Origin of the sequence: Hymenobacter radiodurans (genome assembly GCF_004355185.1) — a bacterium.
Lineage (GTDB): Bacteria > Bacteroidota > Bacteroidia > Cytophagales > Hymenobacteraceae > Hymenobacter > Hymenobacter radiodurans.
Window position 1 is genome coordinate 4,006,656 of sequence record NZ_CP037922.1, and the last position, 115,343, is coordinate 4,121,998.

General features: G+C 53.6%; 108 protein-coding genes and 7 pseudogenes (2 of these 115 cut by a window edge). 65 read left to right on the forward strand and 50 right to left on the reverse strand.

The genetic code is table 11. From position 1 onward, the window contains the following. From EPD59_RS18185 to EPD59_RS18195, 3 genes are all read left to right on the forward strand, one after another. A protein-coding gene (locus EPD59_RS18185) for a 1-phosphofructokinase family hexose kinase (protein WP_133274027.1) crosses the window boundary here: on the forward strand, positions 1-386 show its end. It extends 574 nt beyond the left edge of the window; 386 of the gene's 960 nt are visible here — the last part of the coding sequence; its start codon lies off the left edge, out of view; it ends in the stop codon at positions 384-386. Then, entirely contained in the window at positions 386-814 is a 429-nt protein-coding gene (locus tag EPD59_RS18190; protein WP_133274028.1) for an NUDIX hydrolase, read from the forward strand. Before EPD59_RS18185 ends, EPD59_RS18190 begins: the two co-directional genes overlap by 1 nt. 315 nt (positions 815-1,129) lie before the next feature. After that, positions 1,130-3,259 (forward strand): prolyl oligopeptidase family serine peptidase, encoded by a 2,130-nt coding sequence (locus EPD59_RS18195; protein WP_133274029.1) that lies wholly within the window; start codon positions 1,130-1,132, stop codon positions 3,257-3,259. 82 nt (positions 3,260-3,341) lie between these two features. Here EPD59_RS18195 and EPD59_RS18200 read toward each other — a convergent pair whose 3' ends face one another. The 3 genes from EPD59_RS18200 to EPD59_RS18210 all read right to left on the reverse strand — a co-directional run bounded on the left by EPD59_RS18200 (position 3,342) and on the right by EPD59_RS18210 (position 6,935). After that, entirely contained in the window at positions 3,342-4,361 is a 1,020-nt protein-coding gene (locus EPD59_RS18200) for an NADP-dependent oxidoreductase (protein WP_133274030.1), read from the reverse strand. A 202-nt stretch (positions 4,362-4,563) separates the two neighbouring features. After that, complete coding sequence (locus EPD59_RS18205; RefSeq protein ID WP_133274031.1) at positions 4,564-5,088, reverse strand: ExbD/TolR family protein; 525 nt, start codon at positions 5,086-5,088, stop codon at positions 4,564-4,566. A gap of 113 nt (positions 5,089-5,201) precedes the next feature. Next, on the reverse strand, positions 5,202-6,935 hold the full coding sequence (locus EPD59_RS18210) for a tetratricopeptide repeat protein (RefSeq protein ID WP_240731488.1): 1,734 nt from the start codon (positions 6,933-6,935) through the stop codon (positions 5,202-5,204). 378 nt (positions 6,936-7,313) lie between these two features. On the opposite strand from EPD59_RS18210, the gene EPD59_RS18215 reads away from it, so the two are divergent. From EPD59_RS18215 to EPD59_RS18235, 5 genes are all read left to right on the forward strand, one after another. Next, complete coding sequence (locus EPD59_RS18215) at positions 7,314-8,084, forward strand: DUF3891 family protein (protein WP_133274032.1); 771 nt, start codon at positions 7,314-7,316, stop codon at positions 8,082-8,084. A gap of 263 nt (positions 8,085-8,347) precedes the next feature. Further along, positions 8,348-9,139 carry an SDR family NAD(P)-dependent oxidoreductase gene (locus EPD59_RS18220; RefSeq protein WP_133274033.1) on the forward strand — a complete coding sequence of 264 codons (792 nt, stop codon included), beginning with the start codon at positions 8,348-8,350 and terminating at the stop codon, positions 9,137-9,139. Positions 9,140-9,257: 118 nt separating this feature from the next. Beyond that, on the forward strand, positions 9,258-9,851 hold the full coding sequence (locus EPD59_RS18225; RefSeq protein WP_133274034.1) for a hypothetical protein: 594 nt from the start codon (positions 9,258-9,260) through the stop codon (positions 9,849-9,851). A gap of 158 nt (positions 9,852-10,009) precedes the next feature. After that, positions 10,010-11,065 (forward strand): DUF2268 domain-containing putative Zn-dependent protease, encoded by a 1,056-nt coding sequence (locus EPD59_RS18230; protein WP_133274035.1) that lies wholly within the window; start codon positions 10,010-10,012, stop codon positions 11,063-11,065. A gap of 392 nt (positions 11,066-11,457) precedes the next feature. Further along, a complete protein-coding gene (locus tag EPD59_RS18235) occupies positions 11,458-11,979 on the forward strand; it encodes a hypothetical protein (protein ID WP_133274036.1) in 522 nt (173 codons plus the stop codon). Between the two features lie 33 nt (positions 11,980-12,012). Here EPD59_RS18235 and EPD59_RS18240 read toward each other — a convergent pair whose 3' ends face one another. The 4 genes from EPD59_RS18240 to EPD59_RS18250 all read right to left on the reverse strand — a co-directional run bounded on the left by EPD59_RS18240 (position 12,013) and on the right by EPD59_RS18250 (position 14,242). Then, positions 12,013-12,756, reverse strand: a complete 744-nt coding sequence (locus tag EPD59_RS18240; protein ID WP_133274037.1) for a DUF72 domain-containing protein — start codon at positions 12,754-12,756, stop codon at positions 12,013-12,015. A gap of 105 nt (positions 12,757-12,861) precedes the next feature. After that, the gene (locus tag EPD59_RS23330; protein WP_262712911.1) at positions 12,862-12,990 is read right to left on the reverse strand and encodes a hypothetical protein; all 129 of its coding nucleotides are present in this window, start codon (positions 12,988-12,990) and stop codon (positions 12,862-12,864) included. A gap of 202 nt (positions 12,991-13,192) precedes the next feature. Next, positions 13,193-13,570 carry a cupin domain-containing protein gene (locus EPD59_RS18245; RefSeq protein ID WP_133274038.1) on the reverse strand — a complete coding sequence of 126 codons (378 nt, stop codon included), beginning with the start codon at positions 13,568-13,570 and terminating at the stop codon, positions 13,193-13,195. A gap of 207 nt (positions 13,571-13,777) precedes the next feature. Next, positions 13,778-14,242: a MaoC family dehydratase gene (locus EPD59_RS18250; protein ID WP_133274039.1), complete on the reverse strand. Its 465-nt coding sequence runs from the start codon at positions 14,240-14,242 to the stop codon at positions 13,778-13,780. Between the two features lie 404 nt (positions 14,243-14,646). Between EPD59_RS18250 and EPD59_RS18255 the strand changes: the two genes are divergently transcribed. The 5 genes from EPD59_RS18255 to clpB all read left to right on the forward strand — a co-directional run bounded on the left by EPD59_RS18255 (position 14,647) and on the right by clpB (position 21,940). After that, on the forward strand, positions 14,647-15,222 hold the full coding sequence (locus EPD59_RS18255) for a hypothetical protein (protein ID WP_133274040.1): 576 nt from the start codon (positions 14,647-14,649) through the stop codon (positions 15,220-15,222). Between the two features lie 343 nt (positions 15,223-15,565). Next, the gene (locus tag EPD59_RS18260) at positions 15,566-16,501 is read left to right on the forward strand and encodes a DUF808 domain-containing protein (RefSeq protein ID WP_133274041.1); all 936 of its coding nucleotides are present in this window, start codon (positions 15,566-15,568) and stop codon (positions 16,499-16,501) included. Positions 16,502-16,660: 159 nt separating this feature from the next. Next, positions 16,661-17,383 (forward strand): NADPH-dependent F420 reductase, encoded by a 723-nt coding sequence (locus tag EPD59_RS18265; protein ID WP_133274042.1) that lies wholly within the window; start codon positions 16,661-16,663, stop codon positions 17,381-17,383. A gap of 659 nt (positions 17,384-18,042) precedes the next feature. Next, entirely contained in the window at positions 18,043-18,810 is a 768-nt protein-coding gene (locus EPD59_RS18270; protein ID WP_133274043.1) for a hypothetical protein, read from the forward strand. Between the two features lie 514 nt (positions 18,811-19,324). Then, entirely contained in the window at positions 19,325-21,940 is a 2,616-nt protein-coding gene (gene clpB / locus EPD59_RS18275) for an ATP-dependent chaperone ClpB (RefSeq protein WP_133274044.1), read from the forward strand. A gap of 85 nt (positions 21,941-22,025) precedes the next feature. On the opposite strand, the gene EPD59_RS18280 is transcribed toward clpB, so the two are convergent. After that, entirely contained in the window at positions 22,026-22,430 is a 405-nt protein-coding gene (locus tag EPD59_RS18280) for a hypothetical protein (protein ID WP_133274045.1), read from the reverse strand. Between the two features lie 361 nt (positions 22,431-22,791). Here EPD59_RS18280 and EPD59_RS18285 point away from each other — a divergent pair, with 361 nt between their 5' ends. Further along, entirely contained in the window at positions 22,792-23,316 is a 525-nt protein-coding gene (locus tag EPD59_RS18285; protein WP_133274046.1) for a hypothetical protein, read from the forward strand. On the opposite strand, the gene EPD59_RS21695 is transcribed toward EPD59_RS18285, so the two are convergent. After that, on the reverse strand, positions 23,311-23,451 hold the full coding sequence (locus EPD59_RS21695) for a hypothetical protein (RefSeq protein ID WP_165963656.1): 141 nt from the start codon (positions 23,449-23,451) through the stop codon (positions 23,311-23,313). The two genes, EPD59_RS18285 and EPD59_RS21695, sit on opposite strands and share 6 nt — an antisense overlap. On the opposite strand from EPD59_RS21695, the gene EPD59_RS18290 reads away from it, so the two are divergent. Further along, complete coding sequence (locus EPD59_RS18290; RefSeq protein ID WP_133274047.1) at positions 23,443-23,808, forward strand: hypothetical protein; 366 nt, start codon at positions 23,443-23,445, stop codon at positions 23,806-23,808. The two genes, EPD59_RS21695 and EPD59_RS18290, sit on opposite strands and share 9 nt — an antisense overlap. Positions 23,809-23,894: 86 nt before the next feature. Here the strand turns inward: EPD59_RS18290 and EPD59_RS18295 are convergent, their stop codons facing one another. Next, positions 23,895-24,350, reverse strand: coding sequence for a hypothetical protein (locus tag EPD59_RS18295; RefSeq protein ID WP_133274048.1), 456 nt, complete (start codon positions 24,348-24,350; stop codon positions 23,895-23,897). A gap of 163 nt (positions 24,351-24,513) precedes the next feature. Between EPD59_RS18295 and EPD59_RS18300 the strand changes: the two genes are divergently transcribed. The 6 genes from EPD59_RS18300 (at position 24,514) to EPD59_RS18325 (ending at position 31,620) form a co-directional block, all read left to right on the forward strand. Then, positions 24,514-25,107: a HupE/UreJ family protein gene (locus EPD59_RS18300; RefSeq protein ID WP_133274049.1), complete on the forward strand. Its 594-nt coding sequence runs from the start codon at positions 24,514-24,516 to the stop codon at positions 25,105-25,107. A gap of 125 nt (positions 25,108-25,232) precedes the next feature. Next, entirely contained in the window at positions 25,233-27,605 is a 2,373-nt protein-coding gene (locus tag EPD59_RS18305) for a M1 family metallopeptidase (protein ID WP_133274050.1), read from the forward strand. A gap of 987 nt (positions 27,606-28,592) precedes the next feature. Further along, positions 28,593-29,303, forward strand: a complete 711-nt coding sequence (locus EPD59_RS18310; RefSeq protein WP_133274051.1) for a response regulator transcription factor — start codon at positions 28,593-28,595, stop codon at positions 29,301-29,303. Further along, complete coding sequence (locus EPD59_RS18315) at positions 29,300-30,622, forward strand: sensor histidine kinase (RefSeq protein WP_133274052.1); 1,323 nt, start codon at positions 29,300-29,302, stop codon at positions 30,620-30,622. The genes EPD59_RS18310 and EPD59_RS18315 overlap by 4 nt, the downstream gene beginning before the upstream one ends. Positions 30,623-30,793: 171 nt before the next feature. Next, positions 30,794-31,204 carry a hypothetical protein gene (locus EPD59_RS18320; protein WP_133274053.1) on the forward strand — a complete coding sequence of 137 codons (411 nt, stop codon included), beginning with the start codon at positions 30,794-30,796 and terminating at the stop codon, positions 31,202-31,204. A gap of 41 nt (positions 31,205-31,245) precedes the next feature. Then, on the forward strand, positions 31,246-31,620 hold the full coding sequence (locus tag EPD59_RS18325) for a PH domain-containing protein (RefSeq protein ID WP_133274054.1): 375 nt from the start codon (positions 31,246-31,248) through the stop codon (positions 31,618-31,620). 72 nt (positions 31,621-31,692) lie between these two features. On the opposite strand, the gene EPD59_RS18330 is transcribed toward EPD59_RS18325, so the two are convergent. Together EPD59_RS18330 and EPD59_RS18335 are read right to left on the reverse strand one after the other, a co-directional pair. Continuing rightward, positions 31,693-33,072 carry an NAD(P)/FAD-dependent oxidoreductase gene (locus tag EPD59_RS18330; protein WP_133274055.1) on the reverse strand — a complete coding sequence of 460 codons (1,380 nt, stop codon included), beginning with the start codon at positions 33,070-33,072 and terminating at the stop codon, positions 31,693-31,695. Between the two features lie 296 nt (positions 33,073-33,368). Then, entirely contained in the window at positions 33,369-34,055 is a 687-nt protein-coding gene (locus tag EPD59_RS18335) for a carboxypeptidase-like regulatory domain-containing protein (RefSeq protein WP_133274056.1), read from the reverse strand. A 113-nt stretch (positions 34,056-34,168) separates the two neighbouring features. Here EPD59_RS18335 and EPD59_RS18340 point away from each other — a divergent pair, with 113 nt between their 5' ends. From EPD59_RS18340 to EPD59_RS18430, 20 genes and pseudogenes are all read left to right on the forward strand, one after another. Then, a complete protein-coding gene (locus tag EPD59_RS18340) occupies positions 34,169-34,552 on the forward strand; it encodes an ArsR/SmtB family transcription factor (RefSeq protein WP_133274057.1) in 384 nt (127 codons plus the stop codon). Positions 34,553-34,601: 49 nt separating this feature from the next. Then, positions 34,602-34,898 carry a (2Fe-2S) ferredoxin domain-containing protein gene (locus tag EPD59_RS18345; RefSeq protein ID WP_133274058.1) on the forward strand — a complete coding sequence of 99 codons (297 nt, stop codon included), beginning with the start codon at positions 34,602-34,604 and terminating at the stop codon, positions 34,896-34,898. Positions 34,899-34,900: 2 nt separating this feature from the next. Next, positions 34,901-35,623, forward strand: coding sequence for a YjjG family noncanonical pyrimidine nucleotidase (locus tag EPD59_RS18350; RefSeq protein WP_133274059.1), 723 nt, complete (start codon positions 34,901-34,903; stop codon positions 35,621-35,623). A 39-nt stretch (positions 35,624-35,662) separates the two neighbouring features. Beyond that, positions 35,663-36,211 carry a nucleoside/nucleotide kinase family protein gene (locus tag EPD59_RS18355; RefSeq protein ID WP_133274060.1) on the forward strand — a complete coding sequence of 183 codons (549 nt, stop codon included), beginning with the start codon at positions 35,663-35,665 and terminating at the stop codon, positions 36,209-36,211. Positions 36,212-36,357: 146 nt separating this feature from the next. Continuing rightward, positions 36,358-38,028 (forward strand): L-glutamate gamma-semialdehyde dehydrogenase, encoded by a 1,671-nt coding sequence (pruA, locus tag EPD59_RS18360; protein ID WP_133274061.1) that lies wholly within the window; start codon positions 36,358-36,360, stop codon positions 38,026-38,028. Positions 38,029-38,272: 244 nt separating this feature from the next. Then, positions 38,273-38,665, forward strand: a complete 393-nt coding sequence (locus EPD59_RS18365; RefSeq protein ID WP_133274062.1) for an NADH-quinone oxidoreductase subunit A — start codon at positions 38,273-38,275, stop codon at positions 38,663-38,665. A 71-nt stretch (positions 38,666-38,736) separates the two neighbouring features. Then, positions 38,737-39,293: pseudogene (locus tag EPD59_RS18370) on the forward strand (NADH-quinone oxidoreductase subunit B). 66 nt (positions 39,294-39,359) lie between these two features. Beyond that, on the forward strand, positions 39,360-39,926 hold the full coding sequence (locus tag EPD59_RS18375) for an NADH-quinone oxidoreductase subunit C (protein WP_133274063.1): 567 nt from the start codon (positions 39,360-39,362) through the stop codon (positions 39,924-39,926). A gap of 18 nt (positions 39,927-39,944) precedes the next feature. Further along, on the forward strand, positions 39,945-41,207 hold the full coding sequence (locus EPD59_RS18380) for an NADH-quinone oxidoreductase subunit D (protein WP_133274064.1): 1,263 nt from the start codon (positions 39,945-39,947) through the stop codon (positions 41,205-41,207). Positions 41,208-41,228: 21 nt separating this feature from the next. Continuing rightward, positions 41,229-41,786 carry an NADH-quinone oxidoreductase subunit NuoE family protein gene (locus tag EPD59_RS18385; RefSeq protein WP_133274065.1) on the forward strand — a complete coding sequence of 186 codons (558 nt, stop codon included), beginning with the start codon at positions 41,229-41,231 and terminating at the stop codon, positions 41,784-41,786. A 74-nt stretch (positions 41,787-41,860) separates the two neighbouring features. Then, positions 41,861-43,200, forward strand: a pseudogene (gene nuoF / locus EPD59_RS18390) (NADH-quinone oxidoreductase subunit NuoF). A gap of 114 nt (positions 43,201-43,314) precedes the next feature. Then, a pseudogene (locus tag EPD59_RS18395) lies at positions 43,315-44,315 on the forward strand (2Fe-2S iron-sulfur cluster-binding protein). 72 nt (positions 44,316-44,387) lie between these two features. Continuing rightward, a complete protein-coding gene (gene nuoH / locus EPD59_RS18400; RefSeq protein ID WP_133274066.1) occupies positions 44,388-45,488 on the forward strand; it encodes an NADH-quinone oxidoreductase subunit NuoH in 1,101 nt (366 codons plus the stop codon). 65 nt (positions 45,489-45,553) lie between these two features. After that, positions 45,554-46,132: a NuoI/complex I 23 kDa subunit family protein gene (locus EPD59_RS18405; RefSeq protein WP_133274067.1), complete on the forward strand. Its 579-nt coding sequence runs from the start codon at positions 45,554-45,556 to the stop codon at positions 46,130-46,132. Positions 46,133-46,189: 57 nt separating this feature from the next. Then, positions 46,190-46,699, forward strand: coding sequence for an NADH-quinone oxidoreductase subunit J family protein (locus EPD59_RS18410; RefSeq protein WP_133274068.1), 510 nt, complete (start codon positions 46,190-46,192; stop codon positions 46,697-46,699). 303 nt (positions 46,700-47,002) lie between these two features. After that, positions 47,003-47,677: a TetR/AcrR family transcriptional regulator gene (locus EPD59_RS18415; RefSeq protein WP_133274069.1), complete on the forward strand. Its 675-nt coding sequence runs from the start codon at positions 47,003-47,005 to the stop codon at positions 47,675-47,677. A 23-nt stretch (positions 47,678-47,700) separates the two neighbouring features. Then, positions 47,701-49,434, forward strand: a complete 1,734-nt coding sequence (locus EPD59_RS18420; protein WP_133274070.1) for a peptidase domain-containing ABC transporter — start codon at positions 47,701-47,703, stop codon at positions 49,432-49,434. A gap of 122 nt (positions 49,435-49,556) precedes the next feature. Beyond that, entirely contained in the window at positions 49,557-50,678 is a 1,122-nt protein-coding gene (locus EPD59_RS18425; protein ID WP_240731489.1) for an HlyD family secretion protein, read from the forward strand. Next, a complete protein-coding gene (locus EPD59_RS22870) occupies positions 50,678-50,938 on the forward strand; it encodes a hypothetical protein (RefSeq protein WP_240731490.1) in 261 nt (86 codons plus the stop codon). Before EPD59_RS18425 ends, EPD59_RS22870 begins: the two co-directional genes overlap by 1 nt. A gap of 63 nt (positions 50,939-51,001) precedes the next feature. Then, positions 51,002-52,456, forward strand: coding sequence for a TolC family protein (locus tag EPD59_RS18430; RefSeq protein WP_133274071.1), 1,455 nt, complete (start codon positions 51,002-51,004; stop codon positions 52,454-52,456). Positions 52,457-52,512: 56 nt separating this feature from the next. Here the strand turns inward: EPD59_RS18430 and EPD59_RS18435 are convergent, their stop codons facing one another. Both EPD59_RS18435 and EPD59_RS18440 read right to left on the reverse strand, forming a co-directional pair. Beyond that, a complete protein-coding gene (locus EPD59_RS18435; protein ID WP_133274072.1) occupies positions 52,513-52,893 on the reverse strand; it encodes a hypothetical protein in 381 nt (126 codons plus the stop codon). 72 nt (positions 52,894-52,965) lie between these two features. After that, complete coding sequence (locus tag EPD59_RS18440) at positions 52,966-53,571, reverse strand: RNA polymerase sigma factor (RefSeq protein ID WP_240731491.1); 606 nt, start codon at positions 53,569-53,571, stop codon at positions 52,966-52,968. A 371-nt stretch (positions 53,572-53,942) separates the two neighbouring features. Between EPD59_RS18440 and nuoK the strand changes: the two genes are divergently transcribed. The 4 genes and pseudogenes from nuoK to EPD59_RS18460 all read left to right on the forward strand — a co-directional run bounded on the left by nuoK (position 53,943) and on the right by EPD59_RS18460 (position 59,341). After that, on the forward strand, positions 53,943-54,275 hold the full coding sequence (gene nuoK / locus EPD59_RS18445; protein WP_133274073.1) for an NADH-quinone oxidoreductase subunit NuoK: 333 nt from the start codon (positions 53,943-53,945) through the stop codon (positions 54,273-54,275). Positions 54,276-54,401: 126 nt separating this feature from the next. Further along, a pseudogene (nuoL, locus tag EPD59_RS18450) lies at positions 54,402-56,353 on the forward strand (NADH-quinone oxidoreductase subunit L). Positions 56,354-56,380: 27 nt separating this feature from the next. Beyond that, the gene (locus EPD59_RS18455) at positions 56,381-57,847 is read left to right on the forward strand and encodes a complex I subunit 4 family protein (RefSeq protein WP_133274074.1); all 1,467 of its coding nucleotides are present in this window, start codon (positions 56,381-56,383) and stop codon (positions 57,845-57,847) included. 90 nt (positions 57,848-57,937) lie between these two features. Next, positions 57,938-59,341: an NADH-quinone oxidoreductase subunit N gene (locus EPD59_RS18460; RefSeq protein WP_133274075.1), complete on the forward strand. Its 1,404-nt coding sequence runs from the start codon at positions 57,938-57,940 to the stop codon at positions 59,339-59,341. Positions 59,342-59,410: 69 nt separating this feature from the next. Here EPD59_RS18460 and EPD59_RS18465 read toward each other — a convergent pair whose 3' ends face one another. From EPD59_RS18465 to aspS, 4 genes are all read right to left on the reverse strand, one after another. Continuing rightward, entirely contained in the window at positions 59,411-60,058 is a 648-nt protein-coding gene (locus EPD59_RS18465) for a hypothetical protein (protein WP_133274076.1), read from the reverse strand. A gap of 169 nt (positions 60,059-60,227) precedes the next feature. After that, a complete protein-coding gene (locus EPD59_RS18470) occupies positions 60,228-61,625 on the reverse strand; it encodes an OmpA family protein (RefSeq protein WP_133274077.1) in 1,398 nt (465 codons plus the stop codon). Positions 61,626-61,914: 289 nt separating this feature from the next. After that, entirely contained in the window at positions 61,915-62,709 is a 795-nt protein-coding gene (locus tag EPD59_RS18475; protein WP_205703443.1) for a 3'-5' exonuclease, read from the reverse strand. A gap of 585 nt (positions 62,710-63,294) precedes the next feature. Next, positions 63,295-65,097, reverse strand: a complete 1,803-nt coding sequence (gene aspS, locus EPD59_RS18480) for an aspartate--tRNA ligase (RefSeq protein ID WP_133274078.1) — start codon at positions 65,095-65,097, stop codon at positions 63,295-63,297. A gap of 269 nt (positions 65,098-65,366) precedes the next feature. Between aspS and EPD59_RS18485 the strand changes: the two genes are divergently transcribed. The 7 genes from EPD59_RS18485 to EPD59_RS18510 all read left to right on the forward strand — a co-directional run bounded on the left by EPD59_RS18485 (position 65,367) and on the right by EPD59_RS18510 (position 72,510). Further along, positions 65,367-66,257: an ABC transporter ATP-binding protein gene (locus EPD59_RS18485; protein WP_133274079.1), complete on the forward strand. Its 891-nt coding sequence runs from the start codon at positions 65,367-65,369 to the stop codon at positions 66,255-66,257. A 55-nt stretch (positions 66,258-66,312) separates the two neighbouring features. Then, positions 66,313-69,663: an ABC transporter permease/M1 family aminopeptidase gene (locus EPD59_RS18490; protein ID WP_240731492.1), complete on the forward strand. Its 3,351-nt coding sequence runs from the start codon at positions 66,313-66,315 to the stop codon at positions 69,661-69,663. 50 nt (positions 69,664-69,713) lie between these two features. After that, on the forward strand, positions 69,714-69,932 hold the full coding sequence (locus tag EPD59_RS22875; RefSeq protein WP_240731493.1) for a hypothetical protein: 219 nt from the start codon (positions 69,714-69,716) through the stop codon (positions 69,930-69,932). An 82-nt stretch (positions 69,933-70,014) separates the two neighbouring features. Continuing rightward, positions 70,015-70,473 carry a T9SS type A sorting domain-containing protein gene (locus EPD59_RS18495; RefSeq protein WP_133274080.1) on the forward strand — a complete coding sequence of 153 codons (459 nt, stop codon included), beginning with the start codon at positions 70,015-70,017 and terminating at the stop codon, positions 70,471-70,473. Positions 70,474-70,592: 119 nt separating this feature from the next. Further along, the gene (locus tag EPD59_RS18500; RefSeq protein ID WP_133274081.1) at positions 70,593-71,141 is read left to right on the forward strand and encodes a hypothetical protein; all 549 of its coding nucleotides are present in this window, start codon (positions 70,593-70,595) and stop codon (positions 71,139-71,141) included. Positions 71,142-71,329: 188 nt separating this feature from the next. Next, entirely contained in the window at positions 71,330-71,776 is a 447-nt protein-coding gene (locus tag EPD59_RS18505; RefSeq protein ID WP_133274082.1) for a nucleoside deaminase, read from the forward strand. Between the two features lie 128 nt (positions 71,777-71,904). Continuing rightward, positions 71,905-72,510: a superoxide dismutase gene (locus tag EPD59_RS18510; protein WP_133274083.1), complete on the forward strand. Its 606-nt coding sequence runs from the start codon at positions 71,905-71,907 to the stop codon at positions 72,508-72,510. A 103-nt stretch (positions 72,511-72,613) separates the two neighbouring features. Here the strand turns inward: EPD59_RS18510 and EPD59_RS18515 are convergent, their stop codons facing one another. The 3 genes from EPD59_RS18515 to EPD59_RS18525 are packed head-to-tail and all read right to left on the reverse strand — an operon-like array spanning position 72,614 to position 74,134. After that, positions 72,614-72,910: a winged helix-turn-helix domain-containing protein gene (locus EPD59_RS18515; protein WP_240731494.1), complete on the reverse strand. Its 297-nt coding sequence runs from the start codon at positions 72,908-72,910 to the stop codon at positions 72,614-72,616. After that, a complete protein-coding gene (locus EPD59_RS18520; protein ID WP_133274084.1) occupies positions 72,894-73,487 on the reverse strand; it encodes a hypothetical protein in 594 nt (197 codons plus the stop codon). The genes EPD59_RS18515 and EPD59_RS18520 overlap by 17 nt, the downstream gene beginning before the upstream one ends. Before the next feature lie 41 nt (positions 73,488-73,528). After that, positions 73,529-74,134, reverse strand: coding sequence for a hypothetical protein (locus EPD59_RS18525; protein ID WP_133274085.1), 606 nt, complete (start codon positions 74,132-74,134; stop codon positions 73,529-73,531). 315 nt (positions 74,135-74,449) lie between these two features. On the opposite strand from EPD59_RS18525, the pseudogene EPD59_RS18530 reads away from it, so the two are divergent. Continuing rightward, a pseudogene (locus EPD59_RS18530) lies at positions 74,450-75,753 on the forward strand (nucleoside permease). Positions 75,754-75,868: 115 nt separating this feature from the next. On the opposite strand, the gene EPD59_RS18535 reads toward EPD59_RS18530, so the two are convergent. Next, the gene (locus tag EPD59_RS18535) at positions 75,869-76,288 is read right to left on the reverse strand and encodes a nucleoside-diphosphate kinase (protein WP_133274086.1); all 420 of its coding nucleotides are present in this window, start codon (positions 76,286-76,288) and stop codon (positions 75,869-75,871) included. A 334-nt stretch (positions 76,289-76,622) separates the two neighbouring features. Between EPD59_RS18535 and EPD59_RS18540 the strand changes: the two are divergent. From EPD59_RS18540 to EPD59_RS18560, 5 genes and pseudogenes are all read left to right on the forward strand, one after another. Beyond that, positions 76,623-77,665: pseudogene (locus EPD59_RS18540) on the forward strand (DHH family phosphoesterase). 37 nt (positions 77,666-77,702) lie between these two features. Continuing rightward, positions 77,703-78,659 carry an FKBP-type peptidyl-prolyl cis-trans isomerase gene (locus EPD59_RS18545; protein WP_133274087.1) on the forward strand — a complete coding sequence of 319 codons (957 nt, stop codon included), beginning with the start codon at positions 77,703-77,705 and terminating at the stop codon, positions 78,657-78,659. A 76-nt stretch (positions 78,660-78,735) separates the two neighbouring features. Beyond that, positions 78,736-79,227 carry an FKBP-type peptidyl-prolyl cis-trans isomerase gene (locus tag EPD59_RS18550; RefSeq protein ID WP_133274088.1) on the forward strand — a complete coding sequence of 164 codons (492 nt, stop codon included), beginning with the start codon at positions 78,736-78,738 and terminating at the stop codon, positions 79,225-79,227. 58 nt (positions 79,228-79,285) lie between these two features. After that, the gene (locus EPD59_RS18555; RefSeq protein ID WP_133274089.1) at positions 79,286-79,849 is read left to right on the forward strand and encodes an FKBP-type peptidyl-prolyl cis-trans isomerase; all 564 of its coding nucleotides are present in this window, start codon (positions 79,286-79,288) and stop codon (positions 79,847-79,849) included. Beyond that, positions 79,846-80,304, forward strand: a complete 459-nt coding sequence (locus EPD59_RS18560) for an FKBP-type peptidyl-prolyl cis-trans isomerase (protein ID WP_133274090.1) — start codon at positions 79,846-79,848, stop codon at positions 80,302-80,304. Before EPD59_RS18555 ends, EPD59_RS18560 begins: the two co-directional genes overlap by 4 nt. Before the next feature lie 47 nt (positions 80,305-80,351). On the opposite strand, the gene recO is transcribed toward EPD59_RS18560, so the two are convergent. The 4 genes from recO to EPD59_RS18580 all read right to left on the reverse strand — a co-directional run bounded on the left by recO (position 80,352) and on the right by EPD59_RS18580 (position 84,779). Then, complete coding sequence (gene recO, locus EPD59_RS18565) at positions 80,352-81,074, reverse strand: DNA repair protein RecO (protein WP_133274091.1); 723 nt, start codon at positions 81,072-81,074, stop codon at positions 80,352-80,354. Between the two features lie 96 nt (positions 81,075-81,170). Next, positions 81,171-83,537 (reverse strand): type IX secretion system anionic LPS delivery protein PorZ, encoded by a 2,367-nt coding sequence (gene porZ / locus EPD59_RS18570; RefSeq protein ID WP_133274092.1) that lies wholly within the window; start codon positions 83,535-83,537, stop codon positions 81,171-81,173. A gap of 109 nt (positions 83,538-83,646) precedes the next feature. Then, entirely contained in the window at positions 83,647-84,276 is a 630-nt protein-coding gene (locus EPD59_RS18575; protein WP_133274093.1) for a thymidine kinase, read from the reverse strand. 179 nt (positions 84,277-84,455) lie between these two features. Beyond that, on the reverse strand, positions 84,456-84,779 hold the full coding sequence (locus EPD59_RS18580; protein ID WP_133274094.1) for a 2Fe-2S iron-sulfur cluster-binding protein: 324 nt from the start codon (positions 84,777-84,779) through the stop codon (positions 84,456-84,458). Positions 84,780-84,814: 35 nt separating this feature from the next. Between EPD59_RS18580 and EPD59_RS18585 the strand changes: the two genes are divergently transcribed. After that, a complete protein-coding gene (locus EPD59_RS18585; protein WP_133274095.1) occupies positions 84,815-86,113 on the forward strand; it encodes a hypothetical protein in 1,299 nt (432 codons plus the stop codon). A gap of 86 nt (positions 86,114-86,199) precedes the next feature. Here the strand turns inward: EPD59_RS18585 and rodA are convergent, their stop codons facing one another. The 7 genes from rodA to purH all read right to left on the reverse strand — a co-directional run bounded on the left by rodA (position 86,200) and on the right by purH (position 93,859). Further along, positions 86,200-86,790: a rod shape-determining protein RodA gene (gene rodA / locus EPD59_RS23860; protein WP_317128395.1), complete on the reverse strand. Its 591-nt coding sequence runs from the start codon at positions 86,788-86,790 to the stop codon at positions 86,200-86,202. Further along, the gene (locus tag EPD59_RS23865; protein WP_317128396.1) at positions 86,790-87,491 is read right to left on the reverse strand and encodes an FtsW/RodA/SpoVE family cell cycle protein; all 702 of its coding nucleotides are present in this window, start codon (positions 87,489-87,491) and stop codon (positions 86,790-86,792) included. The genes rodA and EPD59_RS23865 overlap by 1 nt, the downstream gene beginning before the upstream one ends. A 52-nt stretch (positions 87,492-87,543) precedes the next feature. Beyond that, on the reverse strand, positions 87,544-89,376 hold the full coding sequence (gene mrdA, locus EPD59_RS18595) for a penicillin-binding protein 2 (RefSeq protein ID WP_133274096.1): 1,833 nt from the start codon (positions 89,374-89,376) through the stop codon (positions 87,544-87,546). Between the two features lie 111 nt (positions 89,377-89,487). Further along, on the reverse strand, positions 89,488-90,015 hold the full coding sequence (locus EPD59_RS18600; protein WP_133274097.1) for a hypothetical protein: 528 nt from the start codon (positions 90,013-90,015) through the stop codon (positions 89,488-89,490). Continuing rightward, positions 90,012-90,926, reverse strand: a complete 915-nt coding sequence (gene mreC / locus EPD59_RS18605; protein WP_133274098.1) for a rod shape-determining protein MreC — start codon at positions 90,924-90,926, stop codon at positions 90,012-90,014. Before mreC ends, EPD59_RS18600 begins: the two co-directional genes overlap by 4 nt. 126 nt (positions 90,927-91,052) lie before the next feature. After that, positions 91,053-92,078, reverse strand: a complete 1,026-nt coding sequence (locus EPD59_RS18610) for a rod shape-determining protein (protein WP_084444085.1) — start codon at positions 92,076-92,078, stop codon at positions 91,053-91,055. Positions 92,079-92,323: 245 nt separating this feature from the next. Beyond that, positions 92,324-93,859, reverse strand: a complete 1,536-nt coding sequence (gene purH / locus EPD59_RS18615) for a bifunctional phosphoribosylaminoimidazolecarboxamide formyltransferase/IMP cyclohydrolase (RefSeq protein WP_133274099.1) — start codon at positions 93,857-93,859, stop codon at positions 92,324-92,326. Between the two features lie 199 nt (positions 93,860-94,058). Between purH and EPD59_RS18620 the strand changes: the two genes are divergently transcribed. Genes EPD59_RS18620 through EPD59_RS18630 form a run of 3 tightly spaced genes read left to right on the forward strand, consistent with a single transcriptional unit; the run spans position 94,059 to position 96,615 of the window. Further along, positions 94,059-95,231: an acyl-CoA dehydrogenase family protein gene (locus tag EPD59_RS18620; protein ID WP_133274100.1), complete on the forward strand. Its 1,173-nt coding sequence runs from the start codon at positions 94,059-94,061 to the stop codon at positions 95,229-95,231. A gap of 23 nt (positions 95,232-95,254) precedes the next feature. Beyond that, entirely contained in the window at positions 95,255-96,019 is a 765-nt protein-coding gene (locus tag EPD59_RS18625; protein WP_133274101.1) for a PIG-L deacetylase family protein, read from the forward strand. Continuing rightward, on the forward strand, positions 96,016-96,615 hold the full coding sequence (locus EPD59_RS18630) for an SAM-dependent methyltransferase (RefSeq protein ID WP_133274102.1): 600 nt from the start codon (positions 96,016-96,018) through the stop codon (positions 96,613-96,615). Before EPD59_RS18625 ends, EPD59_RS18630 begins: the two co-directional genes overlap by 4 nt. Here the strand turns inward: EPD59_RS18630 and EPD59_RS18635 are convergent. The 17 genes from EPD59_RS18635 to EPD59_RS18710 all read right to left on the reverse strand — a co-directional run bounded on the left by EPD59_RS18635 (position 96,612) and on the right by EPD59_RS18710 (position 112,855). After that, positions 96,612-97,820 carry a glycosyltransferase gene (locus tag EPD59_RS18635; RefSeq protein ID WP_133274103.1) on the reverse strand — a complete coding sequence of 403 codons (1,209 nt, stop codon included), beginning with the start codon at positions 97,818-97,820 and terminating at the stop codon, positions 96,612-96,614. The genes EPD59_RS18630 and EPD59_RS18635 overlap by 4 nt on opposite strands. 282 nt (positions 97,821-98,102) lie before the next feature. Further along, positions 98,103-99,305, reverse strand: coding sequence for a BamA/TamA family outer membrane protein (locus tag EPD59_RS18640; protein ID WP_165963657.1), 1,203 nt, complete (start codon positions 99,303-99,305; stop codon positions 98,103-98,105). A 111-nt stretch (positions 99,306-99,416) separates the two neighbouring features. Continuing rightward, positions 99,417-100,334, reverse strand: a complete 918-nt coding sequence (locus EPD59_RS18645; RefSeq protein WP_133274105.1) for a geranylgeranylglycerol-phosphate geranylgeranyltransferase — start codon at positions 100,332-100,334, stop codon at positions 99,417-99,419. Positions 100,335-100,468: 134 nt separating this feature from the next. Further along, positions 100,469-100,663 (reverse strand): cold-shock protein, encoded by a 195-nt coding sequence (locus EPD59_RS18650; RefSeq protein WP_133274106.1) that lies wholly within the window; start codon positions 100,661-100,663, stop codon positions 100,469-100,471. Positions 100,664-100,801: 138 nt separating this feature from the next. After that, positions 100,802-101,305 (reverse strand): KdsC family phosphatase, encoded by a 504-nt coding sequence (locus EPD59_RS18655; protein WP_133274107.1) that lies wholly within the window; start codon positions 101,303-101,305, stop codon positions 100,802-100,804. 89 nt (positions 101,306-101,394) lie between these two features. Further along, positions 101,395-101,631 carry a Fe-S cluster assembly protein IscX gene (gene iscX / locus EPD59_RS18660; protein ID WP_133274108.1) on the reverse strand — a complete coding sequence of 79 codons (237 nt, stop codon included), beginning with the start codon at positions 101,629-101,631 and terminating at the stop codon, positions 101,395-101,397. A gap of 131 nt (positions 101,632-101,762) precedes the next feature. Next, positions 101,763-102,143 (reverse strand): 2Fe-2S iron-sulfur cluster-binding protein, encoded by a 381-nt coding sequence (locus EPD59_RS18665; protein WP_240731495.1) that lies wholly within the window; start codon positions 102,141-102,143, stop codon positions 101,763-101,765. A gap of 16 nt (positions 102,144-102,159) precedes the next feature. After that, entirely contained in the window at positions 102,160-102,996 is an 837-nt protein-coding gene (locus EPD59_RS18670) for a Rossmann-like and DUF2520 domain-containing protein (RefSeq protein WP_165963658.1), read from the reverse strand. A gap of 189 nt (positions 102,997-103,185) precedes the next feature. After that, positions 103,186-105,624 carry a cytochrome c biogenesis protein CcsA gene (gene ccsA, locus EPD59_RS18675; protein WP_317128398.1) on the reverse strand — a complete coding sequence of 813 codons (2,439 nt, stop codon included), beginning with the start codon at positions 105,622-105,624 and terminating at the stop codon, positions 103,186-103,188. After that, on the reverse strand, positions 105,585-105,791 hold the full coding sequence (locus EPD59_RS23870; RefSeq protein ID WP_317128399.1) for a hypothetical protein: 207 nt from the start codon (positions 105,789-105,791) through the stop codon (positions 105,585-105,587). The genes ccsA and EPD59_RS23870 overlap by 40 nt, the downstream gene beginning before the upstream one ends. 246 nt (positions 105,792-106,037) lie before the next feature. Continuing rightward, positions 106,038-106,466: a cytochrome c maturation protein CcmE domain-containing protein gene (locus tag EPD59_RS18680; protein WP_133274110.1), complete on the reverse strand. Its 429-nt coding sequence runs from the start codon at positions 106,464-106,466 to the stop codon at positions 106,038-106,040. An 84-nt stretch (positions 106,467-106,550) separates the two neighbouring features. Continuing rightward, complete coding sequence (locus EPD59_RS18685; protein ID WP_205703444.1) at positions 106,551-106,778, reverse strand: CcmD family protein; 228 nt, start codon at positions 106,776-106,778, stop codon at positions 106,551-106,553. Continuing rightward, entirely contained in the window at positions 106,759-107,430 is a 672-nt protein-coding gene (locus tag EPD59_RS18690) for a cytochrome c biogenesis protein (protein ID WP_133274756.1), read from the reverse strand. Before EPD59_RS18690 ends, EPD59_RS18685 begins: the two co-directional genes overlap by 20 nt. A 150-nt stretch (positions 107,431-107,580) precedes the next feature. Next, positions 107,581-108,222, reverse strand: a complete 642-nt coding sequence (locus tag EPD59_RS18695; RefSeq protein ID WP_133274757.1) for a heme exporter protein CcmB — start codon at positions 108,220-108,222, stop codon at positions 107,581-107,583. Positions 108,223-108,444: 222 nt separating this feature from the next. After that, entirely contained in the window at positions 108,445-109,563 is a 1,119-nt protein-coding gene (locus tag EPD59_RS18700) for a BamA/TamA family outer membrane protein (protein ID WP_133274111.1), read from the reverse strand. Positions 109,564-109,604: 41 nt separating this feature from the next. Further along, the gene (locus EPD59_RS18705) at positions 109,605-111,737 is read right to left on the reverse strand and encodes a TolB family protein (RefSeq protein ID WP_133274112.1); all 2,133 of its coding nucleotides are present in this window, start codon (positions 111,735-111,737) and stop codon (positions 109,605-109,607) included. Between the two features lie 23 nt (positions 111,738-111,760). Further along, positions 111,761-112,855 carry an NAD(P)/FAD-dependent oxidoreductase gene (locus tag EPD59_RS18710; protein WP_165963659.1) on the reverse strand — a complete coding sequence of 365 codons (1,095 nt, stop codon included), beginning with the start codon at positions 112,853-112,855 and terminating at the stop codon, positions 111,761-111,763. Between the two features lie 135 nt (positions 112,856-112,990). Between EPD59_RS18710 and EPD59_RS18715 the strand changes: the two genes are divergently transcribed. From EPD59_RS18715 to porU, 3 genes and pseudogenes are all read left to right on the forward strand, one after another. After that, positions 112,991-113,554 (forward strand): MBL fold metallo-hydrolase, encoded by a 564-nt coding sequence (locus tag EPD59_RS18715; RefSeq protein ID WP_317128400.1) that lies wholly within the window; start codon positions 112,991-112,993, stop codon positions 113,552-113,554. 89 nt (positions 113,555-113,643) lie between these two features. Then, entirely contained in the window at positions 113,644-114,333 is a 690-nt protein-coding gene (locus EPD59_RS18720) for a CDP-alcohol phosphatidyltransferase family protein (protein WP_133274114.1), read from the forward strand. 117 nt (positions 114,334-114,450) lie between these two features. Continuing rightward, a pseudogene (gene porU, locus EPD59_RS22880) lies at positions 114,451-115,343 on the forward strand (type IX secretion system sortase PorU); it runs 3,066 nt beyond the window's last position.

A 115,343-nucleotide genomic window follows, 5' to 3' on the forward strand; every position in this document is an offset into this window, starting at 1 on the left:
TAAGCCGCTTGGTGGGCGTAAGCGAGTTGGATAGCGCCTGCGTTGCTACGGCGGCACGTGAGCTGATTGGGGAAGGCAAATGCACGCTCGTAGCGGCCTCCATGGGGCCACAGGGCGCTTGTTTTATTTCCCAAGACAGCGTTGACCATGTTCCTGCCCCAGCCGTGAAAAAGCGCAGCACCGTTGGCGCCGGCGACAGCATGGTGGCAGGCATGGTGTACGCCTTGGCTGCCGGTCAGCCTCTACACGAAGTAATTCGGCTCGGCGTGGCCTGCGGCACCGCCGCAACTATGAATTCAGGCACGGAGCTGTTTCGCAAAAGTGATGTAGACAAGCTGTATCAGTGGCTGCTGCAAACCATGCCTCGGGAAAAAGCCTTCAGCTGATGCTAGTGCCAGAAGTGCTCCTCAATCCTAAGCTAATTGATAAAATAGCCTGGCTGCACTTGCACGAAGGCAAACTGCTAAGCACGCGCAGTCGGGGTAAAGACCGCTACTACATTCCGGGGGGTAAGCGCGAGGCAGGCGAAACCGACGAGCAAACGCTATTGCGTGAAATAAAGGAAGAGCTGACGGTGGACTTGCAGCCGACAAGCCTGGTGTATCGGGGCACGTTTGAAGCGTCGGCGCATGGCCACGCGGCCGACGTAGTGGTTCGTATGACGTGCTACAGCGCCCACTACACGGGCATCTTGCAGCCCGCTGCCGAGATTGAAGAAGTAATCTGGCTTACCTACCAGCACCGCCCGCAGGTATCCGCCGTCGACCAGCTCATTTTTGACTGGCTTCGGCAGCAATCTCTGCTGGCTGATTGACACTCATTCTTACTCGCCTCACCATGCTACAAAATTCCAAAGGCCCAGAGCTTCCTGCCTGGGTATTTCTCATGATTCGCTTCGGCTCCCTTTTGCTGGTGGCGGTTGTAGCCTACTTTCTATTCAGGTGCAATAGCTAGCAGAGCGGTGTAGAGATGCCTACTTACGGCTGTTGCTGATCTGCCAGCAACGCACCGTTTGGTTACAACCAAACATCGTCGAATGCGCGTTTCTATGGCGGAATGAACCATTTAGAAAGCGAAACTGATATACTTCCAGTATTTTACCGGAAGTTATTGCTCACCAAGCCTTCACATGATGAAACTAATTCTTCCTTCACTGGCTGCTTTGCTACTGGGTAGTCAGGCGTACGCGCAAAGCAACATCAAAACGCTGCCCTACCCGCCAACCAAAAAAGTAGACACCGTCACTACTTACTTCAGCACCAAAGTAGCCGACCCCTACCGCTGGCTGGAAAACGACCAAGCCACTGATACTAAGGCGTGGGTGACTGAGCAGAATAAGGTAACCCAGAATTATCTGTCCCAAATTCCCTACCGCGACGCCATTCGCAAGCGCCTCGAAACGCTCTGGAATTATGAGAAATACAGCGCCCCGTACAAGGAAGGCAAGTACACGTATTTCTCAAAAAACACAGGTTTGCAAAGCCAGTATGTGCTCTACCGCCAGCAAGGGGAGGGCACTCCGGAAGTATTTCTCGATCCGAACAAGTTTTCTAAGGACGGCACCACTTCGCTGGCGGGCATCAACTTCACCAAAGATGGCAGCCTAGCCGCTTACCAAATCTCGGAAGGCGGCTCCGACTGGCGCAAAGTAATTGTACTCAAAACGGATAATAAATCCATTGTCGGTGACACGCTGAAAGACGTCAAGTTCTCGGGCCTGGCCTGGAAAGGCAACGACGGTTTTTACTACAGCAGCTACGACAAGCCCAAAGCTGGCAGCCAGCTAGCCGGCCTCACGCAGTACCACAAGCTGTTTTACCACAAACTTGGCACTCCGCAGGCATCTGACAAACTCGTATTTGGTGGCGACAAAACCCCGCGTCGCTACGTGAACGCCAGCCTCACCGAAGATGAGCGTTTTCTGATTATTACGGCAGCTAATACGACTACCGGCAACGAGCTCTACGTGCAGGATTTGAGTAAACCAAACAGCACGATTGTGCAGATGGTAAGCGACGAGAAAAACGAGCATAATGTAGTGGATAATGTGGGGGGCAAATTATACGTCCATACCAACCTGAATGCGCCCAACTTCCGAGTAGTAACGGTAGACGCGGCTAACCCAACACCCGCGAACTGGAAAGACCTGATTCCGGAGAGCAAGAACGTGCTGAGCGTGTCGACGGGCGGAGGAAAAATCTTCGCTAACTACCTGAAAGACGCCACTTCCCTAATTGAGCAGTATGATATGAACGGCAAAAAAGAGCGTTCTATCGCTTTGCCTTCCGTGGGTTCAGCGGGCGGTTTTGGCACCAAAAAAGAGGAGAAAGAAACGTATTACACCTTCACTTCTTACATCTACCCGCCCACCATTTTCAAGTACGATATTGCGTCGGGCAAATCCACCGTTTTCAAGAAATCCGGTGTGCAGTTTGACCCTACCAAGTACGAGTCGAAGCAGGTGTTTTACACCTCCAAAGACGGCACCAAAGTACCGATGCTCATCACGCACAAAAAGGGCTTGGTGATGAATGGTAAAAACCCCACGCTGCTCTATGCTTATGGTGGCTTTGGCGTGAATGTTACGCCCGGTTTTAGCACGTCCAATATCGTGCTGCTGGAGAACGGCGGCATTTATGCCGTGCCCAACCTGCGCGGCGGTGGCGAGTACGGCGAAACCTGGCACCAAGCGGGCACTAAGCTCAAAAAGCAGAACGTGTTCGACGACTTTATCGCTGCCGCCGAGTATTTAGTAAAGAACAACTATACCTCTAAAGATTACCTCGCCATTTCGGGAGGCTCCAACGGCGGGCTGCTCGTAGGCGCTGTCATGACGCAGCGCCCCGACCTGAGTAAAGTTGCGTTCCCGGCCGTGGGGGTAATGGATATGCTGCGCTACAACCAGTTTACGGCTGGCGCTGGCTGGGCCTACGACTACGGCACCGCTCAAGATTCCAAAGAGATGTTTGAATACCTCTACAAGTACTCGCCCTACCATGCGCTGAAGCCGGCCAACTACCCCGCCACGATGGTAACGACTGCCGATCACGACGACCGCGTAGTGCCTGCGCATTCCTTTAAGTTTGGCACCCGCCTCCAGGAAATGCAGAAAGGCTCGGCGCCCGTGCTCATTCGCATCGAAACCAAAGCCGGCCACGGCGCTGGTCGCTCCACGGCGCAGGTTATTAGTGAGCAGACCGACAAGTGGGCCTTCATGTTTCAGAACATGGGCGTACCGTATTCGGCCGCTACTAACTAGTTAGTGTCACTTAATACACATAAAAAAGCCCCCTAAATTTAGATTTGGGGGCTTTTTTTTGGCGCTGGCAATTACGTGGTTATCAGGCTTTCTTTCCCGAATACTCTGCCACTTTCACGACGGCTTTACCGGTGTTTTCACCATGAAATAAGCCCAGAAAAGCGGCTGGCAATTGGTCGAAGCCATCGGTAATAGTTTCCTGATATTGTAAGTGGCCCTGCTGATACCATTCGGAGAGTTGCTGCATTGCTTCTGGCCACCGCGGCAAATAGTCGCTGACGATAAAGCCTTGCAGGCGCGAGCTAGTTACGAGCAGCTTCCCCTCGGGGCGCGGCCCTACGGGCGCTTCCGTGGCATTGTAGCTCGAAATCTGACCGCAGAGGGCAATGCGCGCATGCTTGTTGAGCAGATTATACACCGCATCGCTGATAGTACCACCCACGTTGTCGAAGTAGCAGTCGACACCGTGGGGAGCGGCTGCGGCCATGGCTTGGGCTATGTCGGAAGTGGTTTTGTAGTTGATAACTTCGTCAAAGCCCAGCTCCTTCAAATACGCTATTTTCTGGTCGGAGCCAGCAATGCCAATCACGCGGCAATCTTTGATTTTGGCTAGTTGCCCCACCACAAGCCCCACGGCACCAGCCGCACCCGACACCACCACGGTTTCGCCCGCTTTGGGCTGACAGATATCCAGCAACCCGAAATAAGCCGTGATGCCCGGCATCCCGAGCAAGCCCAGATAATAACCCAGCGGCGCCTGATCAGTAGGAATTGGTTGCAACCCGCGCCCATCCGACAGGCTGTACTCCTGCCAAGGCAGTGAGCCCACCACCACGCTCCCTACCGGCAGCTTCGGATGTTGGCTTTCCACTACTTCGGCCACCACAGCACCTTCCATGGGCTGGCCGACCTCAAATGGCGGCACATATGATTTGCCCTCGTTCATACGGCCGCGCATATAGGGGTCAACGGAAACGTAAAGGGCCTTCAGCAACACCTGGCCCTGCTGGGGCGAGGGTACATCAATGGTTTTGAAGGTAAACTGGGCGGCCGTTGGCTCCCCTTTAGGGCGGCTGGCGAAGAGAATAGTTTGGCTTTGCATGGCAGATTGGAAAGAAAATGAAAGCAAAAAAAGCCCCCAATAGCATATAGTACGATGCAAAAGCCCCCACAGATAAAAACTCAAGCTAAATAGCTTTGCGCCGTTGTGATTGGCAGTAGATGTGAAACAGCCCTCTTTTATCTGGCTAAAAAAGCCCCCCAGTATAAGTGCTGGGGGCTTTTTTGTCAGGTGAAGCACAATTTCATATTGCTTTTAGCTTTAGCAGATCTATATCAGTTGGGTACATATCAACCAAAGCGTACCGCTTATGATTAGTAATTTCCATTTCATCCAGCACGTCTACCATATCCTTATACTTGGCATCTGAAGTGGTTTTGATAAGGACTATAGTTCGGGGGTTGTCCCGTTGTAGTCGCAGCAATACCTGCCGCAGCCCTGCCGGTCCCAAATTGGTTGTGTGTACTTCGGGTAAATAATCGTCAGCATTCAGGCCAAAATAATAATATACTTGATGGTTTTTCCCTAATAGTAGAGTCATTACGCTTCCTCCGCAACTAAAACCATCAGGTGGATCATGTGGCATGGGTCGCGCAGGCATTGCCAGTTCTACTACAGCAGGCTTAGCAAAATCCGCCGCCATAATAAAAAACGTCACCAGCATAAATCCCAACCCAACCATAGGCGTCATGTCGAGAACGAGCTTGCTAGAGAAGCGGCGGCCGTGCTTGCGGCGCTTCAGGGAGTCGTTGCTATTTGTATCAGCCATAGAACAGCAGGATATAGTGAAATTATAATAGAGCAACGGCACTGCCAGCCTGCTTATTGCGTGTAGCTATGGTAGGCTAATAAGTGGTACAACTGACTCAGAATCTACTTTATCTACTGCGCTATCGATGCTACCAGCTTTGTATCGGCCCAATGCCAGGCTTCATCCAGCTGCTGCTTTGTTTGCTGCGCTTTGGCCTTGTTGTTCGCACCCAGGTAAGCCTGATATAGCCCCGACAAAGCCCAGCCATTGTGCGGTAGCCGCTCTAAGTCCTGCTGATAGACCGCAATGGCCTCATCGTACTGCTTGTCAGCGAGCAGTACGGCGCCCAGCTGGTGCCGAACCGAGAAAAACCAATCGGGGGGCTCGTTGTATTTGAGCGCGTCTTCCAGCACCACGGCCTGACGGAGTACGGCAATACTTTGCGCGTGCTTGCCTTCCCCGTGCAAAATGGCGCCATCCAGCTCCCGTTGGGCAATGTCGGTGATGGCGCGCATGGAGTTGATGCCGAACAAAATACCCTTCAGAGTAGAATCCCGGCCTAGCACCCGCAGCTGTTCTAGCTCGCGGCGCGCATTCACGGTGTTCTTTTTGGCTACCCACGCCATGCCCCGGGCATAGTGCCGAATGGCTTGCGGGTACACCAGCGTGGTATCGAAGTTTTTCATGGCCAGCACCTCATCCCAGCGCCCAAACTTCACGGCCACATTGTACGGGATAGTATAGAAGTGTTGCAGCGAGGGACCCATCACTGGGTTTTTCATCAGAGGCTTACTTACATAGGCGGCTAGCTTGGCGGCTCCGCGCAGGGCCACTTTGCTGTTGCCTTCTAGCGTAGCGGTGGCCGTCAGGAAGTGATAGTTGTGCGGATGATATCCCAGTGGGTAAGCGCCTTGGGCATGGCAGGCAGCCGTATAGCTGCTATCCGCTTGCAATGCCTCCAGGTTAGCCAGCGTGCCTTGGTGGTAGGCGCCGGTTCGGATGTAGGTGTGCGAGGGCATATGCAGCAAATGCCCCGCGCCAGGTACCAAATGAGTCAGCAAATCGGCGCTTTTATTGGCCGCATCCGGATGGGTAGATGCCTCCGTAGCGTGAATGTAGAAATGGTTGGCGCCGGCATGGTTTGGATGCCCCTTGAGCACCTGCTTCAGAGTGCCCACAATTTTGGCCGTCCAAGGCTGGGGCTGACCGTTTTTCTGCCAGAGGTCCCACGGGTGCAGGTCCATCACGGCCTCGGCATACATCGCCCCAATATCCGGGTCATCGGGGTACTGCTGATACACCTTTTTGAGAGCCGCGGCGTAGGCCTGATCGTAGCCCGACCGATCAGCGACCGGGCCGGGCGGATAGCGCTTTGCCAGTGCCCTAATCAGCGCTTGCTCTTTCGGGCTGGCCGTTGCCGCCAGCCGTTGCGCCTTCTGCACCGCCTCATAGGCCCGCTTGAAATTATCGGGCTCCATGCCCGCGTTGTAATTCGGCCCCAGCACGTAGCTATAGCCCCAGTAGCCCATCGCACAAGTAGAATCCTGACGGGTGACTTCGTAAAATGAGCGGGCTGCCTCGGCGTGGTTGAAGCCGTAGGCGAGCATCAGGCCCTGATTGAAGTACTGAATGGCTTCCGGGTTTTTAGAGCTGATGGGAAACGTAATTCCCTCTAAACCTGGCAGGTGGGGGGCTTTTTTGCCCGATGCATACCAAGCCGTATCCACGACAACGGGCGGTGCGCACATCGTGACCGTAACGGGCTGCGAGGCTGGCGAAACCCGGCGCGCAGTCTGCTCTTTGGGAGTGCAGCCGGCTCCTATTCCCAACGCCACCAGCCCAACCCAAACGCTATATCTCAGCATACAATTACTTGTTGAAAATGAGACATGCCCGGAGGCTACACAGCTATTTGCGCCGCGGGGGCTTTTTCAAAATCCATCGAGGGCGCGTTCCCGAAGTCAGCGGATCAATCCATTTGTGATCAGCAGCGAATACCTGTTATTAAGGTACAAAACGTCGTAATTATCTGCAATAGAGCTCACTAAAAGGCAGTTGCGGCCTCTCCGGCAACTGGCAGGCAGGTGGTTACGTGCCTACTGTGGCGCTTGCAACTGCCCTAATTCTTCTCTAGCTTACTACTACGCCCACACGTTTTGCCCCCAGCCGCCGCGCCTTTGGTAAGCCTGGTCAGCGACCGCCGACTCGTAGCGGGCCTTCCTCTTCCCGCTTTTCTCCTGGCTATGATTGTTCGAGAAACGCCCCACAGCTTTACCTGCATTGCCCAGCACGAGCACGCGCATGTTTCCGGGGCGATGGCCGATCATTGGCGGGATGTGTATTTTGGCGATGCGGCGCGGCGGGCTGATGTGGTGCTGGCCGTGTATGAGCACGACCGAGGCTGGATTCCGCTGGATGCCGAACCGCTTTGGAACGAGCAGACGCAGGCGCCCCACTCCTTCCTCGACTTCCCGCCAGTGCCCCGCCTTCAGCACTACGAGCAGGGCATCACGGAGCTGGAAAACCGTGCGCCTTACGCGGGCCTGCTATCCAGCCTGCACTACACTGGCTTTCCTGAAATGGCCAAACTAGCCGCGGGTCGGCAGTTTCTGCAACGAGAGGAAAGCCGCCAGCAACGGCTCAGGCAGCAGTTGGGTCTCACAGCATCAGCACAGCCCACACTCGATTTTCATGTGCAGCTGCTTAAGTTTCTCGACCGCTTGTCGCTGTACCTATGCCTGAACGAGCCGGGTGCCACTAAAGAACAGGAACACTCATGGTACAAAGCCGGCATCCCCTTCTCCGATTATTTCGACTTCACTGGCCATCAGCTTATCCAAACCAAATGGACTTCTAAAAATGAGGTGCAGGTCGTGCCGTTTCCCTTTGATGAAGCCTTCTGCGTGACGCTGCCTTACAAAGAGCTGCGCAAAACCGAGTTGGCAACCGATGGCTTACTGGCCTGTTATCAGCGTGCTCTGGTTCAGAAATCCCAGGTTTGGATTACTGAATAAATATTTCCCGGACGCAGCGTGCTCGGGGGGCTTTTTTTGCTATTACGGTTGCCGGAATAGGATGACTCTATTTGCGAAAACACAATTCCCTGCTTACAATCCTAAGCTGAGTTTGATGAAGCAGAAAGAAGTGGCCTAAAGACCAAAATTCTACTCCCAAATACGGACACATTTACGCCGCAGTAAGCCACCTTTCTGAAATTACTTTGTCTGTTTATCAGTAACTTAAGGCTAAATCATTCATCCTAAACCCTCTTTCAATCATGAACGACCAAACCGCTTTAATTACCGGTGCCTCCAGCGGCATTGGTTTCGAGCTGGCCCGGTGCTTCGCACGCGACGATTACCGCGTCGTGCTAGTTGCCCGCCACCTCGACGAGCTAAAGGAGGCGGCCCGCCTGCTTCATCAAGAATTTGGAGGTGTTGATATTGTGCTCCTGCCCTTTGACCTGAGCCGACCTGAAACGCCTGAGCAGATTTATGAAGAAACGAACAAGCGTGGGCTGCAAATTGACGCCCTGGTGAACGATGCTGGCTTCGGCGAAACCGGCTACTTCACCGACACCGATATCGGCACTGAGCTGAACATGATTCAGGTAAATACGGCCTCGCTCGTGCACCTGACCAAGCTGTATCTGCGTGATATGGTGGAGCGCAATTACGGCCGCATTTTGCAGTTGGGCTCTATTGCTTCGTTCTCGCCCAGCCCTTGTCAAGCCGTGTACGCCGCCACAAAGGCCTTCGTACTCAGCTTCACCGAGGCCATACAGCACGAGCTGAAGCAGCAGAAATCAGCCGTCACAATGACGATTCTGTGCCCACCGCCCACCGATACCAACTTCTTCCACGTGGCCCACGCCGAGCATACCCGCGCCGCCAGCCACGCTGTTTCGGCCCGCGAGGTGGCCGAGGGCGGCTACGACGACATGATGGAAGGCGAAGCTCGCTCGCTGCCCACTGTCAGCGCCAAATTCAACTTTTTCTCCAGCCTAGTTCTCCCCGACTCTATGCTGGCCACCCTGATGAACACGCAGCTACAAAGTGCCAGACGCTAATCCGACCCTCCGCTGAGAACGCCTCCCAACCAATTCGGCCGGGGGGCGTTTTTATTTATATTCAAGGCTCCTACGAGCCTACCACCTTATCACATCTATTAGCCACTATTTGAGAAAAATGGATACGGATACCCCACGCGTTTTTTCCGCCGATACTGAGGAGGCTTTATGGCAGCAGGTGACTGCCGATATGCAGCAGCAAAACGATTTATTTGACTACGATGCTGAGCTGGTGCAGGCGGGCTACCACATGCGCATGGCCATCGAGATTGACTTGGGGGGCGGTTTTGAGGGCGGCTTCGAAACCACGGCTTTTACCGCTTTAGTCCCCAACCAAACACCTCTGCGCTTTTCTATGCACGAGCAGGACTGGGTGCATGAAATTGGCAAGCTGCTCGGCCTCACCGACATAGAGCTGGGCGACCCGGAACTAGACGCCACTTTTATCATCACCACCAACAGCGCCGAGATACTCCGCGACCTGCTGCTTTCCGACCCTGAGCTGCGCCAAACACTGCTGCGCCACTCCACGGCGCGCCTGGCTCTGGCTCCAACCTCCGAAAGCCCCGCCGCCGAAGTCTACCTAATGTTCACCAAAGACGCCGGTATCATAGACCCGGCCGAGCTACGCGAAGTGTATCACCTCATGATCACGCTGTTGCAGAAAATCATGTCTTTACCCATTCCCGCTCTCGACGCACCAGTGTCGTAAGCGCCGACTGTATTTCTAGCTTTTTTCTTCCTGTCGTCAAGAAGCTGGCTGGCTATGCTCTATCCTTATTTACTGTGGATTGAGCAAGTGTATAAAGCACTCACATTTATTGGCAAAAGTGGGGTGAAAGGATAATTTAGCAGTATACCCTCTCCGCTATGCTCTCTTTTCTTCCCACTTCTGTTGTTAACACCGTCGCTGCTGGTTTCAGCGTTTTGTTTGGGCTACATTCCTCAGTAGTCACACTGCCGCACGTTAGCCCCAGCGCTTCACTCAGCACATCTTCGCCCACAACTACTGCCCTGGCCACGCTGGCACCTGCGCCAACCTATACGGTCATCGACCTGATGCCGGACTTCTGGAAATTCTGGCAACAAGCCAAAGACAAAGACGAGCAAACCCAGGTGCAGCTATTCCGGCAGCTGGTCTCAAATCCTCATGCCGAGGTGTACAACAACAAGGTGTTGGGGGGCAGCTCCGACAAAACGTTTGACGATGATTTGCCGCAGCGCTACCCGAAAATAATGGCCCTAGTGCAGCCCAAAATGGCCATTGTGGAGCGCCTATCGAAGCAAATCGACAAAGACCTGCCGCGCTACGAGAGTCGCTTCCGCAAGACGTTTCCCGATCTAAACTATAGCGGCCGCATCTACTTCATGTTCTCGCTGGGGGCTTTTGATGGCGGCACGCGCACTATCGAAGGCAAGCAGGCGCTATTATTTGGCCTCGATATGATGGCCTACGTGTACGGTGACGAAGCCGATCCGGAGCCCTTCTTTGACCACGAGCTATTCCACGTGTATCACTCGCAGTTTATGGAAGAAGATGACCAGCTCATCGCGGCTTTGTGGCGGGAGGGGTTGGCTACTTACGTGGCCCATGCCCTAAACCCCAAGGCGGCGGGCGTCGGGTTGTTTGGGTTGCCGCGCAATACGCCCGAGCGCACCCAAGCTGATTTGCCCCGCTACGCCCGCGAATTGCACGCGGTTTTAAGCTCTACCTCCAGCGATGATTACGCCCGTTACTTTTTGGGTGGCCGCGACGAGCAAGCGCCTACTCCTGCTCGCTCCGGCTACTACCTCGGTTACCTCGTAGCCGAAAAGCTGGCCAAGAAGCATTCCTTGCCGGAGTTGGCCCATGCTACCTTAAGCAAGCTCCGTCCCGAAATAGAGCAGGCTCTAACTGAATTGGAAGCCCAGCCAGTGACAAAATAACCCTTCTCTAGGTAGCTGAGGGGGACAAATGTTAGCTAATTCCAAGTAGTAGGTTTGTGCTATGCCCATGTCTTGGTCAGCGGCCATAATTATTAACTACATGCGCCCCGCATTGATCGAATACGGTCAGCTTAATGCTGGGCTGTGAGGACATATTTGCCTATAATTCTATAAACTCATGAATCCATAATTAATAGATCAATTTCCATATATATCTCTCTTAATTTAATCAAATAATACTATTTGCAGGGGCATCGCTATTTATACCCAGCGAGCTATTATTTAACTTGTCTGCTCTTAATTAGCACCCTCATATTATTCTTAAGGACAATATTTGTTCGAAAAGGCTTTTCTTCTTTTTGATTTCTAAAAACCACCTTCTCCTATCCTCCGTGCAAAAACCATATAATATTCTCAGCCTATACATTGTCTTATCTTTCGCGGCCTGTAGCAAAGACAATGATGACAACCCCGTACCTACCAAATCGGAGCCGAAGCCGGACTTTACAGTAGGGTATTATTTCACTAATCAGGGGGATTCTAAAGTTGAGACGGTATGGCTCCAGACGAAGACTTTTTATCCTGGCAAAAATGCCTCGGAGAGTAATCGCCTACAGTTTTACGATAATACCTATCCTAATATTACCCCAACTCAGCAGATTGCGCACGTTTTTACCGAGCCCCATATGGACAAGAAGCTCTATCCGGGCTGTACTACCTATATGACGGTGGTTTTGCGCTTCCGCAACCGTGTGTATACTCCTTTCCCCGCTGCCGCTGTTCCCGCCGACGGGCACCGCTTCCGCGTCTTCGAGTTGCCCGCTGACACCGTAACCGCAGCAGCCAACTGTACGCGCAGTTTCAACTGGCCCTCCGACACGCTAAAATACCCCGAAGTGCGCTTTTATAACTAGCACCAGCGCTTTTCATTCCTGGCTGTTAACGGATTATAAAATCTCCGCAGGCGCTGCATTCAGTAGCTTCTGTAGCTGTTGCGCGTTCAGCACTCCGGCTCCGCCAATGCCGTTGTTGAAATAGATATAAGCCTCGCGTACTGTACGCTCAGCCTGAATTTCTTGGGCCACGCGCTGCAAAAACGCCTCATTGTACGGCGATGTGTACAGCACGGGCACGCCGTGAAAGCGGTAGTACACCTGTGGCGTGTTCACGATTACTTCATCAGGCAGGGCTGCCGGGTAGCTTTGCCCCACGAACGTAATGTTGCGCCGGCTCAGCTCTCGCAGGATTTCACCATCCCACCAGCTTGGGTGCCGAAACTCCACCACGTTGTGAAAGTCAGGATCGAGCTGTTCCAGCATACGACCCAACAGTTCCTCCGTGTAGGCGGCTTTGGGGGGCAATTGGAATAGAATCGGGCCCAGCTTTTCGCCCAGTCCCTCGCGCACAGTGCCGTAGAAGTCGGCTAGCACGGGCGCGGCTTCCGCATTGAACTTCTTGTAATGGGTGACGATGCGGGGGGCTTTTACGGCAAACCGAAAATCGGCAGGACTTTGCGCAAACCAAGTTTCGAAGACCTTCAGCTCCGGCATGCGGTAGAAAGTCACGTTTACCTCCAGCGTATTGAACTGGTAATACGCAAACCACTTGCGCGGCGGCAGGCCTTCGGGATATAGTACGCCTTTCCAGTCGCGGTAGGAAAAGCCAGAGCAGCCGATGTAGTATGCGGACATCACGGTCGGAGTAGATAGCTTGGCTTCTACGCGACTTTTGCCTGCTGGTGTCGTAATTGCCTAATTTGCAGCGTGTGGGGGGCTTTTTTTAGCACCTGTGGCGCCTCAACGCCCCGCTATCACTATCAGCCAGTAGAGGAAATATACCAGCGGAATCATCATCATATACACCCACCAAGTTGGGTGCGTGAGCCGGTATTTCCAGCTTTTGTGGTCTTGTTCGTGCGTATTCATGCTCGTAGCTACCGTTGGATACTGCTGTCCTGACGAAATATGTCGCCTGCTTCGCACTGCCACCGCCGGCTCTACGCGTGCTCACAACAGCTCTTCATGGAGCAGAAGTAAACACGCAGTGTGTGCGCGTCGCAAGCTCTTCAATTGCTGCACCCGCCGCGCTTCGGCCAGTGCCTTGCTACTCCCGAACCGGTGGCTTTTGTTAGCCCCGTTTCAGACCCATGCGCTCCACTGTTTCGCCCTCAAAATCGAACTGAATGAGTATCGCGGGCTCCTCGCCTACTACCCAGCCGTCGTGGCCCGGCGCAATGGCCACCACTTGGGGGGCAACATATTCTTCCATCTCCCCATCCCGGTACTGAATAGCCAATCTCCCCGCCGCCAAGAAACCAACGTGCGCATGCTCACATAGCTCCGTCCCAATCACGGGCTTCACATCCTTCGACCACCGAAAACCAACCGGGTACACCAGTCGCTTCACGCGGGAGTTGCCGGTACGTACTACATCAACTTGCACGCCGCCAATTTCGTGGCGCTCAGCATTTTTCAGGGGACCTAATAGTGTGTCAGTAGTCGTCATCGGTGCAGAGTGAAAACACGGGAGTTGAAACGCGAGAGCCTAGTTAAATATAGCAAATTCTCGGCATAGCCTGTTGCTAGCTGGCTGTGTTGCGTCCACATATTTTCATGTTCTGGTCAGGCCTTGCGGTACTTGCTCCACAGCACGTATGTGGGGGGCTTTTTTCCTCCCGATTATCCCCTTTTCAGTAACCCTTGGGGAACTGCTTTACTGCTCCTGAAAATGGTACAGAAAGGTAATTATGCCGGTGTAGGCAGGCTTTTTCGAGTCCAGAATTTCCAGCGTTACTTGTAGGCGGGCTTTGGCAATACCGCGCAGGTTTGCTACCGAAAGCAGCGTAGCCCGCAAGCGCACCTGGCTGTTCACGGTCACAGCCTGGTTGAAGCGCAGCTGCTCAATTTCGTAGTTGACTTGCATTTTTAGATTCTCGATATTCGCAATCTGCTGCCACAGATACGGTAGCAGCGCCACGGTGAGGTAGCCGTGCGCGATAGTGGCCTTAAACGGTGACTCCGCCAGCGCCCGCTCCGGGTCCACGTGAATCCACTGGTGATCGAGGGTAGCGGCGGCAAACTGGTTGATCTGCTCTTGGGTAACGGTATGGTAGGCCGACACGCCCATTTCCTGTCCTACGAGGCTTTCTAATTCGGCTAAGCTGGAAATCGTACGCATGATTATGGGCTAATTACGAGGAAGTAATAAAGCCCAAACATACATGTTGGCAGTTGGTATTCGCGGAAAATGAATGCGTCTGTCGGCCTAATGATCAGCCTTCAGGTGCCGAACTCCCTCATTCTAAAAGAAACTTCACAGCCTTGGATAGCTCGAACCCGAAACTTGCAATGGTCGTCATTCACGGCAATCGTCTGCAATAACCCAACGAATACTCCTTAAAGTAGCTGCACCCGGAAGGGAATTTTAAGATGAGGCAGCACTAGATTAAATCTTACGAATAGCTCATTTTAAGCGAGTTAGTCATGATTTAAACAAAAAACTATTCGTTTACTTTGAAATACAAAGTTCTTTTATATCCTTTGTCCCGTTACTTATTCATATTACTCAAAAGCAGTACTGTCATGACACTCACCAAAAGCATTTCTCTCGTTGCGCTGGTTACCGGGCTCCTCTTGCTCATCCCCCTGACGGCTAAGCTAACGATGGCTAATATGCTCTGGACCGCGGAGGATTTTGTGGCCGCCGGCATCATGCTCTTCGGCGCGGGTCTCACGTTCGTCCTGATTGCGCGACTGGGGAACAATAACACCTACCGGTTGGCCGCCGCCGCCGCAGTAGGCGCCGGGCTCCTACTCGTGTGGGCCCAGCTGGCGGTGGGCCTCGTGGGGAGCGAAGACAACCCCGTCAATCTGCTGTTTGGTGCGGTGCTGGCCGTCGCCTTTATCGGGTCTATAGCCGCGCGCTTCCAGCCACGCGGTATGGCCAACGCCATGTTCGCGGCCTCGCTGACCTATGTGGTGGTCACCCTGCTGGCGCTGTTTGTATGGCCGCCCTCCCCTGACACCGCCGAGCCTCAGGTACGCCTAGCGAATGTGCTAGCCGCCAATGGAATATTTGCCGCCATTTGGGCATTTTCGGGTTGGATGTTTCTCCGCGCCAGCGCCTCCAGCTCGAATCAAAACCGACAGTTGGCGTAGTGGTGTAAAACAGGAAGCTGCACCCAATAGTAGCTTGACGATGTAATGGCTGATGATTTTATACACTATAGAATTACGTTCTTAGAATTGATAGACAAGTAATTATTAACAGCGCATCGCTACCTAGAAACAGCAACGCCCCGCAACTCTACAGGTTCCGGGGCGTTGCTGTTTGCTACAACCGGTAATGCGCTACACCCTCGCGTCAGTTGTAAGCACAGCTTTACCGTAGTAAGGATCAAGTATGCAGCGTTGGCGAAATCGCTATAACTTGCTGGCAAGCTGGACAGCGCAACAACGCATCATATCCGAAAACGAAAATCAAGGAACGAACACATAGAATATGGCTTCAGGTTTTTTTGCGCTACTAGATGATATTTCCGCGTTGGTGAAGGTAAGCGCCGCTAGTTTAGATGATGTGCCTGCCCAGGTAGCCAAAACCACCGGCAAAGTCTCAGGCATCGTCATTGACGATACGGCGGTTACACCCAAGTACGTCGTGGGCCTCGACCCATCCCGTGAGCTTTCAATTATCTTCCGGATAGCGAAAAAGTCACTGATCAATAAGTTATTGATTCTAAGTCCGGCGGCCTTGCTGCTGGGGTATTTCGCGCCCTGGGCCATTACGCCCATCCTAATGTTAGGGGGGGCTTATTTGTGCTTCGAAGGCTATGAAAAGGTGCACGCCATGTTTAGCAAGCACCCCGACGTGCCGGCCGACAGTGAGCAGCTAAAACAAATTACGCCGGAGGAGCTGGAACAGGAACGGGTGGCCGGTGCCGTGCGCACCGATATTATCCTGTCGGCCGAAATCATGGCCATTGCTTATAGTCAGGTAACCGACCAGCCGGTAGTCAATCAGATTGCCGTAATGGCCGCCGTAGCCGTTTTCATCACTCTAGCGGTATATGGCTTTGTGGGCCTGATCGTGAAAGCCGATGATTTCGGGGTGCACCTGGCCCAGGACAAATTCCACCCCGCTACCCAAAAATTGGGGCGTGGCATCGTGAAATTTATGCCGCACTTCCTGAGTATCTTAAGCTACGTGGGCACTGCCGCCATGCTGTGGGTTGGGGCCGAAATCATCGCCCACGGCATTCCATTTACCGCTCATTTACTGCACAATCTGGAAGAGGCGTTAGCTCATATCCCCATTGTGGCCTGGCTTGCCAAAGCGTTATCCTGTGCTATTGGCGGGTTACTGATTGGTTTTGTGGTTGAGAAAATAGTGCATTTGGGCAAGAAGGTATTCGGTAAGAAAAAAGAAGCCGTAGTATAACCTACCCGGTGAAAGCATAACTCCCCACCCCATAACTTGTCACGAGCTACAAGCTCGCGCCAGTTAGGAAAAGGCCCCCCAGCAAAACAATCCTGCCAGGCTGGTTGTCTTGGAATGCGTCGTTTTAATCAATAAGCGGCCCACGTACTACTTCTGCTTATGAACATTGGAATCATCGGCGCCGGCCACATCGGCAGCGCCCTGGCCGTGCGGCTCACCAGCCTCGGCCACTCGGTATACATTGCCAACTCCCGTGGCCCTGAAACGCTGACGGACTTAGCTGAAAAAACTGGTGCTATCCCCGTCACGGCCCAAGAAGCGGCCCGCCACGGCGAAATCATTGTGGTAACCATTCCACTGAAAAAAATCCCTGACCTACCCAAAGACCTGTTCGAGGGCGTGCCCGCCAGCGTGCCGGTCATTGACACCAGCAATTACTACCCCTTGCTGCGCGACGGCCAAATTGCGGAGTTGGAGAGCGGCGACCTGACCGAGAGCGAATGGGTGCAGCAGCACCTGGGCCGCCCGGTGCTGAAGGTGTTCAACAACATCTTCGCCGCAAACCTCGAAAACAACGGTCAGCCTGCTGGCACGCCCGGCCGCATCGCGCTAGCGGTAGCCGGCGACGATGCCGCCGCCAAGCAAAAGGTAATGGCCTTGGTCGATGAATTGGGTTTCGACGCCGTGGACGGCGGCAGCCTGCACGAGTCGTGGCGGCAGCAGCCGGGCTCGCCGCTATACTGCACCGATTTGCCGGCTGCCGAAGTGCAGCAGCATTTAGCTAGCCTAGGCACCACGCGCACGGCCGAGCAGCACGCCCAATTCGCGGCCAACCAAGCGGCGTCAGAGAAACAGTTGGAGGCGCAAGGCGTCCGGCTGTAAGAGCCGCCAGCTAAATCCACTTTGGCCACCCAACCGCTAGCCGGTTGCCTCAAGCCCCACGGAACTAGTTCCGTGGGGCTTGTTCTGTAAAGGGGCGTTGCCAAGTGCCGTTTCGAGCGCTGCGTAACCGGAGCCAGCGCTTCAGCCTAGCATCAGTAGTTCGGAAAATATCCTGGGGCCTCTGATGACAAAGCAGCCTTCCCGTCCCCGTGTTGCCCGCTACAGTAGCCTCTAAGAAACGCAGCAACTAACAGGCTCAACAACACGCTACAACCCGTAGTGCAGCAAATTCGGATTGCGTAAGATTCCGATTATATGGCTATTCACGAGCTGCCAGTTCGAGCCAGTTTAGGGTTCCCTGCAAGCTAAAAAAGCCCCCCAGCACCCGCTACACCTGCGGCTAAAGGTGCTCGAAGAAAATAGAAGTGCTGGCGCGAGTTTAGCGCAGCGTAACTCGTGACAGTCTTTGTCGGGAGGCTGCGCCTCCCAACGTTTGCGCCGCTTGCAGCCCCGTTGGTTCTTGTGTAGCTTGTCGCTTTCGCGCCAGTGGAGGTACAACCTCCACCACATGATTGGTCACGAGCTACAAGCTCGCGCCAGTTGGGCGCATCATATATAAACTAGGTAACATATTTTACTTAGTTATTGAGCTTATAATTATGATTATTAACCTTCCTAATAGCACCGAATTTAATAATCTCGCTGCAAACTGTCTTGTGCAAGCATTCGACATAGTTTTTAAGACGGATAAAGACATTTTCGATTTTGGTAAAGAAGCTATAAAGGAGGATGTATGGAAATATTCGCAGGGAAAACTAAACACTTCAGTGGTACTTATTCATCAAGCTATTGAATCATTTATGAAGGCTAGTATTTGCCAAACTAGTCCCCTATTGCTACTGGAAGGTCGACGAAAAGATTGGCCAGTTTTACCGAATCAAGAGGATAAAGATTTTAATGAATTTTACACTACCCCTGCTGAAGCGTTACTAAGAACTTACGCTGCTACTACCCAAAATTCATTAACGTCTGAAATTGTTGTGCTCATTGAGTCTGTGCGGACTCTGCGTAATCAAATTGTGCATGGTGTATCTCGAACAGGGCTGACAACTCAAAGATTAGTTAATGACATATTAGATACGTTCTTATTCTTTTCAGGCAAAAACGCTTGGTGGGATGCACTATTGAACGAGTTTGTTAACCATCCATTAGTTGACTATTATGGCTTTGGGATGGAAATGGCAAATTTAGCTGAACGTCTCGACTACGTTGAAGCTTTAGTAGGAAAGGCAAAATTCGCAAAGCAATTTAATCAGAATACCCGCACAAGAAGATATATATGTCCATTTTGCAAAGTGCAGTGGATGCGAGAAATTGATGATAATGACTATCCTTATAAATGGGCATTTCTTGAAAAAACGATTTAATTAAAACTTATGTTTATTGCCTCAGCTGTCAGGTAGAGTCTTTAGTATCAAGAGAACCTTGTTATTATACTGACTGTAAAGGCAGTGTTCAATTTTATGGTAATATTGAAAGCGAGATTTTTTGCTTAACATGTGGCAGACAACAGTATGAAGGGACGGAAGAAGAAGATATGATTAAGGTAAAAGCTGAAGAAACTAAATATTTTCAACCACCTATCTGGAATTTTCAAATAGAGAAGCGAGTATTAATTGAAAATAAAACTTCATTATTTATAAGAAGATTAAATAATGAATAATTAGTAGTACCCTGATTATCGTCTATTTCTTGTTATTAACTGTTAATATGATAAGCTAATTAGTTAAAATCTTATTGAGATGCGACAATATTTCCTGATCACAACATAAAAACGGCTTAATAGCAGCCAAAAAGTCAGTAAAAGCTCTTCTGCACCCCGTTTGCTAAGCCTCTCGTAGAACTTCTTACTCCGAAGCACCTACTAAAGCCCTAGCAGCCATGAACTTTAATAATTATACGATCAAGGCACAGGAGGCCGTGCAGAAGGCCACTGAAATTGCCGGGGGCAATCAGCAGCAGGCCATCGAGACGGGCCACTTGCTGAAGGGCCTTTTCCAGAGCGACGAGAACGTATTGTCGTTTCTGGCCAAGAAGCTGGGTGTGAACCTGAATATCCTCACGCCTCGCCTCGATGCACTTGTAGCTGCTTACCCGAAAGTAAGCGGCGGCTCACCGTATTTATCGAATGACGCTAACGCGGCTTTGCAGCGGGCTACTGGCTTCCTCAAGGAGTTTGAGGATGAGTATGTGTCGGTGGAACACTTGCTGCTGGGGCTGCTGGGGGGCAAAGATGCCGTAGCTACCTTGATGAAGGATGCCGGCTTCAATGAAAAAGACCTGAAAGCGGCCATCAAGGAGCTGCGCGGGGGCCGCAAAGTAACCAGCCAAACCGCCGAGGACCAGTACCAGAGCCTCAACCGCTACTCCCGCAACCTGAACGAGCAGGTGCGCACCGGCAAGATGGACCCCGTAATCGGCCGCGACGAGGAAATCCGGCGGGTGCTCCAGATTCTGTCGCGCCGCACCAAGAACAACCCCGTGTTGCTGGGTGAGCCCGGCGTGGGTAAAACTGCCATTGTGGAGGGCCTGGCCCAGCGCATTGTGGCCGGCGACGTGCCCGAGAACCTCAAGGACAAAATCATCATGTCCTTGGATATGGGCTTGCTCATTGCGGGGGCCAAATACAAGGGTGAGTTTGAGGAGCGCCTCAAGTCCGTCATCAAAGAAGTAACCGACTCCGAAGGCCAGATCATCCTGTTCATCGATGAGATGCACACGCTGATTGGGGCCGGCGCGGGCGGCGAAGGCGCCATGGACGCGGCCAACCTGCTCAAGCCAGCTTTGGCGCGGGGCGAGTTGCACTCCATTGGTGCTACCACGCTCAAGGAGTATCAGAAATACATTGAGAAGGATAAGGCGCTGGAGCGTCGTTTCCAGGCGGTGATGGTGGATGAGCCCAGCATTGAGGATGCCATCAGCATCATGCGCGGTATCAAGGAGAAGTACGAGCTGCACCACGGTGTGCGCATCACCGACGATGCCGTAATTGCCGCCGTAGAGCTGAGCAGCCGCTACATCACCGACCGTTTCCTGCCCGACAAAGCCATCGACCTGATGGACGAAGCCGCCGCCAAGCTGCGCATCGAGCTGAACTCTATGCCCGTGGAACTGGACGAAGTGCAGCGCCGCATTATGCAGCTGGAAATTGAGCGCGAAGCCATTCGTCGGGAAGAAAACGTCGACCGGGAGAATGTGCTTAACAAAGAGTTGAGCGAGCTAACCGCCAAGCGTGACTCCTTGAAAGCGCAGTGGGAAAACGAGAAATCGGTGCTCACGAACATTCAGGAGCAGAAGGAAGCCATCGAGCGCTTCAAGGTGGAAGCTGAGCAAGCCGAGCGCCAGGGCGACTATGGTCGCGTGGCAGAGCTGCGCTACGGCAAGATTCAGGAAGCCGAAGCTAAGCTCAAAACCTTGCAGGATGAAGCCAACGCCAATAAAGACGGCGGCTCCATGCTCCAGGAAGTGGTGACCCACGAAGACATTGCCGAAGTAGTAGCCAAGTGGACCGGTATTCCGGTGAGCAAGATGCTGCAATCGGACCGCGAGAAGCTGCTGAACCTGGAGCAAGAGTTGGGCAAACGCGTAGCTGGCCAATCAGAAGCTATTGAAGCTATTTCAGATGCTGTGCGCCGTTCGCGCGCTGGCTTGCAAGACCCCAAGCGGCCGATTGGTTCGTTTATCTTCCTGGGTACAACTGGCGTGGGTAAAACCGAGCTGGCGAAGGCTCTGGCCGAGTACTTGTTCAATGATGAGAACAGCATGGTGCGCATCGATATGAGTGAGTATCAGGAGCGTCATGCTGTGTCGCGCCTCATCGGGGCCCCTCCCGGCTACGTGGGCTACGACGAAGGTGGTCAGCTAACAGAAGCCGTGCGCCGCAAGCCCTACTCCGTGATTTTGCTCGACGAGATTGAGAAAGCGCATGCTGATGTGTTCAACATCTTGCTGCAAGTGCTGGATGATGGTCGCCTGACCGACAATAAAGGCCGGGTGGCGAACTTCAAGAATACCATCATCATCATGACCTCCAACACGGGCGCCGACATCATTCAGCGCAACTTCAAGGAGCTGAACGAATACAACCACGACGAAGTGGTAGACCGCACCCGCGAGGAGGTAATCGAACGCCTGCGCCAGCACATGCGCCCCGAGTTCCTGAACCGCATCGACGAAATTGTGATGTTCCAGCCGCTGAAGCGCAAGGAAATTCGCCGCATCGTGGACATCCAGTTCCGCCAGATTCAACAGCGCCTGGAAGAAGCCGGCATCCGTCTGGAAGCCACCGACGAGGTGCTCAACTACCTCGGCGAGCAAGGCTTCGATCCGCAGTTTGGTGCTCGCCCTTTAAAGCGGGTATTGCAACGCTTGGTGCTGAATGAGTTGTCGAAAGACATTCTGTCGGGCCGCGTGAGCAAAGACGCGGTGGTGGAAGCTGTGCTGGAAAACGACCAGATTCGCTTTGTGAATGTGGACGTGGAAATTCCGGGCGTGTAAGCGCGCTCCGGTTCATAATCTGAACCAAAAAAGCCCCCAGCATTATGCTGGGGGCTTTTTTGGTTCAGTGTGGATGGCATCTATCTCAATTTGGTCGTGATTTGGGCTGTGCAAAAAACGTTGGATTCAGTCTTCTCTGGATTTTGTATGGCAGCTTATGCGTCGTTCTGAAGTCAGCAATAACTCTTCTTTCACGCCCACCTCTGTAAGAGACAATTTTACGAATCCCAACTGCCGCAATGGGAGCAGCGATAATACCAAAAAGCACCGCATGATCACCAAAGCTCAACCTCCACCAAGAATTCTGATTTTGCTCAGATTCAGTTGCCAATTTAGCAGCAAGCAGATCACCGCCAATAGCACCGCCAGTTAATACAATACCACCCGAACGGCGCGACTCAAACAGGTTATGAATAGCTCGAACAGTATCGTCGGCGGTAAACTGTCTTGGGTCTACAGATGAAGGAATATTCGCAGAATCACCCAGCACAACTTGAGCATTTGCGACTCCATTGCATACCAGAAAAAAAAGTAAAGTCAGGCACCTAGCGCTGAGCCATGGCCCTATGACTAACAATGCTCGGGATACGGATCGAGTTATCATGTGTATCTCACTAAATCAATGTACCACATCAAAATAACATTTTATATTTATATAATAATATATAACAAGGTAAGGGCGTATCCTTATTTGCTCGTTCCCTTTAATTAAAAGTATAAAAACACCTACCTGAATTGATTGAAGCAAGGCTTATCTTGAAATGTATATAATCTTGCCCTCGGCAGTCTGGAATCTGTTGGAGACCGTATAGTCAGTGTATTGATTTATTGACTTTTAACCACCTATTTCTATGCTTCACTCTTTCTCTTTTAGGCAGGCAAGAACAGCTGCGCTGCCGCGCTTTATTCGTCTGGCTGCTGTAGCCGTGGTCCTGACTAGTATGCTGCCAAGCTGCGTCAAGGATGATGGTACCATCCCTAACCCTTTTAACCCCGCCAAAGTCACTGTTGCAGAGCCTCGGGTGCATCCGGAAGGCGTGCAGTTTGATGAGCTAAAACAGCGCTATTTGGTCAGTTCCCGCACCCAGGGGCGCATTGGCGCAGTGAAGGACAATGGCACCTATAGCACATTTGCGGATGACCCACGCCTGATATCAACTATTGGCTTAAACCTCGATTTGCCCCGCCGCCGTCTGCTTGCGGCCGTATCGGATGGTGGTGGAAATACCAGCCGCTCCACGCCAGCGACCCTACGCCAGCTAGCTGGGCTAGCCATTTTTGACACTGATAATGGCCGCCTCACCAACTACATAAACCTAGGGGCGCTGCGCCCCGGTCAGCAGCACTTCGCCAACGATATAGCCATTGACTTATAGGGCAATGCGTATGTAACGGATAGCTTCTCCCCCATTATCTACAAAGTAGATCTGCAAGGCAACGCCTCCGTATTCCTGGAAAATCAGCAGCTCAGCGGCGGCACCGGGTTCGGATTGAATGGCATTGTGTTTCATCCTGGAGAAGGCGGCTTTTTGATCGTAGCCAAAGCCAATGATGGCACTTTATTTAAAGTACCTATCAGCAATCCGCAAAGCTTCACTACTGTCAGTAAAACCCAGAGTCTGGTAGGTGCCGATGGCTTGCTGCTCCTCACGCCCGAAACGCTGCTGGTAGTGTCGGGCAGTCAACAGACCGTTTTCCGGATGAACACCACCGACACCTGGGCCTCGGCCCGCGCTACCAGCAGCTTTGCCACGGGCGCTGTTGGCCCCACTACCATCACCCGCCGCAGTCTCACCGACGCCTATGTGCTGTATCCGTACACCGCTACATCACCATTTTTTGAGATTGTGAAGGCTACTTTTCAATAGGTAAGGCCAAATACAAGAACTCTAAATTATAATCATTGAAAAAAGCCTCCCAGAGCAACTCTGAGAGGCTTTTTTCAATGATTGATTTAATGGTCAAAATGCTTTCGCTTTAATCGGTTTCTGACGTAAGGAGGAAGCACATTCGCTTTATCATATAAAGCAATGGTTTGGTCTTCCTTTGCTTTGCTAAAGCGGGTTAGCTTTCCAATTCCGACGCTAGCGGGAATACCACCTAGCACCGCTACGCCAACAACGGTACCGCTGGGTGAACTGGAGAATCCATCTGAGCTACTGCTGCTTGCTGCTACCGAAACAATGCGCAAGGCAAACGCACTTCCGATTCCGGTCCATATCCAGCCACCGGTGCGGTGCCGTTGGAACATATGTCGCACTGCGCGCACGGTATCAGCGTGCGCAGGGCTGGCAGCAACTGGTTTTTCTACTGCAGCATTGGGCGCAGCGTCGGTTGTTTGAGCCACGGCTACATCGACGGTGAGCAGCAAACCGACCGTCAGGGTAACGGAAAGTATAAATTTGGCCATTAAGGAAAATAAATGCGTGAAATAAAGGTGGGCAAGCTATAGCCGGTGTTGTAACCAGACAAGAATCCAGCGCACCTACTCGTCGTTTCTATCATTGCGCCGGGCAATTTCTACTGCCTGTTGCGGCAAACCTAAACTTTAGAATAAATATTAGCTTTGCTGCATGTCCGTTTTCTCGACTTACCTGCAGCTCGGCTTTTTCCACATCTTCAACCTACAAGCCTACGACCATCTGGTATTTCTGCTGGCCTTGTGCGCGCCGTATGTGCTCAGTGATTGGCGCCGGGTAGTGGCCCTAGTTACGAGCTTCACGGTGGGGCATAGCATCACGCTGGCGTTGGCTACGCTGGGGTTCGTACAGTACAGCACCACGCTGATTGAGGTGTTGATTCCGGTTACTATTCTGCTCACCTGCGTCGTAAACACGAGCCGGGCCGGGCGTGATTTCAAGCGCAATCAGCCCATCGTTCTCACGTTACCAAATGCCTTGGCAGCCATTTTCGGGCTGATACACGGGCTCGGTTTCTCTAGCTATCTGCGGGAACTGCTGGGGCAGAATTCGCGGCCCGTAGTAGAGTTGCTGGCCTTTAACGTGGGCGTTGAATTGGGCCAATTGCTCATTGTAGCTCTTATTCTAGTGCTGGGCTTTATTGTGCTGCGCGTGTTTCGGGCGGCCCGCCGCGACTGGGTGCTGGTGGTGAGCGGAGCCGCGGCGGGTATTGCGGTTATTTTGTTGCTCGGGAACTTCACGAGGTAACATTGGTATTTGGGGGGCAAATCTGGCCCTGAGTTGCGGTATTATTAGCAGAGAATATGTTACGGATTCATTAAGTGGATTTCCGTAAATTTGCTTTCCTCCTTCCTGATTTTCTGTCTGTTTTTATGTTGAGAAATCTTCTCTTGCTCGTCGGTGGCATCGGGTTGAGCGCGGCGCCACTGATGGCCCAAACGCCTTCCATCCAGAACACCAATTCCGGCACCGACAAATTTGCCCAGCTCGGCACCGAGCTGCCTACCCCCAACACGTTTCGCACGGCTTCCGGTGCGCCAGGCTCGCAGTACTGGCAGCAGCGCGCCGACTACGACATTAAGGTGCGCCTCGACGACGAGAAGCAGGCCATTTCGGGCTCCGAGGATATCACGTACACCAACCTCTCGCCCGACGTGCTGACCTACCTGTGGGTACAGCTCGACCAGAATATCTACGACAAGAACTCCATGACTACCTCCACGCAGACGGCCGAATTGCAGCCGCGCATGTCGTTTGGAGCCATGGACTACCTAGCCCGCGCCGATTTTGACGGTGGATTCAAGATTGAGTCGGTGAAGCAGAAAGGTGGCAAGGCCCTGCCGCACGTGGTAAATCACACCATGATGCGCGTGGATTTGCCTCAGCCTTTACAGCCCAAGCAGTCGTTCACGTTCAGCATCGTATATCGCTACAACATCAACGACGTGCTTAAGCTGGGCGGTCGCTCGGGTTATGAGTATTTCACAGAGGATAAAAACTACCTCTACGAAATCGCGCAGTTCTACCCCCGCATGGCCGTGTACGATGACGTAAACGGCTGGCAGCACAAGCAATTCTTAGGCAGCGGAGAGTTTGCCCTGCCCTTCGGTAACTATAAAGTAAGCATCACGGCCCCCGCCGACCACGTGGTCGGCGCTACCGGCACGCTTCAAAACCCAGATCAAGTATTGTCGGCCACGCAGCGGAAGCGGCTGGCCCAAGCTACCGATGCCAACAAGCCGGTGGTTATTGTAACGCAGGCTGAGGCTGAGCAAGCCGAGAAAGGCCGCGCGAAAGGCACCAAGACTTGGAATTTCGCGGCCAAAAACGTGCGTGACTTTGCTTTCGCCAGTTCCCGCAAGTTTATCTGGGATGCCATGGGCCTGAAGATTGAAGGCAAGCCGATTGTGGCCATGTCGTACTATCCGAAAGAGGGCAACCCGCTGTGGGGCCAGTACTCGACCGAGTCCGTAGCACACACGCTCAAGACCTATTCTAAGCGCACCATTCCGTATCAGTACCCGGTTGCTATTTCGGTGCACGGCCCTATTGGCGGCATGGAATACCCAATGCTTTCCTTCAATGGCTACCGCCCTGAGAAGGACGGCACTTACTCAGCTAACACCAAATACGGACTGATTTCGGTGATTATCCACGAGGTAGGGCACAACTTCTTCCCTATGATCGTGAACTCCGACGAGCGGCAGTGGACGTGGATGGACGAAGGCCTGAACACCTTTATGCAGTACCTCTCGGAGCAGGAATGGGAGCGCAATTACCCTTCGCGCCGCGGTGAGCCAGCCAAAATGGTGGATTACATGCGCATGGATAAGAGCCTGCAAACCCCGATCATGACCAACTCGGAGTCGGTGTTGCAGCTCGGCAACAACGCCTACGGTAAGCCTGCTACCGGCCTCAATATCCTGCGCGAAACCATCATGGGCCGCGAGCTATTCGACTACGCTTTCCAAGAGTACGCTCGTCGCTGGGCTTACAAACACCCCACGCCTGCCGACTTCTTCCGCACCATGGAAGACGCTTCAGGCGTAGACCTCGACTGGTTCTGGCGCGGCTGGTTTTATACCAATGACCGCACCGACTTAGCCATTGAAGGTGTCAAGTGGTATACCGTCGATTCTAAGAACCCCGAAATTGAGAATGCCCGCAAGCGTCAGGAGCTGAATGCCGAGCCCAAAACGCTTTCGCAGCAGCGCAACCTTCAAGACATCAAGCGCACGTTGGTAGACGACAAGCCCGGCCTGAAGGACTTTTATAATTCCTACGACCCCATTGCCACGACGGAAGCCGATAAGCAGCGCTACCAAGAGTACGTGAAGAAACTGAAGCCTGAGCAGCAGAAGCGCCTCAACGAAGGCTTGCACTTCTACGAAGTGGGCTTGCGCAACATTGGCGGCCTCGTGATGCCGGTTATCGTGCAAATGACTTATGAAGACGGTAAGCAGGAAGTAGTGAACATTCCGGCCGAAATCTGGCGCCGCAACAACGAGCAGGTAACCAAGGTATTCGTAACCGATAAGCCTGTGGTAGCCTTCACGCTCGACCCGTTCCTGCAAACCGCCGATACTGATCTGAGCAACAATGCGTATCCGCGCAAATTGGCCCCCAGCCGCTTTGAGTTGTTTGAGCAGCAGCAGCGCACGCAGCCGAACCCGATGCAGCAGCAACCCAGCGCTACCCAGCCGGTTCCGGCCAGCAGCGGCGCTACGGGCGGTGGCACGAATTAAGAGACGATAGATTAAACAAAAAGAGCCGGATGTTATTGTCTGGCTCTTTTTGTTTGTACTCATTATTGCACTATATAGATCTTATGTTTTGGCGGATCGCGGTAGATGAGGATGCAGAGAGTGAACTACGGGAGGCATCAATGAAAGCATGGAAGTTTCTTAGTCCTTTTGCATTGATTTTATATACGATTATGTTCTTCTCTCTCCGTTTCGTTTATCAAAGAGATAATAGGCGTTTTATAAGTCGGAGTATACCAACTATTGTAAGTCGCAAATACAAGGATAATAGAAACCGGAACGCTCCAACTATTCGTCTTCGCTCTATTAATAAGGAAATTTATTTCTCTAGCAGTCGACATTATTACGACTCATTACATTTAGGCGACTCTCTTTACAAACCTGCTGGTTCCGAGCATTTTTTCCTTGTGGAATATCGCAATGGCGTAAGAACACTGCGTAGACTTCAAAATGACGAGTGACAATTCACATTCTTTGCTTCAATACTTAGTCAAGCCTGAGAAGACAAAAACAGCCGCCTCAATTGGGGCGGCTGTTTTTGTGTCTAGCTACTTAAAAAGCCCCCCACTCCTTCGATTCAACCAGTCATGCTGGCGCTTCACCTTTCCTTCATGCTCAAAAGTCTAATATGCACTCATAATTAGATGTAGGCACTTCTGCATGATTCTAAGCTGAGTGAGAGGTTTATGTTAGCGTTTAGAGCACTTTTCTGACTCGCCGCACGTCCGGTTTGTTTGATAAGAATCCTTATTGCTTGGGGCTTTTATTGCGAAACTTGGCGTTGTTCCCTCCGTGCCGTTCAACATATGTAGAGCACTTCGCCAAACAGGCCAAACTATCTCCTTTTTCAATGTTGTTCTCCTTATCGCTTAGCTTGAGACCTCATACTTGGAATCACGCACCTTTATGTGGAGGCATCAGCTGAAGCCTCGCCAATAAGAGTGCGCTCTATTGGTTTTCTTTATTCCTATGAATGTCTTGATTGTTGAAGATGACCGTGCCCTGGCCCGCGAGTTGGGTATATTTCTTTATAACGAACACTACTACTGCGACTTTGCCCGCACGGGACGCGAGGCGTCGGAAAAGCTGTTTGTAAACGAATACGACTTTGTGCTGCTGGATTTGGGTCTGCCTGACCAAGATGGATTACAGCTGCTGGCCCAAGCTCGGCAAGAGCGAAATCAGAAGGCCTCAATCATCATTCTGAGTGCTCGTGGCTCGGTCGATGATCGTATTAATGGCCTCAACCTGGGGGCCGATGATTATCTGCCCAAGCCTTATTCGCTGTTAGAATTGGGCTCTCGCATGCAGGCCGTAACCCGCCGTAAGCACGGCGTAGTGCTGGATAAGCTAGCATTCGGCGGATTCGTCCTGAGCCTCGGCGACCGGAGCCTGCGCCACAGCGAAACACTATTGGATGTAACGCGCAAGGAATTTGAGCTGCTTCACTATCTGCTGCTGCACCGTGGCAAGGTACTCACCCGGCTCCAGCTCAGCGAGCATATTTGGGGCAACACCATCAACGACAGCGCTGACCATGACTCAAACTACATTAATGTGCACGTCAAGAATCTGCGCAAGAAGCTAGCGCAGCAAGACCCCGCTACCGAATGGGTAGAAACCGTGCGCGGCATTGGCTACCGCTTGCGGCTGGAGGCTAATCCAGACCTGACCACGTGAAGCTGCAACGAAAGCTGGTTCTGCTTACCACGCTGTCCAAGTGTCTGATGGCGGCCGTACTGCTGCTGATTCTCCCTTGGCTGGTTCAAACCCTAGTGCTAGGCCATACCGACGCGGCCCTGCGCGCCGAGCTGCGCCAGGTGCAGGCCCGAATTGAGCAGGTTGGCATCTCCGAATTCTTGCCCCAGGATCAGGTTCAGCGGCGCACGCACTACGATTTGCTGCAAGACGAATTCATCGATTTGCAGGCCACAACCGCCAAAATGCCCCCCGATACCATTGGTACCTTTCCGCGGCAGCGGCAGGGCAGTGAGGTCGATTTTCGGGTGTTACGGCACAGCGCACGCTACCAAGGCCAGCCGTATATTATTGAGATCGGCAAAAGCATTGAATCGGTGCAGGAAGTGTATAAGCTGCTGCGCAATTTGGCCGTTTACGCCCTTTTGTTTGTGGGGCTCACCACGTTGCTGCTGGAACTGGGGGTGATCGGCTCTCTACTGCGGCCCTTCGATCATATTGTGGAGCGCTTACGGGCGGTGCAAGGACCAACCCCGCCCGACTTACCCGCGCTACGCACCAGCACGTCCGATTTCCAATACCTGGACGCCAGTATTCAGCAGATGCTGGTCAAGATTCAATCAGTCTTCGAGCAGGAGCGACAGTTCATTGCCACTGCTTCCCACGAGCTCCTGACACCAATTTCGGTTTTACAAAACCGCTTCGAGAACATGCTGCGGGCTGAAAATCTGCCTGAGGAAGCCGAAACGCAGCTTGTTACCTCCCAAAAAACCCTCCAGCGTATGACCGTTACGCTGCGCACACTGTTGCTTATTTCGCGGGTTGAAAACAATCAATTTGCCCGCACCGAAGAAGTACCCGTACGCTTGGTATTACAGGAAGTAATTGAGGAACTGGAAGATCGGATAAACAATGAGGCGCTGGTTATTCACTGGAACCTGACGGGGGAGCCAGTGCTTGCTCCAGCCAACCGATCATTGATTTTCACGCTTTTCTTCAACTTGTTGAGCAACGCCATTAAGTACAACCAGTATGGGGGGCAAATTGAACTCGGAGGCTACTCCACCCCGGAAGGCGGCTACTTGTTGCGCATTTGCAACACCGGCAAACCCATCCCCGCTGAGCATTTACCCTTCATATTTGAGCGCTTCCGCCGCTTCGACGAGGATGCGGCCGAAGGTTACGGCTTAGGTTTAGCGGTGGTGCGCAGTATTGCGCAGCTCCACCACATCACCGTGCAGGTTGAATCAGATGAGCAGCGCGGCACCGAGTTTACGCTGCATCTGCCGCCGGCAGCGTAACCAAGTCAGTTGTAAGCGGCCGAAGCTAAAAACCAACACGTAAAATCCATCTACGACACTGCTTACAAGTCTTTTTGATCTTGTGAAGCCCTTGCAACCTAAAAGGCACGAGCGGGCTCTTATCTGCACACTGCAAATTTGCCCCCCAGCCCGATGAGAAAACCGTTTATAATGCTGCTATATACCAGCTTCATTGCCGCGAGTATAGCCTGTGAAAAAGAGGATGATCTGAGTCAGGAATGCGTAAGCGTCACTATACTAGGCACCACGTGTGAGGGCGCTACCCTACTCCAACTGGATACGGCTGTCCCGATTGGCAGCAGTGTTTATTTCAGCGGCGACATGGGTGATCCTACCCCCGGCACCCCCGCAGTAGCAGCCACCTACGCCAACGTAGTCAAGACGTTTACGCCGCTGCCGACCCTTTATCGGGGTGAAGCGCAATGGTTTTTCAAGCTTCGATTGGCTTCCTCCGAGGAAAGAATTGAGCGGTTTTGCACCGCCAATAAAATATGGTATGATGCTCCTCAGGTAATTGTCACCGACTCTTCTACTGTTTGCAGGAGCAGCCGAAGCAAGTAATTTTCGTTGTAGCTTCGTCTTCCACCAACTCTACACCGACTATGGGACTTCTCGATGGATTAATCGGCAATGCTTCGGAAAGCGATGCCCAGGAATTGCAACAGGAACTCAGCCGCCTCTTGGCCACTGACGAGCGGGTTGAAAAGGCTTTCGTCATTATCCGCGACCAGCTTATTTTCACGAATAAGCGCCTGATTCTGGTGGATAAGCAAGGAATAACGGGCAAGAAGAAGGAGTTTCTAAGTGTGCCTTATAGGAGCATTGAGCGCTTCTCGATGGAAACTACCGGGCACTTCGACCTCGATGCGGAGCTAAAAATCTGGGTGCGCGGCCAGACCGATGCCGTCAGCAAAACCTTCCGCAACGACCGCAACATTTATGATGTAAGTAAAGCGCTTGCTGACTACGCTCTTTAGTAGATACTTCACAATAAAAAAGCCCCCAGCATTCTGTTGGGGGCTTTTTTCATACAGTAAATTACTTGTTGGCTACCTCGCTACTGGCGTTTGAATAGCGGGCGGCGTCGGGTTGTACTCTGGCGTAGCATTCTGATGCTCAGCCTTTTTCTTGCCTTGGTCGTCCTTCACATCGCGGCGACTGAAGGGCCGGATGATGAGACGCAACGCTTGGTCGGAGCTGAAGTAGCTGAAGGCCCAGTCGACGAAGGCTACCACTTTATTGCGGAAGCCCACCAGCGTCATTAAGTGCACAAACAACCACGTAAACCAACCCAGAATACCGCTGAAATGCACGTCTTTGGGCAAGTCAACCACCGCTTTGTTGCGGCTCACAATGGCCATCACGCCTTTATTAACATACTCGAAGTTCTTGGGCGTTTCGTTGCGCATAATGCGCTGAAGGTTTACGGCCAGTAAGTCGGCTTGCTGCTGCGCCACGGGTGCCAGCATGGGCATACCGCGGGGCATTTCCTCCGTCACCATGTTGGCCACGTCGCCGATGGCGAAGACATTCTGGAAGCCTTCCACTTGGTTCCAATGGTTCACGCTGATGCGCTTGTTGCGGGCAACCACCTCGGGGGGCAAACCGGGTACTTCGGCCCCATTCACACCGGCCGCCCAGATCAGGTTTTCGGTTGGGATATATTCAGTATCGGAGTAATAGGCCCGACAGTTTTCAAACCGTTTAATGGACGTATTCAGGCGCACAATGACACCAAGCTCCTCCAAGTAACGCTTCGACTCCTGCTGCGACTTCACCGACATGGGCCCGAGCACGGCTGGTCCGGCTTCCACCAGAATAACCTGCATCTGCTTCAAATCCAGTTCTGGGTAGTCTTTAGGCAGCACATGGCGGCGCATTTCGGCCAGCGAGCCACTGATTTCGACGCCCGTAGGTCCGCCGCCGACTACTACGATATTCAGAAGGGCTTGCTTCTCCTCGGGGTTTTCGGTGAGCAGCGCTTTCTCAAAATTCTGGAAAATAAAGCTGCGCAAATTCAGGGCATTCGGAATGCTCTTGATTTGCATAGCATTCTTCTCAATGCTCTCGATGCCGAAGAAATTGGTAAGCGAGCCGGTGGCTATTACCAAATAATCGTAGCGAATATCGCCTACGCTGGTGTGCACCACGTTGCGCTCGGGCGCGACGCGCTGCACATCGGCCATGCGGTAGAAAAAGTTTTTCTGGCCCGCGAAAATCTTGCGAATCGGGTAGGCAATGCTATCCGCTTCAAGAGCGCCAGTGGCTACTTGGTAGAGGAGCGGCTGAAAATTGTGGTAATTATTGCGGTCGATGACGACAACTTGCACGGGCGCGTGGCGCAACTCTTTCGCCAGCCGCAAACCCGCAAATCCGCAGCCGATAATAACGACGCGCGGATGGGAAGAAACCGGGAGGTTCGTATCCATAATACTGAAAAACAAGGTATAAGGTGCTGCATTGAGCACTCACAGGCCAGCTCCCACATGGAACTCGCACGGATGGTTTTACAGTAAAACCCACTTACTGGTTGTCCTGTTTTTCAGACAGTTGAGCTTGGCAGCTTGCCTAGAGTTTATTCTAGTACTCTAAACCGTCATGCCGAGCGGAGCGACGCAGCTAGCATGCTGACGACAGATTACTACTCTCAACAAACACGCGAGCTGCGTCGCTGCGCTCAGCATGACCGATTGGGGGGCTTTTATTGCTTTAGCAAGCTGACTAATTAATAATCTACGCCTTCCTTTTTCTTGAACTCCCCATCTTTCACTTGCTGAATTAGTTTCAGCCAACTGAAAGGGTTCAACAAAGGATTATTGGTTTGAGGCGTTTGGCCCATACCCATGCGCCGGTCGTAGCCCTGCTGCTGCTGTTGAAGGGTCTGCCGGTAGTTGCCGGCACTGGTGACGGGCGCGTTATTAAAAATCTGGCGGAGCACGTCGGGGCTCAGGTTTCTGGCGGCACTGCTGCCGCGTTCTTTGGGCAGCTTCAGGGCGAGAAAAGCCTCTTTGAACTCCTTTTCGGTGGCATAGGGAAACACCCGCACTTCGGGCAGCACCGTCACGTCTTCTTGCAGCGAAACGATAACCGAGTAGCTCTGCCGCGGATAATCGGGTGGGATGATAACGTATTGGTTGCGGTAGCCCAAGGAGCGAATCACGATGCTGTCGCCGGTGAGGACAGGCAGCGAAAAGTAGCCGTAGAGGTTAGTAGCCGTGCCTCGGCCCGCCGAAGGAACAAACACGGTAGCGCCCGGCACACCTAACAGGCTGTCGCCGGTGGCTACGATACCAGAAAACTGCACTACACGCCGCTGCCCCTGCGCGTGGCCAGCGGTGGGAGCCAGTACAAACAGCACCAATACCAGCCCTAGGGTGGCTACAAGCGCATACATTCTACTTTTATCAGACATACTCGGGTGGGCTATACTGCAATAATACGGCTCTTTGGGAGGTCGAAGCCGGACGGAGCGTAAATTTGTTCAGTTCAGAGCGGGGGGCTTTTTCCCGCTTTGTTCGGTAAAGGATGCGTCTTAAACACTTCAGCGTTGCATTTGGTCAGCAACTATTTAAGGCCCTCGGCGACGAGTCGCGGGTGCGCATGCTGCATTTGCTTTGGCGCAACCAGGAAATGTGCATTTCTGACCTCGAACAGGTCTTGGACTTCACCCAAACCAAAACCTCCCGCCAATTATTGTATCTGAAAAACGCGGGCTTGGTCAGCTTTCGGCGACTCGACAATTGGGCCTTCTATTTTATAAAGGATGAAATGGCGGACCTGGTTCACCAGTTTTTGGGTTACATGGAAAAAGACCCTCAACTGATGCGCGATCAGCAGATTTACCAAACGCTCTGGTCGAATCGGGAGTTGGCCGCGTACAAGCTCCAAAACCGTCGCTGGACTGGGTAGCCATAAGGGCGTTGGCTCATGGGGCGACGAAGCTTATTCTATGTAGTATATGAAGTATGAACACCACCTGTACGTTTGCACCAACCAAAAAAGCGAGGTTGGCCGCGACGTAGTAAAGGCGCTGAAGAAAGAGATTAAGAAGCAGGGCCTGAGCAAAAAGCTCAATCGCACCTTACCCACTGGCTGCCTCGACGTGTGCAAGCACTGTAAAAAAACCAATTGCGCGGCCGTCATGGTGTATCCCGAAGGCGCCCTCTACGGCGACGTGCAGCCCGACGATGTACCTACCATCGTGCGCGAACATCTGCTCCACGGGCGCGTTGTATCCAAACTCCTACTTGATTAAAAATGCCCCCCAGCCAGTCATTTCGCCCCACTAAAGCTTATCGTCACCTCTTCTTCGACCTGGACCATACGCTATGGGACTTTGAGAAAAATGCTGATGAAACCCTGCGCACACTATTTATTCACTACGACTTGGCTCGCTTCGGCACGTTCACGGTAGAAGAATTCATCGACCGCTACCGCGACATCAACCATGCGCTGTGGCGGTTGTATCAGGGGGGCAAAATCACGCAGCAGCAGTTGCGCAGCACGCGCTTTACGCGCACGTTAGTACGACTAGGTGTGGATGAAGCTGAAGTGCCGGAGGGCATTTCCCAGCACTTTACCGAATTGCTTCCTACTAAGTCGGCGGTGTTTCCCTTCACCTATGATATGCTGGAGTATTTGCAGACCAAATACACCCTGCACCTGATCACGAATGGCTTTAAGGAAATTCAATACATCAAGCTCGATTCGTCGCAGCTCACACCATTTTTTCAGGAAGTAATTACCTCTGAGTGTAGCGGCTGCCTTAAGCCCGACCGGCGCATGTTTGAGCACGCCTTGGAGCGAACCGGTGCTACTGCCGAGGAAAGTCTCATGATTGGTGATAACTTGGAATGCGACGTGCTAGGCGCTTTTAATGCCGGCATTGATCAGGTGTATTTCAACCCCGAAAAGCGGCGCCACTTCAATGAGGTGACCTATGAAATTAGCTGCCTGAGCGAGTTAAAGGAGATTTTGTAGAAGAAAAAGCCCCCCAACGCCTCCTACCTTTGCCCCGATATGATACATCTACTAGGAATTTCGGGAAAACGAGGCAGCGGCAAGGATACGGTGGCGCGCCTGATTCAGCAGTTACAGCCCGAGCGCAACTGGCAGATTCTTTCCTTCGGCGACGCGATAAAAGCGGTGTGCGCCACTTTGGCCGGCGAAGCAATTGCGCCCTATTATTACCAGGATGGCAAAGCCCAGCTGTTGCCCATCTTCGAGCGTACCCGCGGCGAAATGCTCCAGCAAGTAGGCCAAGCTTTACGCGCCTGGGAGCCGGAAATTTGGGTGAAAGCCTTCTTCGCTCGCCTGCCCGAGGATCAGTTTGTCATCGTGCCTGATGTGCGGTTTGCCAACGAAGCCTACCCTATTCGGGAGCGCGGCGGCTTGATGTTACGTGTGGAAGGCGACCCACTCCAACAGCGCGGCGACGGTACCCGCGACGACAATCATCCTAGCGAAACGGTGATGGATACTTATCCACACTTCGCTACCATTATCCACAACAATGGCTCGCAGGAAGACCTAAAGGAGCAGGTGATAGCGCTATTAGCTAGTCTTTAGCTATAGATGTAGCTCTATCGGATTACAATCAATGCCGAATCGGACGCAGGTATCAGCAAGCAACTACGCTTACTTATGGTTGTTCAACTCCCTGTTACCTTTGCTTTTCCTCCCCATTCATAAACCTACACCCAAAGACAAACTCCATGGCCAACGGCTTTTTCAACGTTCCTACCCCGATTAATGAACCTGTTAAAGGCTACGCGCCCGGCTCCAAGGAGCGCGCCGAGCTGCAACAGGCCTTGAAGGACCTCAAGCAGCAGCAGGTAGATATTCCGATGTACATCGGCGGGCAGGAAGTGCGCTCGGTCAACACCAAAACCATTTCGCCTCCCCACGATCATAAGCACGTGTTGGGTCAGTTTCATGAGGGCGATGGCACGCACGTAGCCCAAGCAATCGAAGCCGCTTTGGCCGCCCGCCGCGAGTGGGCTGAGTTACCTTGGGAACACCGCGCTGCTATTTTTCTGAAAGCCGCCGAGCTGCTAGCGGGCCCGTACCGCGCCCGCTTGAATGCCGCCACGATGTTGGGCCAGAGCAAAAACGCTTTCCAAGCCGAAATCGATGCGGCTTGCGAGTTGATCGACTTTTTCCGCTTTAATGTGCATTTCCTCCAAGAAATCTATAAGCAGCAGCCTGAGTCGGCGCCCGGCATGTGGAACCGCCTGGAGCACCGTCCGCTGGAAGGCTTCGTGTTTGCGCTAACGCCTTTCAACTTTACTTCTATTGCCGGCAACCTGCCTACGTCGGCGGCGCTGATGGGCAACGTGGTAGTATGGAAGCCCGCTAACACGCAGATCTATTCGGCTCACGTGCTGATGGAGCTATTCCAGGAAGCTGGCGTGCCAGCCGGCGTTATCAACCTAGTATATGTGGATGGCCCAACGGCTGGTGATGTAATTTTCAATCACCCTGAGTTTGCGGGTATTCACTTTACCGGCTCCACGGGTGTTTTCCAGAATATTTGGAAGACGATTGGCCAGAACATTCACAAGTACAAGTCTTACCCCCGCATTGTAGGGGAAACAGGCGGCAAGGACTTTATCCTGGCTCACCACTCGGCGCACCCACGCCAAGTAGCTACGGCTATTTCCCGGGGAGCATTTGAGTACCAGGGCCAGAAGTGCTCAGCAGCGAGCCGCGTATATATTCCTTCCAATCTCTACCCAGAGGTAAAAGCCTATTTGCAGGAAGATCTGAAGTCGATGAAAATGGGCGACGTGGAGGATTTCGGCAACTTCATAAACGCCGTTATCAGCGAAGCTTCCTTCGACAAACTAGCTAAGTACATCGACGACGCAAAGCAAGACCCAGCGGTAGAAATCATCGCGGGGGGCAAATACGACAAGTCGAAAGGCTACTTTGTGGAGCCAACGGTATTGGTGGCCAATGACCCCAAGTACGTGACCATGTGCGAAGAGCTATTCGGCCCCGTGTTGACGATGCACGTTTACGACGCGGATAAGTTTGAAGAAACGCTCGACTTGGTAGACAGCACTTCGCCTTACGCCTTGACCGGCGCCATCTTCGGCCAAGACCGTTACGCTATTGACTTGGCTTCGAAGCGCTTGGTGAATGCTGCCGGCAACTTCTACATCAACGACAAGCCCACCGGTGCCGTGGTTGGTCAGCAGCCCTTCGGTGGCGCCCGTGCCAGCGGCACCAACGATAAGGCTGGTTCCATGCTAAACCTCCTGCGCTGGGTATCGCCCCGCGCTATCAAGGAAACCTTCGTGACGCCGGTGGATTATCGTTACCCTTTCCTGGGCGTTGAGACGGGCGAGAATCTGAACGTGACTGGGCAGGGCGGTTTCTAATCTTGCTGTCTAAGTTGTGAAAAGCCTCCCAGAAGTACTTCTGGGAGGCTTTTTTATTCTATAATTCTTTTCTCTTCTGTCAACTTACTTTTCTGCTTAGCACCTGTTCTAACTGTAACTAAGCGGCAGATTTGCTACTTCTTTACCTTTCTCTGCCAAGCACAGCTTCACCTTTGTTCCCAAACCCGTACGCCTTACCTTTGCTTTTCAGTGCTGATTTACCTCTAGCCCTAATCTAGCTACTATGTTTCTTGCTCTTCCGGCTGCGCAATACCAGCCTTCTGACTATCTGCCCATTTTGGTTCAGCTAGGGTTCGCTTTAGCTTTTGTCGCTTTTGCGATGATTGTATCTCATTTAGTAGGCCCCAATCGTAAGAGTGCCGTTAAGGACAGCTCTTTTGAGTGCGGCATCGAGTCGGTGGGTAATGCCCGCACGCCGATTTCGGTGAAATACTTCCTAACAGCCATTCTATTCGTGCTGTTCGATGTGGAAGTAATCTTCATGTATCCTTGGGCCGTCAACTTCCGCTCGTTAGGTACAGAAGGCTTTTTACAGATGATTGTATTCCTGGCGCTGCTCATGGCAGGCTTCGTGTACGTTATCAAAAAGGGCGTATTACGCTGGACAGAGCGCTAAAAGGCAAACTTTTGCCTCTTTACCAGTGTTCGTCAGATGGGTAATCCCGTTCTTGAAATTGACTCTTTCTTATGACTGATATACGAGTTCCAGAAATCAAAACCGTAGAGGCACCGGATGGAATCGAGGGTGCAGGCTTCTTTGCTACTTCCTTGGAAAAGGTAGTGGGCATCGCCCGCGCTAACTCGCTCTGGCCGTTGCCTTTTGCTACTTCCTGCTGCGGCATCGAGTTCATGGCCACCATGGGCTCCCACTACGATATTTCTCGCTTCGGTTCGGAGCGGCCATCATTCTCGCCCCGTCAGGCCGATTTGCTCATGGTAATGGGTACTATCGCCAAGAAAATGGCCCCCATTGTGAAGCAAGTGTACGAGCAGATGGCTGAGCCGCGCTGGGTATTGGCAATGGGTGCTTGCGCCTGCTCGGGGGCATTTTTGACTCCTATTCCGTGCTTCAGGGCATCGACCGTATCATCCCCGTTGATGTGTACGTGCCCGGCTGCCCACCCCGTCCGGAGCAAGTGCTCGATGGGTTGATGCGGGTACAGGATCTGGCCAAAAACGAGTCTATTCGCCGCCGCAACTCGCCTGAGTATCAGGCGCTGTTGGCCTCCTATAATATCAAGTAAGAAATAGGGAGCAGGAGCATTTGCAAGTTAAATGCTCTTGCTCCCTATTTCTAGTTCCTCTCAAAAATGGCTGAATCGAACGAAGAATCCACTGTTGCTCAGGCTGCTATAGCTGAAACCGACCCTAATAAGTTGACCAATGCCCGGGTACTCACTACCCTGCATCAGCTATTCGGTGAAGATGCTTTCACCGATGTGGAAGAGCCTTACGGCTTGCTTACGGCCACTACCACGCGCGAGCGGATTCACGAAATCATTCAGACCCTGCACGGCGAGCCCACCATGCAGTTCAATTTTTTGACCACCATGTGCGGGATTCACTACCCCGAGCAGGAAGGCCAGGAGTTGGGCATGATTTATCATCTCCACAGTTTAGTGCACAATGTGCGCCTACGGCTGAAAATCTTCTTTCCAATTACCGATCCGGCCGTACCCACGCTCACCGACGTCTACGCCACGGCGAACTGGATGGAGCGCGAGGCTTTCGACTTCTTCGGCATCATCTTCACGGGCCACCCCAACCTCATCCGCATTCTGAATGTGGAGGATATGGACTACCACCCCATGCGGCGCGAATATCCGCTGGAGGATGGCACCCGCGAAGACAAAACTGACCTGTTTTTCGGCCGCTAGGCCCCTGATTCCTATATCATGGCAGTAAACGACACGCTGGAAGGCACCCATAAAATTCATCAAGAAGCCCGCGAGCAGCAGCACAACCAGCTCGTGCCCACCCTCAACGACTTCAGCCAGGAGCTGACAACGTTGAACCTGGGTCCGACTCACCCTGCTACCCACGGCATTTTTCAGAACATCCTGCAAATGGACGGGGAGCGGATTATTTCCGGCGTTCCCACCATTGGCTACATTCACCGGGCTTTCGAAAAGATTGCCGAGCGGCGCCCATTCTACCAGATTACGCCCCTCACCGACCGGATGAACTACTGTTCTAGCCCCATCAATAACATGGGCTGGCACATGACGGTGGAAAAGCTACTGGGCATCACAGTTCCAAAGCGCGCGCAGTACATGCGCGTGATCATGATGGAACTAGCGCGCATTACCGACCACCTAATCTGTAATTCGATTCTGGGAGTAGATACGGGTGCCTTTACCGGCTTCCTATACGTGTTCCAGGAGCGGGAAAAGGTCTACGAGATTTACGAGGAAGTATGCGGTGCGCGCCTCACGACCAATATGGGTCGGGTAGGCGGCATGGAGCGCGACTTTTCGCCGGTGGCTATTGAGAAGCTGCGCAAGTGGCTGAAGGAGTTTCCGGCCGTAATGCGTGAGTTTGAGAGCATGTTTACCCGCAACCGCATCTTTATGGATCGGGTAGTAAACGTAGGCCCAATCACGGCGGAGAAAGCCTTGAATTACGGCTTTACTGGTCCCAACCTGCGGGCTGCCGGCGTGGATTACGATGTGCGGGTAATGAATCCTTACTCGTCTTACGAGGACTTCGATTTCGAAATTCCAGTAGGTACGAATGGCGATACGTACGACCGCTTCCTAGTTCGCAACGAGGAAATTTGGCAGAGCTTGCGCATTATCAACCAAGCGCTTGACAACTTACCCGAAGGCCCTTACCACGCCGACGCGCCGCACTATTATTTGCCCCCCAAGCAGGCCGTGTACAAAAACATGGAGGCTCTGATCTACCACTTCAAAATCATCATGGGTGAGATTGAAGCCCCGGTGGGTGAGGTGTATCACTCCGTGGAGGGCGGCAACGGCGAGTTGGGCTTCTATCTAGTTTCGGATGGTGGCCGCACGCCGTATCGCCTGCATTTCCGTCGCCCCTGCTTTATTTACTACCAAGCCTACTCCGAAATGGTAGTAGGAACCAGCCTCTCCGACGCCATCGTGATTCTGAGTTCGATGAACGTAATTGCCGGCGAGCTGGACGCGTAGTTTTTGCTGAATTTGCCCCCTATGGAAGTTACGACTGCTCCCGCTAAGCCTCAATTTTCGGCCGCTGCCCAAGCCGAGATTAAGCGCATTATCACGCGCTATCCTGAAGACCGTAAGAAGTCGGCTCTGCTGCCGGTGCTACACATTGCGCAAGCAGAGTTTGGTGGCTGGGTAAGCCCTGAAGTACAGGATTTGGTAGCCGAAACGCTGGGCCTCAAGCCAATTGAGGTGTATGAGGTTTCGTCGTTTTACACCATGTTCAACCTCAAGCCGGTTGGTAAGCACGTATTGGAAATCTGCCGCACAGGTCCTTGTATGTTGCGCGGTTCGGATGAGCTAACGGAAAACTTGGAGCGCATTACGGGAGCGAAGGTGGGCGAAACCTCACCCGACGGTATGTTTACCATTAAGATGGTCGAGTGCTTGGCAGCTTGCGGGTTTGCGCCGGTAGTGCAGGTGCGGGAGAAATACTACGAGAGTCTCGAAACACCGGAGGCCGTGGATGCCATGTTGAACGAACTCCGCAGCATGGTTCACCGGCCGATACTGCCGTGGGAAGAGCAGAAAACCAATGCTTAATCTTTAAGCACACTAATCGCTTAGAGAACAAATACAATTAACCCTTCACTCCTACCCCTTACGCTGGAGAAATCATGGGACGCAAGCTATTAACTGAACATATAAACGTCGAGGGAATCGACACGTTTGAGGTTTACCGCAAGCACGGTGGGTACCGCTCCGTGGAGAAGGCCCTCAAGACGATGACCCCCGACGAGGTGGTGGAGGAAGTCAAGAAGTCGGGCCTACGAGGGCGCGGCGGCGCGGGCTTCCCGACGGGAATGAAGTGGAGCTTTTTGGCGAAGCCCGAAGGTGTACCACGCTACCTCGTCTGCAACGCCGACGAATCGGAGCCCGGCACCTTCAAGGACCGTCAACTGATGTCGAAGCTGCCGCACTTGCTTATTGAGGGCATGATTACGGGCAGCTACGCTTTAGGCGCGCGCACTAGCTACATCTACATTCGTGGCGAGTTATTGTATGTGCTGCGCATTCTGGAAAAAGCTATTGCTGAGGCGTATGCAGCTGGTTTCTTAGGCGAAAACATCCTTGGCTCAGGTTACTCATTGGATTTGCATGTGCATCCCGGTGGTGGGGCATACATCTGCGGTGAGGAAACAGCTTTGCTGGAATCACTGGAAGGCAAACGCGGCAACCCACGTAACAAGCCGCCATTTCCTGCTGTGCAGGGCTTATACGCTCGGCCTACGGTAGTCAACAACGTTGAGTCTATTGCCGCTGTACCGGTTATTGTGAACGAAGGCGGCGACGAGTACGCCAAAATCGGCATTGGCAAAAGCACTGGTACTAAGCTTATTTCCGCTTGCGGTCATTTGAATAAGCCAGGTATCTACGAAATCGAGCTTGGTGTACCAGTTGAGGAATTCATTTACTCCGATGAGTACTGCGGCGGTATTTGGAAAGGGCGCGAGCTGAAAGCAGTAGTAGCTGGTGGCTCTTCTGTGCCGATTCTACCGACGGAGCTTATCCTGAAAACTGCTGCTGGCGAGCCTCGTCTGATGACGTATGAGTCCTTATCCGATGGTGGCTTCGTTACCGGCACTATGCTGGGCTCGGGGGCTTTATTGCCATGGACGAGACGACTTGTATCGTGCGCAACACCTGGAACTTCTCGCGCTTCTACCATCATGAGTCGTGCGGACAGTGCTCACCCTGCCGTGAAGGCACAGGCTGGCTCGAAAAAGTTTTGCACCGCTTAGAACATGGTCACGGTGCGATGCACGACATTGACTTGCTGGTAAGCGTAGCTAAGCAAATAGAAGGCAACACTATTTGCCCCCTAGGTGAGGCAGCGGCTTGGCCCGTAGCGGCGGCCGTACGTCACTTCCGCGACGAGTTTGAGTGGCATGTAAAGCATCCGCAGGAGGCCACACGCGTCGGCGCGGTTTACCCTGGCAAAGCCGTTTTGGCCTAGCAACGATTAAAAAAGAGATTTAAAATTCAAGACTTGACCTCTGCACACCTCAGTGTTTTTCCTCACAGGAGCCCGACGCTGTAGTAACCAAGGCCAATCTTCGCTGACTCTGAAATGGCTAAAATAACTTTTGACGGCATCGAGGTAGAAGTTCCAGACGGAACAACCATCCTCAACGCGGCTCGCACCATCGGCGGCGGTATCGTGCCGCCTGCCATGTGCTACTATACCCCGCTGAAAGGCTCGGGGGCAAATGCCGCGCATGCTTGGTACGCGTAGCTGCTGGTTCCACGAAGGATCCGCGACCAATGCCCAAGCTGGTGGCCTCGTGCATTACGCCTGTGCAAGACGGTATGGTGGTAGAAAACACGACCTCCGAGCAGGTGCTTAACGTGCGTAAAGGCATCGTAGAAATGCTACTCATCAATCACCCCTTGGATTGCCCTGTGTGCGACCAAGCTGGTGAGTGTGATCTGCAAAACTTTGCCTTTGAGCATGGGGTATCAACCACGCGCTATGAGGAAGAGCGCCGCACCTTCGAAAAGATTGATATCGGTCCGCTGATTCAGCTGCACATGACGCGCTGCATTCTGTGCTACCGCTGTGTATACACTGCCGACCAGCTCACTCCAGGCCGCGTGCATGGCGTACTAGGTCGTGGCGACGCTTCCGAGATCGGTACGTACATCGAGAACATCATCGACAATGACTTCTCCGGTAATGTTATCGACGTGTGCCCAGTAGGTGCGCTGACCGACAAAACCTGGCGTTTCAAGCAGCGCGTGTGGTTCACAAAGCCCGTGAACGCCCACCGCGACTGCCCCAAGTGCACTGGCAACGTAGTGCTGTGGTACAAAGGCAAAGACGTATTGCGCATTACGGCTCGTAAAAACGAGTATGGCGAAGTAAAGGAATGGATTTGCAACGAGTGCCGCTTCGAAAAGAAAGAAACTGCCGACTGGACCATTGAAGGCCCTGCGCACATTGATCGGACTTCGGTAATTTCAGCTAATCACTACGAGTTGCCCGTAGTAAACCCGCAGATTATTGCAGATTTGCCGGAGAGCTCAGTGCGCGATTTAGAACAAAATCCTCCCCTGAAACTGGGTAATTAAATAGGATATCGGTGATGCGTTAACGATCTGTCCATAACGCATTAACGGCATTCAGAACTAGTAATATTCTACATGGAACTTCCCGCACTGGGCTGGCAAGCCCTCGTTATTCTGGTGGTGTTTGGCGTTTCGCTGCTCATCGCCACGTATTCTACTTATGCGGAGCGCGTTATTGCGGCCTTCCTGCAAGACCGTGTCGGTCCGGACCGGGCGGGTCCTTTTGGCCTGCTTCAGCCACTGGCTGATGCCGTGAAACTGTTTACGAAAGAAGAGTTTTTCCCAGCTGGCTCTAACCGTGCGCTTTTCGTTTTCGGTCCGTGCCTAGCCATGGTTACGGCGCTGATGGCATCTGCTGTAATTCCTTTCGGCAACTACTTGCAGTTCGGCAGTACCATTATTTGGCTGCAGGGCATTGAGGTAAATATCGGAATGCTGTACGTGTTTGGCGTGGTCTCGCTGGGCGTATATGGTATTATGATTGGCGGCTGGGCTTCCAACAATAAGTTCTCGCTGCTAGGAGCTATTCGGGCCGCTTCGCAAAACATCAGCTACGAGCTGGCCATGGGCTTGTCCCTGATTGCTGTATTGATGATTAGCGAAACCTTATCACTCCGCGAAATCACGCTGCAGCAATCAGTACCGGGCGAGTGGCAATTCTGGAATATTGTAAAGCAGCCCCTGGGCTTTATCATCTTTATTGTCTGCTCTTTTGCTGAAACCAACCGTACTCCCTTCGATTTGCCTGAATGCGAAACGGAGTTGGTCGGCGGTTACCACACTGAGTACAGCTCCATGAAAATGGGCCTGTATTTATTCGCTGAATACATCAATGTGTTCGTGGCCTCGGCCGTGATGAGCGTGCTGTATTTTGGTGGCTTCAACTTCCCTTTTCAATATGAGTTGCGTGCTTTCTTGGCTGAGTCGCAGGGAGCAGTTACAGCTCATAATATCGTAACTGCGCTGGGCGTAGTAGCGATTTTTGTCAAAATCTTCTCCTTCATCTTCTTCTTCATGTGGGTTCGTTGGACCCTGCCCCGCTTCCGCTATGATCAGCTTATGCGCCTGGGCTGGACCATCCTGATTCCGCTGGCCATTTTCAACATTCTACTTACTGGGGGGCTAATTGTATTCAACATTATCCCGCAGGTACCGAAGTGGTGGCTGCTGCAGTAATTCAGCCCGTAAGTAAATTTTCAGGCTGCACATCTGCCTCACTCGGATTTAGAAACTAAATCATCATGCAACCTTTAAGCAATAGAGCCAAGATACTGGCGAAGAAGCCGATGACGCTCGCTGAACGAGCGTATTTGCCGGCTATTTTCCAGGGTCTGAGCATTACGATGCGGCACTTCTTCTCCAAGAAAGCTACCATTCGGTATCCAGAGGAGACCCGGCCCTTCTCTCCTATTTTCCGTGGTCTGCACGTGCTCAAGCGTGATGAGCAGGGTCGGGAGCGGTGCACCGCTTGCGGCCTATGTGCTGTGGCCTGCCCCGCTGAAGCTATTACGATGGTAGCTGGTGAGCGTAAAAAAGGTGAAGAAGGTCTCTACCGCGAAGAGAAATACGCTGTTAGCTACGAGGTAAACATGCTGCGCTGCATCTTCTGCGGCTTATGCGAAGAAGCCTGCCCAAAAGCTGCGGTATACTTGCAAGCCGATAAAATGGCCCCTCCACGCTTCGAGCGCGACGAGTTTATCTATGGCAAAGACCGCTTAGTAGAACCAGTGTCGCCGGATGCGCGCTCACAGCGAGGCATTCAACTCACCCCTGAGCAGGCTGAGGCATTACGTAACAAAATGGCCCAACAGCCCGCCTAAACTGTAACACGTAGTTGCAGCCCGGCTGCCTTGTTTCTGACGGTATTTCCTTCGCTTATGTCTCCTCTCTTTCTCTTTCTGTCATTTGTAGCACTGTTTAGTGCATTGGGCGTGGTGCTTGCCAAAAACCCAGTGCATAGCGTGCTCTTTTTGATTCTGACGTTTTTCACAATATCAGGGCATTATCTGCTGTTGAACGCTCAGTTCTTAGCAGCGGTAAACATCATTGTGTACGCCGGGGCTATTATGGTGCTGTTCCTATTCGTAATCATGTTCCTGAACCTGAATGCTGACGCTGAGCCTCGTAAATCAGCTTTGTCTAAAATAGCGGCGGCTATAGCTGGCGGGTCATTACTGCTCATTCTGGTTGCAGCCCTACGTGATATCCAGCCCGGAGGAGCAAGCGCTACTGCCTTCGATTCGCAAATAGGGATGGTAGACCGGCTGGGCATGGTGCTGTATAAGCAATACATGCTGCCATTTGAGTTGGTGTCGGTATTGTTCATAGTGGCTATGGTCGGTGCTATGATGCTGGGGAAGCGGGAAACAGGAGAGCGAAACTTCTAATCTTATCCTCAAGTCAAAAGCAAAAGCCCCCCTGATTAATCAGGGGGGCTTTTTGCTTTTGCTTTTAGCGTTCATCAGGTACTCAATCCTAGCATTTCACAATAGCTCTGTTGCTGGCTACCTATTCACTTTTAATCTCAGGTTTCATAATATTCAACTTTTGAAATTAAAAGCACATTAATTATCCATAATAGTAAAACTATTATGAATGAAGGTGGTATATCTTCGCGTCAGATCGAACGGTTTTCTGCCTACTAGAAACACCTTCCTCACCTTGCCATTCGATACTTTCCTCCTCTAGAGATGACGACTCTACGTCCAGAGCTTAATCATAAGCTCTTCTTGCGCGACCCTCAGGAAACTGATCTAGGCCGCAAAATCATTGCTGCCAGCGTACAGCTTATCGATCAGATTGGCTTTGAACAATTTACGTTCAAAAAGCTAGCACAACAGATGGGCTCTACGGAGGCTTCTCTTTATCGCTACTTCGAAAACAAGCACCGTCTGCTTGTCTACCTTATTTCATGGCATTGGGCATCGCTGCGCTTTCAAATCAGGTTTCATACTCACAACGTAGCTGACCCACGCGAGCGGCTGCGGCTAATCCTAAACATCATCACAAATGCTCACCTAGACATTGCCACAACCGCCGACTTTGATGAAGCGGCCTTGTATCGCGTTGTAGTAGCGGAGGCATCCAAAACATACCTCACGCACGAGGTTGACGAGGTAAATCATAGCGGGTTTTATCGGGAGTACAAATCCTTGTGTGCTGATGTAGCCCTCGTAGTGCAGGAAATTGCCCCCCACTACCCCTACCCACATGCTTTAGTAAGCACGCTGCTGGAAACGGCTCGCAAGCAGCTCTTTTTTTCCCAGCACCTGCCTTCGCTAGCCGATGCTCCATCACCCGCGACGGCTGGTAAAGACATCTTTGGGTTTCTAGAGCACTTGGCTTTTTCTGTCTTAAACAAATAATTGACTATCAGCAGGCTTTAGCAATGGCTTCAACCTCATCAGGACCGACACCAGGTCAGCGCTTATGGCAGCTTCTGCTTACTGAGCGCCGTGATATCGCCTACCTCTACGTATACGCTGCGCTGGCTGGGTTTATCAGCTTATCGTTGCCCTTAGGGGTGCAAAGCGTGATTGGGTTTGTCTCGAGCGGAGCGGTAAGCACCTCACTGATAGTGCTTATCATTTTTATTGTGGTGGGTACACTGCTGGTTGGCTGCCTCCAGATTATGCAGATCTATCTAGTGGAGTTTCTGCAGCAACGCTTGTTTGCGCGGGTTTCTTTCGACTTTGCCGTGCGCCTGCCGCGGGTGCGTACAGAGGCACTAGGCAACGAGTATCTGCCAGAGCTAATGAATCGAATGCTCGACACGCCCACTCTTCAGAAAGGAATGGTTATCCTGCTTATTGACTTCACGTCGGCAGGGCTCCAGATCCTGTTTGGATTGATCCTGTTGTCCTTTTATCACCCGATTTTTATAGCATTTGGTCTGTTGCTGGTCCTGATGCTGGGTATACTGCTACGCCTAACGTGGTATCAGGGAATACAAACCAGCCTCACCGAATCGGAATATAAGTACCGCGTTGTATCCTGGCTGGAAGATGTCGCCCGCACCGTGCACACATTCCGCCTAGCACCCCGTCACACCTTAGTGCTTGATCGTACGGACGATCATGTTAATGGCTACCTCTCGGCCCGCCGCTCACACTTCCGGGTGCTGATGGCGCAATACCTAGGGTTTGTGGGATTCAAAACGTTGATTACGGCTGGCTTGTTAACCATCGGCTGCTGGCTGCTCATCAATAAGCAAATCAATATTGGCCAGTTTGTAGCCTCCGAGATTATCATCATTTTGACAATTGGGGCAGTAGAGAAAGTATTGATTAAGCTAGACGTGGTGTATGATGCGCTGACTTCAATCAATAAGATTGGGCATGTGCTGGATTTGCCCACGATAGAGAAGCAGCCTGGAGCCAATTTGCCCCTCACTGATACTGGCGTGCAAGGCTTAGCTGTCGAGTTGCGGTTGGTGTCCTATAGCTATCCTTACGCCTCACGCTCAGTACTCAACGATGTATCCCTGCAGCTAAACCCAAAGGAGCATCTGGGTTTAGCTGGCTACGATGGATCAGGCAAGACCACGCTTCTACGCGTTCTGGGGGGCTTACTCGATGGCTACCAAGGAGTGGTTACTTTCGACGGCACAGCACTACGTGACCTCTCCCCCGAAGCATTATCGCGCACGGTAGGCGAGAATTTTTCCCATCAGCATTTGTTCACTGGCTCGGTGCTGGAAAACCTGACCCTGAATCAGCCCGAGATACTACCCTCCGATGTGACCTGGGCGCTTGACTTGGTGGGACTTCGTGATAAGATAAACGCCTGGCCTCAGGGCTTAGCTACCGTTCTTACTGCTGGTTCTCCCCTCCCCGACAACGCAAAGCAGAAGCTATTGCTGGCCAGAGCATTGGTTCGTCGTCCGCGCCTACTATTGCTCGATCATTTTTTGCCTGCTGTTGAGTCTGCTGAGCGCTTTCGCATTCTCAAGCGCCTTCTCGCTCCCGAACTTCCTTGGACCCTGATTGTGGCTTCCAGCGAACCGCGCGTGCTGGCGCTCTGCCCACGTGTCGCGGTGCTTCGCGAGGGAAACCTAGTAGCAGTTGGAGATTACGCGACAGTTGCGCAGCAACCTGAACTGCAAGAGCTGCTGACAATCTAAATGCTGCGAATCATTCACCTCTAAATTCAGAGCACTCCTACTGAACAGGTTACTATAATGTGTCGCGTAGAATAGTCTTCCTGTGAGGCCTTCTTCAAACAATATATAATTCCTTCCACAGCATGCCGTTCACTGAGTATAGACTTCCTGAAACCCATCCTGAAGCCAATCGATTTAGTTCGTTTGGCAAGGTGCAGACACCGCGTACCGGACGGGTGCTGGCCCGTTGGTGCGGAGCGCTAGGTCTGCTGGTGCTACTATGCGGCTTTCTACCCTGGACGCAGAATATCCGTTCCAACGGTACGCTGACAACCCTCCGCCCGCAAGATCGTCCACAAACCGTTCCCAGCACGATTGGGGGGCGAATTGTGCGTTGGCGCGTTCGGGAGGGCCAGCTAGTTCAGCGTGGTGATACGCTGGTTGAAATCGCCGAAATCAAGGACAAGTATTTTGATCCCGAGTTGCTGATCCGGACCCGTGAGCAGCTGCTGGCCAAGGAAGGCTCTTTGCGGGAGAATGGGGCAAAGGCGGCGGCGTTGGGCCAGCAACAAGTAGCGCTGCGCCAAGCATTAAGTGTCAGCCTAGATAAAGCCCGCAATAAGGTGCTGCAATCCCGCCTTAAAGTACGCAGCGACAGCGCCGAGTTGGTGGCCGCCAACACTGACTTTGCTATTGCGCGGCAGCAGCTGGAGCGCCAGGAAAATCTGTACAAGCAGGGCCTAAAATCTCTGACTGAGTTGGAGCAGCGGCGGCTTAAGTTTCAGGAATCGACAGCTAAACAACAGGCAGTGGCTAATAAGCTGGGCGTAAGTCAGCAGGAGTTAGTAAATGCCCGTTTGGAGTTGCTCTCGCTCAGTGCTGAGTATCAAGATAAGCTAGCAAAGTCGGAAAGTGACCGGCGTAGTGCTACGGCCTACCAGTTTGATACCGAAGGCCAAATTGCCAAGATGCGCAATGAATACGCAAACCTAACCTTACGCAATGCCTTTTACCGGATCACTGCTCCGCAGGATGGATATGTGGTGCGCGCGCTGAAACAAGGTTTAGGTGAGATCATCAAGGAGGGCGAGCCCATCGTGACCGTGATGCCTTCAACGCCCCAGCTGGCCGCTGAGCTTTACGTGAAACCAATGGATATTCCGCTGCTTTCGGTGGGCCGCAAAGTTCGGCTGCAATTTGATGGCTGGCCCGCGCTGGTGTTTTCGGGCTGGCCCGGCACGAGCTTCGGCACCTTCGGGGCGTAGTGTCCGTCATCGACAACATTGACAGTCAGGGGCAATACCGCGTGCTCGTTACTCCTGATCCAAACACGGAGGCTTGGCCCGACCCGTTGCGGGTAGGCAGTGGCGTGTATGGCTGGGCATTGCTCAACGATGTACCGATTTGGTATGAACTGTGGCGTCAGCTGAATGGCTTCCCGCCCAATTTTGTGGGCAAGCCAAAGGCGGTTGATAAGCTGGTAAAAACCGACAACACAGAAAAGTATGCTACGACTGAAGAGTAAGCGCTGTTTATACAGCTACTACTAAGTATTCTAATCCTATCGCCCAAATCACCTTTGCCTTTTATGGTTCGTTCCGTCTTTTTGCTGGTTGTGCTCCTGGGAACGGGGTTGATGTCCACCGGTTGGGCGACGGCACAGCCACTGCCGCGCGATACCACGCAGCTGGTCTTTACGCTCACCGATCTGTTTACGCACGTTACGTTACGGCACCCAGTGGCTCGGCAGGCTGGCTTGCTGCCCAAGCGCGCCCAGCAGGAAATTCGCTACGCCCGCGGCCTGCTCGATCCATCTGTAAGCAGCAAATACTACGGGAAGACGTTGGGTAGCAAAGACTATTTTAATACCTGGGACAATACCCTGAAGGTACCGGTGTGGTTTGGCTTCGACTTGAAAGCTGGCTTTGAGCGCAATGTGGGCACTTATGTAAGCCAGCAAGTACGGACACCCGAAAGCGGCCTAAGCTATCTGGGCATATCGGTGCCCTTGGCGCAAGGCTTGCTCATTGATGAACGCCGGGCGGCCATCCGTCAAGCACAGGCATTGGCCGGCCTAGCCGAAGCCGAACGCCGTGGCGCCCTCAACAAGCTTTTACTATCGGCGGCCAAAGACTATTGGGAATGGAGCTTGAGTCACCAACGCTTAGAACTATTACGCTATAATGCCGAGTTGGCGGAGGTCCGATTCAGGGCGGTGCGCGAGCGGGTCCGGCAGGGGGATCTGGCAGCCATCGACTCGGTAGAAGCACTCACTGAACTTCAGAATCGGCAGGCGCAACTGGTGCAGGCGCGGGTACAGTGGCAAAATGTGACGCTCCTGCTCAGTAACTACTTGTGGGACGAGCAGAATCAGCCACGAGAATTGCCCCCCACTTCGCGCCCCGAAGCCTTACCCGCCCCCGCTGCGTGGCGCTCATTGCCCCCCGATTCAGTGGAGGCGCTGGTGAACCTGGCTAGTCAAATACACCCTGAATTGGCAAAGTCGCGGGCCAAGCTCAACCAATTAGGCATTGAACGCCGACTCTTATCGAACAAGCTATTACCCAAGCTATCAGTAGATTACAACCTATTGCGCACTGGGCAGCCATTCCAGCCTGAAGGCGATATGCAATGGACCAATGCATATCTCACCAACAACTACAAGCTGGGCCTGAGCTTCCAATACCCGCTGTTGCTGCGCCAAGAACGAAGCAAGCTGCAACTCAACCAACTAAAGCGGCGCGAAGCCGAACTAACTCTGCAACAGGACACGCGGGAGGTACAAACTACCGTGCGCACCGTCGCCAACGATTGGGAGGCTCTGCGCGAGCAGCTTCGCGTGCAGGAGCAGGTAGTAGAAAACTCCCAGAAGCTGCGCAACGGCGAGCAAATCCGATTTGAAAACGGTGAGAGCTCCGTGTTTCTGCTCAATTCCCGCGAAGCCTCACTCGTCAGCGCACGAGTAAAGTTGGCAGAGCTGCAAGCCAAATACGCGCAAGTGCAGGCTACACTGCGTTGGGCAGCCGGAGGAAGCCTGGAATAAATGATACATGAGATTACAGCCTAAAAAAAGCCCCCTGAGATTCTAGGGGGCTTTTTTTAGGCTGTGGTAGCCGTCGGTGCTTGTTCTGGCTCTTGGCGCCGCATCCACGGCGGGCCGCAGCTGGTGCGCATTTTCTGGCGAAATTTCTCCTGCTCCTCTGGGGTTAGGTGGGCCATACGTGACTCCATTTTCTTGCGCCAGATTTCGCGGCGCCGGCTCCAGTCGCCGGGACGGCCGCCGCGGCCCCAGCCACCAAACAGAATACGGGTAAGGATAAGCAAGCCGAGGGTTTGCCAGAAGCTGATAGCAGGCCCGTTAAAGAGCACGGGCACCAGCCAGTTCCACAAGCTCATGGTTACGAAGCCAGCGGCGGCCACAAACAGTGTTGCGAAGAAGAAAAACTTGAGGCCGCGTAGCAGCCAGAATGAACGATTCATGGGTGTGGTTTTATGAAGTATGTCTTGTCACCGAGGCGAGGCTTGCGAGAATGCGCCTCATCTGGGGGCTTTTTAATCAGTGAATAGCTCGGTGTACAGTTTCTGCAGGCGCTTACGCAGGTGCTGAACGGCGTAGTGCTTGCGGGAAATCAGGGTTTTGAGCGGCACGCCAGTTTCGGCTTCCATTTCGCGGAAGGTTTTCTCCTCTAGTTCGTGCCACACGAACACCTGACGCTGGTTGGGGGGCAATTCTTCCAGCGCTTCTGCCAGCGCCTCCATTAGCGTTTCGCGTAGCAAGCGGTTTTCCGGGGAGTCGTCGTGAGCGGGCAGCACATCGGCGAGCAACAGGGAATCGTCTTCGTCGTCAAAGCCGCTGACTAGCTCATTTTCCAACGAAACAGCTTTTTTGCGACGGTAGAGGTCCGTGATTTTGTTGCGGGCCACCCGAAAGAGCCAAGCGGCGGCTTGCTCTACAGGTTTGAGCAGGCGGTAGCTTTCAACGAGTTCGGCAAAGACGTCCTGTAGCACGTCTTCCGCCTCCGCCTCGTTGGGAATACGGCGCCGGATGAACTGCAGCAGCCGGCCGCGTTGTGCGCGCACGGCTTCTTGTATCTGCTGGTCCTGGTGGCCTGCGGTCATTGCCAGCGTCGCGTCGAGCGTGAGAGGTAGCGTTTCCATTCTGCCGAGACAGACGGATGAAATAGCAAAATACTTTACAGCAACCAAAGTATCTGGTGAAGCCGCAGAAAGAGGGCTGAACGGCGGGCTTTGCAGCACTCCTCTCCACTTAGGTAATAGCATACACCATCCGGGCAAGCGCTTCTACCCTGTACTTTGACCCTAGGGGGCTTTTTGCTCCTTGTGTTAAAACGTCTCTGGCTGGTTTGGCTAGTTATTCTTACTCGCTTACCTCAGCAGCTAAAGCATGGCTGAGCTTCGTGTTAGCTGCCTATAGAGTGTGCGTTTTCCGATTTTCAGGATACCTTTGCCAGCTAATTAGCCCCGGCCGAGCTTCGGGGGCTTTTTGCTTTGTCGGCTAGCCCAACTGCATGGAACAGACCATCCCAGAAGTCATTCGCACCGTCCCGCTTCAGTATTACGTCTTCTTTGCCACGGCTTTGTTTGCCATTGGCGTAGCTGGAGTGCTCGCGCGGCGCAACGCCATCATTATTTTCATGTGTATTGAGCTGATGCTCAATGCCACGAATGTTTTGCTAACCGCCTTCTCCGCGTATCGTGCCGACCCAAATGGGCAGGTTTTCGTGTTTTTCATCATGGCGGTGGCCGCTGCCGAGGTGTCGGTGGGCTTAGGCATCATCGTGATGATCTATCGAAATTTCCAGAACACCGACGTCAATCTGCTTAGCCGTTTAAAGTGGTAATGATAATCCACCTGTCGTCTTGATGCTTGAAAGACTTAGCCCCGTTGCCATGAATCATTCACTCAACGGGCACCAAGTTTTCATCAGGCTCCGGATGACTCGTGTTTGCTTATAAGCATACCTCCTATGCAAGAACTCGTTTTACCCAATTACGGCGCTCCTCACTCCACGCTGCTGTACATTCTTATTCCGTTGTTGCCCTTCCTGGGCTTCCTGATCAATGGCTTACTGAATAAGCGCTTGTCAGCCACTGTAGCTGGCCTGATTGGTAGCGCTACGGTGCTGGGCTCCTTCCTGATCTCGATCTATCTGTTTACCACGTTTGAGCGTCAGTACACAGTACAGCTCTTCGATTGGATTACGGTAGGTTCCCTGCGCATTCCCTTCCAATATCAGATCGATCAGCTCAGCCTGATTATGCTGCTACTCGTGACGGGCGTGGGTTTCCTGATTCATGTGTACAGCATCGGCTACATGTCCCACGATGAGAACGTGGGCAAGTTCTTCAGCTTCCTCAACCTGTTCATATTCAGCATGCTCGTGCTGGTGCTGGGGGCCAATTTTGTAATTCTGTTTATTGGCTGGGAAGGTGTGGGGCTTTGCTCCTACCTGCTCATTGGCTTTTGGAATAAAAACCACGATTACAACAACGCTGCCAAGAAAGCCTTCATTATCAACCGCATCGGTGACCTAGGCTTCCTGCTCGGTATCTTCCTCATCTACCTCACCTTCGACTCAATTCAGTACGCTGAGGTATTCCAGAAAGCCGCGCTCAGCCAGTTTGGCCCTTACACCGTCAGTATCCTGACGGCTATTACTTTGCTTCTTTTCGTAGGCGCGATGGGTAAATCGGCGCAGTTGCCGCTCTACACCTGGCTCCCCGACGCTATGGCCGGTCCTACTCCCGTGTCAGCGTTGATTCACGCCGCTACCATGGTAACGGCCGGTATCTATATGGTGCTGCGAGCCAATGTGCTGTTTACGCTGGCTCCGGCCACGCTGGAAGTAGTAGGTATCATTGGTCTGGCAACGGCTCTATTCGCAGCTACCATTGGTCTGGCGCAGAACGACATCAAGAAAGTTCTGGCTTACTCCACGGTTTCCCAACTCGGCTATATGTTCCTGGCTTTGGGCGTGATGGGCTATACTTCTTCTCTATTCCACGTCCTGACCCACGCTTTCTTCAAGGCCTTAATGTTCCTCGGCGCTGGCTCCGTGATTCACGCCATGAGTAACGAGCAGGACATTCGCCGCATGGGTGGCCTGCGTAAGGCTTTGCCTATCACCTTCCTCACGTTCTTTATTGGCTGCTTAGCTATTTCGGGCATTCCGCCGTTCTCGGGTTTTTTCTCGAAAGATGAGATTCTGGCGCACACTTACGAGCATAATAAGCTCATGTGGGCCGTCGGCTTGTTCACCGCCTTCCTGACGGCTTTCTACATGTTCCGCCTGCTCTTCCTCACGTTCTTCGGCGAGTTCCGGGGCACCGAGGAGCAGAAGCATCACCTCCACGAGTCGCCAGCATCTATGACGCTGCCGCTGATTATTCTGGCTATTCTGGCGGCTGTGGGGGCTTTATGGGCGCCCCAATGTTCTTGGGGGGCAAACATTATTTGGCCGACTTCCTGGCACCCATCTTCACGTACTCCCGCCAAATCAATCCTTCAGCCTTCACCGGTGAAATTGACCACAGTACCGAACTCATGCTTATTGGCGCCTCCGTAGCGGCTGGCGTGCTCGGTATCATCTTCGCCTATGTGCAGTACGTTTCGCGCGGCGTGCGCCCCGTGGCTGACGAAGCGCAACGCTCGGCACCCGAGAGCTTGGTGTACCACAAGTACTACATCGATGAGTTGTACAACGCCCTCTTCGTGCGCCCCATCATGGGCTTGTCGCGCGGCCTGTACCGCTTCGTGGAGCAAGGCATCATCGACCCAATCGTGAATGGCTTAGGCCGCCTGACTCTGGGTGGGGGGCAATTATTACGCTATGTACAGACTGGTACAATTGGCGTGTACTTAATCCTTATGGTAGTAGGTATCGTGCTTATCCTAGCGCTGAATTTTGGCAAGTTTTAGATCTCGACACGTACCACACGGTAAATAATGCTTACAGCTCTTCTCCTTTTCTTCCCTCTAGCCGCCGCGCTGCTGTTGCACTTTGTCAAAGGCAATGCTGGACGTGTATTCGCCTTTGGTGCGGCACTGCTGGAGTTTATTGTCGCGGTGTACGCAGCCGTTACTTTCGATGCTAGCAATGTTGGGCAGTTGGAAGTAAATCTGCCTTGGATTGCTTCGGCGGGCATCAGCTTCCACGTTGGCATGGACGGGCTGAGCTTGCTGCTCGTGCTGCTTACCACATTTCTGGCCCCACTGATTCTGCTGGCTTCCTTCCGCCACGACTATAAGAACGCGTCGGCTTTCTACGCGCTGGTGCTGTTCATGGAAACCGGCCTGATTGGGGTATTCACTTCCATGGATGCGTTCCTGTTCTACTTCTTCTGGGAAGTGGCCCTTATTCCGATCTACTTCCTGGCCGGCATTTGGGGCGGGGAGCGGCGTGTGGCTGTTACCTTCAAGTTTTTCCTCTACACGATTATTGGCTCGCTGTTTATGCTGGCCGGCTTCGTGTACCTCTACTACCAGACCGGCCCCGCTGCCAATGGCTTGGCCGCTCACACCTCCGACCTACAGGCTTTCTACGACTTGAGCCTAACGGCTGCGGAGCAATCGTGGCTGTTCTGGCTGATCTTTATTGCCTTCGCGGTGAAGATGCCCATCTTCCCCTTCCATACCTGGCAGCCCGATACGTACACCGAATCTCCCGCCCCGGCTACTATGCTGCTCTCGGGCATTATGCTGAAAATGGGCATTTACGGCTGCCTGCGCTGGCTCCTGCCCATCACGCCACTAGGCGTTAGCCAATGGGGTTGGCTGGTTATGATTCTGGCTGTTATCGGTATTATCTACGGCGCTATCATCGCCATCCGTCAGCGCGACATGAAGCGGTTGATTGCTTACTCCTCTCTCTCCCACGTGGGCCTGATGGCAGCGGGTGTATTTTCACTCACGCAGATGGGTTTGCAGGGCGCTGTTGTGCAGATGCTGGCTCACGGCGTGAACGTCGTGGGTATGTTCTTCATTGCCGACATCATTCAGCGCCGCACCAACACCCGCTTGATTCCCGAGCTTGGTGGCCTGACCCAAACAACGCCGCTGCTCTCCGTGAGCTTCCTAGTTGTGCTACTAGCCACGGTAGCTTTACCCCTCACAAGCGGTTTCGTAGGAGAGTTTCTGCTGCTGGCGGGCGTATTCCAGTACAACAACTGGCTGGGCGCGGTAGCGGGCATCACCATCATTCTGGGGGCTGTTTATTTGCTGCGCATGTTCCAGCGCGTCATGCTCGGCCCGGCTACTTCCTTTACTGCCGCCTTCCGCGACCTGAATGGAGCCGAGCTAGCCGTGCTGGTGCCCTTAATTTTTATGATTTTCTGGATTGGCTTGTTTCCAAATACCTTCCTGCAAATGTCAGAACCCAGCGTGATTCGGATTCTGAGCTTAATGCAGCGGTAAGTTCTAAGCGTCGTTCGCCTTTCTGGAACGACCTCATTCAACGACTCACCAAAGCACAGCAACGCTGGAGATTGGTGTTACATCCTGCCAATGGCCTCTATTATATTACTTTCCGTTCTTGGCATCGCCAACCTCTTCTTAGGCTTTCTGCGCTCCAACCGCATGCTGCTGCCCGCAGCTATGGTTATTCTGCTGATCGTTTTCGGAGCTAATTTGTATGATTGGAACGCGCCGGCGCAGTCGTATTTCAACAACATGCTCACCATCGACCGGTTCTCGGTCGCTTTCACGGGCATTGTAGTCTTGACGACTTTATTGCTGCTGCCGTTCTCGCAGAAATACGTGCGCGACAACGAGGCCAACCTCGCTGAGTATTATTCCCTGCTGCTGTTCTCCCTCGTGGGGGCCATTATGATGGTCAGCTACGACAACATGCTCATGTTGTTCGTTGGCATCGAAATCCTGAGCATTTCCATGTACGTAGTGGCCGGCTCCGATAAGCGCAACGTGCGCTCCAACGAAGCCTCGCTGAAATACTTCCTGATGGGCTCGTTTGCCACTGGCATTCTGCTCTTTGGTATTGCATTAGTGTACGGTGCCACCGGCGCTTTCCAGCTGAGCGAAATTGGCGCGGCCGTTACGAATCCCGCCAACGATTCGCTACGCCCCATGCTCTACATCGGCATTCTGCTGATGCTTATTGGTATTGGCTTTAAAGTGTCGGCTGCCCCTTTCCACTACTGGACGCCCGACGTGTACGAAGGCACGCCAACTTTCTTCGCAGCCTTTATGAGCACCGTGGTGAAAACGGCTGGTTTTGCGGCATTTCTAAAACTATTGGTGCAGGCTTTCCCCGCCGCTCAGGGCTTCTGGATTCCTACCATTGTGGCTATGTGTGCGCTCACACTGCTTATTGGCAACGTGGGTGCCGTGGCTCAGCAGAGTCTCAAGCGTATGCTGGCTTACTCCAGTATTTCCCACGCGGGTTACCTGCTTCTTGGCTTGGTAGCGTTTAATGGTGAACTCAGTGGGCTTTCAGCTAATGGCATTTTCTTCTATTCTTTAGCCTACTCCATCGCCACTGTGGCGGCCTTCGGGGTGCTCAAACTCGTGCACGACCAGCGCCAGCGCGAAGACTATGATGGGCTGAACGGCTTGGCCCGTACCAATCCGCTCCTCGCTTTTGTGATGACCATCGCGATGCTTTCTCTGGCCGGTATTCCGCTCACGGGGGGCTTTTTTGGCAAGTTTTTCCTCTTCGGCGCAGCGGTCGATAAAGGCTATATTGGCTTAGTCGTCTTCGCTGTCATCATGTCGATGGTTGGCATTTACTACTACCTGCGGCCTATTATCGCGATGTACATGAAGCCCGCCGATGACGAGACCGAGGCGCCAATAACCGTCGGCAGTTTCCAATCGGCAGTGTTGATTATTTTGGCTGTGCTTACGGTTGTATTAGGTGTGCTGCCGGGCCTGGTAAGCGGAGTTTTGTAGAAGCATGTTTACAACCCACTAAAAAGGAGCGGCCGATCAGCCGCTCCTTTTTTATTTCTCTCCGCCTTCTCACCTGACGCCCAACAACTGCCGAAAATCATTCTCGATATTTTGCATGACGACTGGAATGGATTTGCGGACTATTTCAGACGCCATCTGCGCCTTCCCAAAGTCAGGACGAAAACCGATGCTTCCCATTATAAATCCCGACGCATTGTACTGCTGTATGCTGTCGAAATAGCTGTTGCGCAGCGCGTCTAGCTGAGCACACGATTCCAGGGAAAAGAAGATCTTATTTTCGGTGTAGTACTTTATAAACGCGTCGTATGCCTGGCTGGCCGTGTTAATGCGTTCATCCTCTTCCTGGTCGGCATCGACGTGAATAAATTTTAGCGTGGCCGTCATCTCTTTCAGAGCCAGGTTCAGGCTCACTATTTTTTGGTAAAGACTTTCCAGCACCAGCATCCGCTTTTCGTGGAGCCGGGAGTCTTTGGTATTGGCCAGTTGTAGCTCCGCCCGGAACTGCTCCAGACTTCGGTCGAGTTGGGCTTTGAACTCAACCGACTTGGTTTCCAATTCCTTCTCATAGGCCCGAAACCGCATTTTCAGAAATTGCTCGCCCAGCGCCTTTGCCACCCACGAAGCCGCGCCAATCAGCAGCGCATACACGCTAACATTTGCCAGAATTTCGCTCCAGTTAATATCTATTCCTATCATTATACCTATCGAAATATCGCGCCTTCCTCCTTGATTTGCTTTCTCGGCAAGTGCTATCCCCGCCATTGACCTTGATAACTTCTGGGGGGCTTTTTAGTGCCCGATTACCATAAAAAAAGCCTCCTTATTGAATAAGGAGGCTCTTCGAAACAACTATAAAACCTAGGCCCTACTTGCGGGTAACGCGCAGGCTGATACGACGGTTAAGGGCGCGGCCGTCCTCGGTATCATTGCTGGCAATCGGGATTTTTTGCCCGTAGCCTTTGCTGGTAATTCGGGTTGCGTCAATACCCATATCCACGAGCGCGGCCATAGCTGCATTCGCACGGCCTTCGCTCATTTTCATATTGCCGGCGAAGCTGCCACTGTTATCGGTGTAGCCGCCAATGCGCACTTTAGCGCGGGGAAAGTTCTTCAGGATGGCTGCCACATTCTGCAACTGTTGCTGCGACTCCGGCGTGAGGGTAGCGCTAGACGGCGCGAAATACACCCGATCGAAGCTAATCCAACCCTTCGTCCGATTCACCGAGTCAACTTGGGCAGCATCATTTGCTAAAAACTGATACAGCTTGTGCTCCGTCGAATTAGAGCCTACCATTAGCCGCGTGCCATCACTCATCTTAATCAGAGTGGGAAGGCCCGTGTCGTAGATATAGTTACCGGTAGCTTCGTCGTAGCGACCCTGAGAAGTGCTGGTGCTAGCAGTCGTAGGCGCTGGCACCGCAGCAACCTCTTCGGTATTGCCCGTAAGACGATTAAAACTCAAATTTATGCGGTCCTGCCCCAAGAAATATCCGAGCGCGGCAGCCACTGCCACTAACAAAGCGCCCAAGCCCAGCCAACTGGATGACCAGGTAGCCTTGTTTGCCGGCGCGGCTTCCGGCTGATAATAGTCGCTCACAGCTGCTACACGGCGGTTTTGCAGCCCAACCACTTCAGGGCTATAACTCGCTCCATTATCGCGCACGTCAAAATTCATAGGACTCGGCCGGGGAATAGTCTGCGCCTGGCTTGTTCCCTGGGTCTGAGGTTGCGTTGGCGGCTGCGGAGCATGAGGGCGAGCCAAATCCGGCTGAATAGCTTCTACCATTCGGCGCTGCTCCTGTAACCACAAGCTCAAACCCTGGGAGTCCAGCTCGTTCTCAGCTGCATGGCGGCCTAATATGCCTAGCGTTATGGGTGTAGATAATCCCAGCAGATTATTCACGGTAGTATTTTGGCTACCAGCACTATCCGACACTGCTTCCACCGTACTACTGTAGCGGTCGCTAAGCAAAGATCTCATCAGCTCTGCGCCCCGGCTCTGCCAGCCGCCCCCTCCTATCAACCGGCCACTGGATGGCCGTAATACACCTTGCTCATGTGCCTCCCGGGCCATGCTCCACAGCACCTCGGCGCCACCGGCCTGTTCAGCTAAGCCCGCCAGGCTATTGATTACCAAAGCAGTTACCCTCGACACAGCTCTTTCAATACTGGCGTCGCTATCTCCTATCGCAGCTACCCCAGTTTGCCGCAGAGCCTCCGTAGTGAAGCAATTCTTAACGGCTTCTAGTAAGTTGTAAGTCATAGCTATTCAGGAATATGTAGAGAGAAGAAGATATAATAGTACAAATTTTTATGGAATATATTCCATACATAAAACTACAAAACATTGAACATCAATGCCATATAATTTTTCTATCAACTTATCAATTTATCAATAGAAACCTGATTATTCGACGTCAGTTCTTATGCTTTCTAGTTGAGCACAAGCTGAATTCCGTGATAATTACCCGCTATATCAGTATCCATTACGGGTAAGAAGTATACAACTGTTACGCCATTAAGCGAGGCCTGTCGGGTGGAGCTATCAACCATTACGACCGACGCATCACGGTGCTTACATCATCGGCGTACACTACTGCGTCATCATGGAAAGGCTCGTCGCCGCGAAATTTCTGGAGTACGCGCGCCGTTGTAATAATGTCTTTCTGGCAATATTTCACGATGCGCGGCAAGTCCTTTTCATTGTAATACACGCGCGCTACATCACCGCCGTTGATATCGTCTTTGGGTGTGGGAATGCCGAACATAGCGGCTAGCAGCGGCAACGACGTGTAGGACTTTCGGTCGCCGAATTTCCACAGTTCCATCGTGTCGAAGTGCGCTACTTCCCACGGTTTTTTGCCAGCAATATCCAACTGCGGCGGTAGCGGCAGGCCATTGATGAGCAGGCGCCGCCCTAGGTAAGGAAAGTCGAACTCTTTGCCGTTGTGGGCGCAAAGCAAATACTGGGGCTTGCGAGCCAGCAACGCCGAGAACTCGCGCAGCATCAGTTTCTCATCCTCATCGGCGAAAGACTTGACGCGAAAGCGCCAGGTTTCTTCCTGCTTGTCAAAGTTGAAACAACCCACTGAAATGCATACCACCCGGCCAAACTCGGCGTAAATACCCGCCTGGGCAAATAAGCTGGCGGCCTCCAGGTGTGAGGGCATAGGCTCCATATCCTCAGGACCGGTGCGCCAGCCTTTGTCGCGGCGCAGGGCGTGGCACTTGTGTTCCCAGAGCAGACGCAGCATATCATCCAGATCGTCGTGGCAGCCCACGCACGGCACCGTTTCAATGTCCAAGACAAAGATTTGGTCAAGTGGAGTTTTGCGCAGAATCTGCATGGGATAGGTGTGGCTAGCGGGCTATAGTGCCAAGATAGCGTTTTTGGGCTCTGGGGGCAAATTTTATCTTCTATGCGTTCTTTTGAAAAAAGAACGCAGCCCCATATTTATGAAGGGCTGCTTTAAATACTTAACTAAAGTGCTCGACTTTATTGGTGCTGACATATCAAATGTTCTAAGTCAGAGGTTGAGCCACTTAATGCGGTAATGCATACTGCATCTAAATGTTTGTGTGTCTTATAATGCCTAATCATCAGATATTTCATAGACCCGGCTCTTCCACTTGAAACCAACTCAATTCTTACCTCAATTTGTTTCCATGCCAAAAACCCAAGTTTTGGAGTCCAAAGTCCGGTAGAACTAAGTTGTAAGGCTGGTTGAGTTTCCGTTACAGACTTTCTGCCAAGCCATATAAAAATGCAACTAATACATAAAACCCAGAGTGTAGCTAATTCATTTACTGATCTAACAGCTGCACCATACACGACGAGTAGAAGGAGTGCTATACCGAACAAAAGGCAAAAGTAACCCGCCCATTTCGCGTTATAAAAAACGTGTGGGTAGACCTTCGGTTCCATCTAATATTTACTTTCCCACCACCGCCGTAGCAATGCTCAGCTCCTTCAGCTGCGGCCCAGAAATCGGGGAAGGTGAGTCGATCATTACGTCGCGGCCGGAGTTGTTTTTGGGGAAGGCGATGAAGTCGCGGATGGAATCGGCGCCGCCGAAGAGGCTGCAGAGGCGGTCGAAACCGAAGGCAATGCCGCCGTGGGGCGGAGCGCCGTACTCGAAGGCATCGAGCAGGAAACCGAACTGAGCCTGCGCTTCCTCATCCGAGAAGCCGAGCAGCGAAAACATACGCGCCTGCACCGTGCGGTCGTGAATACGGATGGAGCCGCCCCCCACTTCCACGCCGTTAATGACCATGTCATAGGCATTGGCGCGCACCTGGCCGATGGTATCGGGGCTGTCGAGCAGGGCGATATCCTCGGGCTTAGGCGAGGTGAACGGGTGGTGCATGGCGAAGTAGCGGTTTTCCTCCTCGTTGAACTCGAGCAACGGAAAATCCACTACCCACAGCGGGGAGAACGTGTCTTTATCCCGCAAGCCCATGCGCTGGCCAATCTCCAGACGCAGTTCCGAAAGCGCCTTGCGCGTGCGGTTGGCTTCGCCGGCTAGAATGAGGAGCAAGTCGCCTGGAGCGGCGTTGAACGCCGTTTTCCACTGCTGCAAAACTTCTTGGGAGTAAAACTTATCTACCGAAGACTTTACGCTGCCATCAGACTCCACGCGGGCGTAGATGAGGCCCGTCGCACCAATCTGAGGACGCTTCACAAACTCAGTCAGCTCGTCGAGCTGCTTGCGGGTGTACACGGCACTGTTGAAGGCGTTGATACCAACGACCAACTCTGCGCTCTCGAACACCGGGAAGTTATAGCCCGACACGATATCCTGCGTTTGGGCAGCCGTGGGGGGCGTTTTTTCGGCGTTTTTGAGCTCTACAAACTTCATTTCGAAGCGCGTGTCGGGCTTGTCGTTGCCATAGAAGCGCATGGCGTCGGCGTAGGTCATGCGCGGCAACTCCCCGATTTCTAGGCCCTTTACTTCTTTAAACAGGTACTGCACCAAGCCCTCGAACGTGCGCAGAATGTCTTCCTGCTCCACGAACGACATTTCGCAGTCAATCTGGGTGAATTCAGGCTGGCGGTCGGCGCGCAGGTCCTCGTCGCGGAAGCACTTTACGATCTGGAAATAGCGGTCGAAGCCCGATACCATCAGCAGTTGCTTGAAGGTCTGGGGCGACTGGGGCAGGGCGTAGAACTCGCCGGGATTCATACGCGAAGGCACCACAAAGTCGCGGGCGCCTTCGGGCGTGCTTTTGATGAGCACGGGCGTTTCTACTTCGATAAATTCCTGTCCATCTAGGAAACGGCGCGTGGCCTGAGCCACGCGGTGGCGCAGTTCCAGATTACGACGCACGGGGGAGCGGCGCAAATCGAGGTAGCGGTACTTCATGCGCAGGTCGTCGCCGCCGTCGGTATCGTCTTCGATGAGGAAGGGGGGCAATTTGGCGGGGTTCAGCACGTCCAGCTTCTCCACCCGAATCTCGATGTTGCCGGTGGGCATCTTGTCGTTTTTGGAGTGGCGTTCGGCCACTTTGCCCGTCACGCAGAGCACAAACTCACGGCCCAGCTGGCGGGCTTGCTCCCGAACTTCGGCTGTTTCAACGCCTTCTTCCAGAGCCAATTGAGTGAGGCCATAACGGTCGCGCAGGTCAATCCAGAGGATGCCGCCTTTGTCGCGGGTACGCTGCACCCAGCCGCAAAGAGTAACAGATTGGCCAGCGTGTTCGAGGCGAAGTTCGCCGCAGGTATGGGTACGGAGCATGTGCTTAACTAGTCGGTAAGAGGTAATCGGGACTTCGAGACGAAGGTAGGAAGATATGACGGGCTCAAAAACGCGGTAAGTCCAGCTATTTATTTTTGGCGGGCTGTAATACCGGCCCCAGCACCGCGATTCATCTCCTAAAAAGCCCCCCAGTAAAGATTCTCCGCCGAAAGGGCAACTCTTATAGGCTATTCTCTATCTTTCAGCTGATTCTTTCCGCCTTTTCCACATTCCTGCCTTTTTCCCTTCTTTTAACTTCATTCGTACGCATGGCTCTCGTCATCAAAAACCTGTCGAAAACTTACTCCAACGGTGTGCAGGCCCTGCGCGACGTGAACCTCACCATCCCGACAGGCATGTTTGGCCTATTAGGGCCGAATGGCGCGGGTAAGTCGAGCTTGATGCGCACCATTGCCACCTTGCAGGAAGCCGACAGCGGCAGCATTTTCCTCGATGAACTGGACGTGCTGCGCGAAAAAGATTCGGTGCGCCGCATTCTGGGCTATCTGCCGCAGGAGTTTGGCGTGTATCCGAAGGTAGCCGCCGAGGATTTGCTCGACCACTTCGCGGTCCTTAAAGGCCTTTCCGATAGCAAGGAACGCAAAGCCACGGTGGCCGCCTTGCTCCACAAAACCAACTTGTATGATGTGCGCCGCAAGAACCTGGGGGGCTATTCTGGGGGCATGAAGCAGCGTTTCGGTATTGCACAGGCGTTGCTCGGCAATCCGCGCCTCATCATCGTAGATGAGCCCACCGCCGGCCTCGACCCCGCCGAGCGCAACCGCTTTCACAACCTGCTAAGCGAGATTGGCGAGAATATTATCGTTATTCTGAGCACGCATATTGTGTCAGACGTGAGCGACTTGTGCCGCAACATGGCCATTATTAACAAAGGCCAAGTGCTGCTGACCGGCGACCCGCTGGTGGTGATGAATGAGTTGCAAGGCCAAGTATGGCGCCGCGCGATTGCCAAGGAGCAGCTGCCAGCGCTGCAGCAGGAGCAGCAGGTAATTTCTTCTCGCCTCTATGCGGGCCAAACTATTGTGCACGTGGTCAGTGACGGGCAGCCGGGCCCGGATTATGAGCCGGTAGTTCCTTCCTTAGAGGATGTGTATTTCTCCCGCATTGCGGAGGCTGAACGTGCGAAAGTAACGGCGTAAGCTGCACCTTTTAGCTTCTCCATTATTGGCCTTTTGCCTAAAATTCTCTCCTCTTATGTTCCTTCAAATATTTCGCTTTGAGCTGTGGTACCGACTGCGGCGACCAGCTACGTATATCTATTTCGGCATTCTGCTGCTGCTGGCTTTGTTACTGATGCTCACATCGGGGGGCTTTTTTAAGGGGTTAGCGGTGAGTGTAGGCACTAAGGTGTTCGTGAACTCGCCTTTCTCCTTGAATGGCTACACCACTGTGCTTACCCTAGTGCCGGGCGTGCTGCTGATTTCGGCCATGTTCGGTCCGGCCATTCTGCGCGATTTTGAAACCCGCATGCATCCGCTGCTCTTTACCACGCCCATTTCGCGGGTAGGATACCTGGGAGGGCGCTTCGCTGGTACGCTCGTTATTACCATGTTGGTGCTCAGCGGTATTGCGGTAGGCTTGTTTATTGGAACGCTGATTCCCGGCATGCCGGCTGACCGAATCGGACCGCAGCGTTTGCTGAATTATCTGAACCCTTACTTCATAGTGGTTCTGCCCAACGTGCTACTGATGGGAGCCATTTTCTTTGCTCTCGGCACGCTTACGCGCAAGTCACTGGCCACTTACGTGGGCAGCATCGTGTTTTTGGTGCTGTATTTCGTGGCCCAAAGCCAGCTCTCCGACCTCGATAACAAAACCCTCGGTAGCTTACTCGACCCGATGGGCAGCGGTGCCACGCGCGAGCTCACCAAATACTGGACGACGGCCGAGAAGAACACCCAGGTAGTGCCACTTACGGGCCTGCTGCTCGGCAACCGCGTAGTGTGGCTGGGAGTAGGTTTAACGCTGCTAGGCTTCTGCTTCTGGCGTTTTCGCTTCAGCCAAAGTGCTGCCGAAGGCCCCATACGGCGCCGTGCCGAGCGGCCCGGCTTAGACGTAGTGCCAACCACGGCCAGCGTCGTGCTGCCGCGCGTACACCAGCAGTTCGGCACCAGCCAGTACTTGCGCCAGTGGGCCCGCCTGACTAAGCTAGAATTTCTGGACATCATCCGCAGCCCCTATTTCATTGCTATCGTGGTAGCGGGCTTGGCGTTTTTGCTGGCTGCTGCCTTGCAAATCGGGAAGATCTTCGACACCCGAACCTTTCCCGTCACGGCGCAGGTGGCCATCATTTTGTCGGGATCCTTTAGCCTGTTCTCGCTGGCAATCATAACTTTCTACGCCGGTGAGCTAGTGTGGCGGGAGCGGGATGCGCACCTCAACCAAATTTATGACGCCCTGCCCCTGCCTAACTGGGTACCCTTGGCCTCTAAGCTGGCGGCCCTGCTACTGGTGCCGGTGGTGCTGCAAGTAATCGTGCTGGTTTGCGGCCTGCTGACGCAAATATTCTCCGGCTACTTCCAATTCGAGCTGGGCTTGTATTTCCAGTACCTGTTCGGCCTGCGGCTCCTCGATTACTGGCTCTTAGTGGTGCTGGCAATAGCCGTGCATGTGCTGGTAAATCACAAGTATCTAGGCCACTTCGTGATGCTGCTGTACTACATGTTCACGCTTTTCGCGAGCCAACTCGGCATCGAGCACAACCTGGCCATCTACGGCTCCGACCCCGGCGTGCAGTACTCCGCCCTGAACAAATTTGGTCACTTTATTGGGCCGTACATGTGGTTTAAGCTGTACTGGGCGGGTTTGGCGCTGGTGTTGGCCGTGGGGGCCAATTTGCTGTGGGTGCGCGGCACCGAAACCAGCGGAAACGTAAGGCAGAAGCTGGCCGCCAGCCGCTTTACCGGTCCGGCCAGGCTGGCGATGGGCGCGGGTCTGCTCACGTTTCTGGTCGTGGGGGGCTTTATTTACTACAATACCAACGTGCTCAACCGTTACCAGGGCTCCAAAACCCAAGAGAAGCTGACCGTAGAATTTGAGAAAAAATACAGCCGTCTGGGCAAGCGTCCCCAACCCCGCATCACGGCGGTGGAAGTGCAGGCTGACCTCTTTCCGAGCCGGCAGGAAGTGCGCCTGCGCGGCCAATACTGGCTGCGCAACAAAACCGGTCAGCCCATCGATTCAGTACAGCTGAATCTGCCGCAGGAGGCTCGTATTCGTTTGCTGGCTCTTGGTGCAGTTGGCGCAACACCAGCCCGCACGGTACTCTCCGATTCGCTGCTGGGCTTCTACGTCCAGCGTTTAGCCCAGCCACTGGCTCCCGGCGACTCCCTTCCGCTGCGCTTCGATCTGTATTACGCCGCGCCGGGTTTCGAGAACGTGACGAACCGCACCAGCGTGGTCTACAACGGTACGTTTATCAATAGCCAGCTTCTACCCAATATTGGCTATAACCCACAGGCCGAAATCAGTGACGAGGAAACGCGCAAGGACTATAATTTGCCCCCCAAGCCGCGCATGGCGTCGCTTACCGATACGGCAGCCCGCCGCAACACCTACATCAGCCACGACTCGGACTGGGTGCGCTTTGCCGCCACCGTCAGCACCGAGCCCGACCAGCTGGCGTTGGCGCCCGGCTATTTGAAGAAGGAATGGACCGAGAATGGTCGTCGCTATTTCCGCTACGAAATGGACGCGCCTATTCTCAACTTTTATTCTTTCCAGTCGGCGCGCTATGCGGTGCGCAAGGCCAAATGGAACGACGTAGATATCGCCATTTATTACCAGCCCGGCCACGAGTACAACCTCGACCGCATGGTGCGCGGCGTGCAGGATGGCCTGACTTACTTCACCAAGAACTTTGGGCCCTACCAGCATCGGCAGGTGCGCATTGTGGAGTTTCCGGGCTACCAGTCGTTTGCCCAAAGTTTCCCCAACACCATTCCGTACTCGGAAAACATCGGCTTCATCGCCAAAATCGACTCTACCGACCCCGAGGATGTAGACTACCCCTACTACGTGACGGCCCACGAGGTAGCGCACCAGTGGTGGGCGCATCAGGTAATTGGGGCCAATGTGCAGGGTTCCACGATGATGTCGGAAACCCTATCGCAGTATGCCGCTTTGATGGTGATGAAGCAACTTTACGGCGAGGCACGCATGCGCAAGTTTCTCAAGCACGAAATGGACCGCTACCTCACCGGCCGGGCCACGGAGCAAAGCAAGGAACAGCCACTGTATAAGGTGGAAAATCAGCAGTATATCCACTACCGCAAAGGATCAGTGGCGATGTATGCCTTGCAGGACTACGTGGGCGAAGACAAGGTAAATCAAGCGCTGGCGGCTTATATCAAAGAGGTGAAGTTTCAGCAGCCGCCTTACACTACGTCGCCGGATTTAATACGCCACCTGCGTCAGGTCACGCCCGACTCTTTGCAGTACCTGATTACGGATATGTTTGAGCGCATTACGCTATATGAAAACCGGGTCGATTCGGTTTCTTACAAAAAGCTACCGGGGGCAAATATCGCGTCACGCTCAACCTGAACAGCAAGAAATTCTACGCCGACAGCCTCGGCAACGAAAAACCAGCGCCGATGAACGACTGGATTGATATTGCGGTGCTCACCGAGCGGAAAGTGAACGGCAAGTGGCGCGACGAGCCGCTGTACCGGCGCAAAACTCGATTAAAAGCGGGCACCAATAAATTGGAGATACTCGTGTCCGAAAAACCGGTAAAGGCTGGTATTGACCCATTTAATGAATTAATTGACCGCGACCCAGACGACAACGTCAAAAACTTACCTCGCAGCTAGCTGGGGGCTTTTCAGGTTTGGCCCGGATTGTGCAAAGGGCCGGAAGACACTCTTGTTTTCCGGCCTTTTGTCTATTCTTCCTATGAAATATACTGCTCTTCTCGCCGCGGCCTTCCTCACCGTAGCATCTGCCCAGGCCCAAACTTCCACAAAAGGCAAGACCAAAACGCAGGTCAACGGTACTAGCGTTAAATCGAAGACCAGCGCCGAGCCCGTTACCCTCGACGGTCCGATAAAGCGCGTTGAAACGCTCTCGGGCATCGACGTGTACCCCGATCCGAACACGAATACCATCTTCCTGAGCTTCACCCAGCAGTTCACCAAGCCTGGCACGCTGGTGATGACCAATTACAAAAACGCCCCCGTTTACACCGCCGCCCTCGACCCCGCGAACAACACGGGCCAGCCCGTTGACTTGGGTCGCATCCCAGCTGGCACGTATTTGGTAGAGGCTAAAACAGGCAATTATGTGTACTGGAAAAAGGTGCGCATCAAGTATCCATCGGTTCCGGTGGCAAGTAAAAAAAAGAAGCGACGCTAAATCCGCCTATTTAGTTAGCTTTTTTACCTCCGTAGTCGTTTCGGCTGCGGGGGTTTTTTTATTTGTTTTTTTGTGGTGGCGCTGGCGAAAAGTTGCGCCTTTTATTTCCCCTCGTTTCTATGAAAACTTCTTTGCGTTTGCTCCGATTTGCCCCCTACGCTTTGCTCCTGCTACTGTTAGTCGCATTTGCCGCGCCCAAGCCTAAGCTTAAAAAAACACCCATTACCAAAAACCTCACCGTCGGTATTCCCGAAGGCTTCACGGCCTTGCCCGATGATGGCATTGCCGCCAAATATCCCGCGCCACGCAAGCCACTGGCCGTATTCACCAACCCTAGCGGCCGCGTCGACTTCAGTGTGGCCCAGAAGCCTAGTACCTTCACTAGCAAGGATTACGGTATTCTGCTCAAGATTTATAAAGCCAGCATTCAGAATGCCTACACCAAAGTGGACTTCCTAACCGAAGACATTCGCACCATCAACAAGCGTGATTTTGTGGTACTAGAGTTTGTCTCATCGGTGGCGGATACGCGTCGGGGGGCAATTTGGCGCCTATTCGCCGCTACCAATTGGTGCAGTACGCCATTGAGGGCGACCAACTCATGGTCTTCACCTTCAACTGTCCCGCCGAGGAACAGGCACAATGGCAGCCTACCGCCCAAGCCATGATGCAGAGCATCGCGCTGAAGTAAGATCTTCTTCTGTTTTTGAAGTCAAGAAAAAAGGCGGTCATGCAGAGCGCAGCGAAGCATCTCGCGTGTTTAATGGGAGTACTAATACTACTAAACACGCGAGATGCTTCGCTGCGCTCTGCATGACCGCCTTTTTAGTTTATTATCAAAATTATCCATCAGCCTATGACCCTTTCCCTCTATAGCGACGAAAGCTATATGCGCGAAGCCTTGAAGCAGGCGCGCTACGCCCTAGAAGAAGATGAGATTCCGATTGGGGCAGTGGTCGTGCTGGAGCGCCAGATTATTGCGCGAGCCTACAACCAAACCGAAAAGCTTAAGGATGTCACTGCCCACGCCGAAATGCTGGCCCTTACGGCCGCTGCCAACTTTTTGGGCAATAAGTATCTCACCGACTGTAGTTTATACGTTACCATAGAGCCCTGCGTGATGTGCGCGGGCGCCAGTGCTTGGGCTCAGATGCGGCGCATGGTGGTTGGCGCGCCCGAGGAAAAACATGGATTTCGGCGGCACGGCAACCTGCTACACCGGCGCACAGAACTGGTTACGGGCATTATGGCCGCGGAAAGTGCGGAGCTGATGCAGGAGTTTTTTGCCCGCAAGCGGAAATAATTACTTTTGATGGCCGCTGGGGGCAAATTCTAACCCTTCGGCGGCTTTGTCAGTTAAAGAAGTATAGTAGCTGCCCGAACGCCGGGCAGCCTTGCGCGTTTCCTTTCACCTCCAAACCTATCTTTCCCATGGCCTTCGAACTGCCCCAACTGCCTTACGCCTACGACGCCCTCGAACCGCATTTCGATGCGCAGACGATGGAAATACACCACACCAAGCACCATCAGGCCTACGTTACCAACCTGAACAACGCCATTCAGGGCACTGAGATGGAAAGCCAGTCTATCGAAGATATTCTGCAAAATATTGCGGCTGCTCCGGCTCCGGTTCGCAACAACGGCGGTGGTCACTGGAATCACTCCATGTTCTGGCAAATCTTGAAGCCAAATGGTGGCGGTGAGCCTACGGGCGCTATCGGTGAGGCAATCACGCAGTCGTTTGGCAGCTATGAGAAATTCAAAGAGGAGTTCACCAAAGCTGCTACCACGCGCTTCGGCTCGGGTTGGGCTTGGCTGTGCAAGCAGTCAGACGGCTCGTTGCAAATCTGCTCTACGCCTAACCAAGACAATCCTCTCATGCCCGACGCTGGCTGCAAAGGCACGCCCGTTTTGGGCCTCGACGTGTGGGAGCACGCTTACTATCTAAAGTATCAGAATAAGCGCCCCGACTATATCGCCGCCTTCTACAACCTCATCAATTGGGACGAAGTAAATAAGCGCTTCCAAGCTGCTTAATTTCTCCGTCTCTGATCTGCGAAAGCAAGTAGTTATCGAACAAAAAAGCCCGCCAGTCATGACTGGGGGCTTTTTTGTTCGATAGAATTTCAGGAAGATGTAATTACTCCGGCTTGAGGTAGCGTTGCAGGCTCTGCACGTAGTTTTCGAAGGCTTTGATGCCTTCAGGTGTGATGGCGCAGCGCGTGAGCGGGTAGCTGCCGCTAAACTCCTTGGTCATGGTGAGGTAGCCAGCTTCTTTGAGCTTACTAATCTGGGTGCTCAGATTGCCTGCCGTGGCTCCGGTCTTCTCTTTCAGAAAATTAAACTCAGCCTCCCGCACGCTGAGCAACAGCGACATGACTGCTAACCGAAGCTGAGAGTGCAGCAGCGGGTCGAGTTCTTCAAACGGCGCGGCCACGGCGGTATTGGTTTTTTAGCAAATGTCCGGGCACGATATACGCGACCAGCACGGCAGCGGCTATCAGCAGCAGCTGCATCTCGAATGACACCCGAAACGCTACGGTAGCCAGCAGCCAGCAGGCAGCCCCGCCCCACAACAGCGGCCGATACCGGAGCGCGCCGCCCGTAGCAAACGTACCCAGGCCATACAGGGCAATGATAAGCGGATACGCCGTCTGCCAGCCAGCTACGATGCCCACCCCAATGAGCATGAGCATCAGTACGCCAAAACCAGCCCAGAGGTAAGTCATAAAATCGTGCTGAGCAGTACGCACCCGCTCGCGGTGCCCCCTGCGGACCCCATTCACAAAGGCGGCTACCGCACCCAGGCTCATGAGCGCGGGCCACGCCAACCAAGGTTTTTCGTAGCCGATTTGCAGCAGTACATAGTGGCTCAAGGCCGCGGCAAACACCAGCCAACCCCAGAGCAGCAAGTCGAAGGAGTTGTCGCTGAGGTCCTTCTTGGCCGTATGGATCATTTCCTGAATCAGCCGCAGGCTATCAGTGGGCGACATTGTTTTTTCAATGGGTTCCATAAAAGTAAAGTTGAAAGGCAGAAAAAAGAGTAGAGTGCGAACTAAGCAGCCACGCGGCTCTGGGCGTTCAGCAAAAAGCCCGGAATGATGTAGCTCACCAGCATAGCCGCGGCAATGACAATCAATTGAATATGAGCTGGCATAAAAATGATTGCCACGCCCAACATCACCGAGGAAATACCCCCCAGCACCAGCGGCCGAAATTGCAGCACCCGCCCGGCAATCAGCGCAGCCAGTCCATTGAAGAGCAGAAGAATCGGGTGGGCGCTCACCCAGCCAAACTGCATGGCGCAGATGATAGCGATGATCATAATAACGATGAAGCTTTTCTGTAGCAGACGCATGGTTTTGGCGACGGGAGCTGTGCTGACCGGGTGTAGCTTCCGCTCCCGCCGGCTCCGCACGCTCAACACGATGGCCATTAATGGCATCAGTATCATCCAAGGCAACCAGGGCGCAGCAAACCCACCAAGTTCTAATACTACTTCGCTCAGAGACGCTATCAGTACCACTGAGCCGCGGAGCATGTACGTGAAGGCGTATGACCGCAAATCAGCCAGCGCTAGTGCCTGGCCGGGATTGGTGACGACTACGCTATCAAAGTTGCTAGCGATGAGTGGGGTGGCGAAGCTGGCAAGCGTTTTCATAGGTTCGAGTAGCTAGTAGTGTTTGAACATGACAAATGTAAACTACTTTATTATATAAACCAAATTACAATGCAAACTTTTTTATTCTCTAAAGTAGCCTTACCTCCACCCGCTTCGTTTTCGTTTTTTTCTATCTTTGAATGCCCGGTCTGCGCAAGTGGCCGGGTTGTTCTTTTTTTCTGCCTTCCTCTCTTCTTTTCGAGGTCTGACTTCATGGGCTTCGTTCGGATCTCCTTGCTTTGGCAATGCTCAGCCATGCACGGACCCACGTGGTCGTCTCCTCTCGAAAGTTTTCTTCTCTAAATCTGCTCCTACATGAGTGTCAAGCTTCGTCTCATTATCCTGAGCTTTTTACAGTTTTTTATCTGGGGTTCGTGGCTGATAACCATCGGAGCATACTGGTTTCAAACCAAGCAATGGTCGGGGGCACAGTTCGGGGCTATTTTCTCGACGATGGGTATTGCGTCCATCTTCATGCCCTCCATCATGGGCATCATCGCCGATAAATATGTGAATGCCGAGAAGCTCTACGGCATCCTCCACATTCTGGGGGCATTGTGCTGTTCACCGTACCCATGGTCACTGATCCGGGCACCATGTTCTGGGTGATGCTGCTGAACATGATTTTCTACATGCCCACGCTGGCCCTCTCCATTGCCGTATCTTACTATGTGCTCAAAAGCAGAGGCGGCGATGTAGTGCGCGATTATCCGCCTATCCGGGTGTGGGGCACGGTGGGCTTTATTGTAGCCATGTGGACGGTAAGCCTGCTGGGCTTCGAGAAGTCGGCCAACCAGTTCTACGTGGCCGCCGGCGCGGCTATTCTGCTGGGTCTCTACTCGTTTACGTTGCCTAAGTGCCCGCCTACCGCGAAAGACACGCCGAGCCGTTCCCTCATTGATGTGCTGGGCCTGAAGTCTTTTGCGTTGCTGCGTGACACCAAGATGCTCACCTTCTTCCTCTTCGCTATGCTGCTGGGCGCGGCATTGCAGCTTACTAACGCCTACGGTGACACCTTCCTGCACGACTTCGACCAAATACCGGCTTACCAGGATACCCTAGCTGTGAAGTATCCGGCCATCATTATGTCCATCTCACAGATTTCTGAGACGCTGTTCATTCTGGCTATTCCCTTCTTTCTGCGGCGCTTCGGTATCAAGCAGGTGATGGTTTTTAGCATGATTGCTTGGGTATTGCGGTTCGGATTGTTCGCCTTCGCCAACCCCGCCGACGGTCTGTGGATGATTATCCTCTCGTGCATCGTGTACGGTATGGCCTTCGACTTCTTTAATATATCTGGCTCCCTATTCGTCGAAACGCAGACGGCCCCGTCTATCCGGGCCAGTGCGCAGGGCTTGTTTATGATGATGACTAACGGCTTCGGTGCCGTTTTTGGTAGCCTGGTGAGCGGCCTTGTTATCGAGAAGTATTTCACCGCCGCTGATGGTATTACCAAAGACTGGCAAGGCATCTGGCTTTCTTTCGCTGGCTACGCTCTGGTAGTTGCCGTGCTATTTCTCATCTTATTCAAGCACAAGCACAACCCACAGGCCGCAGAAGAGGCAACAGAAGTGGATCACTCCGCTTCGGGGCCGCTACTTGCGACTAACCAATCGTAAAGATATTTTGATTGAAGTATAAAAACAGTATAAAATAAGTCTATTTGTAGTCTAACAAAAAACCCGCTCTGCATTAAGCAGAGCGGGTTTTTTGATGTTTTAGACGCTAGGTAGCTTAGAACTGCTCGTCTGCGCTGAAGTAGAAGTCTCCTTCAATTTGGGCGTTCTCATCGGAGTCGGAACCATGCACGGCATTGGCTTCAATGCTCTTGGCGTACTTCTTCCGGATAGTGCCTTCTTCAGCTTGAGCTGGGTTAGTGGCACCAATCAGCGTACGGAAGTCGGCAACAGCGTTGTCTTTCTCCAGAATGGCAGCTACGATGGGGCCCGACGACATATATTTTACCAGATCCTGGTAAAAAGGACGCTCCTTGTGTACTTCGTAGAATTTGCCGGCGCGCTCGGGCGTCAGGCGTAGTTTCTTGAGCGAAACGATGCGGAAGCCACCCTCTTCGATCATGTGCAGGATTCCACCAATGTGGTTTTCCTGTACCGCGTCGGGCTTAATCATCGTGAATGTGCGGTTAGTAGCCATTCTAGTATTGTAAAGTGATGTGGGAAATTATGGAATGCTTGCGGGGCGCAAATCGTTAGACGATTGCGGCCGCAAAAGTAGGCTAAAGTTGGTAGGGTTGAGGTAAGGAGAAGAAAACAAGGCAAAAAAGCCCCCCAGATCCCTGTTTTACGCGGCTGTGCACGATCTCAATAGAAGAGTGCTTGTCGTCAGTGCTTTACCTATTGCTATTCACTTCCCGAACCTAATGCTGAGCGGCTTGTGTTAAGGCAAAAATTATTTGCGGATTATTTCCGAATTTTGCCGCCTTGCTTCCGGCCTAAACCACCGAATTTCAGCCACCTATCAGTAGGCAATGTCCACAATATCTGCTCTGAAGGAGTTGCTAGCGCAGCCCCGACAGATTTTTATCACCACACACCACAAACCCGACGCCGACGCGCTGGGCTCTTCTCTGGGCTTAGCCGGGTACCTCCGCAAAAAAGGTCACCACGTTACCGTCGTCACTCCCTCCGATTACCCCGATTTTCTAGCTTGGATGCCTGGCAATGAAGAGGTTATCGTGTACGACGCACGCCGCAACGATGCGCAGGTACGTGAGATCATTGGTACGGCGGAAGTTATCTTCTGCCTCGATTTCAGCTGCTTGGGTCGCATTAACGAGCTCGGCAGCTATATCCGCAACGCGCCCGGCACGAAGGTTCTGATCGACCACCACCTGGAGCCGGAGAACTTCGCTGATCTGGATTTCTCCAACCCCAAAGCGGCGGCTACGGCCGAGTTGGTATTTGAGGTAATCCGCGACCTGGGCGATCAGGACATGATTGATGTGGGCATCGGCGAGAGCCTCTACGCGGGCATCATGACCGATACGGGCTCGTTTCGCCACCCCAGCACTTCCCGCAATGTGCACCTTATTATTGCCGAGCTGCTCGACGCCGGCATTGACCTGAGCTCCGTGCATCGCCGCATTTATGACTCGCACTCCGAAATGCGTTTGCGCTTTCTGGGCTTTGTGCTCAAAGACAAGCTAGTGGTGCTCCCCGAGTATAATACTGCTTACATCGCCATCACGCAGGATGAGCTGCGCCAGTACCAGTCGAAGACGGGCGACACGGAAGGACTTGTCAACTTTGCGTTAAGCATTGAAGGCGTGGTATTTGCGGCCGTCCTCATCGACCGTGGGCAGGCCGTAAAGATTTCTTTCCGCTCGGTGGGGGCTTTTCGGTCAATGAATTCGCTCGTCAGCACTTCCAGGGCGGTGGTCACCTCAACGCATCGGGTGGCATCAGCTACGAGTCTTTGGACGACACCGTGCAACGCTTCCTGAGCTTATTGCCTCAGTATCAAACCAAGCTCGTGACGGCCCCGCTAGCGGTTGCGCCGCCAGCGGCGTAACTTGCCTCGATTTTACTTTCACCTTCTTTTCCTTTTCATGCTTTTTCAACGCAATTTCCTAGGCTTGGCGCTTGCCGCTGGTATTTTGGGCCTCGCTTCCTGCAACAAAGGCGGCGGTGATTTCACAAAGGCCAAATCCGGCTTTGAGTACAAACTTTTCAAAAGCGAAGGTGGCAAGTACACCGAGCGGGAAGTAAGCCCCGAGGGCGACGCAACCTATAAAGACCGTTTGGGCAAGATTCTGGCCCTCAACGTAGAGTACCGCACCGCGAAAGACTCGATCCTCTTCAACTCGCGCAAAGCCCAGATGGGCGTACCAATGCGCATTAAGTTGGAAGAGCTGAAGACCAAAGGTGGTTTGGAAGAAGCGCTTTCTATGCTTCAGCCCGGCGACAGCGCCGTATTCCGCTTCAACGTGGACACCATTTTCGCTAAATCATTCAAGGCTCCCGTGCCGCCATTCATGAAGAAAGCCGGCAACACGATGACGATGTTCGTGAAAGCCGACAAGCTCCAAAGCGAGCAGGAGGCTATGGCCGACCAGCAGAAAATGATGGAGGAGCAGCAGAAGAAGATGATGGCGTATGCTGAAGAGCAGATCAAAAAAGACGACGTCATCCTGCAGGACTATATCAAGAAGAATAACTTGAAGGCCGAGAAATCTCCTTCTGGCATTTACTACGTAGTAAACAAGGCCGGCACCGGCGCTAAGCCCAAGCAGGGCCAGACCGTGGCGGTAACGTATAAAGGCTCCCTGCTCGACGGCAAAGTATTCGACTCGTCGGAGAAGCAAGGTGGTAAGCCAATTGAGTTTCCATTGGGCGTAGGTCAGGTAATTCCAGGTTGGGACCAGGGCATTGCTCTGCTTAACAAAGGCACCCAAGCTACCCTGTTGATTCCTTCCACTCTGGGCTACGGCCAACGTGGCGCTGGCGCCGACATTCCCGCTGATGCTGTGCTTCGCTTCGATGTGGAGCTAGTTGACGTGAAGTAAAAAAGCCCCCTAGCCGTCGTGTGCGGGCCTTTAGGTCGGCCACGACGGCTTTTTTTATCATCCATCTGTTGCCTTTATGATTCAGTTGCTCAAGCGTTCCCTCCTCTCCCGCTTCGCCGTTCTGCTGTTAGCCAGCGTACCATTGCTCACGGCTTGCGAAAAAGAAACCGACTATGTAAAGGAGGATGAGAAAATCATTCAGGAGTACATAGCGCAGAATAATATTGCTGGCGCTGAGCGGCAGGAGTCAGGGCTTTATTACGTGCCGACTGTAGTAGGCACGGGCGCCAAAGCCAAGCCCGGCCAGATGGTAGCCGTGCATTATGTAGGCACGCTGCTCAATGGTCAGGAGTTTGACAACTCAGTAAAGCGCGGCCAGCCAATTGATTTTCAACTGGGTGTAGGTAAAGTTATTGCCGGCTGGGACGAAGGCATTTCGCTGATGAACCAAGGCGGCAAGGCTACCCTGTTGATTCCTTCAGCGCTGGCTTATGGGGCGATCGAGAGAGGCCCTATCCCAGCCAACTCCGTGCTCCGCTTCGATGTGGAGTTGGTGAGCGTTAAATAACTAGGGGCGGCAATACGTTATAAGCCTAGCTAGCTACTTCAAAAATAAAGGCGATACGATGATGAAGACTTTTTCCACCTACTCCCTGCTCAACCGCCTCGTGTTGCTGTTGCTGGCTATTGGGCCCTTTTTGGCCGCTTGCGGCGATACTACCACGGAGAAGTACGCGAAAGAACTGCGCAAGCAGGAGGAAGAGTATAAGGTAATTGACGAAACCAAGATACAGGCGTACCTGACCAGCAATAACATCACGGAATTCAAGCGCATGCCTTCGGGCCTGTTCATGGTTCCGATTGTAAATGGCACCGGCGCGCAGGTAAAGGCTGGCAACCGGGTAGCGGTGAAGTATCGGGGTACGTTTCTGGAAAATGGCGTTGTGTTCGATAGCTCCTTCGACCGTCGGATTCCCTGCGACTGCGGCGAGTTTCTAATTGGCAATGGCGAGGTAATTAAAGGTTGGGATCAGGCTTTCGTGGAAATGAAGAAAGGTGACCGCAAAACGCTGATTATTCCTTCCTACTTAGCGTACGGGCCTATGGGCAAGCAGAACGCCTCCGGCTCGTATGATATTCTGCCAAACCAAGTGCTTATTTTCGACGTCGAAATCACCGAAATTCGGTGAAAAAGCCCCCCATTCGCTTCTGGCGTATCGCGGCGCTGCTGATCCTGCTCCTGAGCAGCGCTGGCCATAGCCAGGCACAAGCGCTGCCTGATACGATTCGCACCGCCTCTGGCGTGCGCTACTACATTCATCAGCCCGGCAAAGGTGCTACTGCTAAGGTAGGCGACAAGGTAACGGTGAACTACACAGCCTTTTTGCCCAACGACAAGCTCTTCGACTCTTCCGCTTCCGATGGGCGCCCGCTGCGCTGCCGCGTAGGTCGCGGTGAGGTGATCAAAGGCTGGGATGAAGTATTACAGCTACTACCAGCGGGCAGCCGGGCCCGCGTTTGGATACCGGCCGCGCTGGCTTACGGAGCCAAAGGTGCCCGCAACCCCGATGATGATAACCGCTACATTGTTCCACCGAATACTGATCTGGTATTTGAATTGGAAATGGTGAAAGTGACTAAATAAAAAAGCCCCTCAGCGACGCTGGGGGCTTTTTTATAAGAAACCTGGCACTATTCTCCCAGCACCTCCGAAAGGACGGCCAGGGACCGAATGTCGCCAAGCTTTTCGATGTGCAGCTGATAATAGCGAATAAGCACGGCCAGCAACTCGCGGCGGACGCGACCATTGGGCACGGTAGCCGTGGCTGGGTCGCGGAGTAACTCATCAAAGTAGTGGTCGAACTCGCGGAAGCGCAGCACCGTGGGAGCACTGCTGCTCGTGGCGGGGTTGCTGGCTTCGCCGGCGAAAGCAACCTGCGTGGTTACCTGCTCACCGGATAAGATGCCAAACCCCAGATAAGACGCTAGCTGGAGCAGAAAAACGAGAGCAAAGTTTTCGTAGCCTGTGGTCTGCTTGTCGAAAGCCAGAATAGAATCGTGCAGAAAGGTGAACAGAGGCTCGTTTTCCTCCTCCTCAAACACCGTACGGCTCACCACTTCCGACAAAAACAGTACGACGCTGCCCTTGCGCACATCATAAGGAATGCTGGCAAACTGCTCGGCGCAGCGAAACTCCGACAAGCGGGTGATTCCACCCGTCCGTGAGGTGTACGCCACCAAGTCAAGTAGCGTGAAAGGCTGAAATAAAGCAATACGCCCCGGTGGCTTGGCCTTGCGCACCCCGTTCACAATGTATGTCTGCAAGCCCAACCGCTCGGTATACACCCGCGCAATGATGCTGGTTTCGCGGTACTTAATGTAGCTTAGAACCAAGCCACGCGTTTTTATAAGCATTCGAATGTATTGGTTTTGCTACTCTTCTGGGTAGATAGACGAGCTACGAATATTAGGTGATTAGGTAGCTTCTTAACACCAAAACACAGCAATAAATCACCGCGCTACCACGGCTATTTTGCTAATACAGGTGTTTTTGCCATCTGCATCCGATGACAAAACCATATACACTCCCGACTGTACTTTGCGGCCGTTGTAGTCGGCTAGGTTCCAGGTGAGGGTGCCGCCGTTGGCGCGGGTCTGATACACAAGCTTGCCCGTCACGTCCGTGATTTTGATTACTGCGTTGTTGGCTAACCCCGATATGCCGACCTGGCCCGTAAAATCGGTGCGAACAGGATTAGGGAATACTTTCGCGCAGGCGGGCTTGCCTTCTGTAACGGTGGCCGAACCGCGGTAAGACACTACTCCAGCGTCGGTTACGACGAATACTTCCCCCGTGCGGTCGTTCACTGCCACGTCCAGGATACGGTTGGATGGCAAAGGACTATTGTCGGTGGTAAAATTGAGCAACGCCTCATCCACGCTTTCAGTGAACAGCCACAAGCCGCGGTCAGTACCGAACCACTTGCGGTTAGCGCCGTCCACAGCTACGCAACGCACAATATCGCTATTCAACGCCGGAAAGTTGAGGCTAGCCTGCGGGCCGCGTTGAATGAAAGGCTTTTGGAATACAGCCTCCGAGTTGGCCAAAAAGGTTTGGCTTGGATCGGTGAGAACGGCCACACCCGTACTGGTGGTCACCCAAATACTCCCCTGCCGATCTTTCACCATGTCGTAGATGTCGTTGGAGGGCAGGCCATTGGCCGTAGAGAAATAGCGCGGCGTACGCGTAGTTTCGTCGTAGGCAATAACGCCGTTTCCGGTGGGCTGGCGCGAGGTAGACAGCCACACGTAGCCATTATTGTCGAGCACAATGCCGTTGAGATTCTCAACTCCGGCAAAATATGGCAACGAGCGCCACGTAGTAGCGACGGGATTAAAGATGTGTACGCCAGGCACCCCCGCGAACTCATGCCGGTTCACTACCCACACGTTTCCCTCCGCATCAGCGGTTAGATCGGTGATGCGGGTGTAGTTCGGGTCGAAGTTGGGGAATTTGGGCGGCGCTAAAGCCGTCTTCAGTGGGTTACCGCCACTGCCATCGGTGAACTGACGAAAACTACCGGGGCCCTTCCATTCTAGTATGCCATTGCCGTAGCTGCCAATGTACAGCGTGCCGTCGGGGGTCCGCACCCCATGCGATGGGTCCTGAAAATTGGGGTATTCGGAGCGGTTGGGGAGCGTCTGGGGGGTAATGTTGGTCCACTGCCCGTCCTTATACTCATAAAAACCGCCGAAAGAGCCATTTTGCAGGAATCGATCGGAAAAACCGCCGCTAAAGACATCCGTGATTCCCGTGCGTGCGTCGCTGTACACACTAAAAGATCGGGCGCTGGCTGGCGCGTTTGATACAAAGCTCTCGAACTGTTGGGCGCCGGTTATTTTTACTAAGCCATTCTGAAAATCGGCCACGTAAAACGCGCCATCGCGCGCGCGAATCGCCGCGCGCGTATCACGCAGCAGGCCATTACGATACGTACGAATAGTGCCACCCGGCCGGTCGAGTACCGCTAGGTTATCCAGCCCGACTACCAATAAGCCAGCCCGCGAAGCGGTAAGCTGCCGAAATTGCCCCCCAGCAAAGCCGGCCACTGGTTGCCAGCCTCTGGCGGCCCCGGTGCCGCCCACAAATCGGTATAGCTGGTCGCCATTGGCACCCGCGTATACTTTCTCGTTATAGGTAGTAAGCGTGCGAAACGGATTACCGGCCCGCGCAGGCAGGTCGATGGTCCAGCTGCGGAAGTTGGCGAGGTTATCGGTCAGGCGGCCCCGCAGCAGGCCCGCTGAAGTAGCGGCATACACGGAGTCGCGGAGCACAGCGCTGGCGTATACCTGCACTGCCTGCCCGGCCGGACCTATATTAACGTAGGTATCACGCACTTCCAGCCGCGTCATATCCAATACGACTAAGCCAAAACTGCATGCGAGGTAAGCACGGGGCCCGCTAAAATTTATGTGGTTAACGGTTTTGGCTTGGGTAATCTGGGCGCGCAGAATATCCGTCACATTCTGAATGGAACCGTTGGCCCGCAGTACGTCTAGGTTACCGCTATTATAGGCAACGAGTAATTGTTGACTGACCGAATCATAGGCTACGGTGCTGACGCCTACATCATTCAGGCCATCGCGGCGGGAAAGCAGCCGGGTTGTGTTTAGCTCTTTATCAAAATAGAAAAAAGAGTTTTCGGTAGCTACGTACACCCGCTTATCTGCATCGGTTACGGCTTTGGCCTGGTTGGTGGGCAAATGCAGCTGCCAATCGCCAAAGCCTACGGGTCCCTGAGCAACAGCCGAGGTCAGGCCACAAAGCCAGATTGCAAAGAAGCTGAGCCAACGGCAGGTACGGAACAGGTAGGTCATTGGCGAAAACTGGAGATACGCAAAGCCTCACTTAGCGCGATGCAGCAGAAAGATACAGCTACAAAAAGCCCCCAGAACTTTCTGTGGCTGCGCTCCCGCCGGCTTCGGGCTATAAGGAGTCGTGGCTGGCGGTAACGCGAGCTGAGGAGCTTTTCTCCTTCATTCCCTCCAAAAAGCAAGGGCGGCAGCGCGCTTCGTACGAATCGGTTTCGCCGAGCAAAATCTTATCCTTAGAAGCGGCAATGCGAAATGAATAGGAAGCTAGCTCGCCGCAGCACATACACACGGCGTGCACCTTGGTTACGTACTCGGCCACGGCCATCAGAGCGGGCACCGGCCCGAAAGGCTTACCGGCGTAATCCATATCGAGGCCGGCCACAATAACGCGGGTACCCCGGTTGGCAAGCTGCACGCACACTTCCACCAACGACTCGTCGAAGAACTGGGCTTCGTCGATGCCGACTACATCGCAGCCACTGGTCATGAGCAGGATTTCCTGCGCCAACGCCACGGGCGTCGAGCGGATGCTGTTCGCATTGTGCGATACCACGTCGTGGTCGTGGTAACGGGTATCAATTGAGGGCTTAAAAATCTCAACGCGCTGCCGGGCGATGGTAGCCCGGTTTAAGCGACGAATCAACTCCTCGGTTTTGCCCGAAAACATGGAGCCGCACACCACCTCGATCCAGCCCCGGCGAGGGGCCTCGCGGTTGGTGCCGACGCGGGGTTCTAGAAACATAGGGTCTTACTATGAATAGCCAGCAGCGAATGATCTGGCTTTGCTTTAAACCTCTAAAGTAAGGGTTTCGGCTTGGAGCTTCAAGGACGACACCCCGGAAATAGTTTCCGCGTAGCGCTAGTTGCCTGTGGGTTACGCACTTCCTAAGCTCGCTCCGCCAGGGCGGTATCCAGATAAAATTAGGAACTGTAGGTTACGTGCGGCAGCTTGGTCGGCTCGGGCACACGGGCCGTCAGTTCGCCCTGGGTCAAACGGGTTTGACAGGTGAGTCGCTCATGGGGCAGCAGGCGGCCGGCACGACGGTAACGCAATTCTGCCTCCGTGTCTGGCGTTAGGTTTTCCGCGCCGCTAAGTACTTCCAAACGGCAGGTAGTGCAGCGGCCTTTGCCACCACAGGCGTGCATCCAGTCGTGGCCGGCGGCTTGGAGGGCAGCCAGCAAAGTGGAGCCAGCGGGCACCGCCACTACAGTACCTGACAAGTTTTGCACGGTTAGACTAGGCATCTTTCCCTAAATTGCCGATTGAATCAGGATCTAAAATGAAGGACAAATATAGCCACGCCAAGCGCGAACACTACGGCCGCCGGCTGGCCGCTCACCTCTGCGACCAGCATTTTGGCCCCCAGCCCACTGCCACGCTCGATGGCCCCGCCGTGCTGCGTTTCACCCCTATTCGGCAGGTCAATCTGTTGGTTGTGCAGCAATTGCTGGCCCAATGGACGGCCGAAATGGCTCGATTGCGTAGCCCCTACTTCGACTTTGAGGCGCCCGACGTGCGGCAGGCTCTCACCCAGTTTATGAACACGCTTTCGCGCCGCATCCAGCTGACGCGGGGAGCTTTTGAGCCCTTGTTAGCTCGTGCCGTAGCCGACACACTGGGCGTAGTGACTGATCCGGTGCTGACGTTTGAAGAGAAGCTGCTGGGTGATCAACCGACCGCAACGGCTGCTCAACTACGTGATGCTTTGCGGTATCTGGATCTGAATAAAGACTTGTTCGGGGAGTTTATCGACAGTCTCTCGCCAGAAGCGCCGCTGGAACGCGATTTTCTACTGGAGCGCTTCCGGCTGCATCAGGAAGCTACCTATAAAGGTCATCAGTTGATGGAAAAACTGGTAGCGGAGTTCAGCGCTTTGCTTCCGCTTACCGAGGCCGATTTATGGGCCGATGGCCCCGTGCGTGCACCCGCCATACCCATTGCGGAAACACCTCGCCCGGTTCAGCCGCAGCCTGCGCCTAAGCCAGAACCTGTACAAGTTCCTGAGCCCGTGCGCCCTAGTGAGCCAGCAAACGCTCCAGAGCCAGTAGTTGCTCCAGTTGCAGTAGCCCCGACACCTGTTCCGGTGCAAAATGCCCCCCAGCCGTCAGTAGCGGCGCCTACTTTCATGCCTACACCGGCTTTTGTGCCTCCGCCAGCACCAACGCCTGAACCCAAGCCGGTTCATGAGCCGATTGTAGCACCTCGCCGGCCAATCACGGAGGCCGCCCCAACTAGCGTACCGCTCTACGAGAAACTCAAAGCGGAGCGTTCCGCGACAGCGCCGCTCAGCGAAACACTGCGGCCGGAAAAAGCTGGCGCTACCTTAGCTGAAAAGCCCCCCAAAGTGGAATCGCTCCGCGAGGCGATTTCTATTAATCAGCGGTTTGGCTTTATCAATGAGCTGTTTAATGGGGAGAACATGGAGTATCATAACGCCATCCAGCACCTAGATACATTCAATGATCCGGAATCGGCTAAGCGCTATGTGACCCAGGATCTAGCCGCCAAATACGACTGGACGCGCAAGGAGGAGCACGTCGGCCGGCTACTGAAGCTCATCGATCGGAAGTTTGCTTAGACCACCCATAAAAAAGCCCCCAGATATTCGTCTGGGGGCTTTTTTATGGGTGGTCTAAGTCATTAATGAAGCGCTACTGCTCTTATTTAGCGTACCAAATCCTGTTTGCGGTAGGCGTCAATTGCCAGCATGATAAATAGCAGAATGGTGAATGACCAAAGCGAGGAGCCGCCGTAGCTAAATAACGGTAGCGGAATACCGACTACTGGCGCCAAACCGATTGTCATGCCCACATTGACGGCGAAGTGGAAGAAGAAAATGCTGGCCACACAGTAGCCGTAGGTGCGCCCAAACACCGATTTCTGACGCTCCGCCACATATACCAAGCGCATCAGCAGGGCCATAAACAAGATAATTACCACTAAGCTGCCCATCCATCCCCATTCCTCGCCAACGGTGCAGAAGATAAAGTCAGTGCTTTGCTCGGGCACGAAGTCGAATTTGGTTTGGGTGCCTTCCAGGAATCCCTTGCCCATCAGTCCACCCGAGCCAATGGCAATCTTGGACTGCGTTACGTTCCAGCCCACGCCCAGCGGGTCGGCCGACGGATTGATCAACACCTCAATGCGCTTGCGCTGGTGCGGCTGGAGCACCTGATTAAAAAAGAAGTCGACCCCGAATACCATTCCAACCACTACCGCCCACACACTCAAGGACAGAGGCAAATGGTGGCGCATCACCCGCGAATTAGCCAGAAAAACGCCCCCCAGAATGACGGTGATACCCCAATGAGCCAGAGTTTGGGGATTAACAAAGCCAGAATCAGAATGACGCCCGCAGCAGCTAGAATAATGAGAATAAGCGGAGACATTCCCTCGCGAAAGTAAGCCAGCAGGAACGCGCCGAACACGAGCGCTTGGCCAGTTTCGTTGGAGGCGATGATAAGCAGCGGCGGCAACAGCGTCATGCCGGCTAGCACAGCTTGGTCGCGCCAGTTCTGGTGCCGCAGATTGATGCCCGCCATAAAGCGCGATACGGCTAGGGCGGTGGCAAATTTGGCAAACTCGGCCGGCTGCAAGCGTACCGGGCCCAGTTCTAACCAGGATCGGGAACCCGCAATAGGCCGCGCAATGAACAAGGTAACGAGCAGCAGTAAGACCACCACGGCGTAGAAAACGTAGGCGAACGTATCGTAGGCCTTATAATCGACTACCACCAAGATGACCATCAGCACCACGGCCGTCCCGATCCAGATAATTTGTTTAAACCAGTTATTGGCCATCAGTTCCTGAAAGCTCTGGCCGGCAAAGCCGGCGGGTGCATCGGGCGAGTAGCTGGCAGCGTACACATTCAGCCAGCCTAAGCCCACCATCAAGGCATAAATGCCGATGGTTACCCAATCAAGGCTGCGACTGTATCTGGCGGGTGAAGAGGGCATTTTGGGTTATTCAAAAACGACTGTATCTGGCGCTGACTACCTCGTGGCTTCGTCAGCGCTTTCTGATAAACTTGGAAGCATCTCCCTCCAACCAGGTTTCCCACTGGGTGCGCTCAACTTTGCCGCGCAGGTATTTTTCCATCATCAGAGCTGCCATCGGGGCCGCAGAGCCACCCCCAAAACCGGCGTTTTCGATAAACACAGCAATGGCAATCTGGGGGTCTTCGGCGGGCGCGAAGGCTGCGAAGGTAGCATGGTCGGGGCCGTGAGCATTTTGCACAGTACCCGTTTTGCCGGCTACCGAAATACCAAATTGAGCCAGACTAGCCAGATTGCCGGTGCCGCCGCGGCCTTCTACCACCGCCTGCATTCCCGGAATAATGGCGTCGAAATGTTGGGGGTCTACATTGGTATAATGGCGCTCCTTATACTCCGGCAGGGGCCCGCCCTGACCAATACCACGCACGAAATGAGGTGTGTAATAATAGCCGCGGTTGGCAATAGCAGCCATGATGTTGGCCATTTGCAGACCGGTAATACCAATTTCGCCCTGCCCGATGCTTAAGGAGTAAATCGTGCGGAAGTTCCAGCCATGCTTACCGTACATCTTATCGTACAGTTCCGGTGATGGAATGGAGCCTTTCCGCTCTGAGCCCATATCCACTCCTAGCTCCTGTCCCAGCCCGAAGGACATTACCTGTCGGCGCCACTCGGCTAGGCCTAAGCGGGCATCCTCTTTAGGGTTGCTGGAACGGCCGCGCATGATGGCCGTGCGCATCACTTGATAGAAATAGGGGTTGCAGCTTTGCTTGATGGCAATACCCACATTGGTGGGGGGCTCGTGGCGGTGAGTACACTTCACCAACCGTTGATTGCAGGGAAAACTTGTGTAAGGCGTCACCACGCCCATTTGCAAAGCCACCAACTCGTTCACCAGCTTAAATACTGAGCCCGGCGGGTAAGTGGCCATCAGGGGCCGGTTGAAAAGAGGCCGTTCGGGGTTGTTGAGCAAGTCCATATAACGGTTGCCCATGCCTTTGCCGCTAAGCCGAGCCGGCTCGAAGTACGGAGCCGAAACGAAGGCGAGGATTTCGCCCGTCTTCGGATCAAGAGCTACAATAGAGCCCCGCTTTTGGGCCATCAGCTTCTCGCCGTACGCCTGCAGTTCGCTGTCGATGCTGGTGTGCAAGTCGAGCCCAGCTACGGATAGTGTGTCGTACTCACCATCCCGGAAGGCGCCTTTTTCTATGCCCCGCACGTTCACCATGCGGTATTGCACCCCACGCCGCCCCATTAGCGTCTTCTCGTAGAAAGACTCCAGACCTGTGATTCCTAAGTTGTCGCCGGCAACGTACTTAGCATATCGAGGGCTTTCTAACAGCTTAGGAGTAATAGCTCCTACGTAGCCCAGGGCGTGCGCCAGATTCTCGGTTTTGTAAGAGCGGGCCATGTGGGCCTTGATGCTGAAACCCGGAAAATCGATCAGATTATCCTGGATAGCAGCCAACTCCGGCGTACTAAGGTTTTGTATTAAGGGGGAGGCTTTTACTCGCGAATACGTCTTGGCAGCCGTCAGGGCAAGACGAAACTCCTCGATGGGCAGTTGAAGAAGCTCGCATAAGCGAAGAGTATCGAGCTGTTTGATTTCGCGGGGCACCACCATCAGGTCGTACACGGGGGTGTTTTGCACCATCAGCTTCCCATTGCGGTCGAAGATGAGGCCCCGGTAGGGCACCTGCACGATGCGCTGCAATGAGTTGCGGTCGGCGGCCAGCTTATAGCTGCCGTCGAGCACTTGGATGTAAAATAAGCGCGCCGCAAACAGTAGGGCTACGACCACGAAAATGGTCTGCACCACATACTTACGACCTTCAAGGTATTGCAAAGCGAAAGAAACTGAATAAAAAGGCCCCCAGCACAGTACCTGGGATTACAAAGGTACACAACACAAAGGCTCACTGCTTAGTCTGTAAGACGAGTGGCCCTCCCCCAACTCCTACCTCTTGCTCCGTCGCGACGGGAAAAACAGCATCTGTACAATCAGCAGCGTGATGCCCGTGAATAAGGTGCTTACTATCACTTTAATCAGCGTAACACCAATAATTTGAAAACTTCCCAGTTCCAACAGAAAAAATGCGAGGTGATGTATACTGACCAGTAAAACCAGGTAAACCAGAAACCATTGCCCCCCCATCAGGTGCACATTCACTGCGTCGGCGGCATCATAGCCATCACGGGGCGTAAGCAGTCGCAATACCCATGGTCTTAAGTACATCAGCAGCACTGCGGCGGCAGCGTGCACTCCACCCGTATCGTAGAAAATATCCATAGTAATGCCCACTCCAAAGCCTAGCAGCAATTGCACGACGATAGGCGTGGTAATGGGCAAAAACAGCAAAAAGCCCAAGTAGAAAAAGCACCAGCCCAGATCAAACAGCACCAGCTTGCTGGCTACCAGCACGTGCAACAGCACATACACAACCAACAAAATCAGGTGTAGTACAAATCCGCCGGCTGCTCTCATGGCTTTAAAATCTCTTCTTCGTCCTCAGGTTTCGCACCTGCCCGCATTTGCAGCGTGTCGCGCTCCGCTTTGGGGCGGCTATTCACCACGTACACATAAGTCAGGCGCGAGAAATCCACGGCCAGCCGCACCCGGATGGTCCAAAAGTCCTTGTCTGGCTCCTTGCTGAAAGCGTCAATCGTACCAATCATCACCCCTTCCGGAAATACGGCATTGTAGCCGGAAGTAAGGACGGTGTCGCCACGCACCAGTTCATTTTGCCGCGGAATCTGGTCTAGCAGCACATGGGCAGCATCGTCGCCCAGCCACTTGATGCCGCCTTCGGTACCGTCGCGCTTTATTTTGGCTGAAATAACTGTTTTGGAATGTAGCACGGAGGTGGCCGTAGCATAATGCTCGCTGGCTACTTTCACTCGGCCTACCACTCCATCGGCAGACAGTATGCCCATTCCCGGCCGCACGCCCTCGCGAGTGCCAGCGTTAATAGTCACATAGTTATCAACCCGCCGACGGGTATTGCTGATCACACGGGCCGGAATAAGCGGGTAATCAGGGTCGGTGGCGGGCAACTGGCGCAAACCGAGCAGAATAGAGTCGCGGCGGGCCGGACGCAAGGGCTCAACGGGCGCGAGGCTATCGGGCAACCGACCGGCCAGATCGGGGCGGTAGAGCTGCTGGCGCAAGGCTGCGTTCTCAGCCACCAACCCTCTATTCACATCAACTAGCCGAAAATAATCCAGTACCTGAGTGCGCATCTCCAGCACTCGGCCAGCATAGGCATTGGCAGAATTGAAGAAGGCGGCCCGCTGATACGAGCTATTTCTAATCAACAAGTACAAACTCAACACCTCCAATAGCCCGAACACCAGGATGCCCCGGTAGCGGAAGATAAAGGTGAAAAGATTACGCACAGGAAAAGAAGCAAATAGTTAAATGGGTGAGCTTAGCGTAGCAAAAGGCTGGAGATTAAATGACTGGCTGTTCAAAGAGCAGAACAAGCAACCACTTAACCCCCAGCCACTTACTTGTTTAGCTACTTATGAAAGAAGAACACTACGGAAGCCCTGCAAGTTCTTAATTGTGGCGCCGGTACCGCGTACTACAGCGCGCAAGGGATCTTCGGCAATGTGAATGGCAAGCTTGGTTTTGGCGGCCAAGCGCTTATCGAGGCCGCGGAGCAGGGCGCCTCCACCTGTCAGGTGAATGCCGTTGTCGTAAATGTCGGCTGATAGCTCTGGGGGGCTAATTTCCAGGGCTTTTAGTACGGCTTCCTCAATTTTAGCTACCGACTTATCCAAGGCAATAGCAATTTCAGAGGACGTTACTTTAATCACCTTCGGAATACCAGTCATCAGGTCGCGGCCCCGGATTTCGTAGTCGGGAGGTGTAACGTCCAGTTCGGTGAGGGCAGCGCCCACTTCGATTTTGATTTTCTCGGCCGAGCGCTCCCCGATCAGCAGGTTGTGCTGACGGCGCATATAGTCCAGAATATCCTGGTTAAACACGTCACCAGCCGTCTTAATAGACTGGTCGCAGACAATACCGGACAGGGCAATAACTGCGATTTCGGTAGTACCGCCGCCGATGTCAATAATCATAGAGCCAACGGGTTGCTCCACATCGATGCCAATACCGATAGCGGCCGCCATGGGCTCCTGAATCATCCACACTTCTTTGGCGCCGGCGTGCTCAGCGGAGTCGCGCACAGCTCGTTTCTCTACCTCGGTAATGCCGGAGGGAATGCAAATCACCATGCGGTGCGAAGGCTGGAACAGACGATTGCGCGTGTCAATCATCTTAATCATGCCCTTAATCATTTCCTCCGCGGCGTGGAAGTCAGCAATTACGCCGTCCTTCAAAGGCCGAATGGTGCGAATGTTGTCGTGGGTCTTTTCGTGCATTTGCTGCGCTTGCCGGCCCACGGCAATTACTTTATTGGTAGTACGGTCTTTGGCAATGATGCTCGGCTCATCCACCACGATTTTATCGTTGTGAATGATGAGGGTATTGGCCGTTCCCAGGTCAATGGCGATATCGCTGGTGAGGAAGTTAAAAAAACCCATTGATTTTTACGGCAATTAGAAGATAATGCGCGGGTTGCGCCACGCAAATAGGGGGCAAAAGTACGTAAGTTTGACGGAAGCGCTACCAGTAAAAATTACGACACTCCGTAGTTAAACCGGCCCTCTAACGAAAAAAGAGCGCCGGAATTGTGGCAAAAAAGCCCCCCAGCATTCCCAACTGTATAGTGATGACGATATAGGGAGTCGCGCAATTATTTCTGCGTGACTCCCTATATTTCAAGTATTTAATGCTTGAAATGCCGTACGCCCGTCATGACCATGGCCATGCCGAGTTGGTCGCAGGCGGCAATGCTGTCTTGGTCTTTGATAGAGCCACCGGGTTGCACCACCGCCCGAATACCCGCCTGACCGGCAATTTCGACACAATCGGGGAAGGGAAAGAAGGCGTCGGAGGCCATTACAGCGCCTTGCAGATCGAAGCCAAACGCTTTGGCTTTCTCGATAGCCTGTTTGAGGGCATCTACTCGCGAGGTTTGGCCTACGCCGGAAGCCAGCAGCTGGCCCGGCCGCGCCAACACAATGGTATTGCTCTTGGTGTGCTTGCAAACTTTGGCCGCGAATACCAGAGCCTCCGTTTCCTCGGCGGTAGGCGCCGATTTCGTTACGACTTTGAAGTCAGCGGCAGTTTCCGTTTGGCGGTCGAAATCCTGCTCTACGATGCCGTTGAGCAGTGTTTTAATCTGTTTAGCAGGCAATGCAACTGGCTTTTGGCGCAACAGAATGCGGTTTTTCTTGCTTTGCAGAATGGGCAGCGCTGCCTCACTAAACTCGGGCGCAATGAGCACTTCGAAGAAAAGTTTGTTCAGTTCTTCCGCGGTGGCTTCGTCCACGGGCTTATTCACAATGATAACGCCTCCAAAAGCCGACACAGGGTCGCAGGCGAGGGCTTGCAGGTAAGCATCGTGGAGCGTGCTGGCCTGGGCTACGCCGCAGGCATTGGTGTGCTTTAGAATAGCACAGGCGGGCTGGCCATCCTCAAACTCAGCCATGAGAGCCACGGCAGCGTCAACATCGACCAAGTTGTTGTAGCTAAGCTGCTTGCCGTGCAGTTGATCGAAAAGAGCCGATAAATCACCATAGAAAGTACCTGCCTGATGCGGGTTCTCGCCGTAGCGCAGAGGCGTGGCCGGCTGCTGACTTACGCGCAAAGATTTGCCCCCCAGGTCGGTGCCTTGGCTTATGTAGTTGAAAATCTGGGTGTCGTAGTGCGAGGTAGCAGCGAAAGCGGCAGCGGCGTAGTGCCGACGGTCTTCCAGATCGGTAGCGCCGTTTTTCTGCGTGAGCAACTCGGTTACGGCTTCGTACTGGTCGCGGCCGCTGACAACGAGCACGTCGCGGAAGTTTTTAGCCGCAGCTCGAAGCAAAGAAATGCCGCCGATGTCAATTTTTTCAATCACGTCGGCCTCCGGCGCGCCCGATGCCACCGTTTCCTCGAACGGGTACAGGTCCACTATCACCAGATCGATGGGCGGAATGTCGTGCTGCTCCGCCTCCTTAGTATCACTGGCTTCGTGGCGTCGCTGCAAAATGCCCCCGAACACCTTTGGGTGCAGCGTTTTGACTCGCCCCCCGAACACGGCGGGAAATCCGGTCAGACTTTCCACGGCGGTTACTTCTGCCCCTTGCTGCTCCAAAAACTGCTGCGTTCCGCCCGTTGAGTACAGTTTGACGCCGTGCTGCTTGAGCACCGCCACTAGCGGCTCCAAACGGTCTTTGTAATAAACAGAAATAAGCGCGGAGCGAATGGGCTGAGACGACATGGCAAAGGGGATTTGGCTGAAAGAATGACAGTACGAAGGTAGGTCTCTGCCTTTGCCCCTACCAAATTCTTTCGGGTACGGAATTATGATACGACCTCTTTATGGCAAGACTGGCTCTCTATCAACTACCTTTTTTTCAATACATACCAAACCTATAGGTGCTAATCACAGTTGAGCTAATTCCACTTTACTGTTGTGTATGCTAGCTGAACAGGTTACAGAGCGTATTTTGCCAGTTGCAGCGGCTCCTACTGGCTCCCTGGCACCCGAGGAAGCGGCGGCGGCATTGGCGCCCCGCTTGGCGGTGCAAGCTCCAGTGTCGGATGAGGAAGGCGGCTTTCCAGTAGCGGAATTTGAGTGGTTGCGCGAAGCCGGTTTGCTCACAGTGCCGTTGAGCAAAGCGCTGGGCGGTGCCGATCTGCACCTGCCTGTGCACACTCTTACATTACTCCGAACTCTAAAGCATATTGGCCGCGGCAACTTAGCCGTTGGGCGCGTGTATGAAGGCCATGTAAATGCGTTGCAATTGATGCAGCGCTATTCCCAACCCAAACAGGTAGGACGCTGGGCAGAGGATGCTCATGCTGGCCACCTGTTTGGCGTCTGGAATACGCAGGCCGACGATGGGGTACGCCTCGAACCACTGGCTGGGGGGCTTTTTCGACTGTCAGGCAGCAAAACGTTTGGCTCGGGCGCGGGCCACGTGACGCGCCCCCTTATTACCGGTGCGCTACCCGACGGCGGCTGGCAGATGTTCATTCTCCCAACCGATAAAATGCCCCCCACGCTCGACGCTAGCTTCTGGCAGCCGCTGGGCATGCGGGCTACGGCCAGCTTTCGGGTCGACTTGACAGGCTTGGAAATCAGTGAGGAGGACTTGGTGGGGCAGCCTGGCGATTATTACCGGCAACCCGACTTCAGCGGGGGTGCTATTCGCTTCGCGGCGGTGCAGCTAGGCGCGGCGGAGGCAGTTTTCAACGAAACCAGGCGCTTTCTACAGGAGCTTAACCGCACCAATGACCCATATCAGCAGATGCGCTTAGGCGAGTTGGCGGGCTTGATTGAAGGCGGTAATTTGTGGTTACGAGGCGCCGCCGACCACGCCTCGCGCCCCGCGGCCACGCTTGATGCTGGGGCCACTGTGGCGTATGCCAACTTGGTGCGCACGGCCATTGAGGATATATGCCTTCGGACGTTGCAACTAGCGGAACGCTGCGTAGGAGCCCGCGGCCTGCTTCGCCCCGAGCCCTTCGAGCGCCTCCACCGCGACCTGACTCACTACCTACGCCAGCCCGCCCCCGATGCAGCAATCGCCGACGCCGGCCGGTTTGCGTTAGCTCAAACGGAGCCTGCCCACCGCCTCTGGCAATAGTAGCTCCGCTCGCTGCCTGAAATATGCCAGAAACTTTCCCGTTTTCTTTTGCCGAATTGCCGCTGCGCCCCGCTGAATTTGCCCCCCGACTTGGCTCGACGGTAGTTATTGCCCCTCACCCCGACGATGAATCCTTGGGTTGCGGTGGTTTACTGGCTCTTTTGTGCCAGGCACAAGTGCCGGTTACGGCCATTCTGGTTACGGATGGGACCATGTCGCACCCCAATTCGCAGAAATATCCGCCCGCCGCTCGTCGGCAGTTACGGGAAACAGAGTTTGAGGCAGCATTACTTGCCTTGGGCCTCACAACGGCTCCGCACTACATGGGCTTGCCCGATGGGAATGTACCTGTAGCAGGCGCGGCAGGCTTTGAAGCTGCTGTGGAGCAGCTACGAATGCATATACGTCAACTCTCTCCCACTACCATTCTGGTTCCTTGGCGGCGCGACCCGCATCCCGACCATCGCGCTACCAGTCAGCTCGTGCGGGCGGCGTTAGCTCAACTCCCTGCGCCACCACGCCTCTTAGAATACGTAGTGTGGGCATGGGAACGAGCAGCGCCTCTCGACTTGCCCCAACCTGGCGAGGTGGTAGGCTGGCGTCTGGACATCACGTCAGTTCTGAGCCAGAAACAGCAAGCCATTGCTGCGCACCGCTCCCAGCTTACCAATCTGATTGACGACGACCCTACTGGCTTTCAGCTTTCGCCGGGAATGCTGGCGCACTTTGCCCAGCCATTTGAAGTATACCTCGAATTTAAATCGGAGGGTAACTCTGTATCGTTATGAACCCAAAGCAGCCCAACACTTTGCCCCCAGCCTACTTCGACGATGTATATCGGGCCAACGAAGACCCGTGGGGCTTTGAAACCAGCCCTTACGAGCGGGAGAAATACGCTACAACGCTGGCGGCGCTGCCCCATTCCCAGTACGCGCGGGCTTTCGAAATTGGTTGCTCTTTGGGAGTGCTCACCGAACAATTAGCAACCCGATGTGGGCATTTGTTGGCGGTAGATGTTGCGGAAGCGCCCTTGCTACGTGCCCGCCAGCGGTGCGCGCATTTGCCGCAGGTAGAGTTTCGGCTGTTGCGCGTACCCGAAGAATTTCCGGACTCGGCCGCGTTCAATTTAATTATGGTGTCCGAAGTCGGCTACTACTGGTCGCCCGTTGATTTGACACGCGCCGCCGACCAAATAGTGGCGGGATTAGCGCCTGGGGGGCAATTATTGCTTGTGCACTGGACCCCACCAGTGCATGATTATCCACTTACTGGCGATGAGGTACATGATTTTTTCCTGCAAAAAGCCCTAGCCAATGGCCCCTTGCGCCACTTGCACGGCCAACGCCATGAACAGTATCGGCTGGATTTGCTGGAGAAAATTTAGCCCCCCAGTTGCCCAATCAGCTGGCGAAGCTCAATGCGGGCTTGACTAAGAGGCACCAAAGGCCAGCGGTGGGTCCAGCGCATTGTTTTGTGTTGCTGCGTCTGCACCCATTCCCATAGCTCTCCGAACGTGGAGACCCGATAAAACGCTTTTATCAGCCCAACTACTGGCACGTGCAGCGTGGAAGCCAACTCATTACTAAAGCCGTGGTTGCCAATGGCGGCGGGCATACTGGTGCGGCTAGCCTGCCAATGCACGCGCAATGCTTGTCGGGCCTGCCATAAAGCAAATAAGTAGGAACCGCTTTCTACTAAGGGCTCATGTTGCTCCGCGCTCATTGTGGCCCACACGCGCAGTTGCCAGGAAAGGCCCACGGCCACCCGCCCATCCTGTCGATCAGAGGTAAACACGCGTACCTGCGGACTGTGGCGCACGCTGATATCGTGGCGGCGCAGGGCCCGCACGAGGGCTTCATCTTCCAAAAAACTAACGGCCGGCAGCCCACCTACGCGGCGGTAAGCCCGCGCCGTAAGCGCCAGACTCGCGCCAAAGTGTTGATGGTGATGAGGCCAAGGGTCGACGGCGTCCGGATCAAGCAAATGCTCCAGCTGAGCGCGTAATAGCTGGTACGAAGCATCGCGCAGGTGATAGCGGCGTACGGCGGATTTCAGGCTTGCGGAAGGCGTAGTCAGAATTCGCCCCCCAATTGCCTCGGCGCCGGCAGCGGCTTCGGATATCATAGCCGCAAGCCAAGTCTTACTAACCTGCGTGTCGGCGTCGGTGCTGGCAATCAGGCCCAGTGGTTGCCCCACGGTTTCCAACCGATGGCAGGCCTCGTCCATAAGCAGGCGGCGGGCGCCCCCCACGTGCGCTTGAGCCGGTGGCAGCGTTATGGTAGCAACGTGCAGATTAAGCTGGGGATGGAGACGGGCAAAAGCCCGCGCAACGGCCGCGGTCTGATCGTGGCAGTTGTTGGCCAGCACAATAATTTCATAGCTGCCCGTCGGTAGTGGCCGGTTCTGCAAGTCAGTTTGGGCTGCCAATGCGGCCAAAGCCAAAGGCAGGTTTTCCGCTTCGTCTTTGGCAGGAATAACCACTGAAACGAATAACTCAGCCGCTGGCGGCGTCGCTACTAACCAGACAAGTGGAGGAGCGGCCGTGGCCTCTTGGGCGGCGTGAAATCGGGCTGGTGAACTGTGCTCCATCTGTCGGGCTTACGAACCAGATAAGGCGCGGTTTTTTATGACTTATATTAAAAGCGTGCTCTTGTGCTATATCGCTAACTATCAGTCATATAAATTACATTCATCCACCTCATATTGGTCAACCTGATCAGTGAATTAAAATGCTTTGCATACCCAAAAGTGGAATCAGGCAGAGACTAGTAGTTTCGTACTTCAGTCGAAGCGCACCATGAGGCTGCATCAACTACAGAAAAAGCCCCCAGCCGAATAACAACTGGGGGCTTTTTGGCGGAAATGAATGCCTTAAAACGCTTCGCCTACGGCGAAGTAAATACTAGGTGGCGTATCAGTGCCGCCAGCATAATCGAGGCGAACGTTGAGGCGGTCACGGCGGTTGAAGCGGAAACGTAGACCGGCGCCCCCGGCGAACTTGGTGCCGTCGAAGGTATAATCTGAGAGTTTATACCCTACCTGACCAGCGCCCAAGAAGGCAGCAGCATCGATGCGCCAGAAGAGCTTTTGACGAACTTCTGCCTGAAAGGTCATCATCTGCCGGTCGCGGAAGCGGGTTTCGTACAAGCCCCGCATCAGGCCCGAGTTGTTGTAGATGGCACCACCCAAATTGGCCCCCAAGCCGCCCATTTCCCGGAATGGCACATTGCCGGTATGCAGCTGGGTGAGGTATTGCAAAGCCAGAATCGTGTTGTTAGAGCCAAACAAGGGCTGAAAGTGGCGGGCATCCAACTGATAGCGAGTAAACTTAAAATCGCTGCCCAGCGCACCACCATTCACTAGCACATGAGCGTCCACAAAATTGCCGCTATAGGTAGCCAGTACGTTGTCGCGCCCGTCGTAGAGCAAGGAGGGGCCGATGCCGGAGCTAAGGGTGTTCTCCCGCTCGCGAGGATCAATGCGCGGATCGCGCAGAAAGTAGTTAGCACCACCATCTTCGGCGTTATCAGGAGCCGTAATATCGGTGAGGCTGGTGAGTCGGTAGCGCAGGCCCACGAACAAATTGGGGGCGATGCGCGGCATCACTTTCTCATCAAATACGATGAGCTTGAATTCCAGGTCCGACTCTGCCTCCTCACGGTTATCGTTGCCAACACCATAATAAAACAGCTTCTGATCATATCGGCTCAACTCGCCTGATAAGAATAGCTTTTCGCCGGGCGTGAAAATGGTGTGCGTAAGCTGAATGGTACTTTGCTTTTCCTGACTAAACCAGGCAATCAGGCGGGCATTCGACTTGCGCACCGTGGTATCGGTGCCGAAGCGCCATACAGGCAAAATCGCTGCCCCGGCTGCAAAGCCCGTTTCCTGCTGATAGAACGCTATCGGCACCGGAATAAAGCTGGGCTTGTCGCTGGCTAATTTGCGCGGTTGGCTAAGGCCGGGCGCTGGAGCAGTGGTAGTGGTTGAATCAGTGGCTGGAGTGACTTGCGCGAAAGCGCTAGGGGCTGCCGCCAACACACTCAGCGTCAGCAGCGAATAAATGAAGCGCATAAAATGGCTTGGTAGAAAGGATGGATAAACCGAGCTCCAGCACATACCCACCTAAAAGGTAGTAAATGTCATTCAGTTTTCAACGCTAACGGTTTAGCTAGCCAAACTGTTTTAGCTCCCGCCTGCCAGCCACAGCATAGAAAGCACACCTGCGAGCATAATCCATTTACACCAAGCACTTAACGTAGTAAAATGAAGCCTCCGGTCGGCGCGCAAAAGGCGCCACGCCAGCCCTAGCAAGGGCATTAATACCGTGATGGCTAACCATAAGCCAAGCCCTTGGTCACTCGTCACAAATAACGCCTGACCACTGGCCGTCCCAACCAGCACCAGTAGGTTGAGCAGAAAGAATCCGGCTACCCACTTGGTACGCGCTACTCCCCACACGATGGGCAGTGTCAGGCATTTGTGTGCGGCGTCACCGCGCATATCTTCCACATCCTTAATGACCTCCCGAACTACAGTGAGCAGAAACGCAGCCAATGCGTACACCCACACCGCCGATTGGCCAGTGCGTAATTGCAGTTCGGGGAGCAGCACCAATGCGCCCGTAAGCGTGGCAATGCTCACATTACCTACCAGCGGCAAACGCTTAAACCGCGCTGAATAGCCCCACAGCAGCAGCGCCGACCCCATATGCACCAGCCCCAGCAATGGCGACAACACCCCCGCAACCAATACGCCTATCCCTGTAAGCACCAAGTGCGCCATCATGGCATGACGGCGGTTGATGACGCGCCCGACCACTAGTTGCGCCGGGCGGTTGATGCTATCAATCTTGACGTCGTAGTAATCATTGATGATATAGCCGGCAGCCGCTACACACAAAGATGCCAGAATGAGTAGGCCAAACGAGGCGCTGAGCAGCTGCTGAGGTGCCTGGAGCAGGCATGCCCGCACGAGCAGCAGGCACAGCCCCATGAGCAGCAAGTTGGGCAGGCGTACCAGCCGCATGACCGGGCGCCACCCACGCGGCTCGGTGGCCCCTGGTGCGGATACAAATGTGGCGGACCCAACGGAAGACTGCATAACTAGAAAACCAGAGAGACCCTATAAAAATGCCCCCACGAAGTAAGATGGCAAATATCCTCCCCAAACACGCAAAAAGAAAGCCTCTCCAGATGGGAGAGGCTTTCTGAAAAGTAAAATTCAGGTAGGAAAACCTACACGCGCTTTACGTTTACCGCGTTTACTCCTTTGCGGCCTTCCTGCGTTTCAAACTCTACGCGGTCGTTCTGTTGGATTTGGCCCCCGTTAAGACCGGTAATGTGTACGAAGAAGTCCTCCTTCGTATTGTCATCTGTAATGAAGCCGTAGCCCTTCGACTCATTAAAGAATTTTACGGTTCCTGTTTTCATGAAAAAAATAAAAAAATGGGTTGAATGGATGATGGGGTAAATATAAATGGATTTTAGAAAAACACAACTTGCCCCAATCCATACTCCCTAGTAAAGAACGACCCACTTACTCGGCCGTAACGTCTGCATTACCAGACACTACCAGGTTTGTTGAGCCCGCATTACTGCTTCTATCAACTCTCGAACGGCCCCGTGGCCGCCGGGCAGCTTCGACACGTAATTGCTGATTTCGCGTACATCGGTGGCGGCGTCGGCGGGGCAGGCTGCTACTGCACACCGGCGCATTACTTCCACGTCTGGGCGGTCGTCGCCCATATAGGCAATGTGCGCCGGGTCGAGGCGGTGCAAATTGATGTAGGTGTTAAAGATCTTCATCTTATCATCCACACCTAAATAGATGTCACGAACATCCAACGACTCTAGGCGCTTGCGAACACCTTCTTCCTCCCTACCCGAAATAACCACGATCCGGTAGCTTTTAGTCAGGGCATAGCGAATCGCATACCCATCGCGGATGTGAAAAGCCCGCGCCTGCTCACCCGAATTCAAGGCCAGCATGGTACCATCGGTAAGCACGCCGTCTACGTCAAGGATAAACGCTTGAATAGCAAGCAATTTAGAAGGAGTAATGGTTGGATCCATTGTATAAACAAGAATGGTTGGGTAAGGAAATGGCATTCGTAAAACGACCAGCCATTTCCTTACCCAACCATGTAACTTAGTAGGATGCTTTATTGATTATCACGCCACTCGTACACCCACTTAGCCTGAATCTGCTCCAGGTGACCTTCGTTGGCCTGTTCGCGGGTGCCTTCGAAGTTAGGCAATGTAAGTACCCATTCCAGCAGTTCGGTGAAGCGGATGCGGTAAATTTTTGCCTCCGTAAAGTCATCGCCAAACTTTTCGTAAAGAGCAATGGCGATATCCTCGTGGTCGCTCCACTTAATGGGGGGCTCGAAATGATTCATATCTGGGCGTTGGAAAGTTCAGAAGGTAGATAGGCAAAGGTTGGAGTTGAGAAGAGAGAAAGCCGGCCTAAAGTGCTGTAAGGCAGTTTTTAACTGGCTGTATCTGTCATTCCCTACTTTTAAACGTAGCCTTAATGACCCAGGAAATCCTGAGGCGGAATAAGGATAACCAGATCGTTGCCTTCAGCCTGCACCACGCACTGGCAGGCCAGCCGGGAATTGATGCGCGGGTTCACGGCGCGGTCGATGAAATCCTCTTCTTTATCAGAAATCTCAGGTAATCCATCTTCGCCTTGCAGCACATACACGTGGCAGGTGCTGCAACCACACACACCGCCACAGTTGTGCTGAAGTTGAATATCGTTGTTGAGGGCCACGTCCAGCACCGACTCGCCTTGGGCTGCCACATGGGTCTGCGCGGGCTGGCCATCCTGAAACTGGAAGGTGATGTTAATGGTATTCACAAAATTGGGTTCGTGGGGGGCAATTGCGGGCACGAAGGTACGCACCACCTGTCCCGAATCAAAGCTACAACCCTGCCTCGTTGTTTAGTTCGGCGGGGGGCAATTGCTGTTGAATACTGTCACTCAACGACTTATATAAAGCTAACCAAGCTGGGTGAGCGGTTAGCTCAGCCTGATGACGGGCCAGCGTAGGGGCATCGCGGCGGGCGGCGGGCCCGGTTTGTACGCTGAAAGGCGGGGCAGCTAGTGCTTTTTCCACGGTTTCGCGCAGCAAGGGCGCCAGTAGCTCAAAAGGCAGTTTTGCCTCTGTTAGCAAGGCATGGCTGATGCCTAATAGGTGATTGGTAAAGTTGCTGGCAAATACGGCCGCCACGTGGAGGCGCTGGCGCTGAAGTGTAGCCACCGGCTGCACCATTTTGCTCAGGCTATGCCCCAGCGCCAGCAGCAAAGCTTGCCCGGCCTCATCGGCAGCTTCAATGCAAAGTGGCACGGCATGCCAATCTATTATGCGGCCGGGGCTAAACGTTTGCAGGGGGTAAAAGACGCCCCCCCGCACCTTAGGATACGCTTCAAAGAGAGCCAATGGTAAAGCGCCCGCCGTGTGCGCTACCAAGGCACCAGCTGGAAACGTAGCGGTGGCCAACACCTCCGGCACGGCCGCATCGGGTACCGAAAGCAGATATAAATCGGCGGGCGGCTGGGCGGCAAAATCGAGGTGGAGGCTGACAGCCGCTCCGGGCAACTGGTTAGCCAGGCTTTGGGCGCTAGCTGTCGTTCGGCTCCAAACAGAGACTACCCGGTGGCCAGCTTGTAGCAACGCAGGGCCTAGCTGGCTGGCCACCCGCCCCGCGCCTAGCAAGGCAATACGCTGGGGGGCAAATGTGGGCTGAAGTGTACTCATCGGCCGCAAGAAAGTGCTTAATCCCCTGATTCTATTGTGCTGGCAGGAAAAGGCTCGCGCTGCAGGGTAATCAGACTTGATATAAGGCAAAATAGCATTCATCAGTTTGGGCACCTGGAAATAGCACTGCTTATCCATAAAAAAAGCCCCCCAGATATTTACTGGGGGCTTTTTTGTGGATAAGCTTAATTAAGCCACCGATTCTGCCCGGCGCGGCGCGGGTGTTTTTATGATGGTGCTCGTATCTGCGGGAGCAGGTTGAACGGCATTTTCGCGCAGCTCGCGGCGGCGCTTTGCGAAGGCCATTCCAAAACCAACCGTCATGAGCAGCGTGCCGCTCCAGAGCAGGTTGATAAAAGGCTTCTCTACCGCTTTGAGGATAATATAATCCTTAGCTGTGGTGCTGACGCCGAAGGTGAATTTGCCCTTTTCAGGATCTACGTTGATAAAAGACAGACGCAGGCCCAGATCTTCTACCTCATCGGGTACGCGGCCAATAAGCCGGTCACGCACAACAAACATGGGGTGAACGTGGTACTTTTTCTTCTCCCCATGCACGATAAAGTCGCCCTGAATAGCTAAGTCGCCGGGCTTCAGACCCAGACCAGCAGTTTGATGAGCTGGTTCAATGGCGCGAAGCACCGCAAAGTAATCGTTGAGGAAAATCGTGTCGCCCACGGTAATCTCGTGCTCTTTTACCTCCGTCCAGTCTTTCTCCTTACTTGGGTCGGGCACGGTGCTAATGTGAGAGTAAATATCGTGGTCAACGAACTGCTTGAGCGCCGGTGAGGCCAGCAAACCCATCTCTTCGTTTACCTGCGCCCGCGGGAAAAGCGTGAAAGCTTCCTGCGTCTCGCGGTTTTTATACTCAACTCGGTAATAGGTGTTTTCTGGCAGAATTTCGAGCGTATCGCCAACCTTATAATAGGTCTTGTCCTTAAGCTTTATATCGCCGCGGGCAATAACCTTGTACTCATCATCGGTGCGATAGATAAGCTCTTTGTTGACATACTCGGGCATACCGGGCACCTCGAAGTACTGACCGGTATAGGTTACATCATACTTACCCATCGGCGCAACATCATTACGCCAAAGCAGTACGTTGTCGCGGTTTATCTCCTCCGGAAATTCGCGCGAATACACCAGGCCCGATACGTTTGCGGAGATAATATTGGAATAGCCAGCCGATGCCAAAATACCCAATAGCATCAGTGCTACACCAATGTGGGCTACACCCCCACCCGATATGCTCACGCGCCTCATCATCAGGCTAAGCACCATTCCTAGGTTGGCCAACACTCCAAACAGCGCCGCCGTGAGGAGCAGAATGTAGGTGGGCTCCATTTGCAGCTTGTTGTAGCGCACCAGCAGAATTACCAGCGCTGCTCCCAGCAAGGTCAGAATACCGGGCACGGCCAGCGAGTTCATCAGGCTTTGCTTGTCGTTCTTCTGCCACCACATCACCTGCGCTAAACCCGAAAGCAAGGCTACTCCTACGCCGATATACAGTTGTATTTTGGTGTAATGAGCAATCTGGTCGGCGGGTAGAGCGAGGTTGGACTTGATGCCTAGGAAGCCCAGGAAAGAGTTGTAAACGGGAATGCTCGTCGTTACCAACACCTGGAAGGCACCAAGACACAACACCGTGGCCCCTACGAACACCCATAATTCGGCATTATACGTAGTCAGCTCTTTCTCGGAAATCGGGATACTCTTCCAGCGCCATACCAGCATGCTGATGGCCACCACAAAGAAGAAGCCCATATAAATCAGCAACTGACCCGACAAGCCCAAGTCGGTGAAGGAGTGCACTGAAGCATTACCCAGCACACCACTACGGGTCAGGAAGGTGGCGTACAGAATGAGCAAGAAGGTTGCAATAACCAGCACGAAAGAGGTGCGCAAGCCTAGGCGGCTGCGCTTCCATAGGATCATGCCATGGATGGAAGCCACAAGTACCAGCCAAGGAATGTACACCGCATTTTCCACCGGGTCCCAGTTCCAGTAGCCGCCGAAGTTCAGGGTTTCGTAGGCCCAGTAAGCACCCATCATCACACCCACGCCCAAGACCAAAGCGCCAAGCAACGTCCAGGGCAGAGCGGGCTTTACCCACTTGCTCAACTCCCCTTTCCACAGGCCAGCAATGGCAAATGCAAACGGCACGAGGGTAAGCGCAAAGCCCAAGAAGAGCGTTGGGGGGTGAATCACCATCCAGTAGTTCTGGAGCAAGGGATTCAGACCGGTACCGTCTTTGGGAATGAAGTTGGGGTCGGTTTTCCAGACGGGCAAGTCGGTGAGGAAGTCGCGCAACAGAATAAACGGCGATGAGCCAATTTTCAGCTCCCCGATTACCACGCCCAGAATCATGGAAGTCAGGAAAAGCTGCACGCCGGCAAACACCGTCATCACGGGCGCTTCCCACTTCTTATTAAAGCGAATGATAGCTAAGCCCAGCACTACGTGCCAGAATATCCAGAGCAGGAAGCTACCCTCCTGCCCTTCCCAGAAACAGGAAATCATGTAGTGCACCGGCAAATGGTTGCTGGAGTGGCTCCACACGTAATAATACTCGTAGCGGTGGCCATAAATCAGGCTGAACAAGCAGCCGATAATGGACAGCACCGCCACGCCGTGCACCAAAAAAGCCCCCGACCCAAGCGCCGCCAGGCAACATCGTCATCGCCTAAGGGGCGGCGACTGGTTGCCATATAATAAGCATACGCCGCTACGATGGCGGCCACAAACGCTATAATGACACTTATGTGTCCGAGGTCGCCGATGAAGGTATTAATCATGTTTATCGGGTAAAGTGGAGGGGCGGCTGACACGAATTACCCAGTCAGTACCCGTTTTTTAATGTGCTTTGCGGCGTGAGTGGATGAGTTTTTATTCTCTTCCAGAAGCCTCACCGCTCATAAACCAGAGCCGAGCTAAAAGGATAAAAATGAGCGGCAGCTACATATCCTTCAGAGTAATTCTCGGCGACATGCTGCATGCTGAAATGGACAGCCACTCTCCATTTCAACTCGCTGAAGAAGTACTTAATTAACTGAGGCCGTTGCGCCTTTCACTTCTGTCTCCACGTATTTGGAGGGGCACTTCAGCAAAATCTTGTCGGCCACGAAGATGTCGTTGCGCATAGCACCGGTAATTACCACCTGCTCCGACTTGTCAAAATCCTGAGGCTTGGGATTGAAGTAAATAACCCGCTGCGCTATCCGGTTAGTGTCTACCAGCGTGAAAGCGAAGTAGTTAGGGTCGAGAGTGGGATTATATTCCAGGCCCGTAATATTTTTCTGATTGTCGCGGGGCAGGCGACCTACCACGTGTACTTTCGTCAGGTTACCCTCGGCGGCTCGCTCACGGGCTTCCTTGAAGGATACATACACGCTGGCATCGCCGGCTGCGCTCATAATGATACCAATAGCAATGGCAATTACAGCGATGGCGAGGATGTGGGTTTTTTTCATGTTGCGAAGAGTGCGGGTCGGTTAATCTGAACAACTAAAGCCGGGTGAAAAATCCTTGGGGGGCAATTTTAGATGGTAACTCGTTTAGCGAATCTCTTTTTCCAACCGGCTCACTTTGCGGTCGAGAGAAATCAGGTAGCCAATTAGCCCGATGACTACAATCAAAATCACGGCTACGACCACGTAGATTTTGCCGCTTTGGCGCAGAGCATCTGCCATTTCAGGGGTGTTGGCAGTTTGCGCTACTGCTTGCCCAACGGTGGCAAGCAGCGTCAGCAGGAGCAAAAAGGCGTTACGCCAGCTGTTTTTCATAGATCTTCTGTTTGAGAAATTCGAGGCGGCTGCTCACTTGCGTAATCCAGAAGCCAATGAGCGTCCAGCCGATGACGGCGGGATAGAATACCATGCGCATGTTGCTATCCAAGTCGTAGTTGCTAAAACCGGGGTTGCCGCCCGCGCCAGGATGCAGCGAATCGGTGAGGCGCGGCAACACAAAAAGCAGCGGAATGGCCGCCGCAAACGCAAAGATATTGTACACGGCGCTGATGCGCGCCCGCTGCTGCTCATCGGTGAAAGATGAGCGTAGTACAATATAAGCCCCGTAAATAAGCATCGCAATGGCGGCTCCATTGAGGCGTGGGTCGGAGGTCCACCAGGCGCCCCAAGTGTAGCGCGCCCATATACTGCCCGTTGCCAGCCCTAGCATTCCCATCACAATGCCGGTCTTGGCTGACTCGTGCGCCAGGGTGTCGAGGCGAGCCGTTGGCGTGCGCAGGTACCGAATAGAGTAAATGACCGAAGTAGTCAGAATAATGGTCATGCCGAACCACATGGGCACGTGGAAGTAGAGGTTGCGAATGCTTTCATTCACAATATCTAGCCGCGGCACCGGTACCAACAACCCTGCTACTACCGTGTACAATACCAACACGATAGCGAGCACTTTCCACCAGTTTCTTTTTATAGACATGAGAAGCAAAACGGTGAATGGAAAAACAAGCCCAACGACTTATCAACAAATCCTTCTGCAAAACAACAAGTTGACACGGTGATTTGTGACGACTTGCGGGGGCTTTTTCTTGATTCTTATCACTCATTTCCAGCGGTTTTACAATCAGCCGCGCCACAAAAAAGGAAACAGCAGGTACGACACGGCCGTCACAATCAGGTTCAGAGCCAACAGCGTCAATAGAGAACCGCTGCTCGCCTCAAACTCCAGCCCATCGAGGGCATTTTTGGAAACCTTGATGAGCAGTAGCAGCATCGGAATCATGATGGGAAAGCCGAGCACGGCCATGAGCGTGCTGCTGTTGGTGGCTTTGGAGGCAATACCCGACACCAGCGTGAGCGTGGTAGCAAAGCCCACGGCGCCCAGCCCAACGTTGCCAACAAAGAGAGGCACATCCTGCACCGGATTGCCCAGCACCACGGCGTACAGGGCAAAGCCAACCAGCGCCAAGCCCAGCAGCAACACCGCGTTGTAGGCAATTTTGGCCAGAATCACGGCTTGCGGCCGCACCAGCGTGTAGTAGTAGAGCAGACGGCCCCGGCTTTCCTGCAAAAAGCCTTTGGCGGCCGCATTTACAGCCGTAAAAAGCAGGATGATCCAAAACAGGGCATTCCAGGCCGGAGCGGGTAATTGCCCCCCACGTAGCGCAAAGCTGAGGTAACAGACAAATACGGTGCTGCCTACGTACAGCAGCATCCCGTTCAGCGCCGCCCGCTGCCGCCATTCCAGACGAAAATCCTTCTGCATTAAATACCAAATCTCACGAAGGAGTAGCACGGCCACGGGACTAGTGAATGGGACCACAAAGATAGTCGCTGGCCGCTGGTTTTTACTGCTTCGAGCCTGATGTTTAAGGTGTAGGCTACAGAATCAGCTAACCTATACCAACCACAAAAAAGCCCCCCAGATTATTTCCGGGGGCTTTTTCGAATGTATTCTGGCTTGAAAAGAGAATTGAAAGCTTCCTCTTTAGAAGTCGTAGCCGAGCGTAAAGTAGAGTTTGGGACCCAGTTGATTATAGTCTTCCTGCCCCCAGGCGATATCTCCTTTTCCGTAGAAACCCAGCAAAGTGGTCCGAATACCGAAGCCGTAGCCGACGAGCAAAGGGTTGCGGAAATTGACTACGGTAGCCGTGAAGGCATTCCCATTGCCACCTACTATCTGGGTGTTGAAGGAGTTATTTTCGTTGAATGGGTTCGGGCCAGAATAAGCCGAGCCAGCATCAGCAAAAGCAGTCAGCTGCAGGTTGCGGAAGAATCCTGATTCTACGGGTTTGCGCGTGATATACTGGATAATAGGCACCCGCAGCTCGGAATTGAACAACACATATTTCGGACCGATGCGCTTGCTATAGTCAAACCCGCGCAGGTTGGTCACAAACTGCTGGTAGAACATCTGCGTGGGGTCGTAGGTGGAAGGCAAGATGCGCTGGTCGTCTTGATAGTCATTGTTCAACCAGTTGTCCATGCCGCCAAGGCGGAATTGCTGCCGTGTATCGCCAAAGAACTGGCCGTAGCTGGCACGGTTGGCCCAAATAATCTGACGGTGAATTTTCTGATAGTGACGCAGATCCACGTAGATCTTGCCGAAGTTCTGCGACTTGTTGTCGAGGCTATTCAGCTTCATGACGCCCACTTTCATGCGCGTGCCCTGCAGCATGTTCACGCCGGTAGCAATGGCGTTATCATACACCAGTTCACCAGTCAGGCCCAGATAATTGCGGTTTATATCCAGCGAGTCGTCGAACACGTTAATCAGCGTGCGGTTCACGTTCACAAAGCGCGGCCCGCCGCGCAAGCTCAGGTTGTGCGTGAGTGGGTACGCAATGGTAGGTGCCACCTCGTGGCGACCGTAGCGGGTGCGGCCCAGCCCCGTAAGGTCGAAGAAATAGGCCTGTTTCTGGTAGCGTATGCTCCAGTCGTAGCGGCGGCGCAGGTCGGTGTATTCCGCGTATATATTACTGGTTTTCAAATCAGTGAGGCCAAAAATACCGGCCTGAATACGCTGGTTTTCAAACAAGTCCGTCATGTTGGCCTGCCCAATCAAACCAAAGCCCAGCAACGGATCAACGTACAGCGACGACACCACATTATCGATGCTGAACTGCGGACGATAGCGATAGGGGCCCGTCAGCGCGAAGGCATCGGCGGGGGAGCGGTGGGTAGGTTAGCGGCCGTTGCCGAGCGCCGACGGGCATTGGTCCGCGTGGGCGCATCCTCATCAAACTCGTAGTTGCTGGTGTTGATGGGCTCCTCTGCCTTCTGCTGAGCAACCTGCGGCTGCGGCGTGGCCGTCGAATCAGTAGCAATTTGCCCCCCAGGCTCGCTTGCAAGAGTAGAAGTTGAGTCTGGTGCCGGCGCTGGCGTGGGCTCTTGAACCGGAGCAGGTGCGGGCGCTGGCGGCGGTGGCGCCGACCGCTCTTCCAGAATTTCCTGGCGCGCTGTTTTGGCCAACGTCATATTCTCCGGCAAGGCGTAGGTGGGGTACACATACACCATGTCGCGGGCCCGGTCGGAGGCAATGAAGCCCAACGTGCCGGTAGCGGCATTGAAGTCGAAGTCTTTGAGGTTGGTGGAAAAGTTACTGGCGGCCGTCCGCTGACGCGTAGTGAGTGAGTAGCGGTACAGGCTGCGAATGCCGCTTTCTTCGCCCAAGTACAGAATCTCGGTATCAGATAAGGCCCGGGGGCGGCCTTCGTTGGAAATAGTGCTCACCAGCGACTCCACCGGCTGCTCTCGCCCATCGAGGTGATACAAGAACAAATCATAGTTGTTGACCACGCTGGCAAAGTTACCTTCCGCCGTGCCATCCGACCACCGGTTAGAGCTAAACACAATGCCCGCGCCGTTGGGCAGGAAGACGGGCTGCACATCGTCGAACAGATCGTTGGTGATGCGCTCGGGCGTCCGGCTGCCAGCCCGCAACAGATACAGGTCATTTTGCCCCCCACGCGTACCACTGAAGACCAACGACTTCCCGTCGGGTGAGTACGCCAAGTCAAGCACTTGGGAGAACGGTTTGAAAATAGACGAGCCGCCTTTGCTGAAAGGCAAAGCTTCACGCAAATTGGAAAGCACGCTATTTACTACACCAGCGTCGGCAGGGCGCAGGCGCAGCGTCATGTAGCCTTTATCCATCTCCGCTACGGCCACCTGACCGTTGCCGCGCCAAGCCAGCACTGGCAGGCGGTTTTCTACCAGCTGATCAGGTGTTTTGTAGCCGCTGCGGTGAATAGTGTTTCGTCCAGAGCCGTTGCGGTTGACGGTCATCACGCGGTAGCGGCCACGGTCGTTGACCACATACGCCAGCCGCTGACCGTTGGGACTCAGCACTGGCTGCGAATACAATACCGCTTTGCGGTTGTTGCTTACAATCTGATTTTTCTCATCTGGCAACACCAGGGGCACTACTGGCTGAGCATTTAGTTGGCGGTAGTAAGCCAGCCAATCGCGCAGGAATACCTTATATGGTACATTCAGCGAACTGCTGATACCCACTTCCACATCGCGGGTTATGCGCGTGAGGTTCAGAATATTCTGGATGGTGGTGTAACCGTAGCGCTCCGCAATGTAATTCCAGACGCTCTGGCCCGCTAGTTGCGGATTGCGCAGAAAGAACGGGGCGGTTTTGGTGCCCTCGTACTGCTGGGTCATATCACGCATGTAGTCATCCATCTCCACGCTCCAGCCCTCGGCGGCGTAAGATGATGCGCCGGCGATAAACCACTCGGGCAACTGTAATAAGTAGGTGCTCTGAATAACTTCCTTCAGCGAGCCGCCATACATCATATCATTCAGTAGCACCCGCGTAATCTGGGAGCTTACATCGCGCTTGAACAACGTTTGCTGGCCCTGAAAGGCGATTTGCACCTTATTCATGCGTAGCAGCGAGGTTTCGCCACCGGTTTGATACTTGTCGCTGTCCAAGCCAATGTTGCTCTGCCGCTGGTCGCCCACGGAGTTATAGAGCATGAGCGTGGTCTTGGAGTAGGGATAGTAGCCGATGAGGGAAGACACGCGTTGCAGTTCTTTTTCGGCGTACTCGGCGGCTCTGCGAGCGGTGGTTTCGCCGCCAGCATAGTAATAGATATTGAAGTTCTGGGTGCTGAACAGTTGCCAGTCAAAATCTTTGTACTGGATGCGCACGCGTCCAAACTGTTCTTGGGCCGTTTGGGCTTGGGCCTCACCAGCCCCCAGCAGTACGCCCAGTAGTGCCCCAGTCACCCAAAGCCGACGCGTTATAGAAAAGGATAGGTGCTCCATATGGATAGCAAAAGGGCAGAAAATCAGGAAGAAACGCCGACCTCACTAGGTACGGAAATATACAACGAATGATACCGCGAAATATTGACCTCGGGCCACAGCGCTTCGGTGCCTTCCAGCACGTTGGCAAAATGGGTTGCCAGCCGCGGAGCCAGCATTACGCCCTTAGAGCCGAAGCCATTAAATATACTCAAAACCGGCCAAGCTGGATGTGTGCCCAGCACAGGTTTTCGGTCGCGCACGGCGGGCCGAAAACCTGCCCGCTGATCGACTACCGTAAATGGCTGATCGGACATTTCACTAAAGCGCTGACCAAGTTCCGTAAGCGCCTCCGGGGTAGTGCCCAAGGGCAGCGGCGGCCAGCGATACGTAGCCCCTACGCGAAACTGCCCGGCGCCGAGCGGCACCACGTAGCCGCCTTTGTTCAGCACCTGCTCCGTTGATAAACCATCGCACTGCACGTCCAGTACCTCGCCTTGGTTCGCCGTAATCGGCAACCAATTGAAGTACGGGTTTCGCATGGCAGCGGCACCTTCACAACAAACAAACTGGCGCGCCTGTATCGCGCCTTTATAAGTCACTCCAGTTTGGTCGATAACAAGGTCATTCCAGGCAAAAGTTTCGTGCCGCAACCAGCCGTTATGGAGTCCGTCAGCGGCTAGCGCGGCCAACATTTCGCGCACGGCTACATAGCCGCAACGGCGAATAAAAATGCCCCCCAGGCCCGTTTTTACGCCCGTAATAGGTGGCAAGGCTGAGCTTATTTCCTCCACAAAAGCCCCCCAAGGCTCATCAGCACTACGGGATACTATATCATTCTGCTCCTTCACGGAGGAGAACAGCTTGAGGATTGGCGTTTCGAAGAAAAACTGCTGCCCATATTCTGCTTCCAGCTTCCGATAAAATACGGCTGCTGCGGACAGTAGCTCATCGGCTAGCCAGGTCAGAACGAAGCGCTGGCCGGTTACGGGATTCATCAGGCCAGCGGCGACGTTAGAAGCCGAATCGGGGCGCGTTTCATCGAGCACCAAAACAGTGCGGCCGCGCTGTCGCAGTTCATAGGCCAGGGTAGCACCGGCCAAGCCGTGACCAAGAATAAGGTAGTCGTAAGAGGTCATGGGGGCAAGGTAAGGCGAAAATGGCCGCGGCATAAAGGAAGCACCTGGCGCCGGGCTCACGCAACTTCACGCTACTCATCGTAACTTACCCTCCCAATTACATTTGGCGCGCGCCGGTTCCCTATAAGTAGCTCTATGACCGTATCTGGTTTTACTTTCAACGCTTTTTCCGAAAACACTTATCTGCTGCATGATGCCACCAAGCAATGCGTCGTCATTGACCCTGGCTGCTACGAGAAAGCGGAGCAACAAGCTCTGAAAGCCTTTATTGAAGCCGAAGGCCTGCAGGTCGTGTTGCTACTGAATACCCATTGCCACATCGACCATGTCTTTGGCAATCAGTTTATACTCGACACTTACCAGGTTCCTTTCCTGATTCATGAAGCCGACCTGAGCGTATTGCGGGCCGTTCCTACTTATGCGCCCAGCTACGGCTTCCCCCTCTATAACCCCGCCGAGCCCACTGGGTTTTTGACACCCGGCGAGCCCGTTACTTTTGGCGACACCATCTTGGAAGTACGCTTTGCCCCTGGCCACGCGCCCGGCCACGTTGTATTCTACCACGCGCCTACCGAAACTGTTATTGGCGGTGACGTACTGTTTCAGGGCAGCATTGGCCGCACCGATTTGCCGGGGGCAATTATGATACACTCATTGAAAGCATTCGCACCCAACTCCTTACCCTCCCCGATTCGGTAACCGTGTATCCTGGGCACGGCCCAGCTACTACTATTGGGGCCGAACGGCGTTCCAATCCGTTTCTGCGCTAACGTCGTTTTTTAGTCTTCATGAAGAATCATTTGCCCAACGCCATTACCTGCCTCAATTTATTTGCGGGCTGTCTGGCGCTTTGCAGCGTTTTTGCTGGTCGATTGGAGCTGGCCGCTTATCTGGTGGGCTTGGCCGCCTTGTTTGATTTTGCTGATGGCCTCGTGGCCCGCGCCCTGCACGCCAGCTCGCCTATTGGCAAAGACCTCGACTCCTTAGCCGATATGGTTTCGTTCGGCGTGGTGCCGGGCGCGATGCTGTACCATTTGCTGGGCCAGGGGGCAAATTCACTGCCCGACTGGCTGCCTTACGCTGGCTTTATCCTGACCGTATTCTCGGCCCTGCGCTTAGCGAAGTTCAACAACGATACCCGCCAGACTACCTCTTTCATTGGCTTGCCAACACCTGCCTGCACGTTGGTTGTGGCTTCTTTACCCCTCATTCTGACCTATGATACCTACCATCTCTCGTCGATTATTCTGAACCCGTGGGTACTGCTCGGTCTAACGCTACTACTGTCAGGCTTGCTGGTTGCGGAGTTGCCGTTGTTTGCTTTAAAATTCAAGAATCTGAGTTGGCAGGACAATTCGCTACGTTTTCTGTTTCTGATACTAGCGCTGATTCTGCTGTTGGTTTTGCAAGCTGCCGCCATTCCGCTTATCATTTTGCTGTACGTGCTGCTTTCCTTGTTTCGCCCGTCTTTTGGGTGATTTTCCGGCGTTCAACTTCATTTTACAATATTTGTAACAACTGATAGTTATGTAGTTGGCCGCCGCACCTACGCTTATTATTTCCCGCTTATCTGCTCTCTATCGCTTAACACGTTTATGCGCTTTTTTCGGCTTCTGCTGCTCATTTGGGGGTTGGCGGGCTTTGCGAACACTGCGCGGGCCCAAGCTACCGAGCAAACAGTGCAAGCCACTGTGGAGTGGCAAGGCTACGAAACCGTGTACACGCGGGCCGGGCAAGCTAGCCGCACCCCTTCGTTTCGGGGTGCCACCTACATGCCCACCGACCGCGTTGGCACCTACACATTGCGCCTCAATGGTCGGGTGGTTAGCGGCCAGCTTCGCAATGCCATATATGAGCCGTTTTCTGCCGCAGATGCTACACTTCTTGCAGCAGCAAATTTGCCCCCCGAGCCCACTTTAAGCCTGCGCATTGCTACGGAGCTGCGTGCACCCGTAAGTTTTCTTACGTTCCAGCCCGTACGACGCAATGCGCAGAGCGGACAGGCAGAACGCTTGGTTTCCTTCGAGTACACCTACGTAGTTGCACCGCTGGCGGCGGCCCGCGGCGGACGTCCGCATCCAAGCGCATCGGTGCTTCAGCAGGGCGACTGGTTTAAGATTGGAGTTCCTACTAGCGGCATCTATAAGCTGGATAAGGCCGCTTTATCGGCTATGGGTCTCAATCCGCAAACGCTTGATCCGCGCCGCCTTCAGCTTTACGGCAACGCTACGGGCATGCTACCGCAGCCCAACAGTACCTACCGGCCCGATGACCTGATTGAAAATGCCGTTTTCGTGGCCAACGATAACAACGACGCCACCTTCAACGACAACGAATACGTGCTGTTCTACGCGCGTGGCCCGCATACGTGGGAGCGAGAAGCGCCAACTGTTAATCGTTTTCGGCACTCCTACCATCTGTATACGGATACCGCCTACTACTTTTTAACGGTTGGCACGGCAGCGGGCAAACGAGTAGCCACGGCTCC

Coding starts and splice junctions, on each gene's coding strand:
- EPD59_RS18245 (WP_133274038.1), bottom strand. CDS start 13,570: ATGACGACTACTGACACACTATTAGGTCCCCTGAAAAATGCTGAGCGC.
- EPD59_RS18680 (WP_133274110.1), bottom strand. CDS start 106,466: ATGAAAAAAACCCACATCCTCGCCATCGCTGTAATTGCCATTGCTATT.
- nuoK (WP_133274073.1), top strand. CDS start 53,943: ATGGAACAGACCATCCCAGAAGTCATTCGCACCGTCCCGCTTCAGTAT.
- EPD59_RS18425 (WP_240731489.1), top strand. CDS start 49,557: ATGCCGTTCACTGAGTATAGACTTCCTGAAACCCATCCTGAAGCCAAT.
- EPD59_RS18695 (WP_133274757.1), bottom strand. CDS start 108,222: ATGCAGAAGGATTTTCGTCTGGAATGGCGGCAGCGGGCGGCGCTGAAC.
- EPD59_RS18420 (WP_133274070.1), top strand. CDS start 47,701: ATGGCTTCAACCTCATCAGGACCGACACCAGGTCAGCGCTTATGGCAG.
- EPD59_RS22875 (WP_240731493.1), top strand. CDS start 69,714: ATGAACGACTGGATTGATATTGCGGTGCTCACCGAGCGGAAAGTGAAC.
- EPD59_RS23330 (WP_262712911.1), bottom strand. CDS start 12,990: ATGAATACGCACGAACAAGACCACAAAAGCTGGAAATACCGGCTCACG.
- EPD59_RS18305 (WP_133274050.1), top strand. CDS start 25,233: ATGTTGAGAAATCTTCTCTTGCTCGTCGGTGGCATCGGGTTGAGCGCG.
- EPD59_RS18705 (WP_133274112.1), bottom strand. CDS start 111,737: ATGGAGCACCTATCCTTTTCTATAACGCGTCGGCTTTGGGTGACTGGG.
- EPD59_RS18430 (WP_133274071.1), top strand. CDS start 51,002: ATGGTTCGTTCCGTCTTTTTGCTGGTTGTGCTCCTGGGAACGGGGTTG.
- EPD59_RS18490 (WP_240731492.1), top strand. CDS start 66,313: ATGTTCCTTCAAATATTTCGCTTTGAGCTGTGGTACCGACTGCGGCGA.
- EPD59_RS18265 (WP_133274042.1), top strand. CDS start 16,661: ATGAACATTGGAATCATCGGCGCCGGCCACATCGGCAGCGCCCTGGCC.
- EPD59_RS18645 (WP_133274105.1), bottom strand. CDS start 100,334: ATGCAGTCTTCCGTTGGGTCCGCCACATTTGTATCCGCACCAGGGGCC.
- aspS (WP_133274078.1), bottom strand. CDS start 65,097: ATGCTCCGTACCCATACCTGCGGCGAACTTCGCCTCGAACACGCTGGC.
- EPD59_RS18240 (WP_133274037.1), bottom strand. CDS start 12,756: ATGTCCGCATACTACATCGGCTGCTCTGGCTTTTCCTACCGCGACTGG.
- EPD59_RS18205 (WP_133274031.1), bottom strand. CDS start 5,088: ATGGCTGATACAAATAGCAACGACTCCCTGAAGCGCCGCAAGCACGGC.
- EPD59_RS18380 (WP_133274064.1), top strand. CDS start 39,945: ATGGCAGTAAACGACACGCTGGAAGGCACCCATAAAATTCATCAAGAA.
- EPD59_RS18465 (WP_133274076.1), bottom strand. CDS start 60,058: ATGATAGGAATAGATATTAACTGGAGCGAAATTCTGGCAAATGTTAGC.
- EPD59_RS18460 (WP_133274075.1), top strand. CDS start 57,938: ATGGCCTCTATTATATTACTTTCCGTTCTTGGCATCGCCAACCTCTTC.
- EPD59_RS18720 (WP_133274114.1), top strand. CDS start 113,644: ATGAAGAATCATTTGCCCAACGCCATTACCTGCCTCAATTTATTTGCG.
- EPD59_RS18575 (WP_133274093.1), bottom strand. CDS start 84,276: ATGTTTCTAGAACCCCGCGTCGGCACCAACCGCGAGGCCCCTCGCCGG.
- EPD59_RS18535 (WP_133274086.1), bottom strand. CDS start 76,288: ATGGCTACTAACCGCACATTCACGATGATTAAGCCCGACGCGGTACAG.
- nuoH (WP_133274066.1), top strand. CDS start 44,388: ATGGAACTTCCCGCACTGGGCTGGCAAGCCCTCGTTATTCTGGTGGTG.
- EPD59_RS18365 (WP_133274062.1), top strand. CDS start 38,273: ATGTTTCTTGCTCTTCCGGCTGCGCAATACCAGCCTTCTGACTATCTG.
- EPD59_RS18495 (WP_133274080.1), top strand. CDS start 70,015: ATGAAATATACTGCTCTTCTCGCCGCGGCCTTCCTCACCGTAGCATCT.
- EPD59_RS18655 (WP_133274107.1), bottom strand. CDS start 101,305: ATGGATCCAACCATTACTCCTTCTAAATTGCTTGCTATTCAAGCGTTT.
- EPD59_RS18545 (WP_133274087.1), top strand. CDS start 77,703: ATGCTTTTTCAACGCAATTTCCTAGGCTTGGCGCTTGCCGCTGGTATT.
- EPD59_RS18580 (WP_133274094.1), bottom strand. CDS start 84,779: ATGCCTAGTCTAACCGTGCAAAACTTGTCAGGTACTGTAGTGGCGGTG.
- EPD59_RS18255 (WP_133274040.1), top strand. CDS start 14,647: ATGACACTCACCAAAAGCATTTCTCTCGTTGCGCTGGTTACCGGGCTC.
- EPD59_RS18670 (WP_165963658.1), bottom strand. CDS start 102,996: ATGAGTACACTTCAGCCCACATTTGCCCCCCAGCGTATTGCCTTGCTA.
- EPD59_RS18640 (WP_165963657.1), bottom strand. CDS start 99,305: ATGCGCTTCATTTATTCGCTGCTGACGCTGAGTGTGTTGGCGGCAGCC.
- EPD59_RS18555 (WP_133274089.1), top strand. CDS start 79,286: ATGATGAAGACTTTTTCCACCTACTCCCTGCTCAACCGCCTCGTGTTG.
- EPD59_RS18330 (WP_133274055.1), bottom strand. CDS start 33,072: ATGGATACGAACCTCCCGGTTTCTTCCCATCCGCGCGTCGTTATTATC.
- EPD59_RS18285 (WP_133274046.1), top strand. CDS start 22,792: ATGCTTCACTCTTTCTCTTTTAGGCAGGCAAGAACAGCTGCGCTGCCG.
- EPD59_RS18385 (WP_133274065.1), top strand. CDS start 41,229: ATGGAAGTTACGACTGCTCCCGCTAAGCCTCAATTTTCGGCCGCTGCC.
- EPD59_RS18470 (WP_133274077.1), bottom strand. CDS start 61,625: ATGACTTACAACTTACTAGAAGCCGTTAAGAATTGCTTCACTACGGAG.
- EPD59_RS18520 (WP_133274084.1), bottom strand. CDS start 73,487: ATGGAACCCATTGAAAAAACAATGTCGCCCACTGATAGCCTGCGGCTG.
- EPD59_RS18685 (WP_205703444.1), bottom strand. CDS start 106,778: ATGAAAAACAGCTGGCGTAACGCCTTTTTGCTCCTGCTGACGCTGCTT.
- EPD59_RS18310 (WP_133274051.1), top strand. CDS start 28,593: ATGAATGTCTTGATTGTTGAAGATGACCGTGCCCTGGCCCGCGAGTTG.
- EPD59_RS18625 (WP_133274101.1), top strand. CDS start 95,255: ATGCCAGAAACTTTCCCGTTTTCTTTTGCCGAATTGCCGCTGCGCCCC.
- porZ (WP_133274092.1), bottom strand. CDS start 83,537: ATGACCTACCTGTTCCGTACCTGCCGTTGGCTCAGCTTCTTTGCAATC.
- EPD59_RS18210 (WP_240731488.1), bottom strand. CDS start 6,935: ATGCTGAGATATAGCGTTTGGGTTGGGCTGGTGGCGTTGGGAATAGGA.
- EPD59_RS18405 (WP_133274067.1), top strand. CDS start 45,554: ATGCAACCTTTAAGCAATAGAGCCAAGATACTGGCGAAGAAGCCGATG.
- EPD59_RS18485 (WP_133274079.1), top strand. CDS start 65,367: ATGGCTCTCGTCATCAAAAACCTGTCGAAAACTTACTCCAACGGTGTG.
- EPD59_RS21695 (WP_165963656.1), bottom strand. CDS start 23,451: ATGAAACACAATGCCATTCAATCCGAACCCGGTGCCGCCGCTGAGCTG.
- EPD59_RS18440 (WP_240731491.1), bottom strand. CDS start 53,571: ATGGAAACGCTACCTCTCACGCTCGACGCGACGCTGGCAATGACCGCA.
- EPD59_RS18355 (WP_133274060.1), top strand. CDS start 35,663: ATGATACATCTACTAGGAATTTCGGGAAAACGAGGCAGCGGCAAGGAT.
- EPD59_RS18300 (WP_133274049.1), top strand. CDS start 24,514: ATGTCCGTTTTCTCGACTTACCTGCAGCTCGGCTTTTTCCACATCTTC.
- rodA (WP_317128395.1), bottom strand. CDS start 86,790: ATGCGCCACCATTTGCCTCTGTCCTTGAGTGTGTGGGCGGTAGTGGTT.
- EPD59_RS18320 (WP_133274053.1), top strand. CDS start 30,794: ATGCTGCTATATACCAGCTTCATTGCCGCGAGTATAGCCTGTGAAAAA.
- EPD59_RS18550 (WP_133274088.1), top strand. CDS start 78,736: ATGATTCAGTTGCTCAAGCGTTCCCTCCTCTCCCGCTTCGCCGTTCTG.
- EPD59_RS18350 (WP_133274059.1), top strand. CDS start 34,901: ATGCCCCCCAGCCAGTCATTTCGCCCCACTAAAGCTTATCGTCACCTC.
- EPD59_RS18335 (WP_133274056.1), bottom strand. CDS start 34,055: ATGTCTGATAAAAGTAGAATGTATGCGCTTGTAGCCACCCTAGGGCTG.
- EPD59_RS18215 (WP_133274032.1), top strand. CDS start 7,314: ATGATTGTTCGAGAAACGCCCCACAGCTTTACCTGCATTGCCCAGCAC.
- EPD59_RS18610 (WP_084444085.1), bottom strand. CDS start 92,078: ATGGGTTTTTTTAACTTCCTCACCAGCGATATCGCCATTGACCTGGGA.
- recO (WP_133274091.1), bottom strand. CDS start 81,074: ATGCTTATAAAAACGCGTGGCTTGGTTCTAAGCTACATTAAGTACCGC.
- EPD59_RS18415 (WP_133274069.1), top strand. CDS start 47,003: ATGACGACTCTACGTCCAGAGCTTAATCATAAGCTCTTCTTGCGCGAC.
- EPD59_RS18620 (WP_133274100.1), top strand. CDS start 94,059: ATGCTAGCTGAACAGGTTACAGAGCGTATTTTGCCAGTTGCAGCGGCT.
- EPD59_RS18225 (WP_133274034.1), top strand. CDS start 9,258: ATGGATACGGATACCCCACGCGTTTTTTCCGCCGATACTGAGGAGGCT.
- EPD59_RS18630 (WP_133274102.1), top strand. CDS start 96,016: ATGAACCCAAAGCAGCCCAACACTTTGCCCCCAGCCTACTTCGACGAT.
- iscX (WP_133274108.1), bottom strand. CDS start 101,631: ATGAATCATTTCGAGCCCCCCATTAAGTGGAGCGACCACGAGGATATC.
- purH (WP_133274099.1), bottom strand. CDS start 93,859: ATGTCGTCTCAGCCCATTCGCTCCGCGCTTATTTCTGTTTATTACAAA.
- EPD59_RS18410 (WP_133274068.1), top strand. CDS start 46,190: ATGTCTCCTCTCTTTCTCTTTCTGTCATTTGTAGCACTGTTTAGTGCA.
- EPD59_RS18220 (WP_133274033.1), top strand. CDS start 8,348: ATGAACGACCAAACCGCTTTAATTACCGGTGCCTCCAGCGGCATTGGT.
- EPD59_RS18270 (WP_133274043.1), top strand. CDS start 18,043: ATGATTATTAACCTTCCTAATAGCACCGAATTTAATAATCTCGCTGCA.
- EPD59_RS18500 (WP_133274081.1), top strand. CDS start 70,593: ATGAAAACTTCTTTGCGTTTGCTCCGATTTGCCCCCTACGCTTTGCTC.
- EPD59_RS18345 (WP_133274058.1), top strand. CDS start 34,602: ATGAAGTATGAACACCACCTGTACGTTTGCACCAACCAAAAAAGCGAG.
- EPD59_RS18635 (WP_133274103.1), bottom strand. CDS start 97,820: ATGGAGCACAGTTCACCAGCCCGATTTCACGCCGCCCAAGAGGCCACG.
- EPD59_RS23865 (WP_317128396.1), bottom strand. CDS start 87,491: ATGCCCTCTTCACCCGCCAGATACAGTCGCAGCCTTGATTGGGTAACC.
- EPD59_RS18200 (WP_133274030.1), bottom strand. CDS start 4,361: ATGCAAAGCCAAACTATTCTCTTCGCCAGCCGCCCTAAAGGGGAGCCA.
- EPD59_RS23870 (WP_317128399.1), bottom strand. CDS start 105,791: ATGATTAATACCTTCATCGGCGACCTCGGACACATAAGTGTCATTATA.
- EPD59_RS18455 (WP_133274074.1), top strand. CDS start 56,381: ATGCTTACAGCTCTTCTCCTTTTCTTCCCTCTAGCCGCCGCGCTGCTG.
- EPD59_RS18650 (WP_133274106.1), bottom strand. CDS start 100,663: ATGAAAACAGGAACCGTAAAATTCTTTAATGAGTCGAAGGGCTACGGC.
- EPD59_RS18325 (WP_133274054.1), top strand. CDS start 31,246: ATGGGACTTCTCGATGGATTAATCGGCAATGCTTCGGAAAGCGATGCC.
- EPD59_RS18435 (WP_133274072.1), bottom strand. CDS start 52,893: ATGAATCGTTCATTCTGGCTGCTACGCGGCCTCAAGTTTTTCTTCTTC.
- EPD59_RS18510 (WP_133274083.1), top strand. CDS start 71,905: ATGGCCTTCGAACTGCCCCAACTGCCTTACGCCTACGACGCCCTCGAA.
- clpB (WP_133274044.1), top strand. CDS start 19,325: ATGAACTTTAATAATTATACGATCAAGGCACAGGAGGCCGTGCAGAAG.
- EPD59_RS18375 (WP_133274063.1), top strand. CDS start 39,360: ATGGCTGAATCGAACGAAGAATCCACTGTTGCTCAGGCTGCTATAGCT.
- EPD59_RS18260 (WP_133274041.1), top strand. CDS start 15,566: ATGGCTTCAGGTTTTTTTGCGCTACTAGATGATATTTCCGCGTTGGTG.
- EPD59_RS18230 (WP_133274035.1), top strand. CDS start 10,010: ATGCTCTCTTTTCTTCCCACTTCTGTTGTTAACACCGTCGCTGCTGGT.
- EPD59_RS18340 (WP_133274057.1), top strand. CDS start 34,169: ATGCGTCTTAAACACTTCAGCGTTGCATTTGGTCAGCAACTATTTAAG.
- EPD59_RS18295 (WP_133274048.1), bottom strand. CDS start 24,350: ATGGCCAAATTTATACTTTCCGTTACCCTGACGGTCGGTTTGCTGCTC.
- EPD59_RS18195 (WP_133274029.1), top strand. CDS start 1,130: ATGATGAAACTAATTCTTCCTTCACTGGCTGCTTTGCTACTGGGTAGT.
- EPD59_RS18505 (WP_133274082.1), top strand. CDS start 71,330: ATGACCCTTTCCCTCTATAGCGACGAAAGCTATATGCGCGAAGCCTTG.
- EPD59_RS18475 (WP_205703443.1), bottom strand. CDS start 62,709: ATGCAGATTCTGCGCAAAACTCCACTTGACCAAATCTTTGTCTTGGAC.
- EPD59_RS18190 (WP_133274028.1), top strand. CDS start 386: ATGCTAGTGCCAGAAGTGCTCCTCAATCCTAAGCTAATTGATAAAATA.
- EPD59_RS18710 (WP_165963659.1), bottom strand. CDS start 112,855: ATGACCTCTTACGACTACCTTATTCTTGGTCACGGCTTGGCCGGTGCT.
- pruA (WP_133274061.1), top strand. CDS start 36,358: ATGGCCAACGGCTTTTTCAACGTTCCTACCCCGATTAATGAACCTGTT.
- EPD59_RS18525 (WP_133274085.1), bottom strand. CDS start 74,134: ATGAAAACGCTTGCCAGCTTCGCCACCCCACTCATCGCTAGCAACTTT.
- EPD59_RS18715 (WP_317128400.1), top strand. CDS start 112,991: ATGACCGTATCTGGTTTTACTTTCAACGCTTTTTCCGAAAACACTTAT.
- EPD59_RS18600 (WP_133274097.1), bottom strand. CDS start 90,015: ATGAGAGCAGCCGGCGGATTTGTACTACACCTGATTTTGTTGGTTGTG.
- EPD59_RS18585 (WP_133274095.1), top strand. CDS start 84,815: ATGAAGGACAAATATAGCCACGCCAAGCGCGAACACTACGGCCGCCGG.
- EPD59_RS18250 (WP_133274039.1), bottom strand. CDS start 14,242: ATGCGTACGATTTCCAGCTTAGCCGAATTAGAAAGCCTCGTAGGACAG.